Below are 111836 nucleotides of genomic sequence, written 5' to 3'. Positions count from 1 at the left end.
TGATGATGGGTTATAGCCAGATGAGCATTGCCGCCGAACCCGCCGCCAAGGCGCCCGCGTCTGCCCCGGCCGACGCGAACCCGCTGCTCGCCCCGTGGACCGGTCCCTATGAAGGGGTGCCGCCGTGGGACAAGCTGGACCCCGACCTGTTCCCCGACGCCTTTGAAAAGGGGATGGCCGAGGTGAAGGCCGATGTGCAGGCGGTGATCGACAATCCCGCCGCGCCGACTTTCGAGAACACGCATGTTCCGATGCAGCTTGCCGGCGAGACGATGGACCGCGTCTTCGCGATGTGGGGCGTGCAGACGTCGAACAAGTCGAACGACCGCGTCGAGGATATCGACGCCGAATGGAGCCCGAAGCTCACCAAATTCTATACCGAGCTGTTCCTCGATCCCAAACTCTTCGCACGCTACAAGGCGGTCTATGACACGCGGCTGACCAGCGGGCTCAACGCCCAGCAGATTCGCATTGTCGAGCGCAGCTATGACGAGATGGTCCGCGACGGCGCCAATCTGTCGCCCGCCGACAAGGCGAAGCTGGTCGATATGAATGCCAAGCTGGAAGGGCTGTTCTCGACCTTCTCGTCGAAGCTGCTCGGCGACGAAAAACTGTACACCTTCGTCACCGACAAGGCCGAACTCGACGGGCTGCCCGCTGGCTTCGTGGCTTCGCTGGCCGCCGCAGCCGAAGCGCAGGGCAAGCCCGGCCAATGGGCGATCAAGAACACCCGCTCGTCGGCGCAGCCGGTACTCCAGAATGCGACCAACCGCGCGCTTCGCGAGAAGGTGTGGCGCGCCTTCGTCAATCGCGGCGACAATGGTGATGCCAACGACACCAATGCGACGATCGCCGAAATTCTGAAGCTGCGTCAGGCACGCGCCGAACTGCTCGGCTTTCCGACCCACGCCGACTATCGCATGGCCGACACGATGGCCAAGACGCCCGCGAACGCGATGGCGCTGATGATGAAGGTGTGGCCCGCCGCGGTCGCGCGCGTGCATGAAGAGGTCGCCGACATGCAGGCGATCGCCGACGCCGAGGCAAAGGCGGGCAAGGGGCCGAAGATCACCATCGAACCGTGGGATTATCGTTTCTATGCGGAGAAGGTCCGCAAGGCGAAATACGACCTCGATGAAAGCGAGGTGAAACCGTACCTCCAGCTCGACAAGCTGCGCGACGCGATGTTCTGGTCGGCGGGGCGGCTCTATGATCTGGGCTTCCGCGAAAACACCGGCACGATCCCGGTCTTCGATCCCAAGGTGAAGACGTTCGAGGTCTATAACCTCAAGACCGGCAAGAATGTCGGAGTCCTCTACCTCGACAATTTTGCGCGCGACGGCAAGCGTTCGGGCGCTTGGATGACCACCTATCGCAGCGAACAGGGCCTCGGCGGCGAACGCAATGTCCTCGCGTCGAACAACAATAATTTCACCGAAGGCGCGAACGGCGAACCGACGCTGGTCAGCCTCGACGATGCGACGACGCTGTTCCACGAGTTCGGGCACGGCATCCATTATCTGTTGCAACACGTCTATTATCCGGCGCTTGCCGGGGTACCGCGCGACTTCGTCGAATATCCGAGCCAGGTGAACGAAAACTGGCTGATGACGCCCGAAGTGCTGTCGAAATTCGCCACGCATTACAAGACGGGCGAGCCGATGCCGCAGGCGCTGGTCGACAAGATCATCGCGTCGAGCAAGTTCAACCAGGGGTTCGAGACGGTCGAATATCTGGCGAGCGCGATCGTCGACATGAAGCTGCACGACCGCAAGGTGCCGGTGACCGATATCGACAAGTTCGAGCGCGACACGCTGGCGGAAATCGGCATGCCCAAGGAAATCGTCATGCGGCACCGTTTGCCGCAGTTCGGCCATCTGTTCAGTTCCGACGCGTATTCGGCGGGCTATTACAGCTATCTCTGGTCGGAAACGATGGACGCCGACACCTGGGCGGCCTTCATGGAAGCGGGCGGGCCGTGGGATCGCAGCGTCGCCGACAAGTTTCGGACGATCCTGTTGATGACGGGCAATGAAACCGACCGCGCCGAAGCCTATCGCGCTTTCCGCGGCCGCGACCCCGACGTGAAGGCGCTGCTCGAACGCCGCGGGTTCCCGACCGGCGAATAATCAAACGAAAACCGGGGAGCAAAGGGGGCCGCCGTGCCCCCTTTGTTTTGTCCGCTGTCCACGACAGAGACAATCGGAGCCTGCCACCAGCGCCGATAGACCCGCCCCATCCGATTCCTGTTGACGGCCGCCGAATCCGATATAAATATGATATCATCTTTATATCGGATGATTCGGAGGGTAAGATGGGAGACGGAACTGCGCCGGCACTGAACCGCAGCCGCGAAACGCGGGCTGCGACACAGAGCGGCTATCTGATGCTGCTGGTCTGGCTGGTGCTGTTCGGCATCGCGATCTGGGCGGCGGTAACCAACATCCAGGGCGAGACGGTCGGTTGGAACTGGAAATGGGGCGTTGCTGTCGCGAGCGGCATCGTCGGCACCCTGATCCTGTGCGGCTTTTACCTGATCAACCCCAATGAAGCGGCGGCGATCCAGCTGTTCGGCAGCTACAAGGGCACCGACCGCGAAAGCGGACTGCGCTGGGTGTTGCCGTGGCTGACCCGCAAGAAGATCGCGGTTCGCGCGAACAATGTGATTTCGGACAAGATCAAGGTCAACGACCTGCGAGGCAACCCGATCGAGATGGCGGCGCAGGTCGTCTGGCGCGTTACCGACACCGCGCAGGCGCTGTTCGACGTCGACGATTACAAGGAATTCGTCCTCGCGCAGATCGAGGCGGCGGTGCGCGCGATCGGATCGCGCTATCCCTATGACGATCACACGCATGACGAGATCACGCTGCGCGGCAACCATGACGAGGTGGGCGTCGAACTGCGGAAGGCGTTGATCGAGCGGCTCGACGTTGCGGGAATCACCGTCGACGAATGCGGACTGACGCACCTGGCCTACGCCCCCGAGATTGCCGGCGCGATGCTGCGCCGCCAGCAGGCCGAAGCGGTGGTTGCCGCCCGCGCCAAGCTGGTCGAAGGCGCGGTATCGATGGTCGAGATGGCGTTGCAGCAATTGTCCGAAAAGCAGGTCGTCGACCTCGACGACGAACGCCGCGCCGCGATGGTATCGAACCTGATGGTCGTCCTGTGCGGTGAGCGCGACACGCAGCCGGTCGTCAACGCCGGGTCGCTCTACTGAGCCCAATAACGATGTCGACAGCCGCCAGGAAAGCCTTTGCCCTCCGCGTCGATCCCGCCCTTTATGCGGCGATCGAGCGGTTGGCGGCGGCCGAATTGCGTAGCGCCAATGCCGAGATCGAAATGCTGCTGCGCGAAGCGCTCGCCCGCCGCGGCGTTGCCGTGAAGGCGAGCGAAAAGCCCCGCCGCGGTCGCCCGCCGGCGGCAGCCGATACGCGCGCGACGGAGTCCCCTGATGAAAAATAGGATCGCCGCTGCGGCGCTCTCCGCTGCCCTGCTGCTCACCGCCGCGCCTGCCGGGGCAAGCCCGGTCTCCAGCGAAATCAGCGCGCCGGGCCCCGACGGCCCGCTCGCCGGCACATTGCTGAGCGCCGAGAAGGCGAGCGCACCCGTTGTTTTGATCGTCCCCGGATCGGGGCCGACCGACCGCGACGGCAACAGCCCGCTCGGCATCACCTCGGCAAGCTACCGCCTGCTTGCTGAAGCGCTGGCGCAAAAAGGGATATCCGCGGCGCGCATCGACAAGCGCGGCCTGTTCGGCAGCAAGGGGGCGGTCGCCGATGCGAACAAGGTGACGATCGCCGCTTATGCGGCCGATGTCGGTGCCTGGGCGCGTAGCCTGACCGACCGAACCGGCCAGCGCTGTATCTGGGTGGCCGGACACAGCGAAGGCGGACTGGTCGCCATCGCGGCCGAAGCCGATCCGCATGTCTGCGGCCTGATCCTCATATCGGCGATGGGACGCCCCTTCGACGTGGTGCTGCGCGAACAGCTTGCCGCCAATCCGGCCAACGCGCCGATCCTGCCCGACGCCGACGGCGCGCTCGACCGGCTGGCGAAGGGCGAGCATGTCGATGTGAGCGCAATGCACCCGGCGCTCGCCCGCGGCCTCTTCAATCCGGCGGTGCAGGACTATCTCATCGACCTGATCGGGCACGATCCCGCCGCGATGCTGGCCGCCACCACCAAGCCGGTGCTGATCGTCGCGGGTACCGCCGACTTGCAAATCCCCATTGCCGATGCCGAAAAGCTGAAGGCCGCGCGCCCCGACGCGACGCTGTCGGTGATCAAGGGGATGACCCATGTGCTGAAGCAGGCGAGCGCCCGCGACCGTGCCGCCAATATGGCGACCTACACCGATCCCAGTCTGGCGATCGACCGTTCGCTCGTCGCCGACATCGTCCGTTTCGTGCGCGCGAACAGCCACTGAAGGAGGCCCGATCATGCTTCACCTCTTCCTCGACAAGAAGCCCTGGTTCCGCGCCAAGAACCGCGGCTATGGCACCGGCCTGCCGATCGCGTGGCAGGGGTGGGTGTTCATGGCGCTGCACATCGCGCTGATCGCCGGGCTGTCGATGGCGCTGCGCAACCAGCCGGTCGCGATGACCATCGTCGTTGTCCTCGCCGCGCTTGCGCCCATGCCGATCTATCAGGCGCGCACCGAGGGCGGCTGGAAATGGCGCTGGGGCAATCGCGCCGCGGAAAAGCGCACCGACAAGCGGCGGAAAAAATAGCCACCGCGCCCGCCCGGGCCGATTATCGACAGTCTCCGCCGGGCGGCGACGTCCAGCGCCTTGCCCCCATACCGCTTGATGGTTAAGGGCGGTCGTCATGACCGCCGATCCATCCTCCGTCCGCATCGCCCCTTCGATCCTCAGCGCCGACTTCGCGCAGCTGGGCGAAGAGGTGCGCCGCATCGAGGCGGCGGGCGCCGATTGGGTCCATATCGACGTGATGGACGGGCATTTCGTGCCCAATCTAACCATCGGCCCGATGGTGGTAAAGGCGCTGCGTCCCCATTCGACCTTGCCCTTCGACGTTCATCTGATGATCTCGCCGGTCGATAATTTCCTCGATGCCTTCGCCGCGGCGGGCGCTGACATCATCACCGTCCATCCCGAAGCCGGCCCGCACATCCATCGCAGCGTCCAGCACATCAAGTCGCTGGGCAAGCAGGCGGGCGTGTCGCTCAATCCCGCGACCCCGGCGAAGATGCTCGACTATCTGATCGACGACATCGACCTCGTCCTCGTGATGAGCGTCAATCCGGGTTTCGGCGGGCAGAGCTTCATTTCGAGCCAGCTTCGCAAGATCGAGGCGGTGCGCAAGATGATCGACAAATCGGGCCGCGACATCCGGCTGGAAGTCGATGGCGGCATCGACGCCGCGACCGCCCCGCTCGCCATCGCAGCCGGTGCCGACGTCCTGGTCGCCGGCACCGCAACCTTCAAGGGCGGCCCTGCGGCCTACGCCGACAATATCAAGCGCCTGCGCGGCTGATCGATGGAAGGGAGACCGTTGACCTCTGCTCCCGTCGATCCGATGCCCGAAACGGGCGACCCCGTCGCGCCGCTCGACGACAGCATCGAACCGGGCAAACGGTTGATCCGTCTGCCCGCCGACAAGGGCCTGTCGCTGGGCGACCGCATCGCCAATCATTTCACCCGCCTGACCTGGCGCACCCCGCTCCACGCGCTGCGGCTGAAGGGGCGTTTCCCGCTCAAGCTGCTAGGCGTACCGGCCGATCCGGTTCCCGGCGACACGCGCGCCGGCATGGCGATCCGCGCCGGCCATTTCCTCCACCGCGGACTCAAGCTGCCGGTAAAGGAGATCGATTTCGCGGCGCTGTCGGTGGCGCCGGCCTTCGCCGATTATCTGCACAGCTTCGCCTGGCTGCGCGATCTTGCCGCCACCGGGACGCGCGCCGACGGCGCGCCGATCGCCGAAGCGCTCGTCCGCCAATGGCTCGCCGCGCATGGCGAAACGGTGAGCGAACCCGCATGGCGCGCCGACAATGCCGGCTGGCGCATCCTGTTTTGGGCCGCACACGCGCCGCTGATCCTGTCGTCGAGCGATCTCGTCTATCGTTCCGCGGTGCTCAACCATCTCGCGCGCGCGGCGCGCCACCTCGATCGCGTCGCCGACAAGACCCGCCCCGGCACCGGCCAGCTCGTCGCGTGGATCGGCATCGTCGCTGCATCGCTGCTGATGCCGGGCGGCGAGCCGCGCCAGGTGTTCGGCGAAGCGGGGCTGCGCAAGGTTCTCGAGACCAGCTTTTATGCCGACGGCGGCAATATCGCGCGTTCGCCGCAGGCACAGCTCGACGCAATCATGGCGCTGTCGATGCTGGCGCGCGTTTACGACATGCGCCGGATGGAAGTGCCGCCCTTCCTGCAGGAAGTGCTCGCGCGCACCGTGCCCGCGCTGCTCGGGCTGGTCCACAGCGACGGCGGCATGGGCAATTGGCAGGGCAGCGGCGCGACGCCGGCGGCGGTGATCGAGGCGGTCGTTGCGGCAAGCGGCGTGCGCACCCGGCCGCTCAAACAGGCGCGCGACTGGGGCTATCAGCGCCTGGTGGCGAACAAGGTGGTCGTGCTGGCCGACGCCGCGCCGCCCCCGATCGCGCGGGTTACCGAAGCGGGCTGCGCCTCGACGCTGGCGTTCGAGCTTTCGGATGGCGACGAACGCATCGTCGTCAATTGCGGCGGTGCAGCGCTGACCGGCGCGACGATTCCCGCCGACCTGGCGCGCGGGCTGCGCACCACCGCCGCCCATTCGACGCTGACCATCGCCGACAGCAATTCGACCGCGATCCTGCCCAACGGGACGCTTGGCCGCGGCGTGACCGAGGTCGAGCTCGACCGGCGCGAAACGCCGCAGGGCAGCCGGGTCGAGATGGGGCACGACGGCTATGTCCGCCGCCACGGGCTGATCCACCGCCGCCTCCTGATCCTGTCGCCCAACGGGCGCGAGTTGCGCGGTGAGGACATGCTGCTCCCCGCCCCGCGCAGCCGGCGCAAGGGCGACAAGGCGTTCACGCTGCGTTTTCACCTCGGCCGCAATATCTCGGCCAGCCTGACCGCCGACAAGCTCGGCGCGCTGCTGCGCATCGCGGGCGGCCCGCTGTGGCAGTTCCGCACCTCCGAAGGCCAGCTCGCGATCGAGGAAAGCCTGTGGGTCGACGGCGACGGCCGGCCGCATCCGACGGAGCAACTCGTCGTAACGGGTGCCGCGCCCGCCGGCGGCGCCAGCATCGGCTGGATCTTCAAACATATCGGCTGACCGCCCGTGCCGCGCGCAACAGCGCGGCGAAAAAATCTTGGGCCGAATTTTAGACGGATTTTCCAGCGGCTTAGTATAGCCGCACCCCCGCTTGTTTCACTCGTGTGACATCGACGTAACACAGCCGTCATGGGCGATTGTCACAGGCCCCCTCGATCCGCCGGCACAGGGCGCCGGCGGCCATCTGGACAGGGGCTCTTTCCATGACACTGATTCGCAGTTGCCGTTCGCGCATCCTTCTTGGCACCGGCCTTGCCGCAGCCATGCTCGCTCCGGCGAGCGCCTTCGCTTCCGACATCGTCGGCATCGTCACCGACGCCACCGACACGCGCGCGCTGCAGAGCGCCGAGGTTCGCATCGTCGAACTGGGCCGCGTTGCCGAAGCCGGCCGCGACGGCAGCTTCCGTTTCGGCGACGTGCCTGCCGGTACCTACACGCTCGAGGCGCGCTACGTCGGCGCCGAGCCCGTGCGCAGCACGATCGACGTGCCCGCAACCGGCAGCGTCACGGTCAATTTCAGCCTCGGCGGTGCGAACGACATCCTCGTCGTCGGACAGGCCGCGAACCAGGCCAGCGCGCTGTCGCGCCAGAAAGCCGCCGACGGCGTCGAAAGCGTCCTGACGCGCGACGCGATCGGTCAGTTCCCCGACCAGAATGTCGCCGAATCGCTGCGCCGCCTACCGGGCGTCAACATTCTGAACGACCAGGGCGAAGGCCGCTTCGTCTCGGTGCGCGGGCTCGATCCCGAACTCAACGCCTCGTCGCTGAACGGCGTGCGCCTGCCGGCACCCGAAAGCGATGTCCGTTCGGTGGCGCTCGACGTCATTTCGTCGGACACGATCGAATCGATCGAGATCAAGAAGTCGCTGACCGCCGACATGGATGCCGACACGATCGGCGCCTCGATCGAGATTCACACGACCAGCGCGTTCGACCGCCAGCGCGACCTCTATTCGGCGCGTATCGAGGGCAGCTACAATGATTATTCGGGCAAGCTGACCCCGAAGGGCAGCCTCGATTTCGCGACGCGGGTCGGCGACAATTTCGGCATCGCGGGCAGCATCAGCTATTACAAGCGCAAGTTCGAAACCGACAATGTCGAAGCCGGCGACTTCTGGAAGGAAGCCAATGGCGTCGCCTTCACCCCCGAAATCGAATATCGCGACTATGATGTCGCCCGCGAGCGGATCAGCGGCGCACTGTCGTTCGACTGGCGCGCGTCGGACACCACCAAAGCCTATATCCGCGGCAATTTCAGCCAGTTCGACGATCATGAATATCGCCGCCGCACGACGATCATCTTCGACGAGGATCCCGCCTCGGGCGATGCGAACAGCGCCTTCTTCACCGACGCCGATGGCCGCATCGAAGTGCGCCGCGACCTCAAGGACCGTTTCGAACGTCAGCGCATCCGTACCGTCGTCGTCGGCAGCGACACCGATACCGGCGTTTGGAAATTCAACTGGTCGGCAAGCTGGGCCAAATCGAGCGAGCGCGAGGATTTCTCGATCGACCCGTTGCGCTTCCGCGCCCGCTTCAACGACGACGGCGTCGACGTAAACATGGATTACAGCGATCCGCGCGTGCCGCTCTACAGCGTCACCGCCGGCGCCGCGCTGTTCAACGACCCCACCGAATATGGCTTCAACCGCCTCGAACTCACCGACCTGTCGGACAGCCAGGACGAGGAATATGCGGTCAAGGCCGACCTCGCCCGCACCTTCGCCGGCGACAAGGGCGATTTCACGATCCAGGGCGGCATCAAATCGCGCTGGCGCGACAAGAGCTATAATTTCAACCTGATCTATTATGGCGACTATAACGGCGACTTCACCCTTGCCGACGTGCTGGGCCAGCAGACCTATCGCCTCACCGATATCGGTCCCGTGGCGAGCAAGACCGGACCGGCAGCCTTCTACAATGCCAATCTCGGCAATTTCGAGGTCGACCAGTATGAAACCGACCTCGGGTCGAACAGCAGCGACTATTCGGTCAGCGAGGATATTCTGGCGGGCTATCTGCTCGGCCGCTGGGACAGCGATACGCTGCGCGTAATCGGCGGCGTCCGCGTCGAACGCACCAAGAATGTGCTGAACGGCAACCTCGTCGCCGACGACGGGTCCGACGTGTTCGTTACGCCGGTGTCCTACCGCCGCAACTACACCGACTGGCTGCCCAGCATGACGATCCGCTTCCAGCCGCAGCAGGATCTCGTGCTGCGCCTCGCCGGATCGCGCAGCATCGTGCGCCCGAAGCTGTCGAAGCTCGCGCCGCGCTTCACGATCAACGAGGATGACGAGGCCGAATTCGGCAATCCCGACCTGCTGCCCTACAAGGCGTGGAATCTCGACGCGGGCGCCGAATATTATTTCGGCCGCAACGCCGCGCTGAGCATCGGGGGCTTTTACAAGTCGATCGACAATTTCATCGTCGACGGCTTCTTCGAGGACAGCGACGCGCCCTATAACGGCGTCTATCGCGGCACCGCCTTCAGCGAGGCGATCATCCCGGTGAACGGCGACAAGGCCGAAGTCGCCGGGCTCGAAGCAAGCTACAGCCAGGTGTTCGACATGCTGCCCGCGCCGTTCGACGGGCTGCTGGCACAGGCCAACTACACCTATACCTGGTCGAAGGCGAAGCTGTTCGACGGCCGCAGCATCGCGCTGCCGTCGAATTCGCGCAACACCTTCAACCTCGTGCTCGGCTATGAAAAGGGGCCGATCGACATCCGGCTGGCGGGCACCTACCGCGACAAATATCTCGACGAAGTCGGCGGCGATGCAGAAACCGACCGTTATGTCGACAACCACTTCCAGCTCGACCTGTCGGTCAAGTTCAAGCTGACCGACAATGTCCGCCTCTATGGCGAGTGGGTGAACATCAACAACGCCAAATATTTCGCCTATCAGAATTATGCGAACAGCCAGCGGCTGCTCCAATATGAAGAATATGGCTCGACGTTCAAATTCGGCGTCAAGGCCAATTTCTGAGGGGGGCGAGGCCATGACGACGGGAGCGCGGCGCCGCCGCAATCGCTGGATCCTGCCGATCGCGCTCGCCGCGATCGGCGCCGTCCCCGCCGTGGCGGGGGCGGCCGCCGGCGGCGGCACGCTGCCCCGCTCGCCCGGCCTGCCCTATGCGCCGCGCAACCTGCCCGACCGCATCGTCCTCACGCCCGGCTCCGATCCGGCGCGCGAGATGGCGGTCGCCTATCGCACCGACACCGCGCAGGCCGAGTCCCAGGCCCAGATCGCGGTGTCGGTCGATGGGCCGACGCTCGAAGAAATGGCCCGGCTCGTGACCGGCACCGCCGTGCGGGTCGACAGCAGCTACGGACCGGCGCTCTATCACCAGCTGCGCTTCACCGGGCTGACGCCCGACACCGTCTATGCCTACCGCGTGAAGGGCGCGGCGGGATGGAGCGAATGGTATCAGTTCCGTACCGCGGCGGCCGAAGCCAAACCCTTCCGCTTTCTGTATCTGGGCGATGTCCAGAACGGCATCCTGACCTATGCCAGCCGCGTCATCCGGCAGGCGTTCCACGCCAATGGCGACATTCGCCTCGTCCTCCATGCCGGCGATCTCGTCGGCCAGCGCGACGACCTCGACCATGACGACGAATGGGGCGAATGGAACCAGGCGGGCGGCTATAATTATGCGATCGTCCCGCAGCTGCCCGCGACGGGCAACCATGAATATGTCGACGCTCTCGCGCCCGACGGTGGCGAAAGCCGCCGGCTCGGTCCCTATTGGCCCGCGCAGTTCGCTCTGCCGTCGAACGGCACCGATCCGGTCAAGGCGACGACCTATTATGTCGATTATCAGGGCGTGCGCTTCATCGTCCTCGACGGCACCTCTGCCCTCGACCTCGGCACGATGGCGGCGCAGACACGCTGGCTCGATGCCGCGCTGGCATCGAGCAAGGCCAACTGGAACGTTGTGCTGTTCCACCAGCCGGTCTTCACCTGTGCGCGGCCCAACGACACCAAGGAAATCAAGGCGGCATGGAAGCCGGTGTTCGACGCGCGCAAGGTCGATCTCGTCCTGCAGGGACACGACCATTGCTACAGCCGCCTGACCTCCGAAGCCGGTCGCGAGGCCAGCGCCAGGGCGCGCGCCGACGGCAGCGTGCAGGGGCCGGTCTATCTTGTCTCGGTCACCGGATCGAAGATGTACGCGCTCAACGACCGCACCCCGTGGCAACCCGACAAGGTCGCCGAAGCGACCGAGCTCTATCAGATCGTCGACGTCGAACCGCGGCGGCTTGCCTTCCGGACCTTCACCGCGTCGGGCCGCCTCTATGATGGCTTCACGCTGGAACGCCGCGCCGACGGCGCCAATATCCTGCGCGAGATCGACGAACCGACGATCGCGGCGCGGCGGTGCAGCGGCACCGTCGGTCCCGACGGCGGCGCCTGCGTCGCGCGCGGCAAATGACCGGCCCGAATCGATCGGCATGACAGGGGAATTTCGATGATGTCTTTGCGCTCGCGGCAGCTCGCCGCTTCGATCGGCTTTGCCGCCTTGCTCGGCGGATGCGCCGCGCAGCAGGGTCCGGCGATCCACGGCCTGCCACCGGTCGCCGTCACCGCCGACGGCGAAACCGCCCCCGTCGGCACAGCGAAGGCCGACGCCGCCGACGATCCGGCGATCTGGGTCGATCCGGCCAACCCCGGCCGCGCGCTGATCGTCGCGACCGACAAGAAGGCGGGGCTGCACATTTATGATCTTGCCGGCCGCGACCTCGCCTTTCTGGAAGGCGGGCGCGTCAACAATGTCGATGTCGTCGGCAATATCGTCGTCGCGAGCGACCGTAACGACGGTGTGAACGCGCATCTCGCGGTCTTCGCACTCGACGGTGCCAAGCCCGCGCTGACCAGCCTCGGCCGCGCCTCGGCGGGCCCCGGCGAAGCCTATGGCCTCTGCCTCAAGCGCAGCGCGCCCGGCGAGCCGGTGACGGCAGCCCTCATTATCAAGGACGGCACGGTGCGCGTCGGCACGCTGGCGCTCGCCGAGGGGGCCGAACCCGCCTTTGCCGTGCAGTGGGAGCACAAGATTCCGACCCAGTCCGAAGGCTGCGTCTTCGACGGCGACACGCTGTATGTCGGTGAGGAGGATGCCGGCATCTGGCGGTTGACGCCGAACGCGAGCGGCGTCGATGCCAAGCTCGTCGCGCCCGTCGACAACCAGCGGCTGGTCGCCGACGTCGAAGGGCTTGCGACGATCGATCACAAGGGACAGCGCTATCTGATCGCATCGAGCCAGGGCGACAACGCCTATGCGGTCTTCCGCCTGCCCGGCATGGACTATGTCGGCCGCTTCGCCATTGCGGCGGGACGCTATGGCGCGACGAGCGAAACCGACGGCATCGAAGCGGTCGCGGGCAATTTCGGCGCGGCGTATCCGGGCGGCCTGTTCCTGGCGCAGGACGGCGACAATGCGCCCGCAGCGCAGAATTTCAAGCTGGTGCGCTGGGACCGGATTGCGGCGGGGCTGGGCCTGTAATCGAGAACGTCGCCCCTGCGAAGGCGGGGGCGACGACCCTTGCCCAAATGCCCGCACCCGCCTAGGGGGACCGCGTCTTTCCCGTCTTGCAAAGGCCGCCCTCCCATGACCGATCTCGTTCCCGTCCGCCGCGCGCTCCTTTCCGTCAGCGACAAGGCGGGCCTCGCCGATCTTGCCGCGGCGCTCGTCCGCCACGGCGTCGAGCTGGTTTCGACCGGCGGCACCGCCAAGGCGCTGCGCGATGCGGGGCATGACGTTCTCGACGTCTCCGACCTCACCGGCTTTCCCGAGATGATGGACGGCCGCGTCAAGACGCTGCACCCGACGGTCCACGGCGGCATCTTGGCGGTGCGCGACGATGCCGCGCATGTCGCGTCGATGGAGGCGCATGGCATCGGCGGCATCGACCTGGTCGTCGTCAACCTCTACCCCTTCCTTCAGACGGTGATGAGCGGCGCCGACCGCGATACGATCATCGAGAATATCGACATCGGCGGCCCCGCAATGGTGCGCTCGTCGGCGAAGAACCATGCCTTCGTCGGCATCGTCACCGAGCCTGAGGATTATGCCGCGGTGATCGCCGAGATGGACGCCAATGGCGGCGCGACCACGCTCGGCTTGCGCAAGCGGCTCGCCGCGACCGCCTTTGCGCATACCGCGACCTATGACAGCATGATCGCGCAATGGTTCGCCTCCGCCGATCAGGGCAAGCTCTTCCCCGACACGCTGCCGCTCACGACCAGGCTGTCGGGCGAACTGCGCTATGGCGAAAATCCGCACCAGAAGGCGGCGCTCTACCTCCCCGTCGGCCCGTCGGCGCGCGGCGTCGCGCAGGCCGAGCAGGTGCAGGGCAAGGAGCTTAGCTACAATAATCTCAACGACGCCGACGCGGCGCTCGAACTCGTCGCCGAATTCCGCGAGGCCGATCCGACCTGCGTCATCGTCAAGCACGCCAACCCGTGCGGGGTCGCCACCGCAGCGTCGCTGACCGAGGCCTATGACGCGGCGCTGAAATGCGACGATGTCTCGGCCTTCGGCGGCATCATCGCGGTCAACCGCCCGCTCGACGGCGCGACGGCCGAGGCGATCAGCAGCATCTTCACCGAAGTTGTCTGCGCGCCCGATGCCGACGCCGACGCGCGCGCGGTGTTCGCGAAGAAAAAGAACCTCCGCCTGCTGCTCACCGGCGACCTGCCCGATCCGGCGCGCGGCGGGCTGGTGATGAAGGCGATCGCGGGCGGCTGGCTCGCGCAGACGCGCGACAATGGCCGCATCACGCGCGATGACCTGAAAGTCGTCACCGACCGCGCGCCGACCGACGAGGAACTGGCCGACGCGCTCTTCGCCTGGACCGTCGCCAAGCATGTGAAGTCGAACGCCATCGTCTATGCCAAGGGTGGATCGACCGCCGGCATCGGCGCGGGACAGATGAACCGCCGCGACAGCGCGCGCATCGCCGCGATCAAGGCGCGCGAAGCGGCCGAGAGCCACGGCTGGGCGAGCCCGCGCACCGTCGGCAGCGCGGTCGCCAGCGACGCCTTCTTCCCCTTCGCCGACGGGCTGCTCGCCGCGGTCGAAGCAGGCGCCACCTGCGTCATCCAGCCGGGCGGCTCGATCCGCGACGACGAGGTGATCGCGGCGGCGAACGAAGCCGGCCTTGCGATGGTGTTCACCGGCATGCGGCATTTCCGGCACTAGGCTCTGATTTCCGTTCGTGTCGAGCGAAGTCGAGACACGCTTGGGACGCACAGGGTTTCGGCGTGTCTCGACTTCGCTCGACACGAACGGCATAGGGGTGGGAAAAGTCGCGAGGGCGGCATTCAACAAGGACCAGCATGAGCGCCATCCCCCGCAACAAGTCGATGATCCAGCGCCTTTATGGCTGGACGATGGAGAAATCGGCGCATCCGCACGCCGAATATTGGCTGGCGCTGGTGTCGTTCGTCGAGGCGAGCTTCTTTCCGATCCCGCCGCATCCGATGCTGGGGCTGATGTGCCTCGCCGAACCGAAAAAGGCCGTGCGCTATGCGCTGATCTGCACGCTCGCCTCGGTCGCGGGCGGGATGCTCGGCTATGGGATTGGCTTCTTCTTGTACGAAAGCGTCGGGCTGTGGCTGCTCGGCGTGCTCCATCTGACCGAGAGCTTTCCTGCCGCTGCCTGCTATCTGCGCGACTATGGCGCCGAGATCATCCTGGTGAAGGGGGCGACGCCGATTCCCTTCAAGCTGCTGACGATCACCGCCGGCTTCATCCACATGAACTTCGTCACCTTCCTGTGGGCAAGCCTCGCGAGCCGGGCCTTTTCCTTCATGCTGGTGGGCCTGTTGTTCCGCCTGTTCGGGGCGCCGATCAAGGCGTTCATCGACAAATATCTCGCCTGGGTCGCGGGCGGCTTCATCGTCCTGGTTGTCGGGGGCTTCATCGCCGCGAGCGCGCTGTCGGGCGGCGGCGGCAAGACCGCCGACAAATGCAGCCATGCGACCCTGGAAAGCATCGGACTGGACCGGAAATAGCCACCGAACCGCAATAAGGACGTGTTCCCCCGCGAAGGCGGGGGCCCATCTCCTGCCGGTTCGAATGGCATTGTCCGGCGATGGACCCCCGCCTTCGCGGGGGAACACCCGATTTTTCGTGGCGGATTACTCGTTCGCCGCCTGATGCAGCCAGTCTGCGTGGCGCGGCGCCTTTTTCGTCCGGCTCCATTCTTCGAGCATCAGCGGGGCGACGCGCGCGAGTTCGGCATATTGTTCGTCGGTGCCGATGTCGCACGCCAGTTCGACGCGGTGGCCGTTGGGGTCGAAGAAATAGATCGACTTGAAGATGCCATGATGCGTCGGGCCAAGCACATCGACCCCATTCGCCTCGAGATGTGCCTTGGCGCCGACCAGCTCGTCATAGCTGCCGACCTTGAAGGCGAGGTGCTGGACCCACTTGGGCGTATTTTCGTCGCGGCCCATGTCGGGCTGGTTCGGCAACTCGAAAAAGGCAAGGATATTGCCGTTCCCCGCGTCGAGGAAGACGTGCATATACGGATCATATTCGCCGGTCGACGGCACATGATCCTCGGCAAAGGCGGTCGTGTAGGTCATGCCGAGCATGGCCTCATACCATTCGACCGTCTCCTTCGCGTCCCGGCAGCGATAGGCGGCGTGATGTACGCCGCCCAATTTGATCGGGCTCGTCATTCGGCGGGCTCCTCGACAGTGAGCGCGCCGCGGCGGATCTGGTCGAGTTCCATCGACTTGAACAGCGCGGTGAAATTGCCCTCGCCAAAGCCCTCATCCTTCTTGCGCTGGATGAATTCGAAGAAAACGGGTCCGATAACGGTCTGCCCGAAAATCTGGAGCAGCAGGCGGGGATCGCCCTCGGTCGTCGATCCGTCGAGCAGGATACCGCGCGATTTCAGTTCATCGACCGGCTCGCCATGCCCCGGCAAGCGGTCGGCGAGCATCTCGTAATAGGTTGCAGGCGGCGACGGCGCGAAGGGATTGCCGAGCGCCTTGAGCTTGTCCCACGACGCGTAGAGATCGTCGCAGCTGAAGGCGATATGCTGGATACCCTCGCCATTATAGGCGCGCAGATATTCCTCGATCTGGCCGCCGCCGCCCGCGCCTTCTTCGTTCAGCGGAATGCGGATCTTGCCGTCGGGAGCGGTCATCGCCTTCGAGGTCAGGCCGGTATATTCGCCCTTGATGTCGAAATAGCGGATTTCGCGGAAGCCCGCGATGCGTTCGTAAAAAGCCGCCCAATGCGCCATGCGCCCGCCATAGACATTGTGCGTTAGGTGATCGATCACCTTCAGCCCCGCCCCTTCGGGATGGCGGTCGACGCCGTCTTCATAGACGAAGTCGATGTCATAGATGTTCAGCCCGTCGCCATAGCGGTCGATCAGATAGATGATCGAGCCACCGATGCCGCGAATCGCGGGCAGGCGCAATTCCATCGGGCCGGTCTTGACCTCCACCGGCTCGGCTCCGCGCGCAATCGCCTCGGCATAGGCTTTCGCCGCGTCGCGGCAACGCCATCCCATGCCGCACGCCGACGGGCCATGCTCGGCGGCGAAATAGGCGGCGGGCGATTTGGGTTCGTAATTGGCGATCAGGTTGATGTCGCCCTGCCGCCAAAGCGCCACATCCTTCGAGCGGTGCCGCGCGATACGCGTGAAACCCATGCGTTCGAACACCGGTTCGAGCATGCCCTTTTCGGGGGCCGAAAATTCGACGAATTCGAAGCCGTCGAGGCCCAGCGGATTGTCGAACAGGTCAGCCATGGTCAGTCCCTTAATATGGTTTCAATTGAAACTATTATGCGGGATCACGGGCCGCGAGTCAATGCCGGGGCGTTTCAGATAGACCGTCGCCCCCGCGCAGGCGGGGGCCGTTGGAGGTCTCCGCATCGACGAAGAGCAAGGCCGACAGCCCCCCCCCCGCTTGCGCGGGGACGGCGCTTCTTGTCTCAACGACTACGCCGCTTCCTCGATCGCCTCGAGCGCTTCCATCCACGCCGCCTCGACATTTTCCAGTTCGGCGGCAAGCTTGCCGCGGCGCCGCGCGAGGTCGCCCATCGTCAGCTTGGCAAGCGCCGGGTCGGCACTCGCGGGGTCGAACATCGCGCGGTCGATGGCGCTGACCTGCTGCGCAAGCTTGGCCGCGCGCGCCTCATGATCCTTGGCGGTCTTGCGCAATGCCGCCTGGGCCTCGCGCGCCTTCGCCGCCTCCTGCCGCGCCGCCTTTGCATCCTTTGGCTTCGCGGGCGCCGCCTTCGCATCGTCACCCGACGGCGACTTGCCGAGGATGAAGGCGACATAGTCGTCCATGCTGCCGTCGAAATCGCGCGCCGTTCCGTCGTCGACGAGGACCAGCCGGTCGGCCGAGAGTTCGAGCATATGGCGGTCGTGGCTGACGATCAGCACCGCGCCCTCGAAGCCGTTAAGCGCCTGCACCAGCGCCTCGCGCGCATCGACGTCGAGGTGGTTGGTCGGCTCGTCGAGGATCAAGAGGTGCGGCGCCTCGCGCGTGATCAGCGCGAGAGCGAGCCGCGCCCGTTCACCGCCCGACAGCTTGCCGACCTCGGTCGTCGCCCTGTTACCCGAAAAGCCGAAGCGCGCCAGTTGCGCGCGCACCGCGCCGGGGGTCTTGCCCGCCATCACGCGCGTCATATGGCCGAGCGGAGTATCGGCGCCGTCGAGTTCCTCGACCTGATATTGGGTGAAATAGCCGACGCGCATTTTGCCGGCGACCGCCATGCCGCCATCTTCAGGCTTCAACTGCGCCGCGAGCAGGCGCGCGAGCGTCGTCTTGCCGTTGCCGTTGCGGCCGAGCAGCGCAATGCGATCGTCGGGATCGATACGCAGGTTCAGGCGGCGCAACACCGGCGCGCCGGGCGTATAGCCGACGCTGGCAAGGTCGAGCGTGATCAGCGGCGGCTTGAGTTCGTCACCGGGGCTCGGGAAATCGAACACCAGGCTCGGATCGTCGGCGATCGCCGCAATCGGCTGCATCCGGGCGAGTTGCTTGGCGCGCGACTGTGCCTGCTTCGCGGTCGAGGCGCGCGCGCTGTTGCGGGCGATATAGTCCTGCAATTTGGCGCGCTGCGCGTCCTGCGCCGCCTTCGCCGCCGCAAGCTGCGCCGCGCGTTCGGCGCGCTGGCGCTCGAACGCGTCATAGCCGCCGGCGTAGAGCGTCACCTTCCCGCCTTCGAGATGCAGAATATGGTCGACCACATTGTTGAGCAGGTCGCGTTCATGGCTGATCACGACAAGCTGCCCCGGATAGGCGCGCAGGAAGCTTTCAAGCCACATCGTCGCTTCGAGGTCGAGGTGGTTCGACGGTTCGTCGAGCAGCAGCAGGTCGGGGTTCGAAAAGAGCAGCGCGGCGAGCGCAACGCGCATTTTCCACCCGCCCGAAAAGCTGTCGAGCGGGCGCCCCTGCATATCCTCGTCGAAGCCGAGCCCGATCAGGATGCGCGCGGCACGCGCCGGCGCGGTATAGGCGTCGATCGCGATCAGCCGCTCGTGAATGTCGGCGAGCCGGTCGGGGTCGGTTTCGATCTCTGATCGTTCGAGCAGGTCGGCGCGTTCGGTATCGGCGGCGAGAACTGTTTCGAACGGCGTCGCGCTGCCGCTCGGCGCTTCCTGCGCGATATAGCCGAGGCGCGTCTTGCGCGGCATTTCAATCCCGCCGTCGTCGGCCTCCAGCTCGCCGATCATCGCCTTCATCAGCGTCGACTTGCCCGCACCGTTGCGGCCGATCAGTCCGGTGCGGCTTTTCGGTGGCAGGCTAGCGCTCGCGCGGTCGAGGATGGTGCGGCCGCCCAGTCGCACGGTCAGATTGTTGATCGTCAGCATGGGCGCGCGCCTAGCACGGCTGTCCGCCGGTGCGAAGCCCGATCGGAGCTAGTGCGAAGCGCCCATCGAGATCGTCTTGGGCCGCGGGATCAGCCACACCGCCGCTGCCGCGATGACGAAGACCGTCCCGGCGGCGAGGAAGATATGCAGCACACCGAGCGTCGAGGCCTGAACATCGACGATCCGGTCAAGCGCGGCGCGCGCCTGTTCGGTCGTCAGCCCGGCATTCTGCATCTTGTCCATCGTCTCGGCCGCGCCGTTGAGCGCGGGCACCAGTTCGGCGCGCGATACGCGGCTTGCGTCGTCCCACGCCGTTGTCGCGATGGCGGTGCCGATCGCGCCGCTCAGGGTGCGCAGGAAGCTCATCAGGCCGGCCGCCGAGGTCTGATCCTTCGCCGGTACCGAACTCAGCGCCAGCGCGGTCAGCCCGACGAAGAAGAAGGGCATGCCCATCCCCTGCAGCAGATGCGGCAGCGCGAGGCTCCAATAATCGACGTCGGTATTCCAGCGCGCGCGCAGGATCGACATCAGCGCCATCCACAAGATGCCCGCGCAGACGGTGATCCGCACATCGATCTTGGTCAGCAGCCCCGCCGCCAATGGCGAGAAGAGCACAGCGAAACAGCCGATCCACGCGACGATGAAACCGGTTTCGGTCGCGGTGTAGCCCGCCACCTGCTGCAACCACAGCGGCGTCAGCACGACCTGCGAGAAAAAGGCCCCGAAGCCGAGCGAGATGGCGACGGTCGCGAAACTGAAGCCGCGAAAGCGGAAGACCCGGACATTGACCACCGGATTGGCGTCCGTCAGCTCCCAGATCAGAAAGGCAGCGAAGCTGATCGCGGCGACGATCGCCAGCATGACGATCCATGCCGATCCGAACCAGTCGTGCTCACGCCCGGTGTCGAGCATGACCTGAAAAGAGCCGACCGACAGGACGAGCAGGATGAGGCCGACGATGTCGATCCGCATCTTCGCCTTCTTCGTCTCGAACGCGCCAAGCATGCTGCCGACGCCGAAGGCACAGACAGCGACGACGGGCAGGTTGATGAAAAAAATCCAGGGCCAGCTCCAATTGTCGCTGATCAGCCCGCCCAGAATCGGCCCCAGAATCGGCGCCGTCGTCGTCGTCATCGACCAGATCGCGAGCCCGATACCGGCCTTTTCCTTCGGAAAGATGCGCAGCAGCAATATCTGCGACAGCGGCATCAGCGGCCCGCCCGCAAGCCCCTGCAGGACGCGGAACAGGATCAGCGCGTCGAGCGTGCGCGAAATGCCGCACAGGAAGGAGAAGATACCGAAGCCGACGATCGACACGATGAACCAGCGCACCGTGCCGAACCGCGCGGCGAGCCAGCCGGTGAGCGGGACGCTGATCGCGTCGGCGACGGCATAGCTTGTGATCACCCAGGTTCCCTGCGTCGGCGATACGGCAAGGCCGCCCGCGATATGGGGGACCGAGACATTGGCGATCGTCGAATCGAGCACGACGACGAAATTGGCGAGCGCGAGCGCGAAGGCCGCGGCGAGCAGCTTGACGCCGCTCAGCGGCTGCGGCCCGGCCGGTGTCGATACGGCGGATGCGGCGGCGCTGGCCATCGTTCAGCTCACTTTCCGCGCGTGTCGATCGTCGCTTCCATCGACAGGCCGACGCGAAGCGGATGCGCCTGCAATTCCTTGGGATCGAGCGCGATGCGCACCGGCAGGCGCTGCACCACCTTCACCCAATTGCCCGTCGCATTCTGGGCGGGGATCAGCGAAAAGGCGGCGCCCGTCCCACCCGCGATCCCGATCACCTTGCCGTGATAGACGACATCGCCGCCATAATAGTCGGAGGTGAGCTCGACCGGCTGGCCGATGCGGATCTTGCGGAACTGGCTTTCCTTGTAATTGGCGTCGACATAGGCGGTGGCGATCGGAACGATCACCATGATCGGTGCGCCGGCCGCGATCCGCTGGCCGACCTGGACCTGACGATTGGTGACGATACCGGCGACGGGGGCGCGGATGATCGTGCGCTCAAGATCGAGTTGCGCCTTCTCTAACCGCGCCTGCGCCGCGGCAACATCGGGGGCGGTCTCGATCGTCGTGCCGCGCACCACCGCTTCGGCGGCACCGAGATCGCCGCTCGCCGAACCGCGCGTCGCTTCGGCCGAAGCGATCGCCGCCGCGGCAAGATCGCGCGCCGCGCTGGCCGATGCAAAGGCGGTGCGCGCCGCGGTCAATTCTTCGCCCGACACAGCGCCCGTCCCGGCGAGGCCTTCACGGCGGGCCAGTTCGGCGCGCGCTTTCGCCACCGCCGCATCGGCGTCGCGAAGCCGCGCGCGGGCCTGCGCAATATCGGCGCCGCGCGCCGAAACGCGCGCCCGCGCCGCGTCGGCATTGGCGCTCGCTTGGCCATAGCGCTGGCGTGCCTGTCGCAGCGCAGCTTCGGCATCGGCAAGCGCGATGCGCTGATCGGCATCGTCGAGGATGACGAGAACATCGCCCTTTTTCACCGCCTGGGTGCCGCTGACGCGCACCTCTTTGACGGGGCCGGAGACGAGCGCGGTAACCGCGGCCGAATCGGCGCCGACATAGGCATTGTCGGTCGACACGCGCCCGGCCTGCGTCAGGAAATACCAGATGCCCCACAGCGCCGCGATCGTCACCACGACGAGCGCAAGGATGCGCAGCGCCTTGCGGCGCGTCGCCGGGCGCCCCTCGGCGGCGGCGGGGGTTTCGCTGTCGACCGCGGGAGTATCGGTCATTGCTTGTCTCCTGTTGGCGATGCGGCCGCAAATCCGCCGCCCAGGGCACGGATCAGGGCAATGTCGAGCGAAAGCCGGCGCGCTTCGAGGTCGGCGACCGCGCGCGCGAGCGCGACCTGGCTATCCTCAGCGGTGAGCTGCGCAAGCTGGTTGGAAAGGCCGGCACGGTAGCGCAGCCCGGCAAGGTTGGCGGCGTCGGCCGCGGCCTTCAGCGCGTCGCGCCGGTCGGCAAGCTGGCGCGCTATGGCGTCACGGCTGGCGACGATGTCGGCGACATCGCGCAGCGCGGCGACGAGCGCGCGGTCGTAATTGGCGACGGCGCCGTCATAATCGGCCCGCGCCCCGCGATACTGGCCCTGCAGCCGCCCGCCCTCGAAGATCGGCAGGCTGATCGCCGCGCCGCCATTGCCATATTCGGACCCGGTCTTGAACAAGTTCGACAGCCCGAGCGACTGGAGCCCGACGAGCGCCGACAGGTTGATGTTCGGATAAAAGGCGGCACGTGCAACGTCGATGCGCTTCGCCGCCGCTTCGGCCCGCAGCCGGGCCGCGACAATGTCGGGTCGCCGGCCGACCAGGTCGATCCCCGCCTGCGGCGGCAGCGCGAGCGACGGCGCCGCAAGCGCCGGACGCGCGATGGTCCGGCCGCGATCGGGACCGGCGCCGAGCAGGGCGGCAAGGCGGTTGCGGGTGAGCGCGATCGCCTCCTCGATCGCGGCGACATCGCCGCGCGCCGAGGCGGCACGGCTTTCGGCCTGCCGCTGCGTCGCCTGATTGTCGAGCCCGGCGGCGGTGCGCTTCGCCGACAGATCGGCGCTCGCGCCGCGGATACGGATCGCGTCCTGCGCAACGTCGAGATCGGCATAATAGCCCGCCAGATCGGCGTAAGCGGTGGCAATCCCGGTCGTCAGCATCAGCCGCGCCTGCGCAGCATCGACGCGCGCCGCTTCGGCTTCGGACGTGGCCGCCGCCAGCGCTGCGCGGTTCTTTCCCCACAAGTCGAGATCGAAGCCGAAGGTTGCGGCGATGCTGCCGGTATCCTGAATGCCGTCGGGAACGAAAGCCGGCGGGATTCCCATATTCTTGCTTTGCTGGACGCCGCCGGCGCTGCCCTGGATGCCGACACGCGGGAGCAGCGCGGCCCCCGCCTGCTGCGCCAGCGCCTCCGCGGCGCGCACGCGCGCTGCGGCCACCGCAATGTCGGGCGATCCCGCCAGCCCTTCGTCGATCAGCGCATCGAGTTGCGGGTCACCGAAGCCCCGCCACCACCCCTCGACCGGCCAGGCGCCCGCCTGATCGGCCAGAGTCGTCTGCGAATCGAGCGCCGCGGCGGCGACCGGCGCGGGCTTCTGCCCGAGATCGGGAACGCTGGCACAACCCGCCAACAGGCAGAAAACTGCGGTTGAGAGGAAAAATGATCGGGGCATGGCTTCCAACGATACTAGCTGGTATCATGCGCCATTGGACTTTGGTGGATGGCTTGTCAACGGAAATGATACCAGATAGTACGGTTGTGATGGATGATGCCGCGACCGCGCGCCGCAAGGCGTTCGTCGACGCCGCGCGCGAACTCTTCTTTGCCAATGGCTATGCCGGCACCACCATGTCTTCGATCGCCAGCAAGGTCGGCGGCTCGAAAACAACGCTCTGGACCTATTTTCCGTCGAAGGAGGATCTGTTCGAAGCGGTGGTGGACGATATTGTCGAACGCTATGGCGACGCGCTGGCCATCGACCTGCCGCTCGACGAGCCGGTGCCCGACGTGCTGCGCCGGTTCGGCAATGTGCTGATGACCAAATTGACCGCGACGCCCCTGCTGTCGCTGTTTCGCCTGGTCGTGGGCGAGGCCGAGCGTTTTCCGCACCTGTCGAAGACATTCTATGACCGCGGGCCGCGCCGTGGCAAGGCGCGCGCCGCCGAGTGGGTGGCGGCCAAGATGGCGCGGGGCGAGCTGCGCTCTGGCGATCCGATGCGCGCCGTCCAGCATTTTGCGGGCCTCTGCCAGTCGGGCCTCTATCAGTTTGCGATCCTCGGCATGACCGACCCCGACGATGTCGAGCGGCTGCAGGCCGACGTCGAGGCCGCGGTCGAAACCTTCTATCGCGGCTGGCGCCCCGACACGGCAGGCTAGCCGCGCCGCTGTCCCAAAAGGCGACAGTTTCGGGGCCCGTCGCTGCTGGCGCGGGCGGCGATCATGCTAACGAGGCGGCGTGGAACCGATTCGCGACGCCATTTATTACGAGCAACTCGCCCGGGTCGCGCGGCTGAAGGCCGACGCGAGCGACGACCCGTTTCTGGCGCGGCGGCTGCGCGAGGCGGCGATCCGCAATGAGCGGCTGGCGCGCCGGTTGCGCCGCGAGGAAGAGGGCGGAGCGCCCGAAGCGTCCGCCTGAACCGCCCGCGGCGGCGTTACAATTCGATCATGATCCGCACGCTGGCGGCATCGACACCCGCGGCGAGCGCGATGCGACGGCGCGCCGCTGCAATCTCGACTTTCAGCATGTCGCTTTCGGCATCCGCCTCGGCGCGCGCCGAGGCGCGCAGGCCGACCATCGCGGCGACGCCGCTCAGCTGCTGTTCGGGAACATCGAGTGCACGCGCCAGCGCGAGCAGGCTGGTGCGGCGCGGCGCGGTGGTACCATTTTCCCACGCCCAGATGCTCGGTTTGCTGAGACCCGCCGCCTGGGCGAGCCCCGCGAGGCTCAGCCCGCGCGCCTGCCGCAGCCGCCGCAGCCGCGCGCCAAGCGTCTCCTCCGCATCGGCATCGGTGTCGGCCTCGGCCCGGTCGGCGGGATCGAAATCGGAGGGGAGCGGGTTGCGCAGCCGCGCCGCGCTGAGCGCCGCGCGCGGCAACGGCTGGCGGAAGCGACAGCCATAAAGCCGCTCGCTCTGCCATACGACCGAGGCGACGACATCGCCCGCCTCGGGCAAGGCGATTGCGATATCCTGCCCCATCATCAGATCGGCGGCGGTTTCGATCAACACGCCGCTGACCGACAGATTGTGGACGATGACCTCGGTGCCTTGGCCGGGCGCCACCGCGCCCGCCACAGCAAGATTGAGCCGCAGGCGATCCGCCCGCTGCTGCCCTTCGCCCGCGGGGGGCTCAACCATCGTTCCGTGAATGACCATAGGCGGCTGCTTGTCGCAGCGCAGGGTAAGCGAGGGGTTAATGCGCACGCGCGCTTCGTCCGGTACGTGCGCCAACAGCGGCGAGCCGAGGACGCGAGCGAAGAGGCCGGCGGATGGTCCCGCGGGATTTCGGGGCGCGGATGCGCGCCGGGGCAGGCTGGACATGGCGACTTTCTGTTCTTGCACCCCGCAAACCGGGATGGCGACCGACAGAAACGCCCGAAAGCCGCGCTTTGTTGCCGCGACTCACCGCGCGTCCGCCCCGCCACGGCGCAGAAAAGCGCCGATCCGGCGCCAAATATCGGTCGCTTTTGCGTTAAGAAGTTAACCGCCACTGTTCCATATCAGGACGGCCGCAAAAGCGGCCCGCGAGGCCGATTTTCGGATTAACCGTCGAAACCCCCGTAACTCCGGTAATTTTCAATGCTTCTAATGGCATCGCCGGTGTCTAATCTTGCCAAACTGCCATTTTGGGGGTTCACATCTAACTGAACCGTCGTATTAAATTCGTCTTAACGGAAAGGGGGGGTGAGTCGGGTCGCGACTTCCCCGGGCATCCAGTTGCCCGAGACCGCCAATGAGCCGGTCGGAAACCGTTCTAGGTTTTTTTGAGGGGAGAGCCATGCGTCCGCTGCTTATCGCGCTTGCTGCGTTTGCATTCGCTTCGCCCGCCGTCGCGGGCGAAATCGAAAACGCCCGGTCGATCGACATCGCGGTCAGCGGGTCGATTCGCGAACATTGCGGCATGGGCAGCATCCCCGACATGAATTTCGGCAACCTCGAACGCCGCGGGCTGGGCATCCAGACGCGCGTCGCCTTCGATTGCAACGTCCCCTTCACGATGACGATCAAGGGCGCCAACGGCGCGCTGACGCACACCAGCATGCCGAACGGCCAGGGCCCCTATGGCGGCAAGCTGCCCTATAATCTGGCGGTGCAGATGCCGGTGCGTTTCCCGTCGTCGCAAACGATCAGCAAAAGCTTCAACAGCGCCCAGCTTCAGGCCGGCGGCGTGATTTCCAGCAACGGCGGCATCGCCACCGACGGCATGACGCTGGCGGTCGAACTGGGTCAGCCCACGGGCGAGGCCGGGATGCTGCTGGCAGGCGATTATTCGGAGACGATCACGATCACCGTGTCTCCGATCTGACGAGATTCCTTCGCGAGGGGCGACTTCGCGGACGGATCAGGCCCTGGGGGTGGCACCGACCCCCTGGGTTCTCCGACCAGCCGGTGCATATGAACAGCCGCCTCCCCGCGACGGGGGCGCGGTTCAAAAATGAGGGAAGAAGGTTATGAAGAAGATTCTTACCGGCGCCGTTGCCGCCATCGCTCTTGTCGGCATCGCTTCGCCGGCCGCTGCGCAGACCAACCAGCGTCACTATGCGGGTACGGCTCCGATTCCGTACACGATCACCAACCCGCAGCCGATTCCTTTCTTCGGCAATGTCGGGCTGGTTGCTGGTGAACTGGGCGTCGCTCTCCAGGTCGGCACGCGCTACACTGCGGTTGCCGATGCGCCGAGCGACAGCGAAACCGCGACCCCGACCGTGAACGTTGCGTTCAACCTGTCGGGCACGGTGAACAAGGACTGCTCGTTCTATGCTGGCAACAACTCGAATGCGACGAACATCGACTTCGGCGTGATCGGCGTCCGCACCGGCAACAACGAAAACGTCAACAACGCTTTCGAAATGGTCGGCCCGGCGTTCGCCAACATCGAAACGCTGACCGCTGGCTGCAACTTCAACAACGAAGTCAAGATCGCCAAGAACGATGCCGCTGGCCTCGTGAACCAGACCGCGAGCGGTTATGACACGAACCAGTTCCAGAACAACATTCCGTACACCGTTTCGGCGGCTTGGACGGGTGTTGCGTTCAACGCTGTCACCGCTGGCACTCCGCAGAGCCTGACCGTTGGTGCGAACTCGCTCGACGGCACGCTGCAGCAGGGTGCATGGCGCTCGGCGATGACGATCGACTTCAACGCTCCGGCTGTCACCAGCAAGGGCCTCGTCGCTGGCAACTACACCGGCACGACCACGCTGACGCTCAAGGCTCTCTAAGCCTCGGCGTAAAATCAGGGAAAGGGGGAAGAGCAATCTTTCCCCTTTCTTTATGAATGAATGCAATTATTCTGTGAAATTCAGGGGGGAAGGGGAATCATGGCTATCTTGTCCGTGCTGAAGCGCCAGTCGAAGGCGCTGCTGGCGGTGGTTGCCGCGCTGTTCATTCTTGTCCCCGCGGCTTATGCGATGCGCGTTTCGCCGATGGTCGTCGAAATGGAAACGCGCGGCACCAGCGCGGTCGCACGTATCGAGGTTCAGAATATCAACCCCGGCAAGCTCGCTTTCCAGACGCGCGTCTATCGCATGGAAATCGACAAGGACGGCAAGATCACCGAAACACCGGCCGACGACAAGTTCCTGATTTTTCCGCCGCAAGGCGCGCTGCCGCCCGGCGGACGCCAGGTGATCCGCCTGCAATGGGTGGGCGACCCCGAAATTCCGACGTCGCAGGCTTATTATGTCTCCGTCGAACAGCTTCCCGTGGCCTTCGAGCCCGGTACCGAGGATTCGGCGTCGGCACAGGTTCAGGTTCTCTATAATATGCGCGCGCTCGTTGTTGTCGCGCCGCCGGGCGCCAAGCCCGACGTCAAGCCGACCGATGTTCGTCAGGCCGAATATCAGCCGCCGGCGCTGCCGGGCGCGACCGAAAAGCCGCCGTTGCAGGACGGCGTTGCGGTCACACTGCGCAACGACGGTCGCCGCCACGCGATGATGGCTAATTTCGGCTGGCACCTCGAAGGCACCGACCGGGATGGCAAGTTCCTGCGCGTCGATGTGTCGCCCGAAGAATTGTCGCGCGTCGTCGGCACCGGCTATGTCCCGGCGCAGGGTGAGCGCACCTTCAACCTGCCGGTCCCGGGCTTCGGCCCCGGCCCGATCAAGCTGACCTTCGCAAAATGAGGATGCGGGCGGCCCTTTGCTCGGTCGCTTTGCCGGCCCTTTGGGCCAGCACCGCCGCCGCGCAGGTTTCGATTCCCCTGCCCCAGCGGGCGGGGACAGCCCAACCTACGCCTGCCCCGGCTCCCACACCGGCGCCCAGCACGCCGCCGACCAGCATCCCGCTGCCCGGCACACCAACGCCGACGCCTGCCCCCACGCCGACCGAGCCCGACCTCGGCCTGCCGCAGGTACCGATGGGGCCTTACGGACGGCCCGATATCAATCCCTACGACCGCGACATCGACATGACGGTGCCGCTGACCTTCCTCAGCCGCAGCCTCGGCGACATTCCGATGCGGCTGACCGCCGACGACCGTTTCCTGCTCGAGACGGCCACCTTCCTCAAGTTGCTGAAACCGATCCTCAACGATGAGGCGCATGCCAAGCTGGCGGCGCATCTGGACGGCAAAACGCAATTCGGCCCCGACGACCTTGCCGAGACCGGCGTTGGCTTGACTTACGATCCCAGTACGCTTGCGGTCGTCGTCGTCCAGGTGTCCGCCGATCAGCGCTCGACGGTCGATCTGTTCGCGCCGCCCAAAGACGATATGGATGACGTCACGCTGCAGCCCGAGAATTTTTCGGCCTATTTGAACCTCAGCGTGATCCAGACCTATATATGGGAAGGCAGCAACCACGCCGATCCGCCGACGATCAATTTCGACGGCGCGATCCGGGTGGGTCCGATCGTATTCGAAGGCGATGCGCAGTTCGGCCAGCAATTCACGCTGAGCGGTGACAGTTATAAGTTCCAGCGCAACTATGCGCGGTTGGTTTACGATCAGCCCGAAGATTATCGCCGCTGGTATCTCGGTGACCTTGACGTCGAGATCCGCGGCCAGCAAGCCTATGTCCAGATGGGCGGCATTGGTGTGCTGCGCCAGCAGCGGCGATTCAACACCTTTCGTGCAGCCATCCTGCAAGCCGATCGCCAACTGGTTCTGCAGCGAGAATCGACCGTGCGCTTCCTGCGCAACGGCTCGCTCTATCGCGAATTGCGCTTGCAGCCCGGCCGCTATGACTTCAGTTCGCTGCCGCTCGTCGCAGGCAGCAATGACATCCAGATTCAGGTCACCGACAACAGCGGCGCAGTGCAGAATCTGTCGTATCAGCAATATCTCGACCCGATCGACCTCGATCCGGGCGATTATGAATATGGTGCCTATATCGGGCCCACGAGCCAACGTTTCGGTTATGCGCCGGACTATAAGGGGCCGGTCGCCTTCACGGGCTTCTTCCGCAAGGCCTTTCTCAACGCACCGGCGATCGGCGTCGGACTGCAAGCCAGCAAGGACGTTCAAACGCTCTCCGGCCAAACGCAGTTTGTTCTGGGCAATGGCGGCAGGATATTGCTCGATGCGGCCGGCAGCCATTCCAAAGAGGCTGGCACGGGCTTTGCCGGCGGGGTCAGCTACGAGCATTATTTCGATCGCAATGGCCTGTCGGACAGCCTGACGATCCGCGCCGATTACACGTCGCCGCATTTTTCGACGCTGAGCAATATTCTGGGGATCAACACAACCTCCTTCACGGCGTCGGCCCAATATACGCATCAATTCAGTCAGAAATTCCTGACAACCTCGACCGCGTCATACATCAAGGGCCGCGGAAATCTTGGTGACAGCTACCGTGTCGGCACCACCGGCTATTACCGGTTTGACCGCGAATGGACGTTCCGCGCGGGCGTGGAATATTCAAAATTTCCTGCTGCATTTTCGGACTCTACGGGGTTTAGCGTCCTTGTCGGCCTGGTCTTCCAGCCCGACTATCGCCGCCGCGCCGAGGCGCGTTACGAAAGCCGCAACAATCTGGCCGAGCTATCCTATAATCAGAGCGGCCTTAACCAGCTCAACAGCGTCGGCTTCGGTGGCGTCCTGACACGGCAGGATCAAAGCGCGCAGGCGGTCGGCTACGTTAGCTACTCGGCAAATCGCTTCGACGCGACGCTCAGCCATGCGACCTTCGGCCCCAGCCTTTCAAGCATCGCGGACATCAACGCGACGACGCTGCGCGTGGGCACGACAATCGCCTATACCGGCGGCATGGTCGGGCTGGGTCGCCGCATCAACGACAGCTTCATGCTGCTCAAGGCGCACGAGAATCTCGGCAAGCGCGACGTGGTCGTGGGCCAGTCGCTCGCGCAGAACGACTATATCGCGCGCAGCGGCGCGCTCGGCGCGGCGGTGCATAATTTCCTCGGCTCCTACACCACCCAGTCGGTGCAATATGACGTGCAGGATCCGCCGCCGGGATATGACACCGGCCCCGGCGTGTTCCGCGTCCACCCGCCGTACAAGAGCGGCTATGCCGTGCGCGTCGGCACCGACGCCTTTGCGAGCGCGATCGGCACGCTGATGCTCACCCCCGAAAAGCCGGTGTCGCTGATCGGCGGGCGCGTCACGCTGCTCGACGTCAAGGAAGGCGACAATCCGCAGCCGACGCCCTTCTTCACCAATTCGGTGGGGCGCTTCGCGGTGTCGAACCTGCTGCCCGGCCGCCGCTATCTTGTCGAAACCTATGGCCCCAACGGCACGGTCGACAGGGCATTCGAATTTACCGTTCCGGCCGATACGACCGGTCTCGTCGATCTCGGCATCGTGAAGTCGGGCTCGTTCAAATAGGAGGCTTCCATGCTTCGCGCATCGCTTTTGCTCGCCGCCACGCTGATGGCCGCTCCCGCCTTTGCCCAGTCGGCCAATTCGGCACGCCCGACCGACTGCATGGTGCGGATGAACGCCGCGCCGACGAGCTGGATGATCTCCGGCTACGATCCCTATGGCGGCTCGCTGCCCGAAGGGACGTTCAGCGTCACCTATATCAATGACGGCGGGTCCGAATGCCGCTTTGCGCCGCTGTTCGACCTGACGCAGCCGCCGTTCGGTCTGTCGAAGGGGACGGGCAAGCGCATCGGCTATGCGCTCGTCAACCTCACCGATTCGCAGGATGTGACACCGCGCGCCGGCCGCTCGCTGCGCACGCCGTCGCAGCGCGAGCTGGTGCTGGCGCCCAATGAATCGAAGACGCTGCTCTACAAGCTCGTCGCCAATCCCGAAGACGTCCGCGATTCGGGCACCTTCACCCAGGACGTCAGCATCGAGGCGCAGGACCGCAGCTTCCGCTCGCTCGGCGGGACGCAGGTCGTTCTCGGCCTCGAGGTGCTGCCGTCGGCGCGCATGGGCCTGTCGGGCGCCTATTCGATGAGCGACGGGCACGCCGTCGTCGACCTGGGCGAACTGCGCACCGGCGTCGCGCCCGTGCCGCTGCAGCTGCGCGTCAGCAGCACCGGTCAATATGATCTGCAAGTGACCTCGGCCAATTCGGGCAAGCTGCGCCTCGGCGCCAGCGACTGGACGGTGCCTTATTCGATTGCCGTCGGCGGAACCGCGGTGAATCTGGCCGGCACCAGCCGCCTGTCTGGACCGACCGGCAATGGCTATCGCCGCGACTCGCTGCCGATCCAGTTCATCATCGGCGACGTCAGCGATCGCCGTGCCGGCACCTACAGCGACGTGATCTCGATCTCCGTCACCGCGCGCTAAGCGCTTAAATTTCCGACCTTCATGGGCAGAAAGCGCCGGGTTCCGGCGCTTTTTCGCGTGGGCACTTAACTGAATATTAGATGTGCGCGGCTAATCACCATCCAACACTTCGGCCAATTCGGGCGGAAAGGGTGGCGAATGAAACGGAAACTTTCGATTGCTCTCGCGGGCGCCGCGCTCGTGGCAGTACCGACGACGGCGCTGGCCGCCTCGTACGGCTTCAACCTGTTTGCGACGGTCGCGGTCAACTGCACCGTCAATCATCAGCTGACCGGCTTCGGCGCGATCGAGGGCGACGCGGTATCGCTCGGCTCGTTCCGCGAATATTGCAACGCGCCCACGGGCTATGAGCTGGTCGTCAGCTACGCGCCGGGCACGCTCGTCGGGACGCGCATCATCGCCGGCAGCGATGAAATTCTGCTCAACGGTTCGGGCCAGGCCGTGCTCAGCCGCGCAACCGGCCCCCGCATCCGCGAACGGCCGATCGCCGCGGTTCCGGGCGAGAACGGCTTCGATTCGGACCATCTGGACCTCCAGATCATCCCGAGCTGATTACCGGCGCGACGGGAAATTCGGAGGGGTCGGTGCAAACCGGCCCCTTTTTCTTTTTGTCGTCGGGCCACATCATATTCCCTTGCCCACCCAATGGGTGTGACGATCCGCGCCAGCGACGGATATTCGTCTGTCGTCCGGCATTGATGTGTCGCCCGGCGAAGGCCGGGGTCCAGAGCTTCCCAGCACCAGCGGCGGCGTTCGATACTCTTGGCGCCCGGCTATCGCCGGGGAACCCAAAGCGGTTGGCAGCAACGCCCGCTTTCTACCCCGAAACTGCCGCGGCCTCCGCTTTTTACAGCATATATTTCATCTTGATCGACTGGCGCATGTCGCCGGTGACGGCAAAGCTCGCCGATTTGAACTTCGGGGGCCCCATGCGGATCGCCGGGTCGCGCGAAAAGCCGAAGCCTTCCTTTGGCAGGAACAGCGCCATGTCCATCTTGTTGTTGCCATTCTCGTCATGGACCACTGCGATGGCATAGGTTCCGGCGGCGACTCCGCGGATTTTGAAATCGCCGGCGTCGGCCGCCTTTACCGCCATTTGCACCGACGCCTTGTCCTTGCTGCAATCGGGAAAGGCCTTTGGGTTGGCGGTCAGGCAGACAAGAATCTGTCCCTTGACGTTGCGCAGGCCGGTAATGCTGACTTCAACCGTCGGGCCGGGCATCGGGGCGTGAGGCGGCGGCGCGGTCGCCGCGACCGGCAGCGGCAGCAGTCCCGCCAAAGCTGCCCAGCCCGATATCGGTGCCGCACGCCTTGTCCCAGAAGCGGAAGTAAAGACCATAATTCCCCCGATAGGCGGCGTGATGCTGCTCATGGTGCGTCGCCGTTATCAGCCAGCGCCCTACCGGTCCATGAACGAGTGCGCGCGGGAACATCTCCCACCCCATATGATTGCCGACCCCCATCAGCGTCATGATCGCGAGCACGAGGCCGAGCACCGCGACATGGATGGGAACGATGAAGACCAGCGCCGGAATGACGATCGCGCCGGTGATCGCTTCCCACGGGTGAAAGCTCATCGCCGCCCATGCGGTCGGCGGCCGGCTCTGGTGATGCACGGCATGCGCGATACGGAACAGTCGCGGCTGGTGCATCCAGCGATGCGTCCAATAGAACCATGTGTCGTGAAGTAGCAGATAGACGAAGAGACTGACCGGCAGATACCAGAGCGGAAAGGCGTGGACGTCGGTGTAGATGCGCGTCCAGCCGTGCGCCTGCCAGCCCCAGGCGACGACGCCCGCCGGAATTCCGTAAATCGCCGCACTCGCCAAGCTCCAGCCGATTTCGCGCCGCATCTGCGCTTCGAGCCCGCGATAGAGGCCGGGATGCCTGAGCCGCGTTGCGAGCGCAAATCCTCCGCTGCTCAGCAGGTAACGTCCACCGACGATGAAGGTCATCGCCAGCGCCGACAGCGCGATGGCGAGCGCGGCGCTCATGCGGGCGCGCTCGCGGTGCCGTCGCCGAGCGGGCGCTGCATATAGACGGTGTCGAGCCAGCGCCCATGCTTCCACCCCATGCCGGCGAGGCGCCCGGCATGGACGAAACCCGCCGCCGCATGGAGCGCGACCGACGCAGGCTCGGCGCCGCCGATCACCGCAACCATCGTGCGGAAGCCCGATGCTTCAGCGGCGTCGAGCAGCGCGGCGAGCAAGGCCCGGCCGACCCCGCGTCCTTGCTGCGTCGGGGCCACATAAATGCTGTCCTCGCACGCCCAGGCATAGGCGGCGCGCGGGCGGAACTGGCTGGCATAGGCATAGCCCGCGATCCCGCCGCCGGCCGCCTCGGCGACCAGAAAGGGCCAGCCCTTTCCGCGATGCTCCGAAATCAGCGCCGCGGTGGCGAGCGTGCTGCGCGGTTCGGTGTCGTAGCTGGCGGTTCCGTGCGCGACATGGTGCGCATAGATTGCGGCAATGGCCCTGGCATCGTCGGGGGTCGCGGAGCGGATGACGGGATCGGGCGCTGCCATGCGAAAGCGATAGCCGCTCGCCGCCAGCCTCGCTAGGGCTGCTGGATGAACGGCGCCGATTCCGACTCTTGCGACATCGCCATCGTCGGCGGCGGGCTCGCCGGCGGGCTGGCAACGCTCGCGCTGGCGCGGCGGCGCCCCGATCTCGACGTGCGGCTGATCGAGCCGGGGCCGGTCGGCGGCAATCATCTCTGGTCCTTTTTCGACGGCGACGTCGCGGCGCGCGACCGCTGGCTGATCGAGCCGCTGATCGCGCATCGCTGGAGCGGCTATGACGTTGCCTTTCCCGCCTATCGCCGCGCGATTGCCATGCCTTACAACAGCATCGACAGCGAAACGCTGGCGGAGGCGGTCGCCGCGCGGTTGCCGCCCGAACGGCTGATCGCGAAGGCGGCGACGCGGCTCGCGCCGCAATCGGTGCTGCTGGAGGGCGGCGACCGGCTCGCCGCGCGCCACGTCATCGACGCGCGCGGGGTCGGCGACCTCGCGGGGGTCGATTGCGGCTGGCAGAAATTCGTCGGGCAGGCGCTGCGCGTCGCGGGCGGACACGGCCTCACCCAGCCCGTGGTGATGGATGCGACGGTCGATCAGATCGGCGGCTATCGCTTCGTCTATTGCCTGCCCTTCGATGCCGAGACCGTCTTTGTCGAGGACACTTATTATGGAGACGATGCCGACCTCGACGTCGGCGCGGTCCGCGGCCGGATCGCCGATTATGCGGCGGCGCGCGGGTGGACGGTCAGTGCAGTCGCGCGCGAGGAAACCGGATGGCTGCCCGTCGTCATGGCGGGCGATTTCGACGCGATCTGGCCGCGGGACGACGCCGTGGCGCGTATCGGCGTGCGCGCGGGGCGCTTTCACGCGACGACCGGCTATTCGCTGCCCGACGCGGTGCGCGCCGCGGCGGCGCTGCCCGCGCTCGTCGATCGCGCCGATCTCGGCCCCCGGCTGCGCACCGATGCGGCGACGGCTTGGCGGCGCCAGCGCTTTTACCGCATGCTCGGCGCGATGCTGTTCCGCGCGGCGGAACCGGCCGAGCGCTATCGCATCTTCCAGCGCTTCTATCGCCTGTCGCCCGCGCTGATCGCGCGTTTCTACGCCGGCGCGTCGAGCGGTGCCGACCGGCTGCGGCTCTTGTCGGGGCGCCCGCCGGTGCCTATCGGACGGGCGATCAGGGCAATCGGGAGTTTCGACTGGCTATGACGCGAAGGGCCATCGTTATCGGCGCCGGATTCGGCGGGCTTGCGCTCGCGATCCGGCTCCAGTCGGCGGGGATCGCGACCACGGTCGTCGAAGCGCGCGACAAGCCCGGCGGGCGCGCCTATCATTGGCGGCGCGAGGGCTTCACTTTCGACGCCGGGCCGACCGTGATCACCGACCCGCCGTGCCTCAATGAACTTTGGGCGCTCAGCGGTCAGGACATGGCGGCCGACGTCGACCTTGTGCCCGTCACCCCCTTTTACCGGCTGAACTGGCCCGACGGCACCAACTTCGACTATTCGAACGACGAGGCGGCGCTGCGCGCCGAAATCGCGAAGCTCGATCCCGCCGACATCGCGGGGTACGAACGCTTCCTCGATTATTCGCGCGGCGTTTACGAAGAAGGCTATGTGAAACTCGGCTCGGTCGCTTTCCTCGATTTCGCCGCGATGCTGCGCGCGGCGCCCGCGCTCGCGAAATATCAGGCATGGCGCAGCGTCTATTCGATCGTCTCCTCTTATGTGAAGGACGAACGGCTGCGGCAGGCGTTGTCGTTCCACACGCTGCTCGTCGGCGGCAATCCGATGACGACCAGCAGCATCTATGCGCTGATCCACACGATCGAAAAGGACGGCGGCGTGTGGTTCGCGCGCGGCGGCACCAACGCGCTGGTCGCGGCGATGGTGCGATTGTTCGAGCGGCTGGGCGGGGTGCTCCGGCTGGGCGATCCGGTGGCGCGGATCGAGACGCAGGGCGATCGCGCGACCGGGGTGGTGACCGCCAGCGGCTGGCAGGGCGCGGCCGACATGGTCGCGTGCAATGGCGACCTGATGCACAGCTACAGGGATCTTCTCGACCATTCGCGCGGGGCGAAGGTCGCCAAAAGCCTGGCGCGCAAGCGCTGGTCGCCATCGCTCTTCGTCGTCCATTTCGGGGCGAAGGGCGACTATCCGGGCGTCGCGCACCACAGCATCCTCTTCGGCCCGCGCTACAAGGGGCTGCTCGATGACATCTATGGCGGGAGGGTGCCCGACGATTTCTCGCTCTACCTCCATCATCCCAGCATCACCGATCCCGGCATGGCGCCCCCCGGCCATTCGACTTTCTACGCGCTTGCCCCCGTCGCGCATCTCGGCAAGGCGAAGGCCGACTGGGACGGCGATTTCGGCGCGCGTTTCGCCGACGCGATCCTGGACGAGGTCGAGCGCCGCGTCGCGCCGGGCCTCCGCGCCAATCTCGTCACGCGTTTTCACTATACGCCCGCCGATTTTGGCCGCGATCTGTCGGCGCATCTTGGCAGCGCCTTCAGCCTCGAACCCGTGCTATGGCAGAGCGCGTGGTTTCGCGCCCATAATCGCGACGATATGATTTCGAACCTTTACTTCGTCGGCGCCGGGACGCATCCGGGCGCCGGTATTCCGGGTGTCGTCGGCAGCGCGAAGGCGACCGCCCAATTGATGTTGGAAGAATGATGAAACGCATTGCCGTCTATTGCGGGTCCGCAACCCCCGAAGATCCGATCTATATGGAAACCGCGCGCCACGTCGGCCGGACGCTGGCGAGCCGCGGTATCGGGGTCGTCTATGGCGGCGGCCGGCTCGGGCTGATGGGGGCGGTCGCCGACAGCGCGCTGGAAGCGGGCGGCGAGGTGATTGGGGTGATCCCCGATGCGCTCGTCGGGACCGAGGTCGCGCATCGCGGCTGCACCGAACTGCACGTCGTTTCGGGAATGCACGAACGCAAGAAGATGTTCACCGACCTGTCGGACGGCTTTCTGACCATCCCCGGCGGCGTCGGGACGATGGACGAATTGTGGGAAGCGATCAGCTGGGCGCAACTCGGCTATCATGCCAAACCCGTCGGGCTGCTCAACGCCGCGGGCTTTTATAACGATCTGATCGCCTTCAATCGCCGGATGATCGACGTCGGCTTCATCCGCCCCGCGCACGCCGGGATCATGATCGTCGATGCGGGAATCGACGAACTGCTCGACAAGATGGCCGCTTACCAGCCGCACGAGCCGATCTTCGCGATGAAGGCCGACGATCTGTAATGACCGCGGCGGGGGGCTATGATGCGGCGGCCCTGCACCGCTTTGCGCACGACAGCATCGCGCGCGGGTCGAAAAGCTTTGCGCTCGCCAGCCGGCTGTTCGACCGGCGGACACGCGAACGGGTGCTGCTGCTCTATGCGTGGTGCCGCGCCGCCGACGATTTGACCGACGGGCAGGATCATGGCGGCACTATGCGCGCTGGGCACGACGCGGTGGCGGCGGTGGCGCGCATTCGCGACCTGACCGATCGCGCTTTTGTCAGCGATCCGACCGGCGACCCTGCCTTCGACGCGCTCGGCCTGCTGCTGATCGAGGTCGCGATCCCGCGCGCGGTGATCGACGATATCGTCGCGGGCTTCGAACTCGACGCCGCCGACTGGCGCCCGCGCAGCGAGGCCGATCTGTTGCGCTATTGCTATCATGTCGCGGGCGCGGTGGGCGTCGCGATGGCGCTCGTCATGGGGGTCGATCCGGCGGACGAAACGACGCTCGACCGCGCGTCCGACCTCGGCATAGCGTTCCAGCTCGCCAATATCGCGCGCGACATTGCCGAAGATGCGGCCGCCGACCGCTGCTATCTGCCGGTCGACTGGCTGGTCGAACTGGATATTCCGCCGGGCCAGCATATGCATCCCGCCTTTCGCCCGCGCCTTGCGGTGATGGCGAAATGGCTCGCCGAAATGGCCGGGGAATATGAAGCGTCGGCGCGCTGGGGCGCGCGCAAGCTGCCGCCGCGCAGCCGCTGGGCGGTGCTTGCGGCGGCGGGCATCTATGGTGACATCGCGCGCGCGGTGCGGCGGCGCGGCGATCATGCGTGGGACCATCGCACCGCGACGACGCGCGCCGCGAAATTCGGCTGGGTGGCGCGCGCCGGCTGGTCGGTGCTGCGCCGCCCGCCGCTGCGGCGGATCGCCCGCGACGGGCTGTGGACCCGCCCCCGGATCGCCGGCGCCGCGGAGGCGGCGCAATGAGCCAGCTCGAATGGCTGGCCGCCGCGCTGGTCCTGATCAACGTCGCGCTCGTCGCGATGCGCAAGGTGTGGAACTATCCCTTCGCGCTCGCTGCCGTGACCCTTTACGCCTTCGTCTTCTACGAAGCGAAGCTGTACAGCGACATGCTGCTCCAGGGATTTTTCTTCATCCTCAATCTTTACGGCTGGCTCAGCTGGGTCCGCGCCCGCGACGACAGCGGCGTGCCCGTGGGGTGGATGCCCCGCCGCGATCGCTGGCGGTGGGGCGCCGCCGTTGCGGCGGCCTGGGTCGTGTGGAGCTCGGCGATGCACCGCTACACCGACGCCGCGGCGCCGTGGATCGACGGCGGCATCGCGATGCTCAGCATCGCGGCGCAATGGCTGCTCGCGCGGCGCCGCGTCGAAAGCTGGTGGCTGTGGATTCTGGTCGATCTGATCGCGGTGCCGCTGTTCGCGTGGCGCGGTCTTTATGCGACCAGCGCGGTCTATATCGTCCTGCTGGGACTGTCGATCGACGGGTTGATCCAGTGGCGCCGCGCCGCCGCCGCGCCCGCGGCGATGCCGGCATGACGCGCCATATCTGCCTCCACGGTGCCGAATCGACCGGCAAGTCGAAGCTGGCGCCGCGCCTTGCCGCGCGTCTCGGCGGCGTGGTCATCCCCGAATATGGCCGCGCCTATTGCGAGGCGAACGGCACCGATCTCGACGCCGGCGACCTGCTCGCCATCTTCCACGGCCATATCGCCGCGACGAAGCTTGCCCTCGCGCAAGCCCCGGCGTGGGTGATCTCGGACACCGATCCGCTGATGACGCAGGCGTGGGCGATCATGCTGCTCGGTCGGCGTTTGCCCGAAATCGACACCTGGAGTGATGTCGCCGACTTCTACCTCGTCCCCGCGCTCGACCTGCCGTGGCGCGAGGACGGCACGCGGCTGTTCGGCAGCGACCTTGCGCGGCGGCAGTTCATGGACGTTGCGATCGCCGAACTCGACCGCCGCCGTCTGCCTTGGGCCTGGGTCGAAGGCGATGGCGACGCCCGCCTCGAAAGTGCGCTCGCCGCGATCGCGGCGGCGGGGCTCGATCGATAGCACGCGCGTGAAAAAGCCCGCCTTCGGTGCGAAGGCGGGCTTTTGCAGAAACGCCTTTGGCGCTTACTTCTTTTCGGGCGGCGCCACGGTGATGCGCACCCGTTCGCCCGAATTGCCGGGGAAGTTGGTGAACATCGCTTCGACCAGATTGGGAACGATCTGCGTCAGGTCGTTGTCGCGCGACTGCGCCTGCGCATGGCCTTCGAACAGCCGATAGCCGTCGGCGGCGCGGCTGATCTGCAGGTTGAGGTCGCTGGTGTAGACGGTGAAGCTTTCGACGTCATTATAGCCCCAGCTCGGGCCGAAGCCGCCCCACATGAAGGGGTCGCGCCAGCCGTAGATATAGCGGCGCCCGCCGGGACCGCGGACGATCACGGGCGGCGAATAGAAGCCGCGACCGTAATAGCCGCCGTACCAGGGATTGCCGAAGCCGGGTGAGGAGACGACGCGTTCGCGTCCCTTGTCGATGCCATAATCCATGTGCACGACCATGTCGGCCTTTTCGCCGGGGGCGACGGGACGATAGCCATAGCGCGTCAGCTCGCCGGCGACGAGCGTCGCATATTGGCCGAACTCGATCCCGCCCTGCTGCGCCGGGTCATTCGCCTCGATCGCGAAGCTCTGTCCCTGCGGCGCGGGAAGCTGGGTCTGAAAACGCGCGACATCGGCGCGGAAAGGCGTGGCAGCACAGCCCGCCATCACCAGCGCCGCGCCGGTCATGGCGGCGAGTCCGAGACGCCGAAACATTGTCTTGCTCATCATCATGCTCCGTGATTCGGTGCGCGCACAGAACGCACCGTTTATAGCATGACTACGCCGGCGCGGCTGAACCTTGGTTTAACCCGCTTCGTCGCAGCTCCGTTCCACGCAAGCAATGACTTAGCGGCATAGCCCCAAGACCCTATATGTGGTGTCGAGCGTCGGCTTTGCAAGCGCGCGCGCCTTGTCGGCGCCCTTGTCGAGGATCGCGTCGAGCGCCGCCTGGTCGTCCTTGAGCGCGACGAAGCGCGCGTTGATCGGCGCCAGCCGCTCGATCAGCAGCTCGCCGAGCGCCGGCTTGAACGCGCCGAAGCCCTGCCCGCCGAACTGTTGCAGCACCGTATCGGTGCTCGAGTCGGCAAGCGTGGCGTAGATCCCGACCAGATTGCGCGCCTCGGGCCGCCCCTCCAATCCCGCGGCCTCGGACGGCAGCGGTTCGGGATCGGTCTTCGCCTTCTTCACCTTCTGCATCATCGTGTCGGCATTGTCGGTCAGGTTGATGCGGCTCATGTCCGACGGATCGGATTTCGACATCTTGGCCGACCCGTCGCGCAGGCTCATGATCCGTGCGGCGTCGGGCGGGATGATCGGTTCGGGCAGGGTGAAGACGGGTTCTTCCGCGCTTGCGTAATCATTGTTGAACTTCTGCGCGATGTCGCGCGCCAGCTCCAGATGCTGCTTCTGGTCCTCGCCGACGGGGACGTGCGTTGCCTGATAGAGCAGCACGTCGGCCGCCTGCAGCACCGGATAGGTGTAGAGCGCCGCCGAGGCGCCCTCGCGATTCTTGCCCGACTTGTCCTTGAACTGCGTCATCCGGTTCAGCCAGCCGATCCGCGCGGTGCCGTTGAGCAGCCATTGCAGCTCGGCATGCGCCGGGACGCGCGCCTGGTTGAACAGGGTCGAACGGTCGGGGTCGATACCGCAGGCGACGAGCGCCGCGGTCATTGCGCGGGTGTTCGCGGTCAGGTCGGCCGGGACATGCGGCATCGAGATTGCGTGCAGGTCGGCCAGAAAGAACAGGCAGTCGCCGCCATCGCTCGCCACCTGATCCTGCATCCGCACCCAGTTGCGGATCGCGCCCAGATAATTGCCGAGGTGCAAATTTCCGGTGGGCTGGATGCCCGAAACGATCCGCATGTCTTACTCCTGTGTCGGCGCGGTCTTGCCGCGGCGCCGCGTCAGCATGGCGACCAGATCCTTGTCAAGCGCACCGACAAGGAAAGCCACGGCGAAAAAGGTCACGCCGCCCGCCAGCACGAGCACGGCGAGGGCGCCGACCCGTTCGGCGACATTGCCGCCGTAATAGGGGGCGACGACGGGCATCAACCAGACGAGCAGCGCCGACATCGCTGCGACCGCGACGATCTGCCGCGCGATCCGGATCGCCAGCCGGGCGGTAAAATGAAACCAGCCGCGGCGGTGGAGCACGGCATAGAGCAGCAGGCAGTTGAAGCTTGCCGACGCTGCGGTCGCCCCGGCGAGCCCGACGATGCCATAGCGTTCGACGACATAGAGGTTGATCGCGATATTGAGGGTGAGCGCGGCAAGCGCGGTCCACACCGGCGTCCGCGTGTCTTCGCGCGCGAAGAAGCCGGGGTTCAATATCTTGACGATCACGTAGGCCGGCAGCCCCGCGACCAGCGCCACGACGATATGGGCCATGATTGCGCCGTCGGCCGCGGTGAATTTGCCGCCGACGAAAAAGGCGGTGACGAAAGCGGGCGCGCAAATGGCAAGCGCGGCGGCGGCTGGCAGCGTAAGCAGCGTCGCCATTTCAAAGGCATTGCTCTGCAGCCGCTGCGCCTCGGCGGCGTCGCCGCTGTGGATATGGCGCGACAGCATCGGCAGGATCGCGGTGCCCAGCGCAATGCCGACGATGCCGAGCGGCAACTGGTTGAGCCGGTCGGCGAGCTTGAGCAATGTCAGCGACCCCTGCGGCAGCGAGGTGGCGAAGAAGGTGTCGACGAACTGGCTGATTTGATAGATGCCCGCGCCGAAGGTTGCCGGCAGGATCAGCATCCCCAGGCGCCGTACCTCGGGCGTCAGTCGCGGCAGGCGCAGGTGCAGGCGCAGCCCGGCACGGCGCACCGCCCACCACAGATAGGCAAGCTGCGCGATACCTGCGAGGCTGACCGATACCGCGAGTGCGATCGCGACGATCCGGTCGTCGTGACTGTCGCCGCGCAGCCACCAGCCGGTAACGATGCCGCCGATCAGCACGATGTTGAGGAGCACCGGCGCAAAGGCGCCCGGCGCAAAGCGCGACCGCGCGTTGAGCAGGCCCGACAGCATCGCGACGAGGCTGATCAGCGCCAGATAGGGAAAGGTGACGCGGCTCAGGAAGACCGCCAGCTCGAACTTGCCCGGAACGCTGCCGAAATCGCGCGCGAGGACCCACACGATCCCCGGCATTACGGCCATCATAACGCCCGAAAAGGCGAGCAGCGTCCACAGGAAGACCGACAGGACATCGTCGGCGAAGCGCGCCGCCGCTGCTTCGCCGTCGCCTTCACTGCCGTGCAGCGCGCGGCTGTACATCGGCACGAAGGCGACCGAGAAGGCGCCTTCGGCAAACAACCGCCGAAAGGTGTTGGGCAGGGTGAAGGCAAGCTGAAAGGCGTCGGCTGCCAGCCCGGCTCCGAGCACGCGCGCGAGCAGCATGTCGCGCGCGAAGCCGAAGATCCGGCTGAGCAGCGTCAGCCCGCCGATCGTCCCGACGCTCTTGACCAGGCTGCTCATCGGATCAGCCGGCCGCCGCGGTCGGGATCAGGCCTGGCCGACCGGCGCGGCGTCGCCCGCCTGTTCGGCCTGCGCCTGCACCTGCTGCATGAACAGGCCGTGGAAATCGATCGGGTCGAGCAGCAGCGGCTGGAAACCGCCGTCGCGCACGACGTCGGCAACGACGCGGCGTGCGAAGGGGAACAGGATGCGCGGCGCTTCGGCGAGGAAGAAGGGCTGCAGCTGGTCGTCGGGGACGTTGCGCACGCCGAACAGGCCCGCATATTTGAGCTCGATGACAAAGGCCGTGCCTTCGTCATGCTTGGCGGTGACGTCGATCTTCAGCGTGACTTCGAACAGATTGTCGCCGACGCCGTCGGCGGCGATGTTGAACTGGACATCCATCTGCGGCGCCGACTGCCACTGGAAAACCGCCGGAGCATTGGGGTTTTCGAACGACAGATCCTTCACATATTGCGAGATCAGGCCGATCGCGGGGCTGGTGTCTTCGCCATTCGCCTGCGGTGCGGGATTGATGTCGATGCTGGTCTCGTCGGCCATGTCAGATGCGCTTTCGTTGAAACGATGGATGAAATGTGGGTCACCGTCCGCAGGCCGTGCAAGGCCCGCGTCAAATGGTTGCGGCGGCGCTTAGCAGTGGCGGCGCGCCAGCACAATGGCTGCAAGGATCGCCGCGCGGCGAAGCGCGGCAGCGGGCAAAGGGACGAATCGTTGACCCGCCGCGATGGTGCGGTCATGGAGATTTGAAACATGTGCCGGCATCGCCTATGTAAAGGCGAAGTCTTTACCCTTTGTCCGTATCGGATTTGCTTGTGACCGCTTTCTCGATCATCCTGCTCGCCATGATTGCCGCCTTCCTCGGCATGCGGCTCTATTCGGTGCTCGGCAAACGGACGGGGCATGAACAGGAACCCGTCCTGCCACGCCGCGACGACCGCGCCGCGCCGGCGCCGGTGCGGCTCGACGAATCCGACGCCGTGGGCTCGTCGCGCGATCAGGCGCCGGTGAACAGCGGACTGGTCTATGAACCCTCTGCCGAAGCCGGTCTGCGCCAGTTGCTTGCGAGCGACCGTCACTTCGACGCGGGCCGCTTCATGGACGGCGCGCAGGCGGCCTATCGCATGATTCTGGAGGCCTTCTGGAAAGGCGACCGCGACACGCTGCGCGACCTGTGCGACGATGACAGCTACGAAGGCTTCATCGCGGCGATCGAGGATCGCGAAGCGCGCGGCGAAAAGCTGGAAAACCGCCTGATCGGCATCGATTCGGCGAAGATTACCGCGGTCGAACTCGGCCGCAACGAAGCGCGCATCACCGTGCGCTATCAGGCGGATATCAGCGCGGTGACGCGCGATGCCGACGGCAAGCTGATCGCCGGATCGATGAGCGATGCGGCGCAGACCGACGATCTGTGGACCTTCCGCCGCAAGGTCGGCAGCAGCGATCCCAACTGGCTGCTCGACGAAGCTGACGTCGCCTGAGCGGCAGCAGGATGTTCCGGGGGGACGCCGTGCCGGATCGCAGGCCGCGCCTTCGCTGCGTCGGCCTCGTGCTTCTCTTGACCGTTCCGCTGCTGTCGGGCTGTGCCTCGGTGATCCCGGCGGCCGCCGGACCACGCCCCGCCCCCGCGACCAACCCGGCACCGGCACCGACTCCGGCCCCCACGACCGGCGCCCCGCGCCCCTATCAGCCGCGCCCATCGGTGCCGCCGGGCGCCGCGGCCAAGCCGATTCCCGCAACCCCCAATCCGCCGCTCGCCGCGCCGCCGGTTCCCGCGACCGCGACCAGCGCGGTCGAAAGCGGTGTCGTCGCCGGTCCCGAATATAATGCGCTGGGCATCGCGCCCGAACAGGCGACCGTCGCGCTGATCGCCTTCCGGCTGAGCTGCCCCTCGGTGCAGCGCCGTACCGATGCGAGCGGGCTCACGCAGCCCGGCGAATGGGGCGAGGCGTGCAGCGCCGCGAGCGGCTGGGCCGACCGCGATGCCGGCAATTTCTTCAGCCGCTATTTCGGCACGGTGCAGGTCGGTGCAGGCACCGCCTTCGTCACCGGCTATTACGAACCCGAAATCGCCGCCTCGCGGACGCGGCGGCCGGGCTATGACGTGCCGATCTACCGGCGCCCTGCCGATCTGGTCGATGTCGATCTCGGCCTGTTTTCCAAGGATTTGCAGGGCAAGAAGATCCGCGGCCGCGTCGACGGCAGCAATTTCGTCCCCTATTATGATCGCCTTGCGATCGAACGCGGCGCGCTCGCCGGGCGCGGCCTCGAAATCGCCTGGGCGGCCGATGCGGCCGAATTCTTTTTCCTGCAGGTGCAGGGGTCGGGGCGGCTGCGCCTGCCTGACGGCGGCGTCATGCGGATCGGTTACGACAGCCAGAACGGCCGCGATTATGTCGGCATCGGCAAGCTGCTGCTCGACCGCGGCGCGCTCCAGCCGGGGCAGGCCTCGATGCAGGGCATCCTCGATTATCTGCGCGCCGACCCGGTTCGCGGCGCCGCGGTGATGAATGAAAATCCGAGCTGGGTCTTCTTCCGCGAACTCACCGGACCCGGGCCGCTCGGCGCGCTCGGCGTGCCGGTCACGGGCCGCGCGAGCGTCGCCGCCGATCCCAAATATGTGCCGCTCGGCGCCCCCGTCTTCCTCTCGCTCGACCGCGCCGAACCCAATGGGCTGTGGGTAGCGCAGGACACCGGCGGCGCGATCAAGGGCGCGAACCGGTTCGACAGCTTCTGGGGCGCCGGCGAAAAGGCGCGTGCGATCGCGGGCGGCATGGCGGCGCGCGGTTCGGCGCTGATCCTGCTGCCGCGCGCTGCGGTCGCGCGGCTCACCGCCGCCGCGCGCTGACCGGCGATGGCGCGGCGCCTCGCTCCCGAAGAAAACGCGCTGTGGAAACGGGTCGCGGCCACGGTGAAGCCGCTCCACCGCGCACCGTCGCCGCTCGAACCGGCGGCGCCGCCGACGGTACAGCCACCCAAGCCGGAGCCGCGCGGCCTCGCCGGTGCCGCCGCGGCGCGGGCCCGGCCCGCCGCGCTCCCCCCGCCGCGCCGTACCCATGGGCAGGCGACGCTCGACAGCCATTGGGACCGGCGGCTGCGCAAGGGGCACGTCCGCCCCGACCTCAGCATCGATCTCCACGGCCACAGCCTTGCCTCGGCGCAGGCGCTGCTCGACGATGCGATCGGGCGGGCGCTGCTGCGCGGCGCGCGCGTGCTGCTCGTCGTCGCGGGGCGCCTGCGGCCGGGCGCCGACCGCTTGCCGCAACCGCACGAGCCGCGCCCGCGCGGCGCAATCCGCGCATCGCTTGCCGACTGGCTTGCGGTGTCGCCCCATGCCGACCGCATCGTCGCGCTGCGTCCCGCGCACATCAGCCATGGCGGCGCGGGCGCGGTCTATGTCATCCTGCGGCGCAGCCGCGAGGATTAGGCGTCAGCGAAAGGCGCGGTCCAATATGCCGCGATAGATGGCCGTCAGCGTGTGCAGGTCTTCGACCGCGACCGCCTCGTCGAGCTTGTGCATCGTCGCATTGGTCAGCCCGAATTCGACCACCGGGCACAGTGCGTGGAGGAAGCGCGCGTCAGAGGTGCCGCCGGTCGTCGACATGTCGGCTTCGATGCCCGTCTCGGCCCGGATCGCTTCGGCGACGAGCGACGACAGCGCGCCCGGCGGGGTCAGAAAGGCCTCGCCCGAAATCTTGCCGATCACCTTGGCCGCGGGCTCGACATCCTGCGCGATGCGCTCGACCATCGCGACCAGATCGGCGCCCTTCTGCTGATCGTTGAAGCGGATCGACAGCCGCGCGCGCGCCGATGCCGGAATCACGTTGGTCGCGCCATTGCCGACCTCGAGGTCGGTGAACTCGATGTTCGACGGCTGGAACCAGGCGGTCCCCTCGTCGAGCGTCACCGTATCGATCGCCGCCAGGATGCGCACCAGCTTGGGGATCGGATTGTCGGCCAGGTGCGGATAGGCGACATGGCCCTGCGTCCCCGGGACGTCGATCCAGATATTGACCGATCCGCGCCGGCCAATCTTCACCATGTCGCCGAGCCGGTTCACCGACGTCGGTTCGCCGACGACGATCATGTCGGGCCTCACCCCGCGCGCATCCATATGCTCCATCAGCGCGCGGGTGCCGAAGATCGCCGGACCTTCCTCGTCGCCGGTGATGATCAGGCTGATCGTCCCCGCGTCGGCGGGGGTTGCCGCCGCCGCGGCGACGAAGGCGGCGATCGAACCCTTCATGTCGACCGCGCCGCGGCCGTAGAGCAGATCGCCGCGAATTTCGGGTGCGAAAGCATCGCCGGTCCAGCCGACGCCCGGGGGTACGACGTCGAGATGCCCGGCAAAGCCGAAATGCACCGGGCCGCTGCCCGCCCGTACCGCGAGCAGATTTTCGACCGGCCCGTCGGGTTCGATCCCGTCGATGAAGCGCTCGACCGTGAAACCGAGCGGGGCGAGCGCCGCCTCCAGCACGTCGAAAACGGCGCCGGTCGCGGGCGTGACGCTCGGCGCGGCGATCAGCGCCCGGGCAAGGTCGACGGGGTCGATGGTCATGGTCATGACGCTCCCTTACCCGTTCGCGCCGCACCAAGTCGAGGCTTTGCATCACGCCCCCTTTGTGCAAAACAAAGCGGGAACATGCCCGGAGTCCTTCATGCCCAAGCTCGATCTCGACACCATCCCCCAGACGAACGCCACCGGCTATCCCGCCCCCTATGACGCGCCGGTGCAGGGGCGCTGGTACCGCCGCCTCGCGCCCGCCACCGGCCTTGCCGATTTCGCCGCGAGCCATGTCGTGCTGAAACCCGGCGCCTGGTCGTCGCAGCGCCACTGGCACGACGGGGAGGACGAGATGCTGGTGATGATTTCGGGCGAAGCCACGCTCGTCGAGGATGCGGGGCGCTGGCCGATGCGCGCGGGCGACATTGCGGTATGGCCGAAGGGCAGCACCAACGGTCATCATCTGATCAATGAATCGGGCGCCGACTGCGTCTTCGTCGCCTTGGGCGGCGGCAAGCTGCACGATACCGGCGGCGGCTATTCGGACATCGACATGCTGTTCACGCCCGACGGCTATTTCCACAAGGACGGCACGCCCTATCCGACGAAACGCCTGCCGTGACCGACGCCGACTGGATCGGCTTTGGCTTGGCGGTGCTGCTGATCGAACTGACGCCGGGCCCGAACATGGCGTGGCTCGCCGCGCTCGCGATGGGCGAGGGGCGCCGCGCCGGGCTCGCCGCGACCGCCGGGGTGGCGATCGGCCTGTTCGTCAACGCGCTCGCCGCTGCGCTGGGGATCGCCTTCATCGTGTCGGCCAGTCCGCTGCTGTGGCAGGTCTTGCGCTGGGGCGGCGCTGCCTTTCTGCTTTGGCTTGCCTGGGAAAGCTGGCGCGACGCGGGCGAAAATTCACCGGCGCTGATCGCCGCGCCGGGCCGGTCGCGGCATCATTTCCTCTCCGGGCTGGTGGTCAATCTGCTCAATCCCAAGGCGATGCTCTTTTACGTCGTCGTCATCCCGCGCTTCAATGGCGGGCAGGTGCCGGGCTTCGGCCTCGCCTTCGCGCTCGCGCTCGTCAGCATCGCGATCGCGACCGCGGTGCATCTGACCATTGTCATGGCGGGGAGCCGGGTCGGCGGTTGGATTTCCGACCCGGCGCGCACCCGCACCGTGCGCCGTATCCTCGCGCTCGCGATCGTCGGGGTGGCGATATGGTTTGCGCTTACCGCAGGCCGCTGACCGCCCGAATTGCGCCGAAAGTGCGCCCTCGCCAACGGTTCGCCGCACAATCTGCTCATATGGACGGCGCGATCGATCAACGGCCTTGCCGGACGATTTCAGGTGCAGAAAAGGGCGGCGGGAACTCGCGGGGGCGGCTCGGAATGAAGGAGTAGCGTAATGCGTGCAGTTTCCATGAAATCGAAGCGATTGTTGTTGCTGGCGATGCTTGCCGGCTCGGTCAGCACCGCGGTGGCGGTGCAGGCTCAGGATGCGCCCGAAAGCGACGGATCCTTGCTCGTAACCGGTGCCGCGCCGCCCGATCTGGCGCAGATGACCGAAGGCCCGAAGGTCGAAGGCATCATCTCGGCGCGCAGCGGCGACCGGATGCAGGTGACGACCGCCGACGGCAGCAACACCGTGATCACCATCGCCGATGCCACGACGATCAAGTCGAGCGGCGGCTTTCTGGGCCTGAACCGCGACAAGCTTGGTGCCGAAGCGCTGCTCAACGGCCTTCCCGTGTCGGTCGAGACGCGCCAGTGGGACGGCGGGCTGGTCGCCAGCCAGATCGATCTCAAGAGCAAGGATCTGCGCACCGCCTCGATGATTCGCAACGGGACCGATCAGCGGTTCGCCGAACAGACCGCGGCCACCGAAGCGCTGCGTGGCCGGATGGGCGACATCGACCAGTATAATGTCAAAGCCACGACGACGGTGAATTTCGACACCGGCCAGTCGGTCCTGTCGCCGCAGGCGAAATCCGACCTGTGCGCCGTCGCGCAGCAGGCGGAAAGCATGGACAATGCCCTGCTGCTCGTCGTCGGCTACACCGATTCGACCGGCAGCGAGGAACTCAATCAGCAGCTCAGCGAAAAGCGTGCCGGGCGCGTGGTGAATTATCTGCAGCAGGCGTGCGGCTGGAAGCCCTATCGCATGCTCACGCCGACCGGAATGGCCGAAGCCGATCCGGCCGCCAGCAACGACACGGTCGAAGGCAAGGCGCAGAATCGCCGCGTGGCCGTGAATATCCTCGTCAGCAAGGGACTCGACGGCCTCTAAGCCACGCGCGTACGGGGCGGGTTCACGCCCGCCCCGCCTCATCGGCGGGCGCGAAGGGGTTGCCGCGGCGCAGCGTCGGCGCCACATCTCGCGCATGTCGCTTCCCGCTCCCTTCGCCGGCTGGTTCGCGCACCGCGGGTGGCGGCTGCGGCGGCACCAGGCCGACATGCTCGCGGCGGCGCAGCGCGGCGAAAGCGCGCTGCTCGTGGCGGCGACCGGCGCCGGCAAGACATTGGCCGGCTTTCTCCCCAGTCTGATCGACCTTGCGGCCAACTCGTCCGACCGGTTGCACACCCTCTATGTCTCGCCGCTCAAGGCGCTGGCCGCCGATGTCGAGCGCAACCTGCTCGGCCCGATCGCCGACATGGACCTCGACATCAGCGTCGAAAGCCGGAGCGGCGATACAAGTTCGGACAAAAAGGCGCGCCAGCGCAGTCGGCCGCCCAATATCCTGCTGACCACCCCCGAATCGCTGTCGCTGCTGCTGTCCTATCCCGACAGCTTCGCGATGTTCGCCGATCTGAAGACGGTGGTCATCGACGAAATCCACGCCTTCGCGACCGGCAAGCGCGGCGATCTGCTCAGCCTCGCGCTCGCGCGCCTCGAACGCATCGCGCCGGGGCTGCGGCGCGTCGGCCTGTCGGCGACGATTGCCGATGCGGACGCCTATCGCGCCTGGCTCGCGCCCGAGGGCGATGCGACGCGCGTGACGCTGGTCGAGGGCGAGCGCGGCGCCGATCCCGACATTGCGATCCTGCTGCCTGAGGGGGCGGTGCCGTGGGCGGGGCATTCGGGACGCTATGCGGTGCATCAGGTGATGGCCGAAATCGCGAAGAACCGCACGACGATCATCTTCTGCAACACGCGCGGGCTGGCCGAGCTGATTTTCCAGGAATTGTGGAAGGTCAACGACCTGTCGCTGCCGATCGCGATCCATCACGGCAGCCTCGACCGCGAGGCGCGCCAGCGCGCCGAAAACGCCATGGCCGAGGGGCGATTGCGGGCGCTCGTCGCGACTTCCAGCCTCGATCTCGGGCTCGACTGGGGTGATGTCGACTGCGTGATCCAGATGGGGGCGCCCAAGGGTTCGTCGCGGCTGCTCCAGCGTATCGGTCGCGCCAACCACCGGCTCGACGAACCGAGCCGGGCGCTGATCGTGCCGGGCAATCGCTTCGAATATCTCGAGGCGCGCGCCGCACTCGACGCGGTCGAGGCGGGCGAGCGCGATGCCGATCGCTTCCGTCCCGGCGCGCTCGACGTGCTGGCCCAGCATGTCATGGCGCTCGCGTGCGCCGCACCCTTCCGCGAGGAGGATCTGCTTGCCGAAATCCGCGGTGCGCAGCCGTATCGCTGGATCGACGCCGCGCTCTTTGCGCGCCTGCTCGGCTTCGTTCGCGACGGCGGATATGCGCTCAAAAGCTATGATCGCTTCCGCCGCCTGGCGCCCGACGGGCAGGGGGGCTGGCGCATCGCGCACCCCCGGCTCGCGGCGCAACATCGGCTCAACGCCGGGATCATCGTCGATGCCCCCACACTCGACGTGCGCTTCAAGAACGGGCGGCGCCTCGGCAGCGTCGAGGAATATTTCGCGAGCACGCTGACCGCGGGCGACACCTTTGCCTTCGCCGGCCTCAGCCTCGAGGTCGAGACGATCCGCGACACCGACCTCATCGTGCGCGCAACGACGCGTCCGGCCCGCATTCCCTCCTATGTCGGGGCGCGGATGGCGCTGTCGACGCGGCTCGCCGACCGGGTGCGCGCCTTCCTGGCCGATCCGGCGAGCTGGCGGCGCTTTCCAGAGGATGTGCGCTTCTGGCTCGAGATGCAGGCGCTGCGCTCGGTGCTGCCGCGCCCCGGCGAGCTGCTCGTCGAAACCTTCCCGCACGAGGGCGCGCATTATCTTGTCTGCTATCCGTTCGAGGGGTGGAACGCGCATCAGTCGCTGGGCATGCTGTTGTCGAAACGGATGGAGCGCGCGGGGCTACAGCCGCTCGGCTTCGTCGCTTCCGACTATGCGCTCGCGCTCTGGTCGCTGAAGCCGGTCGCGCATCCCGAGGCGCTGTTCGACGCGACCATATTGGAAGGCGAGTTCGTCGAATGGGTCGAAAATTCGCACCTCCTGAAGCGCGCCTTCCGCGAGGTTGCGGTGATCGGGGGGCTGATCGAACGCCAGCATCCGGGCAAGCGCAAGACGGGCAAGCAGGTGACTTTTTCGACCGATCTTATCTTCGACGTCCTGCGCAAATATGAACCCGATCATCTGCTGATCGAAGCCGCCTGGGCCGACGCGCGCGAGCGCCTCACCGACGTCGCGCGGCTCGGCGACCTGCTCGACCGCGCCGCGGGGACGATGGTGCACCAAAGGCTGGAGCGGATCAGCCCGCTCGCGATCCCGGTGCTGGTGCTGATCGGGCGCGAAAATGTCGCGGCCTCGGACCTCGACGACGCGCTGCTCGGCGAGCTCGCCGATACGCTCGCGGCAACCGCGATGGGGCGCGAATGACGGGGTTGGTCGCACGATTGCTGAAAATCGCGAAGAGGCGTATTATGAGCGTATAACAATAAAGAGAGGATGCCGCGATGAAGCATAATGTGCATCGCCCCGCGCTGATGGCGTTGTTGCTCGCCGCACCGCTGTTGATGGGATCGGCCCAGCCTGCCGGCGCGCCAGCGGCGCCCGAAGCTCCTGCTGTTCCACCGGCCGCCGCGGATCCAACTCCCGATATGGTCGTCGACCCCGCAACCGGCACGCTCATTCCCTTCATTCAGCCTTTCGATCTTGATGCGACGCGGCGCATGGCAGTCGAGGTCACGATCGGCGGGCAGGGGCCTTTTTCGTTCTTAGTCGATACCGGCGCCGAACGGACCGTGATCGCCCGCGAACTGGCCGCCCGACTCAAGCTGGCGCCGGGCGAACAGCTCCGGCTGGCGACCATCGGCGGCTCTGCGACCGTCCCCAGCTTTCGGGTCGCCGCCCTGCAAATGACCGACCTTGAGATGACCGGCTTGGTCGCGCCCGCCTTCTACGGTCGCCATATCGGCGCCGCCGGCCTGATCGGCGTCGACATGCTCGAAGACCGGCGCGTCCTGATCGACTTTCGCAAGCAGCACATGGAGATACTGGCAACGCGCAAGCGTGCTGCACCGATTATCCGCGACGACGACGCCATTGTCGTTACCGCGCGCAATGCCGCGGGCCGCCTTATCCTGTCCGACGCCCGGCTCGATGGAAAGCGCATTGACCTCATCGTCGATACGGGCGCGCAGACGAGCGTCGGAAATCCGGCGTTGCAGCGGCTGGTTGCGGCGAGGCGTGCCAACCGCGTGCCCTTTGTCGAGACTACGCTGAGCGCCGTGACTGGCGAGGCGGTCCCTGCGACGCGGACGGCGATCAAGCGCATTACGGTCAAGGGTCTGGACATCAACGACTTGCCCGTTAGCTTCGCTGACAGCCAAGCCTTTCGCGCGCTGGGTCTTGATGACCGGCCGGCGTTGCTGCTGGGGATGGACAGCATGTCACTGTTTGACCGGATCGAGATCGATTTCCCCAATCGCCGCGTCGTCTTCGATTTGCCGAGCGGGGCGAACCGCGAGACCGGCCAGCGTTTCGCGCTCAACAATGCGGCGCGCGGGAGCTAACAAAGCGATCGGTCCGCGGCGCTTGCCCGCGGCGGGATAGCGCGCCATAGCGGCGCGATGCCGCCCGCGCCCGCCTTCGACTTTGCCGGCCAGACCTTTCACCTGCTTGCCGAACGGGCGCTGTTCTGGCCGCGGCACGGGGCGCTGATCGTCGCCGACCTGCATCTGGAAAAGGCGAGCTGGTATGCGGCGCACGGCCAGCCGCTGCCGCCCTACGACAGTCAGGACACGCTCGACCGCCTGACCGATCTGGCGCGGCGGACGCGCGCGCGAGCCGTCTGGTGTCTCGGCGACAGTTTTCATGATCGAACCGCTGACGAGCGCATCGCGCCGGCGACGGCGGATCGGCTGCGCGCGCTGGCGGCGATGACCGAACTCGTCTGGGTCGCCGGCAATCACGACGGGCTGACGGGCGGGGCGTGGGGCGGGGCGATCGCCGACGCGCTTTGCGTCGATGGCATCGTTCTGCGCCACCAATGCTGTCCGGACGAGACGCGGCCCGAGATATCGGGGCATTTCCACCCCAAGCTGCGACTGCAGCTTCGCGGCCGCCCCGTCTCGCGCCCCTGCTTCGCGCATGACGCCAAGCGCTTGATCCTGCCCGCCTTTGGTAGCCTGACCGGCGGCCTCGACGTATTCGACCCGGCGATCGCTGCCAATTTCGCCGGTTGCTATCATGCGGCGCTGAATGCGCAGGGGCGGCTGCTCGCCTTTCCCTCGACCGCGGCGACCCGCGATGACGCTACGGCAAGCAAAAGGGCGGCGGCGCGATAGCGGCCCGCGGCGGCGTATCGCGCCTTGGCCGCGCTGTGGCCAAAAAGCATCACCCGCCCAAAAACGTCGAAAAAGCAGGGGTCTCGCTGGATCGGGCCGCCAATTGCGGTATGACATCAGGGCAACGAAAAAAGAAATTATCTGATAGGAGTGCCCAAAGTGACATCATCTTCCCTACTGAATGCCCGTCTGCTTCGCACGACCGCGCTCGGCGTGTCGATTGCCGTCGCGGCCATGTCGGCGCCCGCCTTCGCGCAGGACGCCACCACCGATAATGCCGAAGACACCGCCAATGCGATCGTCGTGACCGCGCAGGGCCGTTCGCAGCTGCTGTCGGACGTGCCGGTCGCAATTTCGGCGGTCAGCGCCGAAACGCTGCAGAACAGTGGCGCCAACGACATTCGCCAGCTCAACCAGGTGGCGCCGTCGCTGCTCGTCTCGTCGACGGGTTCGGAAGCCAATGGTTCGGCGCGTATCCGCGGTATCGGCACCGTCGGCGACAACCCCGGCCTCGAAAGCTCGGTTCCGGTCTTCATCGACGGCGTCTATCGTTCGCGTTCGGGCATCGGCCTCAACGAACTGGGTGAGATCGACCGTGTCGAAGTCCAGCGCGGCCCGCAGGGCACGCTCGGCGGACGCAACTCGTCGGCGGGCCTGATCAGCATCTATTCGAAAAAGCCCGACTTCAACTTCGGCGCCAGCGGCGAAATCACCTATGGCAACTACGACTATTGGCGCCTGAGCGGCAGCGTTACGGGCCCGATCACCGACAAGGTTGCGGCGCGCCTCGATGGCGTCTGGGTCAAGCGCGACGGCTTCCTGCGCGACACGACGAACAATACCGACGTCAACAACCGCGACCGCTATTTCCTGCGCGGCCAGCTGCTGTTCGAACCGACCGACGCGCTGTCGATCCGGTTGATCGCCGACTACACCTATCGCAACGAAAAATGCTGCGGCGCGATCTATGTCGACAACAGCGTCAACCCGTACATCGGCAATCTCAACAATCCGTCGACGCCGCTGTCGACCGGTACGGTTCCTCAGCCTGACGGAAACAACATTATCAACGTGCTGCGCGACCTTGGTCAACCGCTCAGCGCTTTCAGCCAAGGTTACAGCCGCAACCTGTCGGTCAGCCCCGGCCGCAGTTTCGCCGGCAAGACCAAGGATTACGGCTTTTCGGGCCAGATCGACTGGGACCTGGGCGGCGCGACGCTGACCTCGATCACCGGCTACCGCGAATATCGCTCGGGCCAAGCTGGCGACCTCGACTATGGCGCGGTCGACATTCTCTATCGCGCGCCGAGCGACAATGCCTACCGTCAGTTTCACACCTTCACGCAGGAACTGCGCCTGCAGGGTGAAGCGTTCGACGGCAAGCTCGACTGGCTCGTTGGCGGCTTCTATGCCAATGAAAAGCTGACGGTGCGCGACAATCTGCGGTTTGGCACGCAATATGGCCGCTTCGCCTCTTGCCGCCTTATCTCGGGCGGGGCGCTTGCGGGTCTCTATTCGCCGACGTCACCCGGCTGTGTTGCCGCACGACCGGCCGCCTTCGGCGCGGCTTCCCCGGCGATCTACGCTGCGCTCGATCAACTCGACAGCATCAGCGACAAGGGTAGTATTGACGACCGCTACCGGCAGGACGATACCAACTGGGCGCTTTTCACCCACAATATCTTCCACATCACCGACAAGCTCGATCTGACCTTGGGTGTGCGCTACACCCACGACAAGAAGAAGTTCGCGGCAACCTTCACCAACGACAATCAGGCCTGCGTCAACGTCCAGAATTTGGTCGGCGGTTTTCTTGGCGTCACTGCGTTGCAGCCGGTTTCGGCGGGGCTGATCGGGCTTGCCTGTCAAGGCAACTCGACGGCCGAATTGAACGGCGTTTCGATCAACGATCAGCGCAGCGAAGACAAGTGGACCGGCACCGCGATCCTGTCGTACAAGCCGGTCGACGATCTGTTGATCTACGCAAGCTATGCCCGCGGTTACAAAGCCGGCGGCTTCAACCTCGATCGGTCGGCGCTGAAAAATCCGATCCAGATCGTTGGCGGCGTTCCGACCTGGTCCTTTGCCCAGGCCGGCGGAGCGCAGTCGCTTGTGGGCAATCTGCAGTTCGACCCGGAAACGGTCGACAGCTACGAACTGGGCGCCAAATATTCGACCGGGCCGTTCAGCGCAGGGCTGACCTTCTTCCGTTCGGATTTCAGCAGCTTCCAGCTCAATACGTTTAACGGCAGCGTGTTCCTGGTGCAGAACGTGAACGGTTGCTCGGCTGATCTCAACGGAGCCGATCGCGATCAGAGCACGTTCACCTCCGGCGGCGTGCCAATTCCGGGGGCGCCTGCGAATACGAATGCCGCTGCCGCAACCACCGGCGCGTGCGCAACGGATAATGTTGGATGGGGCGTTCGTACGCAGGGCTTCGAACTCGAAACCTCGCTGGTTCCGGCGCGCAACTTCCGCATGACTGCTGGTCTGACTTATGCACGGACCAAATATCGCAACAATCTGGTCGGCAATGCATCGGGTGCGCCGCTCGATCCTGCGTTGCGCCTGCTCCCCGGAAACAATCTGTCGAATGCGCCCGAACTGGTCGCGACCGGCAGCGTGACCTGGACGCCCGAAATCGGCAGCAGCGGCCTGACCGGGCTCGTCTATATCGATGGTCGCATGACCAGCGACTATAATACCGGTTCGGACCTCTTCCCGCAGAAGGAACAGGACGGCTACGCGATCTTCAACGCGCGCGTTGGCGTTCGCGGTCCCGACGAAAAGTGGGGCATCGAATTCTGGGCGCAGAATCTGTTCAACAAGCAATATGCGCAGGTCGCGTTCAACTCGCCCTTCCAGGAAGGCGGCGTGAGCAGCGCATTCTCGGATCCGCAATATCCGGGCGGCCGTCAGCTGTTCTCGCAGTTCCTTGCCGAACCGCGCACCTATGGCGTGACGCTTCGCGGCAAGTTCTGATCGCGTAACATGCGGTCGGCTTGTCCGGCCGGATAAGGGACCGCCCGCTTGCCGAATGGCAGGCGGGCGGTTCTTTTTTGTGGAACCTTTGCGCCGACCCTGCATAGGCTGGGGGCATGTTCGCAATCGATTCCCTGCTCGTAAAAATCGCGCTGATCGGCGTGATCGGCATCGGCGCCCAATGGGTGGCGTGGCGAACCAACAAACCCGCGATCGCGCTGATGCTCGTCGCCGGCATATTGGCGGGCCCCGTACTCGGGCTGATCGATCCGGTGCGCGATTTCGGCGCGCTGCGCGAACCGATGATCAAGCTCGCCGTTGCGGTGATCCTGTTCGAGGGCGGCTTGAGCCTCAAGTTCCGCGAACTGCGCCAGGCGGGAACCGCGGTCTTCATGCTCGTCTTTATCGGCGTGCCGGTCGGCTGGGCGCTCGGCACCGCTGCGGCCTATTATGGCGCGGGCCTGCCGTTCGAGCTTGCGGCGCTGTTCGGCGGGGTGATGGTTGTGACGGGACCGACCGTGATTGCGCCGATGCTCCGCTCGCTCAACATCGCGCCGCGCGTCAAGAATATGCTCAAGTGGGAAGGGATTGTGAACGATCCGATCGGCGCGCTGCTCGCGGTCGGTATCTACAGCTACATCACCCACGGCGGTGCCGATGCGAATAGCGTGAGCATCATCACCGACGTCGTCGCGGCGAGCGTGCTGGCGATCCTGATCGGCGGCGCGGCGGGATTCCTGCTGACCTGGGCCTTTCCGCGCGGCTGGGTGCCCGAATATCTGAAGGCGCCGGTGCTGCTGACGACGGTAATCGCGGTCTTCGTGCTTTCGGACCTCATCATGCACGAAACCGGGCTGATCACCGTCACCGTGATGGGCGTCGTGATGGCGAACCGCGAAACCTATTCGACCCGCTCGCTGCAACGCTTCAAGGAGGATCTGACCGTCGTTCTGGTATCCGGCGTCTTCATCATCCTGTCGGCGACGCTCAACTGGGACGTGGTCAAGAATTTCCAGTTCCGCTTCCTGATCTTCCTCCTTCTGCTGCTTTTCGTCGTGCGCCCGCTGACGATCATGACCGCGCTGCTGTTCACGCGCATCCCTCTGAAGGAGCGGCTGTTCGTCGCCTGGATAGCGCCGCGCGGGATCGTCGCGGTTGCGGTAACGGGCCTCTTCGCGCTGCGCCTCACCGACTATGGCGTGCCGGGGGCGGAGGCGCTGGTGCCCTTGGGCTTCGGCGTCGTCATCGCAACGATCTTTGCGCATGGCTTTACCGCGGGAACCTTTGCGCGCTGGCTCGGGCTCGATCAGGGCAAGGGCGACGGCGTCCTGCTCGTCGGAGCGAACAGCTGGACGATCGCCTTCGCGCAATTCGTCAAGGAACAGGACCGCGGCGTGATGATCGCCGACGCCAGCAAGTTCGCGCTGCGCCGCGCGCGCCGCGCCGACATTCGCGTCTATCACGGCGACATATTGGACGAGGTGCACGAGGATGCGATCGACATGGGCCAATATCAGCAGCTCATCGCCGCCACTGATAATGACAGCTATAACGCGCTGGTCTGCGGCGAGCTGGCGCCCGAGATCGGCCATGACCGCGTCAGCCGCGTCGCGGGCGAGGCGACCGGCGCGAGCCAGCGGCTCGGGCGCGTGTTCACCATCGGCGGCACCACGATCGACACGCAGCTCGACCGCCTGCACGCCGGATGGACCTTCGGTCGCACACGGATCACCGAAAAATTCCCCTATGCCGACTTCGTTGCGCGGATGAAGGCGTCGGGGGGCGACAGCCTGATGGTGGTCAAGGCGTCGGGCGACCTCGCGATCTTCTCGACCCGCCACCGCCCGACGGTGGAGGCTGGCGATACGGTGTGGACCTTCGTTCCGCCCGACGATCCGAAGGCGCGCCGCGAGGCGAAGGAAGCGTCCGCCGCGGTCTGACGGTCCGGCGTCAGCGTGCGCGCGCGGCCTGATGCGCGATGTCGGTCATCAGCTTGCGGAACAGCACCGCGCCCGCGGTGCCCGATGCCTTCAGCGCGCGCTCGCATTCCAGCAGCCGCGTCATCAACCGCGCAACGCGCACCGAATCCCAGATGTGCAGCTGCGCCGTCACCGCATCACGCTCTTTCCAGAATACGCCGCTGCTTTTCGCCGCGACCACCGTCGCCGGGTGCGCGCCGGCATCGACCTCGGCGCGCAACTTGGCGAGCTGCATCGCGCGGATCGCCAGCGCGCGGATGATGCGGATCTCGGCAACGCCGACCGCCGCCGCCTGGGCCAGCATGTCGGGCAGATCGCGCAGCTTGCCGCCGAGCGCGACGTTGATGCACGCGCTGACATCCTCTTCATGCGTCGCGGCGCCCAGCGCGGCGATGTCGGCGGGCGTGACCTGCCGCTGCCGGTCGGGGCCGGCGTCGAGGTAGAGCGCGATCTTCTCGATCTCGCGGCGCATCAGCGCCTGATCGCCCGAGACGAGATCGACGAGCAATTGCGCCTCGGCATTGGCAACCCGCAATCCTTGCGCCGCCGCCACTTCCATCGCGATGCCGACAAGCGCGCGGCGGTCGGGCTGGTAACAGATGGCGGCGACCGCATTGTCGGCGCCCTCGACCAGCTTGACGAGCTTCGATCGCGCGGTGACCGACGCGCCGGTCGCGATCACCGGGTTGAGCACGCTGTCGGCGCCGAGCAGCGCCTCGACCGCGGCGAGGCAATCGTCGCCGCCGCCCGAAATCTCGAGCCGGATCACGCGCGCCGACGAAAAGAGCGACATCGACGCGGCTTCGGCGGCGAGCAGCGCGCCGTCCTGTGCCATCTGACCCGATGTCAGATCGACCCGTTCGGCCTCCTTGCCGGCCAGCGCGATCAGATGCGCGGCGACGCCTTCCATCGTGGCGTCGTCGGGGCCGGTCAGCAGGATGAAGCGCACCGCGGGATCGAGGCGGCTGAGGCGTTCGAGTTCGCCGGGCTTGACCGACTTCATGCCGGTCAGGGCGCCGGGGCGGCCGGCGCCGGTTGGCCGCCGCCGCGGTCGGCGAAGACCGCCAGCCGCGCAACGATCTGGTCGGCGATTCCCGACGCGAGCCGCTCGAGCGTCGTCGATTCGGCGGCGATCGTCGAATATTCGCTGCCGACGACGTCGATCCCGCCGTCCTGCGCCGCGGTCGCGTCGAGCAGCACTTCGCCGCTTGCCGCGTCGACGAGCTGATAGCGGGCGCGCAGCGTCCGCCGCTCGCGCGTCACGGCATCGTCGGAGCGGACGCCGAGGCCTGTGATCGAATCCTCGAGCCGCACGTCGAGGCGCAGCCGCTGGCCCGCACCATGTCCGCCCTGCGTCGCCTGCAACCGGTCGCGCAGCGCGTTGCGGACGAGCCAGCCATTATGCCCCTCGATCGGCGCGACATCGACGTCGGCCAACACCTGCGCCACCGCGCCCTTGCTGCCGTTCGCATAGAGCGGCCGGAGCCCGCAGCCGCCAAGAAGCAGCGAAGCGGCGACGAGCGAGGAGGTGAGCAGGCGTTTCATGTCAGGGAACGATATTCACCAGACGGTCGGGAACGACAATCACCTTTTTGGGCACGCCGCCGCCGAGCAGCTCGGCGATGCGCGGGCGGGCGAGCGCCGCGGCCTCGAGCGCGGCCTTGTCGGCGCCCTTCGCGGCGGTCATCGTGTCGCGCAGCTTGCCGGCGATCTGGATCGCGATCGTCACCTCGTCATCGACGAGAAGCGCCGGGTCGGCGGCGGGCCAGGCGGCGTCGGCGATCATCGTGGTCGTCCGCTGCGCCGCGGGCAGCGCCGCCCAGGCCTCTTCGGCCAGATGCGGCATCATCGGCGCGACGAGCAGGATCAGCGTCCGGCACGCTTCGGCGCGGGTAGCCGAGGGCTTCGCCTTTTCGATATCGTTGGCGAGCGCGTGGATCTTGGCCACCGCCTTGTTGAAGCCGAGCGATTCGATGTCGGCGGCAACGCCGGCGATCGCCTGGTGCAGCTTGCGCGCCAGCACCTTGTCCTCGCCGCCGTCGCCGACATTGTCGGTGTCGCCGAACAGGCGCCACAAGCGCTGGACGAAGCGCCACGCGCCCTCGATCCCGGCCTCGCTCCACGGCAGATCGCGCTCGGGCGGGCTGTCGGAGAGCATGAACCAGCGCGCGGCGTCGGCGCCATATTGGTCGAGGATGGCGTCGGGATCGACGACATTCTTCTTCGACTTCGACATCTTGATGACCCGGCCGACCTCGACCGGCGCGCCATCGGCCTCCAGCGTCGCGCCGTCGGCGGTGCGCACCACCTCGTCGGGGGTGAAGAAGAGGGGGGGCAGGCCCTCGCCCTGCGCACGGCTGTAGGTTTCGTGCGTCACCATCCCCTGCGTGAACAGGCTGGCGAAGGGCTCCTTGATGTCGATCATGCCAAGCTTGTTGAGCGCGCGCGTCCAGAAGCGCGCGTAGAGCAGGTGAAGGATCGCATGCTCGATGCCGCCAATATATTGGTCGACGGGCAGCCAGCGGCGGATGACATCGGGATCGAACGGCTTGTCCGCCGGTGCCGAGGCGAAGCGCAGGAAATACCACGACGAATCGACAAAGGTATCGAGCGTATCGGTCTCGCGCACCGCCGCGCCGCCGCACGTCGGGCAGGCGACATGCTTCCACGTCGGATGGCGGTCGAGCGGATTGCCGGGGACCGAGAAATCGGCATCGTCGGGCAGTACGACCGGCAACTGATCCTTCGGCACCGGCACGAGGCCGCAGGCCGGGCAATGGATGAAGGGGATCGGCGTCCCCCAGTAACGCTGGCGCGAGACGCCCCAGTCGCGCAGGCGCCAGACGGTCGTGCCCTTGCCCCAGCCTTCATGCTCGGCGCGCGCGATGATCGCGGCCTTCGCCTCGTCGATGCTCATCCCGTCTAGGAAGTGGCTGTTCACGAGGCGGCCGGGGCCGGTATAGGCTTCGTCGCCGCGGAAAGTCTGGCCGGTTTCGTCGCCGTCGGCAATCACGCGGTGGACGGGCAGATCATATTTGCGCGCGAAGTCGAGGTCGCGCTGGTCGTGCGCGGGACAACCGAAGATCGCGCCGGTGCCATAATCCATCAGCACATAATTCACGACCCAGATCGGCAGATGCCAGTCGGGGTCGAGCGGATGTTGCACCGACAGGCCAGTGTCGAAGCCCATCTTCTCCGCGGTTTCGAGCTGTTCGGCCGACGTTCCTTGACGGCGGCACTCCTCGATGAACGCGGCAAGGCGCGGCGCATCCTTGGCGAGCGACTCGGCCAGCGGATGGTCGGGCGAAATCGCCGCAAAGCTGGCCCCGTACAGCGTGTCGGGGCGCGTCGTGAAGACGTCGAAGCCCGGCGCGCCGCCCGCCAGCTTGAAGCTGAATTCCAGGCCCTGCGACTTGCCGATCCAGTTTTCCTGCATCAGCCGCACCTTGTCGGGCCAATGCTCGAGGCTCTTGAGGCCGTCGAGCAGTTCGTCGGCGAAATCGGTGATCTTGAGGAACCACTGCGAGAGTTTCTTCTTCTCGACCAGCGCGCCCGAACGCCAGCCGCGCCCGTCGATGACCTGCTCGTTGGCGAGCACGGTCATGTCGACGGGATCCCAGTTGACGTAGCTTTCCTTGCGCGTGACGAGTCCGTGCGCGAACAGGTCGAGGAACAGCGCCTGTTCCTGCCCGTAATAATCGGGTTCGCACGTCGCGAGTTCGCGGCTCCAGTCGATCGCGAGGCCGAGGCGCTTCAATTGCGCGCGCATCGCCGCGATATTGTCGCGCGTCCAGCCGCCGGGGTGGACGCCCTTTTCCATCGCGGCATTTTCGGCCGGCATGCCAAAGGCGTCCCAGCCCATCGGATGCAGCACGTCATGCCCGGTCATCCGCTTGAAGCGCGCGAGCACGTCGCCCATCGCATAGTTGCGGACATGCCCCATGTGGATGCGTCCCGACGGATAGGGGAACATCTCGAGGATATAGGCCTTTGGCTTATTCGAACTGTCGGTCGTCGCAAAGCTGTTCGCGGCGTCCCATGCCGCCTGCCAGCGGGCGTCGGCGGCGAGGGCGCCAAAGCGCGTTTCGCGGGTCATTTGTTCGGTTACCCCGTTTGTCAAAATACCATCGATCAAAATAGCGTGCCCCACCCTTCGACTGCCCGCAGGACGGGCGCTCAGGATAAACTTCAGCCAAAGGGCTGGAGGCGGGGGCCCATCACCTGCCGTTCAAATCCGGAACAACCGGAGATGGATCCCCGCCTTCGCGGGGAAACACCGAATTCCGAAACTCAGCCCTCGATCGCGCTGCGGCGCAGATCGCGGGCGCGGGTGAGGATGATTTCTTCCAGCTTCTGCACCGTCGCGGCCTGAACCGGCGCGTCGACCCAGGTGCCGTTCTGGGCGACCTGACGCAGCGCGGCGACGCGCAGCGCATCGGCGCGCAGGTCACGATCGAGGATCGACACGGTCACCTTCATGCGCTCGTTCGGATTGCCGGGGTTCGCATACCAGTCGGTGATGATGACCCCGCCCGAGCTGTCGGCCTGCAGCAGCGGCATGAACGACAGGGCGTCGAGCGACGCGCGCCACAGATAGGAATTGACGCCGATCGTTGTCACCTGGCTCGCCGCCAGGTCGGCGCGCGGCCGGTCCTTCCCGCCGCAGGCCGACAGGCCGAGCGCCGCGACCCCGATCAGGGCGAGCGCGGCCGGACGACGACCGAGCGAGGCAAGAAGGGTAAGCTTGGACATGCCGTAACACCTTATTCTGGGCGCGCGGGCAGCAAATTGCGGGCGCGCATGCGGAAATTTGCAAGCGTCTCTATCGCCCTTGCCGCCGTCCGGCAAGCGCGCCATTTCCGGTGTTTCGACCGTTCATCCCCGGCTCATCTCCGCCCGCCACTGTGCTGTTCGCGCAACATGTTCGGCGAAAAGCCGGCGACGCGCGATCAATCGGTCGGGAATCACTGGAATTGTCGCCCCCGTCGTCCTATCTCAGGATTCGATTGGGGTTGGAGTCGCAGAGCAATGGCGCGGAATTCGCGACATTTTTGGAAAGCAGGACTGTTCGCGGTAGCAGCGGTTACCGTTGCGCTTCCGCCTGCGCTCGCGTCGATGACACGCGCCGATCGGATTCGCGACACCCAGCTTTCGAATTCGGTGCTTGGCCAATTCACCCCGGCGTCGGGCGACCCGCGCCTGATCGCCCGCTATATCAAAATCTCGGAAGAGGCGCGCCGCGGCTTCAGCTTCACGCCCGCGCTGCCCGATGACGGACACAAAAATCGCGCGATCACCGTCGTGATTCGCGCCCGCGACGATTCGTCGAGCGCGCGCACCGCCGCGCTTGCCGCCGGCCGCACCAAATCACCGATCTCGATCGCCCCTGTGACCTATAATCTCGGCGCGTCGGTCGGGTTCGAAAAATTCGTGACCCCGGCCCTGCCTAGCGGCACCGACCTGCGCAACCTGCCGGTCGCGCGCGCGCCCGAACAGGCCGACAACAAGAAATCGCGCTTCGCGACCAAGATGGTCAGCCGTCCCACCGATCCGGCCGGCGCAACCGACCGCATCACCGCGCCGGGCGAAGAGCAGACCGTCGATGTCGTCAGCAGCTATCGCCTGACCAAGAATCTCGATGTGACCGCGGGCGTCCGTTACAAGGCCGACGACCGCTTCCAGCCGCTGACCGACGCGCGCCGCGACAGTCAGGCGGTCTATGTCGGAACCGCTTTCCGCTTCTAAAAGCTGTACCGATCGTCGGGCCAGGCCGCCCATAGACGATCATGCCCCCAGCGTCGGCCACTAACGCACCCGACCGCGCCGCGCTTTGCGCGTCGCTCCCTTTTGCTCCCATGCGTCGATGGCGGCCCAGCCGGGCCGGATGCCGCTTGCGGCGCTGGCGCGGATCAGCGCGCGGGCGCGCGCCGGGGTCATCCCGCCCAGCGCAACCGCTTGTCCGCCGGCCGCACGCGCGAGCCGCAGCCACTGGGCGCGGCCGAGCGGTGCTGCGCCGGGATGCGACCGCGTCGGGTGAAGCGGCGAGACGAGCGCCGCGTCGGCGCCCGCCCGCCGGGCGCGGTGCGCCTCGCGATGGTCATGGACCGGCATGGTGACGATCAGGCCGATCGCGCGCGCCTGCGCCGCCCGGCGCGCAGCATGCTGCCGCAGATGGACGCCATCGGCCCCCCAGCGCCGCGCCTCGGCGGGCAATCCCGCGATCAGCAGCATCAGCCCGCGCGCTTTTGCGACGCGCGCGAGGCGGCGCGCAAGGCGCCAGCGCGCGCCCTGCGGCAGCGCGTCGTGCCGCAGGACGATGCCGCTTCCCGGCGGCAACAGCGCGGCGAGCCCCACCGTCCCGGCCGCGCTGCGTGCGTCGCTCATCAGCCAGCATGCGGGCAGGGGGTGGCGTCGGACCATCGCCCTTCCTATAGGCGCGTCGCGGGCGCACGCAACGCGCCCTTCGAGGATGACGATATGAGCGATGCGGCAAGCCGGCTGGCCGAGGTGGGGACGAACATTGCAGAGGCGGCGCGCCGCGCCGGACGCAAGGCGGGCGACGTGTGCCTGATCGCGGTGTCGAAAACGCATGATGCCGATGCGATCCGCCCGCTGATCGCCGCCGGCCAGCGCCATTTCGGCGAGAACCGCGTGCAGGAGGCGGCGGCCAAGTGGCCCGCCCTGCGCGGTGAAGCCCCCGATCTGACGCTGCACCTGATCGGTCAGCTCCAGTCGAATAAGGCCGAAGAGGCGGTCGCGCTGTTCGACGCCATTCACTCGGTCGATCGCAGCTCGCTCGTTCAGGCGCTCGCCAAGGCGTGCGACAAGCTCGGCAAGCGGCCGCAGCTTTTCGTTCAGGTCAATATCGGCGACGAGGAGCAGAAGGGCGGCTGCGCCGTCGCCGATCTCGCGGCGCTGCTCGCCGAGGCGAAGGCGGCCGGGCTGGCGATCGACGGCCTGATGGCGATCCCGCCCGCCGACGTGGAACCGGCGCCCTATTTCGCGCTCCTCGACGAGCTGGCCGAGCGCAACGGCCTGCCGCTACGCTCGATGGGAATGAGCGGCGATTATGAAAAAGCGGTCATGCTCGGCGCGACCCACGTCCGCGTCGGCACCGCCCTCTTCGGCGCGCGCGACTAGGCCCCAAACCCGCAGAAGCCTACGGATCGCCTTACAAGCGGCGGCCCATCGCTGCTAATAGCCCGCGCCAATGTTCGCCGAGGCGGCGCTGGAACAGCATCAGGTCGAAGCCGTGGCGCGCGGCATGGCTTTGCGGGATTTGATCCCAGCCGCGATGCTCGACGGTGACGCGCGTTTCGGCGCCGACGGCGTCGAAGCGCACCTCGACTTCGGTGGTCTGGTCGGCGGCAAAGCTGGGAACGCGCCAGTCGAAGGCAAGCCGCTTGCCGGGCTCCCACGCGTGGACGCGGCCGATCTCCCATTCGCGGCCGTCGGCGAAGCGCGTCACCAGCCGTCCGCCCGGCCCCGCGGGGTCGAAGCGCGGCACGCCGTCGTCGCCGCGCGCCAGCTCGAAAAGCGGATGGCTTTGCCACCAGCTGCCGATGTCGCGGGTGAACACCTCGAAGGCGCGCGCCGGGGTGGCCGCGACGCGCAGGGCGACGATCACCGCGGCGCCGCTCATGGCGCGCGGCTCATGGCGCGCCGCGCTCGACATGCGCCTTGAAGGCGGCGAGCTGCTCGCTCCACAGGCTTTCGGTTTCGGCGAGCCAGCCCTTGAGCGCGTCGGTTGCGCCGTCCTTCAGGCGATAGATGCGGACGCGGGCGTCGAAGGGCAGATAATGATCCTCGACCAGCCCACCATCTTTCAGCGCCTTGAGGTGCCGGCTCATCGCGGGCGGCGCGAGGCCCAGCGTGCCCGCCAGCTCGCCGGCGCTATAGGGGCGCCGCCCGAGCAGTTCGACCGCGCGCCGCCGCCGCGGGTCGGCAAGCGCCGCAAACACGGCATCGACCGCAGCCGCGCTCAATCGTCGAGCCGCGTCTGGGTGGTGAAGCCGCCCTCGGCGTCCCATTCGGCGGCGGTCTTGGCCGCGACCGTGACGCCGAAGGTCCAGATATGCCCCTCGGGATCCTTGGCGCGATAGGTGCGGTCGCCATAAAATTGCGTCTCGGGTTCGGCGATGATCGCGGCGCCCGCCGCGCGCGCCGCCGCGCAATGCGCGTCGATATCCTCGCCGGGGGCGAGCTGGACATGGACGCTCTGGGTGTTCTTGCCGCCGATCGACTGCGGGCTCTTGTGATCGTCCGACCATTCGTTGCCGATCATCACCACCGAGGCGCCATAGCCCATTTCGCTGTGCGCGAGATTGCCGTCGACGTCGAGCAGCACGAACAGCGGTTCGAACCCGAAGGCCCCTTCCAGCCAGCGGAACGCCGCCTTGCTGTCGCGATAGCTGATCGCGCTCGACAGCCCTTTGGGGCGGTGCGTTTCGGCCATGTCTCTCTCCTTCGACTCATTATTTTCAGAATGAAGAATATTTATCAAAAAACGAAACTAAATGCAATTGCGTGTGAAGTTGCTAGAAAATGGCATGCCCGATCTCGCCCGCTGCGTCGCCGAAGCCTATCAGACCGCGCTACCGCACCGCGGCCAGGGCAAGGTCGCCGATTATATTCCCGCCCTCGCCGGGGTCGATCCCGATCGCTTCGGCTTCGCCCTCGCGCTCCCAGACGGAACAGTCCACACCGCGGGCGACGCCGACGAGGCTTTTTCGATCCAGTCGGTGTCGAAGGTGTTCACGCTCGCCCTCGCGCTGCGCCGGGTCGGCAGCTCGCTATGGGACAGCGTCGGCCGCGAACCGTCGGGCAGTGCATTCAACTCGATCGTCCAGCTCGAAAGCGAGCAGGGGGTGCCGCGCAATCCGTTCATCAACGCCGGGGCGATCGCGACCACCGACCGGCTGATCGACGGTCGCTCGGCCGACGAGGCGGTCGACGAGATCGTCGCCTTCATGCGAGCGCGAGCGGGCGACGCTAGCGTGGCGATCGACACCGGGGTTGCGGGGTCGGAAAATGATACCGGCGCGCGCAACCGCAGCCTGTCCTATTTCATGGACGCCTTCGGGACGCTGCGCCACCCGGTGGAGACGGTGCTGTCGGTCTATTTCCGCCAATGCGCGCTGTCGATGAGCTGTCGCCAGCTGGCGCAGGCCGGCCTGTTCCTGGCCTTCGAGGGCCGCGACCCGCGCACCGGCGAACAGCTTCTCGACCCGCACCGCGCGCGGCGCATCAACGCGATCATGATGCTGTGCGGCCACTACGACAATTCGGGCGAATTCGCCTTTCGCGTCGGCCTGCCCGGCAAAAGCGGAGTGGGCGGCGGCATCTTGTGCATCGCACCGGGGCAGGGGTCGATCGCGGTCTGTTCGCCGGGCCTCAACGAAGCCGGAACATCGCTCGTCGGCGCGCTCGCGCTCGAACATTTCGCCTATGCGGCGGGTTGGTCGGTGTTCGATTAATCCTGGTCGGCGACGAGCGTCAGGCTGACCTTGGCGGTGCCGCTGCGGTGCATGCCGATTTCCTTTGCCGCGGCCTGCGAAATATCGATGACGCGGCGGCCGCCGAAGGGGCCGCGGTCGTTGACGCGGACGATCACGCTCTGGCCGTTGGACAGGTTGGTAACGCGGACCTTACTGCCGAAGGCGAGCGTGGGGTGCGCGGCGGTCATCTGATCGGGGTCGAAGCGCTCGCCGCTCGCGGTGCGATTGCCCGCGAGTTCGCGGCCGCAATAGCTTGCCGTGCCGTTGCCGATTTCGGTCTCGCCGCCGCCGATCTGATCCTGCGCCACCGCCGGCATCGCCAGTATCAACGCCAAACTCATCGCCATCACGCGCCGCATGCGCAGCCTCCCCCGTTTCAGGTGGAGCGCTCAAAGCAGCGGCGCGAGCGGCTTGCAAGCCGCCCGCGCCGTGCCGGTTTGATTCTGCGCCTAGTGGTTTGGTGACTCAGACGTCCAGATTGGCAACCGACAGCGCGTTGGTCTGGATGAAATCGCGCCGCGGCTCGACCTCGTCACCCATCAGCCGCTCAAAGATTTCATGCGCGACATCGGCCTGTTCGGCCTCGACGCGCAGCAGCGAGCGGTTGGCGGGATCGAGCGTGGTTTCCCACAATTGCTCGGCATTCATCTCGCCCAGTCCCTTGTACCGGCTGATCGACAGGCCGCGGCGGCTGTGCGTGAAGATGGCATCGAGCAATTCGGACGGGCGCGTCATCGGCGCGGCCTTTGCGGCGCTCGCGGCGGTCGGTGCCTCGCCATCCTCGCCCTCGGCATCGCTGTCGGCCTCGACGACCGTAGCAGCGCTGGCTTTCACCAGCCGTCCGGGGCCACCATAGGTTTCGGCCTGTTCGGCGGCGAGTTTGTGAAGGCGGCGCGCCTCCTGGCTCGCGAGGAAACCGGCATCGATCGCGTGATGGTCGCTCACTCCGCGCCAGCGGCGTTCGAGCGTATAGCCGCCGCCTTCGACCGCCTCGACGGTCCACACCGCTTCGGCGCCGCCGGTCAGCGCGCGCTCGGCGGCATTGAGCCAGTTCGCGGCAGTTGCCGCAGCGCTGTGGCGTCCGGCCGTATCGAGCGCCGGATCGAGGGCGCCGACCAGCGCCAGTGCCTCGACCAGCCCATGATCGAGCGTGCGGGGGACGTAACGCATCAGCGCGCGGAGTCGTCGGCCATGCTCGATCAGGCCGCGCAGATCGTTGCCCGATCGTGCGCCGCCCGGCGTTTCGAGCATCAGCGCGTCGATCCCGGCATCGACGAGGTAATTTTCGAGCGCGGTGTCATCCTTCAGATACACCTCGCTGCGCCCCTTTGCGACTTTGTAGAGCGGCGGCTGGGCGATGTAGAGATGGCCATTCTCGATGATCTCGGGCATCTGGCGGTAGAAGAAGGTGAGCAGCAGCGTGCGGATATGCGCGCCGTCGACGTCGGCGTCGGTCATGATCACGATCTTGTGATAGCGCAGCTTTTCGATGTTGAATTCGTCGCGGATCCCGGTGCCGAGCGCCTGAATCAGCGTGCCGACTTCCTTCGACGAAATGATGCGGTCGAAGCGCGCCCGCTCGACGTTCAAAATCTTGCCCTTCAGCGGCAGGATCGCCTGCACATGCCGGTCCCGGCCCTGCTTTGCGCTGCCGCCTGCCGAATCCCCTTCGACCAGGAAGAGTTCGCATTTGCTGGGGTCGCGTTCCTGGCAATCGGCAAGCTTGCCGGGCAGGCTCGCGATATCCATCGCGCCCTTGCGACGGGTCAATTCGCGCGCCTTCTTCGCGGCCTCGCGCGCCGCGGCGGCGTCGATCACCTTCTGGATCACCGCCTTGGCATAGGCGGGATTTTCCTCGAGCCATTCGGTCATCCGGTCGGCCATCAGGCTTTCGAGCGGCTGGCGCACTTCCGACGAGACAAGCTTGTCCTTGGTCTGCGAGGAGAATTTCGGATCGGGCAGCTTGACCGAGACGATCGCGGTCAAGCCTTCGCGCATATCCTCGCCGGTCAGGCTGACCTTCTCCTTCTTCAGCAGGCCCGATTTTTCACCATAGCCGTTGAGCGTGCGCGTCAGCGCCGCGCGGAAAGCGGCGAGGTGGGTGCCGCCGTCGCGCTGCGGGATATTGTTCGTGAAGCAGAGGACATTTTCATAATAACTGTCGTTCCACTCGAGCGCGACGTCGATGCCGATGCCGTCGCGCTCGCTGCTGATCGCGATCGGATCGGGCAGCAGCGGATTCTTGTTGCGGTCGAGATATTTGACGAAGGCCGCAATCCCGCCCTCGTAGAACAGGTCGTGGACGACATGTTCGGCGTGGCGCGCATCGACCAGCTTGATCCTTACGCCGGAATTGAGAAAGGCGAGCTCGCGATAGCGATGTTCCAGCTTTTCGAAATCGAACTCGGTGACATTCTTGAAGGTATCGGTCGACGCCATGAAGGTGACGCGGGTGCCCTTCTTGCCCGCAGGCGCCGGCCCGTTGACCTTTAGCGGCGCAACCGAATCGCCATGTTCGAAGCGCATCCAATGCTCTTCGCCATCGCGCCAGATCGTGAGTTCGAGCCATTCGCTGAGCGCATTGACGACCGATACGCCGACGCCGTGCAGGCCGCCCGACACCTTATAGGCATTGTCGTCGCTCGTGTTCTCGAACTTACCGCCCGCGTGAAGCTGGGTCATGATGACCTCGGCCGCCGAAATGCCTTCTTCGGCATGGATGCCGGTCGGGATGCCGCGCCCATTGTCCTCGACGCTGACCGATCCGTCGCTGTTGAGCGTGATGAGTACCAGATCGCAATGGCCGGCGAGTGCCTCGTCGATCGCATTGTCGCTGACTTCGAACACCATGTGATGCAGACCCGACCCGTCGTCGGTGTCGCCAATATACATGCCAGGCCGCTTGCGCACGGCGTCGAGGCCTTTCAGCACCTTGATCGAATCGGCGCCGTAGCTGTTCTGATTGGGCTGTTTGGGGGCGCCTTCGCTCGCGCTGCTCACGGGGGTATCTGTCATGCCGATTATATAGGGTCGGCGGCCGCAAAACCCAAGCAAAAATGCGCCGCTCGGCGCGCTGCCGACGGGCGTTGCGCGCGGCGGCGGCGGCGGCTAGTTTCGTGGGATGAAAAGCCCTGCCACCCCCCGTTCGATCCTTTCCGCCGTTGCGCTTGCCGCGCTCGCGCTCGCCGGCTGCTCGCAGCCTGCGCCGCCCGCCGACAACGCCCCCGTTGTCGCCGGCCCGCCGCTTGCGACGCGCGCGGTGATGACCGGCACCGAAGGCCCGACGCTTCCCGCCTGCTCCAGCATCAGCCGCGTCAAGGACGGCGGCACCGATGTCTATTGGGCGCCGGGCGAAACGCGCGCCGTGAAGGCCAAACTGCCCGGCGCGATGAAGGTGTCGGTGTGCGAGGCAACCGATGACGACGCCTGGTTCGGTATCGTCTTCGCGGCCCCCGGCACCGACGAGGATATGTGCGGCGTCGGCCGCTCGGTCAGCAGCGCGCGCGAATATCAGGGACCGTGCCGCTGGGGCTGGATCCGCGGCGGAACGGTACGGCTCGGCGCCTAGCTCGGCTGCCTAACGGCAATCCTCGATCACGCGGCCGATTTCGGACTGGACGGGTAGGGTCAGCGCCCGGCCGTTCGCGGCTTCGAGCGCAAAGCGGCCGCGACTGAAGGCGATGCGGTCGAGCCGGATGTCGCGGCTCGGTACTATCGCCGTACCGCCGTCGAAGCGCACCTGGTCGGTGGCTGCGCTGGTGCGCAGTGCGACGGTGCCGTCGAGCGCGGCGGTCAGCCGGATAGCGCCGCCGCTGCACGCCATGGTCAGCAACGGCGCCGCGCCAGCGGACGGCGCGAAGATCGCGCTGCGGCTGCCGGCATCATAGCGCCAGGCGCCGCGATCGAGCGCGCGGTCGTCCCACCCTTGCGTCGGCGCGGGGGCTGGCGGCGGCGGTCTCACAGCGGGCGGTTGCTGCGCGGGGGCGGGCGGCGGGGCTTCGGCCTTCGGAATCGCGGCGCAGCCGGCGAGCAGCAGCGCCGTCGCCGCCATGGCCGTGAACCCCGCCGTCTTGCCGCCCCAAACCATCCTCAAAACCCCTGCCAATCGATCACCTCATCCAGTTCGGCGCGCGGAACCGGCCATTGATTCACCGGCGCCGCCGCATCGGCATGGCCGATCGCCAGCCCGGTGAACAAGATCTGGTCGTCGCCCAGTTCCAGCTCGTGCCGGATCGTCGCGCCATACATCGCCCAGCACTCCTGCGGACAGCTTGCAAGGCCATGTTCGACGAGCAACAGCATCACCGACTGGAGCCACATGCCCATGTCGGCCCATTGCGGCGGTCCCATGATGCGCGAACAATGGAGGAAAAGCATCACCGGTGCGCCGAAACCCCGGTAATTCTCCATGAACCGAGCGAGCCGGCCCGGCTTGTCCTCGCGCGGGATACCGAGCGAGGCGTAGAGCGCCTCGCCGACGCCGAAGCGCCGGCTTTCCCACGGGTCGGTCAATCCGCGCGGGTAGATGTCATATTCGGGTTGCTGACCGTCGCGCCCCATCGCGATCCGCGCCGCCACCGCCGCCTTCACACGCTCCCAGCGCGCGCCGGTAACGACCGTCACCTGCCACGGCTGCAAATTGCCGCCCGATGGCGCGCGCTGCGCATCGGCAAAAATCTGCGCCAGTACCGTCCGGTCGACCGCGCGATTCGAAAAGGCGCGCACCGAACGGCGGCGGTGCAATGCGTCGGCAACGGACAGGGCTTCATTCGCTGGCATATTTATCCTCTCGGCGTTTTCCGAACAGCAACCCGCGCTCGAGCCGGGCCTTGAGCTGCCGATAATAGCTCGTCAGGAAGACGTCATCCTCTTCGGCGACGGGGCGCCCGATTTTGCCGCGGATCGTGTCGGCGACGTCGCGCATCGCGCGCGGATCGCCGCCGCGCAGCACGCGTTCCAGTTCCTGCAATTCATAGATGCCATAGACGGCGAGTTCGGCGTCGGTGAAGCGGATCGCATCGACCCCGGCCCCGTCGGCGGTGATGTCGCGGTCGAGCTTCGCGCGCTGGGCCATCACGACCCAGGTGCCGGCGATAAGGTCGCCCATCCGCATCCGGTCGCGGTTGAAGAGCAGGAACAGGCTGAGCGTCAGCGACCAGGCGACCCCCGCGAGCGCGGTCCAGCCCGACACCATATCCTCGGCCGCGCCGACGCCCATCATGGTGAGGGGAAGGAACAGCTCGAGCTCGCGGATCAGGTTGCGCGCGACCACCGCATCGGCGGTTAGCCGGCCGCCGTCACGCGCGACGACGCGGATGCCCATCAGCCGCTTGCCGGGTGTCGCCGCGCGCGTGCCAAGTTCGAAGCCGATGAACCAGAAAGTGCGCAGGATAAAGGCGCCGAGCAGCCAGACCGTCACCGCGATCGACGAGTTGGAAGCGAGCCCGGCCCAAAGGATCAGCAGGGTGAACAGGACGAGCGTCAGGACGATAAGGATCAGGTCGATCAGCAGCGCGCCGAGCCGGAGCGCCGCGCTTGCGATGCGCAATTGCAGATCGACGCCCTCCGGCGTCACGAATTCGCGCAGCTTCTTTTCCTGCGCCGCGCGCATCCGCAGATTGCCCGCCGCGCTCAAGCGACATTCTCGCGGCGCGGGATGTAGAAATAGGCAAGCCAGAAGGTGAGCATCAGCGACCCGATCGCATAGCGCGTCACGGTATCGGTGATGAGCTGGCGCCCGAACCCTTCGAGCAGGCCGGCGGCGAGCAGCATCAGAATGACGCCGACCATCACCTTGCCCGCGGTGCGGCCTGCCTCGGCGGCGGCCTGGAGGCGCGAGCGAGCGCCGGGAAAGACAACCGCGCTGCCGATCCGCAGCCCCGCCGCTCCCGACAAGGCGGCGGCGAACAATTCGGTCGTGCCGTGGATGAATAGCCAGCCGCCGAAATCGACGCCCAACCCTTTGGACGAAAAGACCGCGAGCATCGCGCCCAGCCCGATCCCCTGATAATATTCCAGCATCATCGTCGGAACGCCGAAGGCAAAGCCGAGCGCGAAGGACATGATCGAAACGCGGCTGTTGTGGGTAAACAGGAAGGTCGCAAAGACGTGCAGAGCGCCCTGATCCTCGCCGCCCGCCTTGCCGTGCCCCAGCGTCGAGCGCAGAAACTCCGCAGTCGCGCGCGGGTCGCGCCCGCCCGCCATCTCTTCGGGGACGAAATTATAATACCATTCGGGATTATGCGCGACGAGCGACCAGCTTGTCAGCGCGCCGAGCGTGATGATCAGCGCGATGATCAGCGTTTCCTTCCACACCGCGCGCACTGCCGCCGGCCAGTCGTAAAGGAAGAAGCGGCGCAGGCGGCTGAGCCGCGTTTCGCGGACCCCGTAAATCAGGAAATAGCCGCGCATCGCCAACCCTTCGAGGTGGTCGAGCAGCGCCTTGTCGAGGATCGTCGCGCGCGCGATCGATAACGACGATAGCGTCGCGCGATAGAGGATCGGGAGCTGGAGCAGCTCGTCGCTCGACAGCGCCTTGGCACCGCGCGTCTCGAGACGGCCCAGCAGCGTGTCGAAGGCGATCCAGTCGGCTTCGCGCTCGGCGCGAAAACGGCTGGTCGAAAAGCCGGAGGCGTCGGTCGGGCGCGCGGTTTCCATCACAGGCTCCCCTGCCGCTTGATGCCCAGATAGGCTTCGACGACATGCGCGCCCATCGCATCCGCGGGGACTTCGACAACGTCGGCGCCCAGGCGCTGGAGCCGTGCGATGACCAACTGGCGATCGCGCAGCATCGCCGCGGCGACATTGGCGCGCGTCACGTCCGATCCGCTTTCGGGGCGGCGGCGTTCTTCCGCCTCCAGCTCCTCGTCCTTGATGACGACGAACAGCAGCCGGTGTTTCTTGACCAGCCGGCCCGCAGCGCGGATCATCAGGTCGGCGCTCGTCGCATCGGTGAATTCGGTGAACAGGATGATCAGCGACCGGCGGTTGAGCTCGGCGCCGAGCGTCGACAGCGCGAGCGTAAAATTGCTCTCGACCGGCGCATAGTCGATGCGGCTCGCCGCGCGTTGCAGCGCGGGAAAATCCTGCGTGTGCATATAGGCGGGGGTCATGCCGATCGGCTTGGCGGCAAAGGAAAAGAGGCTGATCCGGTCACCGAGCTTCAGCCCTGCATAGGCGAGCAGCAGCGCCGCCGATACCGCACGGTCGACGCGCGGCATCGCGCCGACGGGCTCGGCCATCGTGCGACCGGCGTCGATTGCCAGCACGACGCGGTTGTCACGCTCGACCCGATATTCCTTGGCAAGCAGCTTGACGTGCCGCGCCGATGCATTCCAGTCGATCGCGCGCCGATCCATGCCCGGCTGATACTCTGCCAGCGCCTCATATTCATGGCCTTCGCCGCGCAGCTTCTGCTGGCGGAGCCCGAACCAGCTGTTGCGCTGGAACAGGCGGCGGCCTTCGTCGGTAACGAGGCGCATATTGGGCACGACGCTGATCGCGCGGTCGATCGCGAAGCGGCGCTGTTTCCAGACCAGGCCGAGCGGTCCCGCCCAGCGCACCCAGAGCGCATCCACGGCTGCCTGCCCGCGTCGCGACGCGGTCAGCGGAAGCCGATGGGCGAGCGCGGCATCTTCGCCGTCGCCCACCGTTTCGAAAGCCGCCGCGATGCGGCCGCCCGGCGCCAGCCGCTCGTCGAGCGACAGTGCGAACTCGGCGCGGCGCGGAAGGGCCGGCGCGCGCGCCGCAAGCATCATTTCGAACGGTTCGCCGACCCCGATCTGCAGCGGGAACTGGGCGTCGAGCGCGAGCTTGCGCGGCGCCGCGCCGGTCAGCGTATCGAGGAGCAGCCCCACGGCGACGAGCGCAATCCAGCCGAGCGCGACGAGCCACAGGTCGGGGCGCAGCAGGCCGAGCGCCAGCGCCACGGGGGCGCCGAGCAGCAGCAGATAGATCGCGCGCCGCGTCGGGTAGATCACCGCGGCACGTCCACCCGGTCGAGCAGCGCGGCGACAACCTGTTCGACGCTGCGTCCCTCGATCTCCGCGGCGGCCGACAGGATCACGCGGTGACGCAATACGCCGCCGGCGAGCCGCTGGACGTCGTCGGGGATCACATAGTCGCGGCCGTCGAGCGCGGCGGCGGCGCAGGCGGCGCGGGCGAGCAGGCTCGCCGCGCGCGGACTCGCGCCGCATTCGAGGTCGGCGCTTTCGCGGGTCGCGCGCACCAGTCGGACGATATAGTCGACGATCTCGTCGGCCAGGCGCACGGTCGCGATCGTGTCGATCGCGGTGCCGATCGTCGCGGCGTCGGCAACCTGCCCAACGCCGAAATCGGCGACCGCAGGGCTTTTGAAGCGCCCGCCATGTTCGGCCACGATGCGCCGCTCCTCGTCGGCGTCGGGATAATTGACGACCAGCTTGAACAGGAAGCGGTCGAGCTGCGCCTCGGGTAGCGGATAGACGCCCTGCTGCTCGATCGGATTTTGCGTCGCCAGTACGGTGAAGCGCGGGCTCATCGGGTGCGGCTCGCCGTTGATCGTCACGCGCCGTTCCTGCATCGCCTCGAGCAGCGCCGCCTGCGTCTTGGGCGGGGTGCGGTTGATTTCGTCGGCAAGCAGCAACTCGGTGAAGATCGGCCCCTTGGTCAGGGTGAAGCTCGACGTCTGGAAGTTGAAAAGGTTCGATCCCAATATGTCGCCGGGCATCAGGTCGGGGGTGAACTGGATGCGCCCGAAATCGAGCCCGACGGCGCGGGCGAAAGCCTGCGCGAGCAGCGTCTTGGCGGTTCCCGGCGGGCCTTCGAGCAGCACATGGCCCCCTGCGAGCAGCGCGATCGTGACCATGCGGGTCAGATCCTGCTGCCCGAACACGACCTTGGCGACTTCGCCCTCGATCGCCGCGCCGAGCGCCTGAACGCCCTCGATAGTGTCAGCCGTCACGCAATAATTCCTTCCTGATGTCGTGCAGCGCCTGCGCGTCTGCCAGAAATTCATGGGTGTTGCGCGCCAGCGGGAGGCGGCGCGCGAGAGTGGCGAAGGAGCCGCTATCCGCCTTCAGATGGCGGTCGATCCATGCGTCGGTTTCCTCGGCGTTCAGACCGCCGGGGGCATGCAACCGGCGTGCGATCGCGCCGCGCTGGCTGCGTACATAGGCATCGGCCCCGTCGAGTTCACGGCGCGCCTGCCGGATCAGATCGGCGCTGTTGGCGATCAACGCCTGTTTGGAAATCGGAATTGCGCGCGCCGGACGCAGCGCGGGGCCGAAGCGCGCGCATGCCTGCCACAGCGCGAGCAGGCCCGCGGCGATCAGGCACAGGGTGATCCCGATGAACGGCGGGACAAAGGCGAAGCGCAGCAGCGATCGACCGCCGCCGAAGCCGTTGAGCGTCAGGTCGAAGGCGATCCCTGCCGCTTCCGCATCCTCGCCAACGGCATCGATCAGCATGGCCGCGGCATGCGCCTTGTCGCGCGACGCAAAGGCCAGATTGTTGAGCAGGTCGGGCTCGGCCAGAACATAGAATTCGCGATTGCTCGTCCGCGCCAGCACCGCGCCGCCGTTCGCGCCGGGGATCAGCGTCTCGAGACCGGCGCCGCTAACCGTCTGGGCATTGTCCGGCAGCGGCACGGCAAAGCGGCGGCGCGCGACATCGGCGGTGACGGCCTGCGCCTTCGCCTGCGGCATCGCGATCTCGACCGTCCCGAAATAGCTTTGCGGCAGCAGGCGGGTGGGGGCGGGCAGCGGCACGCCGAAACCGGCCCAGCCCGGCTTGTGACCCTCGCCGGTGCCCGGCATCGTCCGCCACTTGGGCAGGACGAGCAGAACCGGGCCATTGCCCTGTTTCGCCAGTATATCGGCGACATCTTCGGCATCGGTATCGGCTGCGGGCGTCAGGACGAGCAGCGGCTTGTCGTCGTCATAGGTCGCCGTATCGACGCTGCGGCGCAGCTCGACATCGGCGCGGGCGCGTTCGGCGAGGTCGACGATGCCCGCGAAGCCCGGCGCCGCCTTCGACAGCGCGTGCCCGCCGCCGTCATTGCCGCTCGACAGCTGCGGACCGAGCGCAACCAGCGCCCACAGCGCGATGAAGGCGACGACCCCCACCGCGACCACCGCCGCGATCAGCCGCGGATCGAAGGGATTGTCGCGGTCGCTGCGCCCCGTCATGCGCGCGCCCAGTTCTTCGGCACCGTCAGCTCCGAATAGGCGCCGCGGCACGCGTCCCATGCCGCGGCGTCGATCGACCGGCCGCCGAACAGGCTGATTTCGACCGAGCGAGCGATGCGGCTGAAAGCGCTGCGCGCGACGCCCGGCAGATCCCGCGCTTCCGCCAGTTCGCGCGACGTCATCGCGGGCCGTACCAGCCCTGGCCGCCGCGCGCTGATGTCTTCGACGCTGCGATAGAGCAGCATGTGGACCGCCTCGGCAAAGCGCCCTTCGGCGGCCAGCGCGTCGGCTTCGGCCAGCAGTGCGCGCGCCGCGCCCGCTTCGGCCGCGCCCGCCTCCTCCGCCTCGGCGCCCGCTCCCGTCTTGCGGAGGAAGGGCAGTTCGTTGACCCAGCGCGCAAAGGCAGGGACGGTGAAATAGAGGATCAGCAACACCAGCAGAATAGCGCCGCCCCACAGCATCGGCTTCAGCGCCGGCGCGCTCCATTCGAAGAAGCGGCCGATCGTCTCGAACAGCGATTTCAGCCAGTCGGGAACCTCGGGCGGCGGCGGCGGCGCGGGAAAGGCCGTCTGGATATCGCCGCGGGCAACCGTCTGGCCATAGGCCGGATCGACGAGTTCGGGATCAAGCAGCCAGCCCTGATCGGGTGCAGCGGCGGCGGCCGACGCCTGGGCGATCCAGATCGACATCATATTGAAATTATGGCCTCGCCCCGCTGCACCATCGCCCCGCGGTGGTAGCGCGAGGCGCAGCACCGACGCAAGAGGATGCTTGCACGCCCGCAGCCCCCGTTCTAGCTGCGCGAGACGGCGGCGAAATGGTTGCACCGGCAACCGGAAGACCGGCAGGAGGACAGCGTGGACGCGGCACAGGCGGTACATGAAAAATTTCTCGGCGCGCTGGCGAGCGGGACACTCGCGCGCCGCGCCGATGCGCCCGATCCCGCGCGTGCCGGGCTGACTCGGTCGGATGCCACCGACATTTTCCTGTCGCAGCTCACCAGTCGCCAGATGGACCGGCTGTCGCGGACGCTGCAGGCGCGCGGCGAGGGCTTTTATACCATCGGATCGTCTGGGCACGAGGGCAATGCCGCGGTCGCGGCGGCGTTGCGCGTCACCGACATGGCGTTCCTCCACTATCGCTCGAACGCCTTTCAGCTTCACCGCGCGCGCCAGCTCCCCGGGCAGACCCCCGACTGGGACATGCTGCTGAGCTTCGCCGCTTCGGCCGAGGATCCGATTTCCGGCGGGCGGCACAAGGTCATCGGGTCGAAGCCGCTCGCGATCCCGCCGCAGACATCGACGATCGCGTCGCATCTGCCCAAGGCCGTGGGTGCCGCCTTTTCGATCGGTATCGCGCGGCGACTGGGCATGTGCGGCCTCCCGCTGCCCGAAGACGCGGTGGTTCTGGCGAGTTTCGGCGATGCGTCGGCCAATCATTCGACCGCGCAGGGCGCGTTCAACACCGCGGGCTGGTCGGCTTTTCAGGGTACGCCGTTGCCGATGATCTTCCTGTGCGAAGACAATGGGATCGGCATTTCGACGCGCACGCCCACTGGGTGGATCGAGGCGCAGTTCCGCCACCGCGCCGGGCTGCATTATGTCCAATGCGACGGCACCGACCTTGTCGCGGCCTATGCGGGTGCGAAAGAGGCTGCCGACTTCGCGCGCCGCACGCGCAAGCCGGTCTTCCTCCACATGGGGACGGTGCGGCTCTACGGACATGCCGGGTCGGACGTGCAGGGTGCCTATCTGCCCAAGGCGCTGATCGAAGCCGACGAGGCGCGCGATCCGCTGCTCGCCGGTGCGGCGCTGATGGTCGAACAGGGATGGATGTCGGGCGCCGAGGTCGCCGATGCCTATGAAGAGATCGGCGCAACGCTGGCGCGGCAGGCCGAAGCCGCGATCCGCCGCCCCAAGCTGACCACCGCCGCGGCGGTGATGGAGAGCCTGGTTCCGCCGAAGATCGACCGCCCGCCCGCCAATCGCCCCTCTGTCGACGAGCGCGCGGCGCTGTTCGCCGGCGACGCGAACCAGATGGACAAGCCGATGCATATGGCGCGGCTGCTCTCCTGGGCGCTCGCCGACCTGATGCTCGCCTATCCCGAAATCGTCGTCGCGGGTGAGGATGTCGGGCCGAAGGGCGGCGTTTACAATGTCACCGCCAAGCTGCATCAGCGCTTCGGTTCGGCGCGCGTAATCAACACGTTGCTCGACGAACAGGCGATCCTCGGCCTTGCGATCGGCATGGCGCACAATGGCTTCGTGCCGATGCCCGAAATCCAGTTCCTCGCCTATGTCCACAATGCCGAGGATCAGATCCGCGGCGAGGCGGCGACCTTGAGCTTCTTTTCGAACGGCCAATATACCAACCCGATGGTGATCCGGATCGCCGGGCTCGGCTATCAGAAAGGGTTCGGCGGTCATTTCCACAATGACAACAGCCTGGCGGTGTTCCGGGACATTCCGGGCGTGATCCTGGCGGTCCCATCGAACGGACGCGACGCCGTGCAGATGCTGCGCGAATGCGTGCGGCTGGCGCGCGAGGAGCAGCGCGTCGTCGTCTTCGTCGAACCGATCGCGCTCTATATGACGCGCGACTTGCACGAAGAGGGCGATGGCCTGTGGACGAGCGCCTATGAAGCGCCCGGCGAAGGGACGTCGATCCGGCTCGGCGATGTCGGCGTGCATGGCGACGGAACCGATCTGGCGATCGTGACCTATGGTAACGGCACTTATCTCTCGCGGCAGGCCGAAAAGCTGCTCGCCGCCGACGGCGTCAAGGCGCGCGTAATCGACCTGCGCTGGCTCGGTCCCGTCGATGCCGACAAGCTCGTTGCCGCGGTCGGCGAGGCGAAACGCGTCCTGATCGTCGACGAATGCCGCATCACCGGTTCACAAAGCGAGGCGCTGATGGCGCTGTTTACCGAACGCACGCCGGAGAAGAAGCTGGCGCGCATCGCCGCCGAGGACAGCTTCATCCCGCTGGGCAAGGCGGCGACGGTGACGCTGCCAAGCCGCGATTCGATCTACGCCGCCGCGAAGGAGCTGCTGGCATGACGGCGGCGAAGAAGACCGCGCTTGTCGTCGCCCCCGGCCGCGGCACCTATGGCAAGGGCGAGCTTGGCAGCATCGCGCGGCTGCACGGCGCGCGCTTCGGCGATATCATCGCCGGGTTCGACGCCCAGCGCCGCGAGCGGGACCAGCCGACGGTCAGCGAACTCGATGGCGCCGATCGCTTCAGCGTCGCGACGCACATGCGCGGCGATGTCGCGGCCCCGCTGATCTACACCGCGACCCTGCTCGACTGGCTCAGCATCGACCGCGCCCGTTATGACATCGTCGCGGTCGCGGGCAATTCGATGGGCTGGTACAGCGCGCTCGCGCTTGCAGGCGCAGTGTCGGTCGAGGATGGTTTTCGCATCGCCAATGCGATGGGTCTCAACAGCCAGACGCACGGGCCGGGCGGGCAGATATTGGTGCAAATCGTCGATGAAGACTGGCGCCCCGTACCGGGGCTGCGCGCCAGCCTGCTGGCGCTCGTCGCCGACATCGCCGCGCGCCCGGGTCATGCGCTCGCGCTTTCGATCGACCTCGCCGGCATGCTCGTCCTCGCAGGCAATGAAGAGGGGCTGACCGCCTTGCTTGCCGAGGCGCCGCCGACGCCGGGCCGCGATCCGTTGCGGCTGGCGGGACATGGCCCCTTTCATACGCCGCTGATGGTCGGCAGTTCGGACAAGGCGAAGGTCGAATTGCCCCCGGCGCTGTTCGGCATGCCCGATCTGCCGATGGTCGACGGCCGCGGTCATATCTGGCGGCGCTTTTCCAGCAATCCCTGGGGCATCTGGGACTATACCTTCGGGCATCAGATCCTTGCGCCCTATGATTTTGCGCTGTCGGTGCAGGTTGCGGTCAAGGAATATGCGCCCGACGTGATCATCCTGCCCGGCCCCGGCGATACGCTGGGCGGCGCGATCGCGCAGGCGTTGATCGGCATCGAATGGCAGGGAATCGCGGGCAAGGCCGACTTCATGGCGCGTCAGGCGGCGGACCCGATCCTGCTGTCGATGGGCCGCCCGGAACAGCGCGCGCTCGTCACGGGCTAGCCCGTCTGTCTGTCGAGGTCCGGCGAAGGGGCAGGTGCCAATGGGGCCGACGGAAGTGGAACATCCTCCGCCGGCCCGGCTGGGATGCGCGGCCAGGTGGGGATGGCACGCGCGGTCGAACGGATCGCCCTTGGGGACCAACACAGGGGCGACGGACCGTTCGATTCTCTTATAGGGGCCAATCTATCGCGCTGGCCGGTGACGGGCGGACTTCAAGCTCCGAAATGGACGGGATTGGCGCTTGGTCCCCGTGCGAATTCGACGGTGAAGCGTAGCCGCAGCAGCTCGGCGACGCTCGCCGCGCCCGACCGACGCATGATATTGGCGCGGTGTACCTCGACGGTGCGCGGACTGACGTCGAGCCGCCGCGCAATAGCCTTGTTGCCGAGCCCGGCCGCGATGGCATCCAATATGTCGCGTTCGCGCGGGGTCAGCGCGGCGAGGCGCGCCTCGGCGGCGCGCCGGTCGGCGTAGAGTGCGCGCTGCCTTTCCCAAGCCGTCCACGCATCGCCGATCACCGACCGGACGAGCCGCGGATCGAGCGGGGCGGGCAGCAGATCGTTCGCGCCGCCGCGCAGGATGGAGCGGCTTTCGCTGACGCTTAGCCGACTTGCGGCGACGAAGCAGGCCATGTCGGGCGACTGTGCGATCGCCGCGAGCATCGCGCCGCCATCGACCGCGCCGGGCTGGTCCCAGTGGAAAAGCAGGACGGCGCAATCGTCGGCCGCCCCCGCGTCGAGCCAGTCGGCGCCGCTCGCAAAGCTGCGGACGATATGACGGCCATCGGCAAGCGCGCGGAAGCAGGCGGCGCGCTCGGTGGCGTCGGGAAGCACCAGATGGATATGCGCACCGGACATTTGCATGACGCCATGGTGCCAGCGGTGCCCGCCGCCGCCGAGCAGGGTCGCCTCGGCTTCGGCGTCAATTCGAAGTCTTCGCGGTCGTGGCGATCAGGCCGCCGGCGCGACGACCGGCAGACGAAGCGTGACGACGGTGCCGTGGGGCTCGGCCGGGGTAATCGTCATCCGGCCGCCGTGCATATGCGCAATCGTCTCGACCAGCGACAATCCCAGCCCCGCACCCGATCCGCTACGCGCGGGATCGAGCCGGACGAAGCGCCGCGACGCTTCGGCGATGCGGTCGGCGGGGATGCCGGGACCGTCGTCGATTACCGCGAGGTTGATCGCATCGCCGGCTTCCCGGACTGCGGTCAGCCGGATCTGAGTGCCGCCGGCCGCATATTTCAGGGCATTGTCGATCAGGTTCGACAGCGCGCGGACCAGCATTTCACGGTGCGCGACCACGTCGAGATCGACGGGTGCCGTCACCGCGATCGCAAAACCCTCGTCCTCGGCGAGCGGGCCATAGACTTCGGCCATGTCTTCGAGCAGCGGCGCGAGTGCGAACCGCGTGAACTGGTCGCGGCCGATGCCCGCCTCGGCGCGGCTGATCTCCAGCGCGGTGTCGAGCAGGCGATGCAGGCTATCGGCCTCATCGATCGCACCGGCAAGCGCCGCCGTCGTTTCGGGGTCGCGCGCGCGGACCAGCGCCTGTTCCAGCTTCGCCTTCATCCGCGCGACCGGCGAACGCAGATCATGCGCCATCGAATCGGTGAGCATCCGCAATTCGCCGACCAGCGTTTCGATCCGGTCGAGCATTGCGTTGATCGATACGCCCAGCCGGTCGAAGGCGTCGCCGGTGCGGTCGCGCTCCACCCGCGCGTCGAGCCGGCCGCCGACGATTGCGGAGGCGGCGCGCGAAAATACGTCGATGCGCCGTCCGAGCAGCCAGGCGACGAAGGCGGCGACGATCCCGGCGATCGTGATGCCGACCGCGAGCGCGAACAGAAAGGCGGCCTGACTGGCGCGCGCGAGCTGAACCTGCGCCTCGAGCACTTCGCCCGTCAGCAGGGCATAGCCGCCGGGAAGCGGCGTGGTAATCAACCCGATCGGTTCGGCCTCGGCCGCATCCTGCCGGAACAGGCGGATTTCGCGCCACGCTTCATGGTCGGACACCGTCGCCGGCCATTGGCTGAGATTGCCGACGACGCGCGTGCCGTCGGGTGCCTTCAACAGCACGACGAAATTGCGGTCGTCGCGCCGGGTGAGCCGGTCGCGGATCGCCTGAACCAGCGCTTCGGGCCCTTGCTGGCGTTGGGTTTCGGCAAAATCGTCGCGTGCGACTTCGGCCGCGATTCGCGCGTCGTCTATGATCGTCGCCTGGGTGAAGCGGTGGATGATCGTCAGGCCGAGCGCCAGCGCCGCGACCTGCGCGATCACCAGCGCCAGCGTCAGGCGGACGATCGTCGATTGAAAGAAGCGCGCGCGCATGCGCCGGTCAGCTCGCGGCGCCGAGCATATAGCCCGCGCCGCGGATCGTATGGACCAGCGGCGTCGCGAACCCGTCGTCGATCTTGCGGCGCAGGCGGCTGACATGGACATCGACGACATTGGTGCCGGGGTCGAAATGATATTCCCAAACCCCCTCCAGCATCATCGTGCGCGTCACCACCTGCTCCTTGTGGCGGAGCAGATATTCGAGCAGGCGAAACTCGCGCGGCTGCAGTTCGATCCGCTTGCCGGCGCGCGTCACGCGGCGATTGAGCAGGTTCATTTCCAGATCCTCGCAGTGCAGCGCCGTTTCGACCTGAGGGCCGTTGCCGGGCTTGGCAAGGAGCAGCTTGAGCCGGGCCAGCAGCTCGGAGAAGGCGAAGGGCTTGACCAGATAATCATTGGCGCCCGACGTCAGCCCTTCGACCCGCGCATCGACCGCGCCCAGCGACGACAGGATGATGACGGGCGTCGCGATCTGCGCGGCGCGCATCGCCGCGAGCAGCGCCATGCCGTCCATGCCGGGCAGCATGCGGTCGAGGATGATCGCGTCGTAACTGCCATCGGTTGCATGAAACAGGCCGTCGCGGCCGTCGGCGGCATGATCAACGACGAAGCCTTCGCCGGTCAGGCTCTTGCTGATGAAGTCGGCGGTCGTCCGGTCATCTTCGACGAGCAATATTTTCTGCGACATGCACTGTCCCCGGCTGTGGCCCGCGCGTCGCGGGAAGATGCTTATAGCTTGTCCGGATGCCACGGCGAATTCGCAGCGTCACCCCCTTGCGCGCGTCGCGGCGTAGCCGCGCGGCGGCATCGGCCGCCGACGCAATGGAGCGGCCATCGATCCGGTCGATCCGGTCGCCCGCCGCAATGTCGGCTTTTGCCGCCGGGCCGCCGTCCTCGACGCTGGTGACGACGAGCGCGATCGGCTGGTGGCGCCGGACAGGCTCCGCTTCGAAGGTCAATCCCCCCACCTGCCCCCCGCCACGCGAATGCGGCGAGGCATAGAGCCGCGCCGACAGAAAAATGATCCCCGCCAGCAGCAGGATCAACGAGGCCGTCGGCGGCATGGATCGGATGCGCGGCGGGTCCATTGGACCGGCGTAGCAGGCCGCGTCCCACCGCCCGATGGCGTGCAGATGAAACTGCGGTAATTTTGCCGGCGATCAAGCCGTGGCGGCGACGGGCACGCGCGTATCCTTGCGGACCGGTGCGCGCGAGACGATCTGGTGCACCGCCGCCATTGCCTGCGCAAAGGCCATGCCGCGGGGTCCGGCGATGTAGCGTGGCTGCCAATCGGTCGCGAATTTCGCCTTGTAGCTGCGCAAGCCTTCGAAACCATAGAGCATCTCGCCATGGCGAAAGACGAAGGCGGCGCCCTTCGCCCATGCGGGCGCGAGCTTGCGCCCCTCGATGCCCGACAAGGGCGCGATGCCGAGCGTGAACCAGCGATAGCCCGATTGCTGCGCATACTGCATCAGGCGAATGAACAGGAAGTCCATGACGCCATAGGGGATGTCCTTCACATGGCGCATCAGGTCGACCGACATTTCGGCGCCATTGGAGGTCGCCAAAATATTGGCGAAAGCGACGATCCGCCCCCCTATCCGGACCACCGCGCAGGGAAAGCGCGCCATATAGGCGGGATCGAAGCTGCCGAGGCTGAACGCCTTTTCGCGCTGCTTTTTCGCGTGTAGCCAATCGTCCGACACGGCCTTGAGTTCGGCCAGATGCGCGGGAACCTCGGCGGCGGCGATTACGGCGAATTCGGCGCCGTCCTGCACCGCGCGGCGCTCGGCGTGGCGCAGCGTCTTTGCCCGCGGCCCGGCAAGGGTGAAGCGGGCAAGCTCGACGCGCGCCTCTTCGCCATATTTGACGATCGACAGCCCAAGGTCGATCGCTTGCGGCAGGCACGCCGCGCTGATCTGATAGAGCAGGATGCGTCCCTGCGCCGCGTCGGCCATCTCGCGCAGCTTCCACAAGAGATCGGCCCAGCGATCCTCGTTGCCGACCGGATCGCCCATCACGATCCAGTTGCCGCCCTGCACCCGGTACATCAGGAAGGCGTCGCCCTCGTCGGCGAGCAGGAAGCGCTTGTCGCCGGTGTAGGCCAGAAAGGCATCGGTGCTGTCGCTGAGCGCCAGCGCCGGTTCGAGCGCATCGAACCCCACCGGCGCATCGCGCGCCGTGCGGGCCGTCGGCGCAAAGAGCCGCCACAGCGCGAGGCCGGTAATCAGCACCGCGATCCCGAAGCTCGCGCGCAAGAAGCGGGGGGCGTCGCCGCGCAAGCTGAACTGCCACCACAGGCTGCTGGTATAATCGACATGCTTATAGGCAAAGAGGCCGACGAAAGCCGACCCCAGAATGGCGATCAGCGCCGCGACGATCCAGCCAGTCGACAGCGGTGCGTCAATCAGCGCGGTCTTGCGATAAAAGGCCGGGCGGCTCCACTGCAGCGCGGCGCAGATGGCGAGGAGGATCGCTGCCTCCTCATAGTCGAACCCTTTGGTCAGCGAAAAGATGGCGGCCGCTAGCAACAGCGCACGCGTCGCGACGAAGGCACCGTTGAGGCGGCGCAGCAGGCCGGGCGCTAGAAAGAGCAGCAGCGTGCCCGACAGGCTGGCGGCGATATGCGATGCTTCGACGAAGGGCAGCGGCAGGATATGCCGCAAATCGTGCATCCGTCCTGCTTCGGCGGGGGTCGACCCCGACAGGAGCAGGATCAGGCCGCCGGCGAAGACGAGTGCGGCGAACAGCGGCGGTGCCAGTTCGCGGAGCAGCGATTCGCCCGCCGCGGCGAACTGGCGCGCCGGGGCGTGCCACGCCTTGCTTTCGTGCCAGGCAAGCAGCAGCGCCGCGAGCAGCAGCGGCAGCAGATAATAGATGACGCGATAGGCGAGCAGCGCGGCGAGGAGCTGCGCCTTGTCGCCGGGAACCATCGCGATCACCACCGCCTCGAACACGCCCAGCCCGCCGGGCACATGGCTGACCAGCGCCGCGATGATCGCGAAGGCATAGCCAAGGAAAAAGGCGGGGTAGGCGGCGGGGTCGGGCGCCGGCAGCAGCACGAACAGCGCCGCGCTGGCCGCAGCCAGATCGAGCGCGGCGACGAGCGTCATCGACGCACTTGTCTTCAGGTCCGGGATCGGGGTGCGCCACCCGCCGATGTCGAGCGCGGTCAGCCCGAAATGGCGGAGCAGCAGCGGGATGAGGCACAGGGTCGCGACGACCATCCCGCCGAGATGCAACCAGTGCAGCGACAGGCCGATGTCGAAAATCGGCAGCAACTGCGTACTCGCCATCGCCGCCAGACCCGCGAGCAGAACGACGCCGTTCCAGAAGCTCAGGCTGGCGAGCGCGATCACGCTGCCGACCTCTCCGCCGCTGAGCCCCGCGGCGCGATAGACGCGGTAGCGCGCCGAGCCGCCGGTCAGGAGGGCCAGGCCCAGATTGTGGCTGAGCGTGTAGCTTGTGAAGGAGGCGAGTGCCGCGGTGCGCCAGGGCAATTTGCGGCCGATGACGCGCAATGCGCCGGTGTCGTAAAGGGTGAGCAGCAGATAGCTGGCCGCGGTCAGCAGCAGCGCGAATCCGATCTGTGCGTTGGAAACCGCGCGAAAAGCCTCTCGAATCGCGTGCGGGCGCACCGAATGCAGCAAATGATAGAGCGCGGTGAAGCCGAGCGCCGCGACGACCAGCGCGGCCGCGATCGACAACGTCCGGCGATGCCGCGAGGCCCAGGATCGCACGCCCCCGAAAACCGTCATCGACGCGTCCACTCCTGATGTTTGCAGATCAGCCCGCCCAGGATACAACCCGAAATTCGCAAGCTGTTCGGGTTCCTTACCTCGATCGTCGAATAAAAGCGACGACCCTGGTCGGGCACATAGACCTGCCCGGTCCAGCGCCCCGCACCCGTCGCGCGATAGTCGCTGAGCAATTCGGTGCCGATCAAGGCATTGACCCCGGCGTCGCGCGCATCGGAGAGGGCGGTGGGGCTGGCCCAGACGATATTGCCGCACAGCATCGCGCCGCAATTGCGTGTGCGCACCAGGATGGTGCCTTTCGGATTCTGCCAGACGCCGATCGGGCTGGCGGCGGGCGTCGGGGCCGGAATGCCGGTCGCGGCGCCGAGCAGCAGGGCGATTGCCAGAGCCTTCATATCAGTTTCTCCGTTGGGGCGGTGCGTGCATCCGGTCGGTCGCATGCGCAATGGCAGGGAAAATCGCGGCCTCGAGCGCCGCGTCGTCGGATTGCAGCTTGTGCCCGCCCGGCAAGGCGATCTTGCGCACGCCGGGCAAGGTCAGTTCGGGGCACAGGCTGTCACTTTCCTTGATGCCCCAGATGCAGGTGAGCGGCGCCCAGTCGAGCTGCGCTGCGGTCGGCAGGGCGAGCTGGTCGGGGATTTCGAGACCGGCGAGTTCGATCGGCGAGGCGCGGAAGATGATATCGTGGCCGGGGACGATCAGGATGACGGCGCTGATCGGCGTCCGGTCGGCCGCGGGCATCGCGGCGAGACCGGCGTGCAGCATGTCGGCGCCAAAGGATTGCCCGATCAGGACGACGCGGCGCGTGCGGCCGAGCCGCATCGCCCGCGCCATCGCATTCTCGATCAGCGTTGCCGCCTCCTGAGGCGTCCGGCGCGGCGAGAAATAGGCGAGCGAATTGACCGTCACTACCGCATAGCCGCGGCGATTGATCCGCCGCGACACCGGCGGGGTCATGCCGACCTTGTTCCCCATGTCGCCCGACAGCATCACGATCGCAGGCCGGTCGGGTCCGGCGGCGTCCGACGCGAGATCGCGGTAGAGGGGTCCGTGATAATAGCCCGCCCAGACATAGAAATCGCCGAGCGCGAGCAGCGCCAGCAGCAGGCCGGCAAGGGCCAGCCGGACGCCGCGCCCCACGCCGCCGCGGCGGGCGACGGGCGAAGCGGGTTCGGCGATCGATGCCAGGTCGGCGTGCGCAGTCACGGGGATACTCCCATTGAGCAGGATCGCGTTATGGAACCGGTCGGCCGTTCGGATGCTGGCGCGCAAATTACCATATTGTCATGTCGCGGCCATCACCCCGTCGGTCGCGGCCGCCTAATAGGGGTTTGTCCAAGGCGGGATCGCCCCCTGTCCACCCAGACCCCGCCCTGGACGTCCTGTTTCCCCGCCGGCCCCGTCGCGTTGACCGGGACCGTGCGGCGGGACCATTCGGAGTGATAGAGATGGCACGTTTTGGTTCCCTGATCGGCGTCGGCCTGGCCGCGACGATGATGATCGCCGCTCCGAGCTTTGCGGCAACAACGACGGCGAAGCCCGCGACGACCGCGCTCAAGCCCGCCGCAAAGCCCATCAAGCAGGCTGCCGCCAAGCCGAAGGCCGCATCGCAGCGCGTCGCCGCGGCCCGCCCCACCGGCCATATGGTCAAGGCGAAGCAGGCGAACGGCAAGACCGTGACCTATAATTGCAGCCTTCCCGGCAACAAGAACAAGCAGGCTTGCAAGGGCTGACCCCGGCACCCGAAGCCCCGAACAACCTGCTGCTGGCCAGCTCTCGCGCCCCGAGAGCTGGCCTTTCTTGTTTTGGCGAAGCGTCGCGCGCGATCAGCGCGCCACGGCCGCCGTATCGGCAGGGGCAATGGTGCCGCGAAAGCGGTCGAAACGCGCCGCGATGGTACGGGCGTAAGGCTGCGACCCCTCATCCAGCACCAGTTCGTCGCCATCCCAGCGGATCAGTCCGCGCTGCGCGACATCGGTGAGCGCCGGGCGCGCGGCATCGGCCCATGCCGCGGGCAGCGCGGCGCGCCCCTGACACAGGATAGCCTTGATGATCGCGCCGCGCAGGCGGTCGTCTTCGCCCACCGCAACGCCGCGCACGGCGGCAAGCCGCCCTTCGCCGATCAGGTCGCGATAGGGGCCGGCGCGCTTTTCATTCTGGACGATCAACCCCGGAAAGCGGCTGATCGCGCTCGCCCCGAAGCCGAGGAGGACAGGGGCGTCGTCTTCGGTGAAGCCCTGGAAATTGCGGTTGACGCGCCCCGCCTTGGCCGCCGCGGCAAGCGGATCGCCCGGCAGCACGAAATGATCGAAGCCGACGGGAATATAGCCCGCCGCGGTCAGCCGTTCGAAACCGTGCGCGGCCTGTTCGAAGCGCAACCGGTCGTCGGGCAGGTCGGTCGCGTCGATGCGCCGTTGCCGCGGCAACATCGCGGGCAGATGGGCATAGCCGAACAGCGCGATCCGGCTGGGAGCGAGGCGGATCGTTTCGTCGAGCGTCGCGTCGAGATCGGCGATGCTCTGCCCCGGCAGCCCGTACATCAGGTCGAAATTGATCGCGTCGATCCCGCGCAGGCGCAGCGCCGCGACCGTCGCCTCGATATCGCGGAGCGGTTGGACGCGGCCGATCGCCTGCTGGATGTGCGGGGCAAAGGTCTGAACGCCCAGGCTGACGCGCGTGACGTTCGACGCGGCGAGGACAAGCGCCCATTCGGTCGTGAAACCGCGCGGGTCGATCTCGATCGATATTTCGGGCCGACTGACGTCGAAGACGGTCAGCAGGCGGTCGAGGATGCGGACGAATTCAACGGGCGCGACCGCATTGGGGCTGCCGCCGCCAAAAGCGATATGCTGGACGCGCGCGCGGCCGCCGATCCGTTTCGCCACCATCGCGATTTCGGCGCGTAGCGCGACGAGATAGTCGGCGAGCCGCTGCTTGCGGCCCGCGGCCCCGGTATTGCAGCCGCAATACCAGCAAATCTGTTCGCAAAAGGGGATATGGGCATAGAGCGAAAGCGGCGTGGCCGGCTCGATCGCATCGAGCGCCCGCGCATAATCGGATTCGCCCACCGCGTCGCCGAATTCCACCGCGGTGGGATAGCTGGTGTAGCGCGGCACGGGCTTTGCGAGCAGCTCGGGATAATAGGTCCACATGGCCATGGTCCTACGGGCGGGCGGTCTTTGCCGCATTGACCAAGGTCAAAGCGGCGGCGGCCATGTCAGCAACAACCCTTTTTGTCGTCGGTCGGCTTGCTGCGCCGCTCGGTCACGGCATGGCAGGGCTTCGAACAGGGGTGGTCGCCGGGCTTGTCCGGGGCGCCGGGAATGACGAGCAGATGCGTCCCGCCGCCGCATGCGGGAAGCAGCAAGATCTGCGCATCGCTGGCAAGCGGCGCGAAGGCGAGTCCGGTGGCGGCGGCGAGCGAGGCGAGCGGGCGCAGGATCATGGCGCGGCGTCTTCTTCATCCTCGACGAAGATGCGCAATGCGGCGCCGTCGAGATCGTCGAACTGGCCGTGGCGCAGCGACCAGAAGAAGGCCGCAAGACCGAGCAGTCCCAGCCCGAGCGCGATCGGGATCAGGAAGAGCAGGCCGTTCACCGGATCGCCGCCTTCAGGCGCAGCGCGTTGCCAACCACGATCAGCGACGAACCCGACATCGCGATGGCCGCGATCAACGGGGTTACGTGGCCGAAGATGGCGAGCGGCACCGCGACGATATTATAGCCGATGGCGAGCGCGAAATTCTGCTTCACGATCCGCTGCGTCCGGCGCGCCATGCGCACCGTCTGCACCACCGGCATCAGCCGGTCGCCGAGGAAGATGCAGTCGGCAGCATTCTTGCCCGCGTCGCTTGCCGATCCCGGCGCCATAGAGGCATGACCGGCGGCCAGCGCCGGGCCGTCGTTGAGGCCGTCGCCGATCATCAGCACCCGGTGTCCGGCGCCCGCATGGCGGGCGATCGCGGCGAGCTTGTCCTGCGGCGTCATGCCGGTCTGGGCGGTGATGCCGAGTTCGCGGGCGACGGGTGCCACCGCCTCGGCCCGGTCGCCCGACAGGATCGTCGCATCGATTCCCTCGGCCGCCAGCGCGTCGATTGCGGCGCGTGCGTCGGGGCGAAGCTGATCGGCGAAGCGGATCGTCGCCAGCGGATCGCCGTCGATGGCGAGTTCGGTGGCCAGCGCGGTGCCCGCCGCGGGGCTTTGCGGGCGCCCGAGCGTGACCTTGTGCCCATGCCAGTCCGCCTCGATACCGAAGCCCGGCGTTTCGCGTATATTCTGGACCGTTTCAGGCACCACGCCCAGCGCCGACAGGCCGCGCGTCAGCGCTTCGCTGAGCGGGTGGCGGCTGGCCTGCGCCAGCGCGAGGAGCAGCGGGCGATGGGCGGGATCGATGCTGTCCAGATCGGTGGCGACCGGCCGGCCGAGCGTCAGCGTCCCCGTCTTGTCGATCAGCGCCCGGTCGACCTCGGCCATGCGTTCGAGCGCCGAGCCGTCCTTGATCAGCACCCCGACGCGCATCAGCGCCCCCGCTGCAACGATCTGCGCCGCCGGAACCGCAAGGCCGAGTGCGCAGGGGCAGGTGATGATGAGCACCGCGACCGCGATCAGGAGGCTATGATGCCAGCCTGCGCCCGCGATCATCCAGCCCGTGAATGCGAGCAGCGCGAGCGTGTGGACCGCGGGCGCATAGAAGTGTGCGGCGCGATCGGCGATGCGGACATAGCGCGACTTGCCCTGCGCTGCTTCGCCCATCAGCCGCGCGATATCCGCGATGGCGGTGTCGGCGCCCGCGGCGGTGATCCGGACGCGGATCGGCGCGCCGAGATTGAGCGTACCGGCGTGGACATGGTCGTCGACATGCACCGCCTGCGGCGCGCTTTCGCCGGTGAGCAGCGACAGGTCGATCTGGCTCGATCCCGCAACGATCACCCCGTCGGCGGCAAGCCGTTCGCCGGCGGCGACCAGCATCACCATGCCAGGCTGAAGCGCGGTCGCATCGACCCAGTGGCCGCTTCCTTCGCCGCGCAGCACCGTCGCGCCGGTGCCCATGTTGCGGAGCAGAGCGGTAACACCGCCACGGGCGCGGTCGCGCATTACGCTGTCGAGCCAGCGTCCGCAGAGCAGGAAGAAGAGGAGCATGACGACGCCGTCGAAATAGGCGTGCTGGCCGTGCGTCGCGGTTTCGTAGACGCTGAGCGCGCTGGTGATGACGACGCCGATGCTGATCGGCACGTCCATATTGGTCCCGCCGTGGCGCAGCGCGCGCCATGCCGAGCGGAAGAAGGGGCGCCCCGAATAGGCGACGGTCGGCAGCGCGATCGCCGCCGACAGCCAGTGGAACAGGTCGCGCGTCGCGCCCTCGGCGCCCGACCAGACCGATACCGACAGCAGCATGACGTTCATCATCGCGAAGCCCGCGACGGCCACCGCACGCAGCAGTTCGCGGCTGCTCGCGGCTTCGGGATCGCCTTCGCCGGGGGCATCGCCGATCGGATGCGCCTCGAACCCCAACAGCGCGAAGGCGCCGACCAGATCGGGCGTCTCGGCGTCGGGGGTGCAGGCGATATGGACGCGCTTTTCGGTGAAGTTCACGCGCGCCGAAGCGATGCGCCGGTCGCGGACCAGCCCTTGTTCAAGCTTCGAGATGCAGCCCGCGCAGCGGATATCGGGAACCGCGAAGTCGCGCTCGACCAGTGGCGAGGCGGTGGCAACGCTCATTGCAGATCGATCTGGTAGCGGGCCTCGTCGGCGCCGTGCCGGACCGAAAGGTCGAGCCGCCAGCGGCCTGCCGGCACCGTTTCGCGCGAGATCAGGCGGCCGTCCGCTGCCGGCGCGAAATGCACCGCGCGCGCCGGCAACTGGCCGAGCGGGTGGCTGAGCGTCGCGGTCGTCGCCAGCCCGTCGAGCGGCTTGCCCTGACTGCGGACGGCGAGTTCGATGTGGCGGTCGGCATCGAGCGTGGCGCTCTTGTCCCAGCCCAGCCGGTCCTGCGCGGCGGCGCGGGCGAGCCATTCATTGTAGTGCTGGCTCGCGACATAGCTGTTTTCGACCACCGTGCCGCCGAAGGTCGAGAGGGCAAAGCGCGCCATGACGATGTTCACGGTGATGACGACCGCGAAGAAGGCGACGAGGATCGTCGTCATGTGCCAACCGGTAAAGCGGCGCGCCTTGCTCATTGTCCGGGCTCCTGATTGTCGGCCGGCGGCCGGTCGAACTGGATGGTTTCGCTGTCGCCGCGCGGATCGCCGTCGAGGCCGCGCGTCGCGATGGTGAAATCCTGCCGCGCCGCGCCCGCGGCGGGGGCGGCGACGAACAGCTTGACGCGGGTGACGCTGTCGGGTGCGAGGGTCAGCGTAATCCGCTGGGCCGCCTTGTCGCGCGAGCCCTCCTCGGTCCACAGCGCGGCATCCTTGAGCCCGCTGACCGTCACTTCGACCGCGCGCGGGCGCGTTTCCATGTTGCGCAGCTTGAGCGTGTAATTGTTGCGGATATGGCCGTCCGAAAGCTGGACGTAGAGCGGGCTGCGCTCGTGCTGGACGGCGAGGTCGAGCCGCGTGCGCTGGCCCAGCGTGAACAGCATGGCGGCGCCGATCGCGCACCAGATCGAAAAATAGATGATCGTACGCGGGCGAAACAGCGTCTTGCGCACGGGGCGCGCCGTGCCGCCGGCCTTTTCCGCGGCGACATCCTCGAGCGTGCAATAGTCGATCAGGCCGCGCGGGCGGCCGACCTGCGCCATCACCCCGTCGCAGGCGTCGATGCACAGCGCGCAGGTGATGCAGCCGATCTGCGGCCCTTCGCGAATGTCGATGCCGGTGGGGCAGACCGCGACGCATTGGTTGCAATCGATGCAGTCGCCGAAGGCGCCGGGGTGCGCCATCGCCTTCTTGGTGCTGCCGCGCGGTTCGCCGCGCCACTCGCGATAGGTCACGAGCAGCGACTTTTCGTCCATCATCGCGGTCTGGATACGCGGCCAGGGGCACATGTAGATGCACACCTGTTCGCGCATGAAGCCGCCGAGGACGAAGGTCGTCGCGGTCAGCACCGCAACGGTGCCATAGGCGACTGGCGCTGCCTGGCCGGTCCAGAAGTCATGCGTCAGCGTCGGCGCATCGGCGAAATACATGATCCACGCGCCCCCGGTCCAGAAGGCGATGGTCAGGTAGATCGCATATTTGAGTGCGCGCTTGCCGACCTTCTCGGCGGTCCACTGCCCCTGCGCGAGACGGATCTGCGCGTTGCGATCGCCATCGACCAGCCGGTCGACATGCTGGAACAGGTCGGTCCACACGGTCTGCGGACAGGCATAGCCGCACCAGGCGCGGCCGACCGCGCTCGTCACCAGAAACAGGCCGATGCCCGCCATGATGAGCAGCCCGGCGACATAATAGAATTCGTGCGGCCAGATTTCGATCTGGAACATGTAGAAGCGCCGGTGGGCAAGATCGACGAGCACCGCCTGGTCGGGTGCATAGGGGCCGCGGTCCCAGCGGATCCATGGCGTCCCGTAATAGATCGCCAGCGTCACCGCCATGATCGCCCATTTCAGCCGGCGGAAGGGGCCGTCCACCCGCTTGGGATAGACGGCCTTCCGGGCGGCGTAGAGCGACGTCTTGCCGCCGGTCAGATCGTCAGGGCTGGCCATCGGCTCCCTGTCCTTCCGGGGCGGCTGCGGCGACCGCCGCGGGTGCCGGCGCCTTTTCGCCGCCGCCCAGCGAATAGACATAGGCGGCGAGCATCTTGATCGTCACCGGATCGAGCCGTTCGCCCCAGTGCGGCATCACGCCGTTGCGCGGCTGGTTGATCGTCGCGGTCAGGCTGGCGCGATCGCCGCCATAGAGCCAGATGGCGTCGGTCAGCTTGGGCGCGCCGACGCTGCGGCCGCCTTCGCCGCCCGCGCCGTGACAGACCGCGCAATTGGCCGAGAAGAGCGCCGCGCCGCGCGCCGATGAGGCGCTGGGTTTTTCCTGGCGGCTGATGACGCGCACATGGCTGACCAGATCGTCGATCTGTTTGGCGTCGAGGATGCCGTCGCGGCCGAAGGCCGGCATCTGGCTGGTCCGCGTCGTTTTCACGTCGGGATTCCGGATGCCGTTGGTGATCGTATAGTGGATCGCGGCGAGATCGCCGCCCCACAGCCAGTCGTCGTCGGTCAGATTGGGATAGAGCTTCTTCACCCCGGCACCGCCGGCACCGTGGCACTGGACGCAATGGACGCGGAACGCTGCGCCCCCGCCCTGGATCGCGGCCTGCATCAGTTGCGGCCGGGCGGGCAGTTCGGCGATCGGGGTGGCGGCGATCGCGTTGACGATCGGCGCCCGCCGCTGCGCCTCGGCGGCGAGTTCCTTTTCGAGCTGGCCGCGGCTGCTCCAGCCGAGTGTGCCCTCGGTCGCGCTGCGGATCATCGGCCAGGCGGGATAGAGGATCACATAGACGATCCCCCAGATGATCGTCGCATAGAGTGACCACAGCCACCACCGCGGCATCGGCGTATCGAGTTCCTCGATGCCATCCCATTCGTGACCGGAGGTGGCTGTGCCCGTCACTTCGTCGATGCGCTTATCTTCGGCCATTGTCGTCTTCCTTGAAGATCATGTTCGCTGCTTCGTCATGGTGGCGGGCGGCTCCCTTGCGGAACGGCCAGGCGATGAAGAGGAGGAACATCGCCACCATGACGATCAAGCCCCAGCTATCGGCGAAATGCCGTATCTCGTCATAGGTCATCGCGCTTTCTCCTGCGCGATGTCGGCGGCGTGCGCCTGTTCCTGCGGCGCCGCCTTGTCGACGTCGACGAGCGTTCCGAGCATCTGGAGGTAGGCGATCAGCGCGTCCATTTCGGTAAGACGCGCGGGATCGCCGTCGAAATCGCGGACCTGTGCCTTGGGATAGCGTTTCTGGAGATCGGCGGCCGACGCGGGATCGACCTGTGCCTTCAAATCCTCGTTGGCCTTGGCGATATCCTCCTTGGTATAGGGAACGCCGACGCGATAGAGCGCGGTCAGGTCGTTGCGCAGATCGTCGGTCCGAAGGTCGTTTTCGGCAAGGAAGGCATAGGGCGGCATGATCGATTCGGGCACGACGCTGCGCGGATCGATCAAGTGCGCGCGATGCCATTCGTCCGAATAGCGGCCGCCGACGCGCGCCAGGTCGGGGCCGGTGCGTTTCGACCCCCATTGGAAGGGATGGTCGTACATGCTTTCCGCCGCCAGGCTGTAGTGGCCATAGCGTTCGACCTCGTCGCGGAAGGGTCGGATCATCTGGCTGTGACAAAGGTAGCAGCCCTCGCGGATATAGATGTTGCGGCCGGCGAGTTCGAGCGGAGTATAGGGCCGCATGCCGTCGACCTTTTCGACGGTATTGTCGATCCAGAACAGCGGCGCGATCTCGACGATGCCGCCGATCGCCACGGCGACGAGCGAAAAAAAGCCAAGCAGGGTGATATTGCGTTCGAGCTTCTTGTGGCTGAAGCGCTTTTCGGTGGATTGGGTGGCCATGGCCTGGAGGCTCCTTATTCGGCGGGAACGGGCGCCAGCGGGCGGTCCGCGGCGGCGTTATAGGGGGTCTCGGTCATCGGCTTCTCTTCGCGGACCTTGCCAGCAATCGTCGCCCAGACGTTGACGATCAGCAGGACAAAGCCGGCGAGATACATCGCCCCGCCGGCAGCGCGGATCAGATACATCGGGTGCATCGCCGCGACGGTTTCGGCAAAGCTGTAGACGAGGTAGCCGTCGGCGCCATATTCGCGCCACATCAGACCCTGCATGATCCCGGCGACCCACATCGAGGCGGCGTAGAAGACGATCCCCAGTGTCGCGAGCCAGAAGTGCCAGTTGACCATGCGCAGCGAATAGAGGCGCGGCCGTCCCCACAGGCGCGGCACCAGATAATAGACTGCGGCAAAGGTGATCATGCCGTTCCAGCCCAGCGCGCCGGCATGGACGTGCGCGATCGTCCATTCTGTATAATGGCTGAGCGAGTTGACCGCCTTGATCGAGAGCATCGGCCCCTCGAAGGTCGCCATGCCATAGAAGGCGAGGGCGATCACCATCATGCGGATGATCGGATCGGTGCGGATCTTGTCCCATGCGCCGTTCAGCGTCATCAGCCCGTTGATCATGCCGCCCCAACTCGGCATCCACAGCACAACCGAAAAGACCATGCCCAGCGTCTGCGCCCAATCGGGCAGCGCGGTATAGTGCAGATGGTGCGGACCCGCCCAGATATAGAGGAAGATCAGCGACCAGAAGTGGATGATCGACAGGCGATAGCTGTAGATCGGCCGTTCGGCCTGCTTGGGGACGAAATAATACATCATCGCAAGGAAGGGTACGGTCAGGAAGAAGGCGACCGCATTGTGCCCGTACCACCATTGCGTCAGCGCATCCTGCACCCCCGCGAAAGCCGAATAGCTTTTTGACCCGAAGATCGTTGCCGGCACCGACAGATTGTTGACGATGTGGAGCATCGCGATGGTGATGATGAAGCTGAGGTAAAACCAGTTGGCGACATAGATATGCGGCTCGCGGCGTTTGACGATCGTGCCGACGAACACGACAAAATAGACGACCCATACGATGGTCAGCCACAGATCGACATACCATTCGGGTTCGGCATATTCGCGCGCTTCGGTGACGCCCATCAGATAGCCGGTGGCTGCGAGCACCAGAAAAAGCTGATAGCCCCAGAAGACGAAGCGGGCGGCGCCCGGAAAGGCGAGCCGCGCGCGGCAGGTGCGCTGGACGACATAGAAGCTGGTCGCGATCAGCGCATTGCCGCCGAAAGCAAAAACCACGCCCGAGGTGTGCAGCGGGCGCAGCCGTCCGAAGGTCGTATATTCAAACCCCAGGTTAAGCGCGGGATAGGCAAGCTGGAGCGCGATATAAAGGCCCGCGATAAGACCCGCGGCGCCCCAGAAGATCGTCGCGATCACCCCCCAGCGGATCGGGTCGTCGTCATAGACGCCTTCGTCCGCGGGCATTTTCAATATGCCGCGCGCGATGCCGTCGAAATCGGCGCGCGAGACGGTGGCCCACAGGACGGCGAGGCAGGCGACCGCGACGATCCCCATATGCACCGCAAAGGGCGCATCGACCGCGAGCGCCGCCATCACGAGCGCGAGAAGGGCGAGGCCCAGCCAGCCGCCCGCTTTCAATACCACACCGTCCATAATGCTTGTCCCTGCTTGGCGCGGTCCCTTCGACCGCACGGCTGGGAACCGCTCATGGACGGGGACGGTGGCCAAAACATTGACCAGGATCAAGCAATTTTTTGCGTTCCATCAATGCGCGGTGCGGCGGGCAAGCGCAGGGAGGCGCTCGTCAACGCAAGGAGTCACGACATGAAGACGCATTATCTCTCCCTCGCCGCTCTGGCCGCCGCGATGGTGGTTCCGGGCCAGGCCCAGGCCAAGGCCGGGGACGTTCAGGTGAAGCTGCTCGCGACCCTCGTCGCGCCCGACGGCAAGATCACCGACGTTAAATATGACGGCCTCAGCCTGCCCGCCGGGACGCAGAGCAAGGCGAACGACAATGTCACGCCGACGATCGCGGTCGAATATTTCGTCACCGACAATGTCTCGCTCGAAACCATTGCCGGCGTGACCCAGCACGACGTCGATGGCGCCGGGGCGCTGGCGGGTGCCGAGCTGGTGTCCGACGTCAAGATCATCCCGGCGACGCTGACGCTGAAATATCATTTCGGCCGCGACGGCGGGATTCAGCCCTATGTCGGCGCCGGCCCGAGCTATTTCTTCTTCATCGACGAAAAGCCGGGCGTGACGACGCGCGGGCTGGGCGCGACGCGGCAGAAAATCAACGACAAGTTCGGCGCCGCGGTGCAGGCCGGGATCGATATTCCGGTGAATGACAAGGGGCTGGCGGTCTCGTTCGATGCGAAGCGCTATTTCCTGCGTCCAACCGCGACCTGGTATGCAGGTACGACCGAAGTGCTGCAAACCAAGCACAAGCTCGACCCGTGGGTGATCAGCGCCGGGGTGGCGTTCCGCTTCTGAAGCGGCGCGCGGCGCTGATCGGCGACATGCCTGCCGGGGGGGCGGGGTGTGTCGCCGACGCCGCCGGCTATCCCGCCATCGCTTCCATGGCGTTGCGATCGGTAATCACGATCTCGCGGCGCGAGGGGAGATCGAGCAGGCCGTCGGAGCGCATCCGGGTGAGCTGACGGCTCGTCGTTTCGATCGTCAGCCCCAATATGTCGGCGATTTGCTGGCGTCCGAAGGGTAACTCGAAACCGTTACGCGTGCCGCCGACCTGGCATCCCTGCCCCGAAAGTCGTTCGGACATTTCGAGGAGGAAGGAGGCGACCTTTTCCGACGCCGATTTGCGACCGAGCAGCATCATCCAGTGCCGCGCCCGGTCGAGTTCGTCGAGCGTGCGGCGCAAGAGCTTCTGTTGCAGGTCGGGATGGTTGCCTGCAAATTCGTCGAAGGCGTTGCGGTTGAAAATGCAGACTTCGGCATCGGTCATCGCGGTGACGCTGTACGGGCTTTCCTTGCCGAACGGGCGGCCGATGAAATCCGACGGAAAAACGATGCCGACGATCTGCTCGCGCCCGTCGGCGGTCGCGACGACCAGTTTGAGCACGCCTTCGAGGACATTGGCGACCACCGGTGCGTCGTCGCCTTCCCAGAGCAGCGTCTGGCCCGCCTTGACGCGCTGCTTGCGCCCCATCTTGCCGAGCAGCAACAGCTCCTCGGGATTGAGGCTCGCACAGATCGCGCGGTTCCGCACGACGCAGGATGCACAGTCGGTCACGCCGTTCGCCTAGCCGAATGCGCGGCATTTGGAAATAGCGAGAGCTTCCGGTCTGGCTGGATGAAGCGGCGCTGCGGAATACCGGAAATTCGCGCCTCGGGCGTGCCGGTGACGCAGGATGATACGCCTATCGCGCCCCTCGTAACTTGATTTCGAATCATGATCCTCTATGCCCTTTTGTGTGCAGGGTGACCCAGACAATTACATCAGTCTCCTTTCGGCCGCGCAAATCGAAACGCTGCGGCTGGTTTTTGAGCACAAAAATTCCAAAGAGATTGCTCGCATTATGGATGTATCCCCGCACACGGTTGATGAGCGTGTGCGGCGCGCTTTGAAAAAACTCAATGCATCCAACAGGATAGAGGCTGCGACGATTTTGGCACGTAACGGTGTATTCGACCAAGTTACTCCCTATCAGCCATTGAGATATCAATTGATCAGCCTAGGCGACGAGGCGCCCGCCGATGAAGCCGGTGTGGGGCGCAGTTCGATCCGGCGGCTTTTCGATATCGGTTCGCCATTTCCTACCGCGTCCCAGCCGGCCAACCGGCACGGGTTGATGGAAAGGATTATCTGGCCAATCCTGATCGCATTTGCGACCATTTTGGCTTTTTCCGCCCTCTATTCGATCCTTGTCGGTCTTGGTCGTGTGTTGACCTGAATGCTGCGGGGGGGATTCCGTCGGCATTCGTATACAAGGACCAGGATTATGCTGAATGAACGCATGTCTGCCGCCAAGAAGATCGCCTCGGACCTCCATCAGGCCGAAGATGCGATCGACGATACGATGATCAGCATCGCGCGTCTCGCCGCGACGCTGCCCACCGCACGGCGCGATACCAATATGTCGGCGATCGTCGGTCAGGAAGCGATGGCCAAGGTTGCGCAGGCGCTTGCCGCGGCCGGCGAAGTCCGTCAGCTGCTGACCGACGCGCATCTCGCGCTCAGCGTTACGCAAAAGCAGGTCGGTCTCGGCACGCGCATGTTCGGTGCAGGGGTCAAGCCGCCGGCGGCAACGCTGGTCGAGGACGGCAGCAACGATCACGGCGATGCCGCGGTGGCGCATCTGCCGCTCGCCAAAGCGTCGTAAGTTCAAGAGCGGGGGTGGACGAACCACATGTGGACCGTAGCGGGCTATTATGCGGTTCTGCTGACCACGGTGGCCGTCGCGATGTGGCGCGGCGGTCCCCTCGAGCGCTGGGCCGCCTATACGGCCCTGCTCGCGTCGGTGTGCACCACCCTCCTCGCACCCAATCCGGATTGGTCGCATATTGAATATAATATCTTTGCGATAGACCTGGTCGCGCTCGCGAGCTTTTGGTTCATCGCATTGAAAACACAGCGTTTCTGGCCCTATTGGATCACCGGATGGCAGTTGATCGCCATTTTCGGCCATGTCCAGAAGCTGATGTTTTCGGAGATATTGGCGCGTCCGTACGCGCTGCTTTCAATGTATATCTCTTACCCGATCTTGTTCGTCATTCTGTACGCATCGGGTTCGACCAGACGGAGGGGTGGTGTCGGTGTGTAGCGCCTGAAGGCGCACCAGGGGTCCCATCACATGCAGCAATTTTCCAACCAAGAAATTGCCGATCTGAAGTCGCGTATCGACGAAATTCACGAGCTGCTCGCCGCGCGCGGCGGCGACGAGCCGGCGGTGCCGGTCCGCGTCGAGCTTGAACCGAGCGGCGACGTCGCCGCGCCGCGGCTGGTCGACCAATTGTCGTTCAGCATCCAGGCCCGCCGTATGCGGCGCCATCATTTCGGCAGCGCGCAAATGTCGGGTCCGACGTGGGACATGATGCTCGATCTGATGCTCGCCAATGCCAATGGCCGTATCCTGAGCGCGAGCGATCTTGCCACCGGCGCCGGCGTGCCGCTGTCGTCGGGGCTGCGGATGATCGCCTCGCTCGAGGCGATGGGGCTCGTCAAACGGTCGATCGACGAACGCGACCGCCGCCGGACCATCGTCCGCCTGACCGACGCGGGGACCGAGCGGATGGCGAGCTATTTCGAAAAGGTCGGCCTGGCGCTGCGGAGCAGCCGCGCGGGTTGACCGGCGCGGCCGGATGCGGCTTCTGCTGGTCGCAGCCGCATCCGGCCGTTCGCGTCATTCGGTCATTTCCCGCATCATGCGGTCGATCTTGGCCATGGCATCGCGCTTGATCTGGCAGACTCGCGCCGCGCTGACGTCGAGCGTCAGCCCGATCTCCTGCAGATTGAGCTCTTCGAAGAAATAGAGCTGCAGGATCATCTGTTCGCGGTCCGACAGGCGCCCGATGCAGGCGCGCAGCGCATCCAGCATCCCTTCCTGTTCGAGCAGCTCGCCGGCGCCGAGCCGGTCGTCGGCGAACAGGAAATCGCCTTCGTTCATCATTTCGTCGAGCGAGGTCGAGCGGCCGTGCGTCGCGCTGCGTTCGAACTCGAAATATTCCTCGGCGCTCATCCCCATCGCTTCGGCCATTTCGGCGGCGCCCGGAGCGCGCATCAGCTGTTGCTCGAGCGCGGCGCGCGTCGCCGCGAGCCGCTTGGCGGCCGCCATCGCGGCGCGGCCGACGTCGGCCTCGCGCCGCTGCTGATCGATCATCGCGCCGCGGATACGCGTCGTCGCATAGGTGGCGAAGGCGAAACCACGCTCTTCATAGGTACGGCTCGCCTCAATGAGCGCGATCAGCCCGACCTGGATCAGATCCTCAAGATCGCTCGTCCGCGACACGCGCGAATGGACCTGCCAGGCGATCTTGCGCACGAGCGGCGCATGTTCGGCGATCAGCGCCTCGACATTCTCGCCATAGCCGTGCGGCCGCAGGGCGTGTGCGGTGTTTCCCGCAAATTGCTCGGCGGGCTCAATTTTCATGGGGCTCGTCCTTCTGATAGGCTTCTTCGCCGCTGGTCAGCCGCGGTTGATCGGCGCCGATCGTCGCGACGATTTCGGTCGCCTTGGTCGCCGGAATTTCGAGGTAGGAGATCACCGCAACATCGGGGAATGTCGCGCGCACCAGCCGCGACAGCGCCGGGCGACAGATGGGGGAGGCGACGAGCGCGAAACTGCGCGTCTGGAGCAGCAGCGGCTCGACCGCTTGGCCGATCTGTTCGACGATCTTCATCGCCATGCCATGTTCGAACGGCCATTCGGCGCCTGGATTTGCGCGCACCGCCTGATTGAGCAGCACCTCGATATCGGGGGTGAAGGTCACGACGGGCAGCGGCATGCGGCTCGGCACGATTGTCTGGACGATCAGCGCGCCGATGCGCTGGCGCACCGCTTCGATCAGGTCGCCGTCACCGAGCTGCTGACCGACGAGCGCCACCATCGCTTCGGCGATCTTGCGGAAATCGCGCAGCGGCACGCGCTCGATGAGCAGCGCCTTGCACAGCGCGGCAACGCGCGGCAGCGCATAGCCCTGCGGGCTGAGATTCGCCGCAAGCTGCGGATAATGGGTCTTGAGATTGTCGATCAGCGACTGGGCATCGTCGATGCCGAACAGTTCGGCGGCCGAAGCGATGATGCTGTTGTTGAGGTGCGTCGCGACGACGGTGGCGGGATCGACGACGGTATAGCCCGCCGCGATCGCGTCATTCTGCGCGCTCTTGGGAATCCACAGCGCGTCGAGGCCGAAGGTCGGATCCTTGCAGGGGCGACCCGTCACCTTGGTCACCAGTTCGCCCGAATCGAGCGCGAGCATTTCGTTGGGGAAGACCTCGTCCTCGCCGACGATCACCCCGGCGATCGAGATGCGATAGACGTTGCCGGGCAGCGACAGGTCGTCGGCGACCTTCACCGGCGGCACGACGAAGCCGAGTTCCTTCGACAACTGGCGCCGGATACCGGTGATCCGCGTCATCAGCGGCGCGCCCTTGCGTTCGTCGACCAGGCTGACGAGCGCATAGCCGATTTCGAGCTGGCACGGGCCGATGTCGCTGACATCCGCCCACTCGATATGATGCGGGTCGGGCGCCGGGGCCGCGGGTTCGGGCTGGGCAGCGACCTCGGCCGCCGCGCGCCGGAGTTGCCAGCCGATGGTGAAGGCCAGCGCCGCAGCAGGCAGGATCAGCATCTGCGGCATTGCGGGGACAAGGCCGAGGATGAACAGGATACCGCCGACCGCCATCCATACATGAGGGGAGGCGAACTGGCTGCCGATCTGGCCCGACAGGTTGTGGGGCGACGACACGCGCGTGACGATGGCGGCGGCCGCGATCGAGAGCAGCAACGCCGGAATCTGGGCGACGAGCGCGTCGCCGATCGCCAGCGTGACATAGGTGCTGCCCGCCTGCGAGAAGGACAGGCCGTGGCTGAACATGCCCAGGATCAGGCCGCCGACGATATTGACGAACAGGATGAGCAGGCCGGCGACCGCGTCGCCCTTCACGAATTTCGACGCACCGTCCATCGAGCCGTAGAAATCGGCCTCGGTCGCGACTTCCTGACGCCGCGCCTTGGCTTCGTCGGGGGTCAGCAGGCCGGCGTTGAGGTCGGCGTCGATCGCCATCTGCTTGCCGGGCAGGGCGTCGAGGGTGAAGCGCGCCGACACTTCGGACACGCGTCCCGCGCCCTTGGTGATGACGACAAGGTTGATGATCATCAGCACGCCGAAGACGAACAGGCCGACGACATAATCGCCCCCGATCAGCACCTGGCCGAACGCTTCGATCACATGGCCCGCCGCCGACGTGCCTTCGTGGCCGTGGACGAGGACAACGCGCGTCGAGGCGACGTTGAGGGCGAGACGGAACAGCGTCGCGAGCAGCAAGACGGTCGGGAAAGCCGAGAAGTCGAGTGGCTTCGACGCCGACAGCGCGACCATCAGGATCGCGAGGCTGATCATGATATTGCCGATGAAGCTGATGTCGAGGATGATCGGAGTGACGGGGATCACCATCAACGCGACGAGAATCAGCATCGCCGCGGGCAGTGCCGCGGCAGTCGCGAAGCGCGCCGCATTGCGGACGTCGAGCCCGGTCATGCGGTGCCTCCCGACAGCGAAGCGAGCCGCTGATAGGCACTGGCGGCAAAATCCATCGACAATTTCCTGGGCATGGGTTGAATATCCATCATCGGTAGCGGCGGCCGTCCGGCGGCTTCGCCCGAAAAACTGGTTGCGGCGCTGCGCCATGTCGAAACGGGCGCCGCAGCGGCGGGCAACGGCGCGCCGCCGTCGGCGTCGAGTTTGGCGCGGAACAGATCGCGGATCTCGCCGACGCTGCGCATGCTGCCGTCGGGGGTGTAAAAGATCGGACGGTTCGCCGCCGCGGCTTCGGGCAGCAGCGTGGCGCCCGGCTGGTCGGGGTTCGCGTCGAGCGCGGTCAGAAAGCGCGCGGCCCCGGCGCTGCCGAGGAAATGCGCGAGGTAGAGATCGACCGGTTCGGCGGTGCGGCCCATCCGGCTTTCGAGGAATTCGCGATTATCGGCGGTCAGCGCCGCCGCCATGTTCGATGCGGCAAAGGGATCGTCGCGCAGCGCCATGATCTGGTCGCGCAGTGCCGGATCGCTGACCGACAGGCGGCCCGCGCCATCGCGGCGGATCGCGTCGGCGGCCCAGGCGAGCCCGTGATTGGCGCCATGGCGTTCGAGCGTTGCGAGCCAGGTCTGATTGGTGAACTGATAGAGGCCGCGCGCCGACGATGTTGCGGCCTTGGCGCCGGGATTGAAGCGGCTTTCGACGCGGGCGACATCGACCAGATAGTCGAAATCGACCCCCGTGCGCGCCGACGCCGTCTGCACCGCATCCATGACGGGTGCGGCAATCCGGTTCGCTGCCTGGGGGTTGTTGATTGCGTTCATTGCCTCTGTTCCGCTGTTTCAGCAGAAGAGAAGCAATCATCGTGCCATTTCCGGGAAAATCCCCGAAAATCTTGCTTATCAATAGGTTAAAGCGGGGCCTCGCGGCTGCGTGCCGCGGATTGCATGGTTCATGTCAATCCTCTGACGCGTCCAGTTCTTCAGGACATTGATGCGGATCGCGGCCGCTTCGAGCTGGCCCAGCGTCTTGCCGATCAGCGCCCGGGCCTGCATTTCGCTGCCCGCCGGAACGCCGGCGCCGCGAAACAGGATGACCGCCGTCGCCAGATCCTCGGTCGCCGACACGATCGCCCCGGCATCATGGCCGTCGAGCGCGCCGACGAGCAGATCGAGCTTGGCCTGCACCTCATGCATCTGTTCGATCATCACGAATTGCCGCCCGTGCTGTGGAAAAGTGCCATCGATTTGGCGATCGCCACGGGATCGACGCTATATTCGCCGCTGGCAATCGCGGCGCGCAGCGATGCGATACGGGCATAATCCACCGGCGGCTCCTGCGCGGCCATTTCGTTGGCAAGGCTGATCAGCCGCGCGACGGGCATCGCCGTCGGAGCGGGCTGGGCCGTCGCGCGCTGGTTCGCCGAAGCGGTCGAACCGCTTGCCGTCCTGCGCACGGGTGTCGCTCGCGTGACACCGCCGACCTGCAGGACGAGTTTGTCGTCACCTGCCATCTTTAGCCTCCATACATGCACCGTCGGAAAATCGACGGCACTGCTTCAAAGCCTTTAACGGCGGCTCACGCGGCGCTTTAAGGGGCGGGTTGCCAAAAAATTAAAAAAAGAGGCCCGGCGGCGTCGAAAAATCGACAGCCACCGGGCCAGTGGGGCTTAACTGTTTGAAAATCAGTCCTGAAGGCTCGCGCGGCCCGGTCCGGTGACGGTGGCGCTGATCATGTTCTTCGCATCGTTGCCGCGCAGCGCAATTGTTTCGCCGACGCGGCCGTCTTCGGTCGCGATGGCGTTGTAGCTTACCGAAAAGCTGTCGGTGTCGATCGAGACGCGGACATTGTCGCCGCGGCGGATGACCGGCGCGGCAGCCGGGGCGGAGCGGGCGAAGACCGCGGGGGTCGCCGCGCCCGCCTGCGCCGCCATCGGCACGCGCAAGCGCCAGCCGAGCGATTCGCAGCGCACCGCGAGCGTCTGGCTGTCGATCGCGGTGATCGACGCCTGTTCGGGACAGCGCGCCAGCTTGATGCGCCGGTCGATCGGCGTCGCGGTACGCCCCATCGCATTGGCGACCATCGCGGTCAGCGTGTCGATGGTCTGCCAATCCTCAGTCGCCTGCTGCGCAGTTGCGGCGGGCGCCATCGCGATGCCGGCGGCGAGGGCGGCGATCATCCTGCGATACATGACCCAATCTCCTTTTCTGGTCCTTTGTCGCCGGTCACGGTGCAGGATGCGTGCCAATCGCGGGCAACTGCCGAATTTGCGGCCTGCGCGCCCGTCGCCGTCAATCTTTTGACGAGCGCTTCGCGGGCCGGGTCGGCTCCCGTCGCGGCATGGCCTTAGGACACTGAAAAACAAGCGATAATGCAATTTGGCACGGCGATTGCATCATGCCTTGGTGATTCATCGCGCCCCTGCGCCGGACCGCCGGCAGCGAGGCGGGGCGACGGATCGAAAGCCGCCACTTGCTGGCGGCAAGCGAAGGCCCGCTACCGAAAGGTGGCTTGCGAAGGAAAGTGATGATGGCATCCGAGAAGCTCTTTGGCCTGCATGCGACAGCGCTCCAGCTGCGCAGCCAGCGCATGATGATGCTCGCGTCGAACATCGCCAACGCCGCGACCCCCAATTACAAGGCGCGCGACCTTGATTTTACCAAGGCGCTCGACCTGGCCCAGCAGGGCGCATCGACCGACGGCGCGATCGAAGGCGCCATCGCTTACCGCGTGCCCGTGCAGGCTTCGCTCGACGGCAACACCGTCGAAATGGCGACCGAACAGACCGCCTTTGCCGAAAACGCGCTCGCCTACCGTTCGAGCCTGTCCTTTCTGCAGGGCCGGATCGGCACGCTGACGCGCGCGCTGAAGGGCGAATGACGATGAGCGCGCTTTCGATCTTCGACATCAGCGGCCGCGCCATGTCGGCGCAGCTCGTCCGCCTGAACACAACGGCATCGAACCTCGCCAACGCCGGCACCGTCGCGGGCAGCGAAAAGGAAGCCTTCCGTTCGCTGAAGCCCGTGTTCCGCACCGTCATGGACGGCGCGGGGCGCGCGACCGTCGCGGTCGATCAGGTGACGGTCAGCAAGATGGCCCCGTCGAAACGGCACGACCCGTCGAACCCGCTCGCCGACAAGGACGGCAACGTCTGGGAAGCCGCGGTCGATAGCGCCGCCGAACTGGTCGAGATGGTCGAGACCGCCCGCCAGTATCAGAACAACGTCCAGGTCCTCGAAACCGCAAAGGGCCTGATCAACGAAACGCTGCGGTTGGGACAATAAGCCATGACGACCACCTCTGCCGTTAACGGAAGCAATATCACGGTCGTGCCGAAGAACAGCGGCACCCAGCTCGGCCAGCAGGATTTCCTGCGGCTGATGACCGCCCAGCTGTCGCAGCAGGATCCGTTCAACCCCGTCGATAACCAGCAGATGGTTGCGCAGATGGCGCAATTCTCCAGCCTGGCCGGCGTCACCGAAACCAACACGACGCTGAAGACGATATCGGACCAGCTCACGGCGCAGACCGCGCTGCTTCAGGACATCAAGACCGCCCAGGACGCCGCCGCGGCGGCGGCCGCAGCCACCCAATCGACCACGCAGGAAGGATAAGTCCATGTCATTCTATACTTCGCTTTCGGGCCTCAAGGGTGCCCAGACCGACATGTCGGTCATCTCGAACAATATCGCCAACGCCAGCTCGACGGGCTTCAAGCGCAGCCGCGCCCAGTTCGGCGATCTGTTCGCTTCGTCGCCGACCCAGTCGACGCGCATGGTCGCGGGTCAGGGCCAGCGCCTTAACGGCATCATCCAGCAGTTCACGCAGGGTACGCTCGAGGCGAGCGAAAAGACGCTCGACCTCGCGATCGCGGGCGAAGGCATGTTCGTCGTCAAGGGCGAGCCGCCGCGCGAGCAGGTGACCTACACCCGCAACGGCGCCTTCACCCCGACCGATGACGGCCATATCGTCGACACCACCGGCCAGAAGCTGCAGCTGCTCCCGGTCGATGCGTCGGGCAATGTCACCGACCGCACGCTTGCCGGCATGACCGACTTCGTGCTCCCCGCGGGCGCGCCGTCGGATCCGACCTCCGCGCTGGTCAATGTGTCGGTCGGCCTCGACGGCCTTGTCACCGCGACCTTCGCCAATGGCGAGGGCCAGGTGCTCGGCAAGGTCGCGATGGCGAGCTTCCCCTCGATGGAAGGGCTGCGCCCCGTCGGCGACGCGCATTACCAGTCGACGGGCGAAAGCGGCCAGCCGACGATCGACGCCGCGACCAACGGTCCGATGGGCACGATCCGTTCGGGCGCGCTCGAACGCTCGAACGTCGACATCACTGAAGAGCTGGTGCTGTTGATCGCCGCCCAGCGCAACTTCCAGGCGAACGCGAAGGCGATCGAGGGCGCGTCGACGCTGACGCAGACCCTGATCAACATGCGTTCGTAATCGTCGATTAGCCGTCTGCCGGGAGCCAGAAGATGGACCGTCTCATCTACACCAGCCTCACCGCGATGCGGGGCAGCCAGGCCCGGCAGACGGCGATCGCCAACAATCTTGCCAATGCCCAGACGCCCGGCTTTCGCGGCGACATGGCGGAGGCGCAGTCGCTCTGGCTGCAGGGCAGCGGCGTCAATGCCCGTGCCATGTCGTCGGAGGAAGTGATCGGCGCCGACATGCGCGCCGGTGCGGTGTTCGCCACCGGCCGCGACCTTGACGTCGCGATGACCGGCGACGCGCTGCTCGTTGTGCAGGCCGAAAATGGTGAAGAAGCCTATACGCGCCGTGGCGATCTGCAGGTTTCGGCGAGCGGGTTGCTCACCACCGGCGACGGTCATCCCGTCCAGGGGGCGCAGGGCCCGGTTACCATTCCGCCCGCCGACAAGGTCAGCATCGACAGCGAAGGGCGCATCTGGGTCGTGCCCACCGGCGGCGATCCGCAGAACCCGCAGGAAATCGACCGGCTGCGCCTGACGACCCCCACGGGATCGGACATCGTCAAGGGGCTCGACAATCTTTTCCGCGTCAAGGGCGGCGGCATCCTGCCCGACGATCCCGAAGCGCGCGTCGTCACGCGGTCGCTCGAGGGATCGAACGTCGCCGCCACCAGCGCTCTCGTCGAGATGATCGAGGCGAGCCGCAGCTGGGATTCGCAACTCAAGCTCATCAGCGACGCGCGCGACATGGACAGC

The 111836-nt window shown here is 66.4% G+C and carries 111 protein-coding genes (2 of these 111 running past the window's edge); 54 read left to right on the top strand and 57 right to left on the bottom strand.

The genetic code is table 11. The annotated features are described in order from the left end of the window. The 12 genes from ATE59_RS10150 to ATE59_RS10095 all read left to right on the top strand — a co-directional run. A protein-coding gene (locus tag ATE59_RS10150) for a M3 family metallopeptidase (RefSeq protein WP_058812319.1) crosses the window boundary here: on the top strand, positions 1-2129 show its 3' portion. 61 nt of this gene lie to the left of the window's left edge; only the last 2129 of its 2190 coding nucleotides appear in the window; the start codon falls outside the window, past its left edge; the stop codon is at positions 2127-2129. Between the two features lie 185 nt (positions 2130-2314). Then, entirely contained in the window at positions 2315-3220 is a 906-nt protein-coding gene (locus ATE59_RS10145) for an SPFH domain-containing protein (RefSeq protein ID WP_058812318.1), read from the top strand. A gap of 11 nt (positions 3221-3231) precedes the next feature. After that, positions 3232-3465 carry a hypothetical protein gene (locus ATE59_RS10140; protein ID WP_058812317.1) on the top strand — a complete coding sequence of 78 codons (234 nt, stop codon included), beginning with the start codon at positions 3232-3234 and terminating at the stop codon, positions 3463-3465. Next, on the top strand, positions 3455-4429 hold the full coding sequence (locus tag ATE59_RS10135; RefSeq protein ID WP_058812316.1) for an alpha/beta hydrolase: 975 nt from the start codon (positions 3455-3457) through the stop codon (positions 4427-4429). The genes ATE59_RS10140 and ATE59_RS10135 overlap by 11 nt, the downstream gene beginning before the upstream one ends. 13 nt (positions 4430-4442) lie before the next feature. Further along, positions 4443-4733, top strand: coding sequence for a hypothetical protein (locus tag ATE59_RS10130; RefSeq protein ID WP_058812315.1), 291 nt, complete (start codon positions 4443-4445; stop codon positions 4731-4733). Between the two features lie 97 nt (positions 4734-4830). Then, entirely contained in the window at positions 4831-5499 is a 669-nt protein-coding gene (gene rpe, locus ATE59_RS10125; RefSeq protein ID WP_058812314.1) for a ribulose-phosphate 3-epimerase, read from the top strand. Between the two features lie 42 nt (positions 5500-5541). After that, positions 5542-7281, top strand: a complete 1740-nt coding sequence (locus ATE59_RS10120; RefSeq protein ID WP_231292874.1) for a heparinase II/III family protein — start codon at positions 5542-5544, stop codon at positions 7279-7281. 203 nt (positions 7282-7484) lie between these two features. Continuing rightward, positions 7485-10271, top strand: coding sequence for a TonB-dependent receptor (locus tag ATE59_RS10115; RefSeq protein WP_058812313.1), 2787 nt, complete (start codon positions 7485-7487; stop codon positions 10269-10271). Positions 10272-10284: 13 nt separating this feature from the next. After that, entirely contained in the window at positions 10285-11718 is a 1434-nt protein-coding gene (locus ATE59_RS10110; protein ID WP_156416758.1) for a purple acid phosphatase family protein, read from the top strand. Positions 11719-11754: 36 nt separating this feature from the next. Continuing rightward, entirely contained in the window at positions 11755-12786 is a 1032-nt protein-coding gene (locus ATE59_RS10105) for a phytase (protein ID WP_058812312.1), read from the top strand. A 105-nt stretch (positions 12787-12891) separates the two neighbouring features. Next, on the top strand, positions 12892-14484 hold the full coding sequence (gene purH, locus ATE59_RS10100) for a bifunctional phosphoribosylaminoimidazolecarboxamide formyltransferase/IMP cyclohydrolase (RefSeq protein ID WP_058812311.1): 1593 nt from the start codon (positions 12892-12894) through the stop codon (positions 14482-14484). Positions 14485-14648: 164 nt separating this feature from the next. Next, positions 14649-15299 carry a YqaA family protein gene (locus ATE59_RS10095; protein WP_058812386.1) on the top strand — a complete coding sequence of 217 codons (651 nt, stop codon included), beginning with the start codon at positions 14649-14651 and terminating at the stop codon, positions 15297-15299. A 126-nt stretch (positions 15300-15425) separates the two neighbouring features. On the opposite strand, the gene ATE59_RS10090 is transcribed toward ATE59_RS10095, so the two are convergent. From ATE59_RS10090 to ATE59_RS10065, 6 genes are all read right to left on the bottom strand, one after another. After that, complete coding sequence (locus ATE59_RS10090) at positions 15426-15971, bottom strand: VOC family protein (RefSeq protein ID WP_058812310.1); 546 nt, start codon at positions 15969-15971, stop codon at positions 15426-15428. Then, entirely contained in the window at positions 15968-17056 is a 1089-nt protein-coding gene (hppD, locus tag ATE59_RS10085; RefSeq protein ID WP_058812309.1) for a 4-hydroxyphenylpyruvate dioxygenase, read from the bottom strand. Before hppD ends, ATE59_RS10090 begins: the two co-directional genes overlap by 4 nt. Before the next feature lie 192 nt (positions 17057-17248). Continuing rightward, positions 17249-19132, bottom strand: coding sequence for an ABC-F family ATP-binding cassette domain-containing protein (locus ATE59_RS10080; protein WP_058812308.1), 1884 nt, complete (start codon positions 19130-19132; stop codon positions 17249-17251). Positions 19133-19180: 48 nt separating this feature from the next. After that, positions 19181-20731, bottom strand: a complete 1551-nt coding sequence (locus ATE59_RS10075) for a DHA2 family efflux MFS transporter permease subunit (protein WP_058812307.1) — start codon at positions 20729-20731, stop codon at positions 19181-19183. An 8-nt stretch (positions 20732-20739) separates the two neighbouring features. Then, on the bottom strand, positions 20740-21882 hold the full coding sequence (locus ATE59_RS10070) for an HlyD family secretion protein (RefSeq protein WP_058812306.1): 1143 nt from the start codon (positions 21880-21882) through the stop codon (positions 20740-20742). Continuing rightward, positions 21879-23309, bottom strand: coding sequence for an efflux transporter outer membrane subunit (locus ATE59_RS10065; RefSeq protein ID WP_058812305.1), 1431 nt, complete (start codon positions 23307-23309; stop codon positions 21879-21881). Before ATE59_RS10065 ends, ATE59_RS10070 begins: the two co-directional genes overlap by 4 nt. 89 nt (positions 23310-23398) lie before the next feature. Here ATE59_RS10065 and ATE59_RS10060 point away from each other — a divergent pair, with 89 nt between their 5' ends. Together ATE59_RS10060 and ATE59_RS10055 are read left to right on the top strand one after the other, a co-directional pair. Next, complete coding sequence (locus ATE59_RS10060) at positions 23399-24013, top strand: TetR/AcrR family transcriptional regulator (RefSeq protein ID WP_058812304.1); 615 nt, start codon at positions 23399-23401, stop codon at positions 24011-24013. A gap of 79 nt (positions 24014-24092) precedes the next feature. Next, the gene (locus tag ATE59_RS10055; protein ID WP_003041716.1) at positions 24093-24275 is read left to right on the top strand and encodes a hypothetical protein; all 183 of its coding nucleotides are present in this window, start codon (positions 24093-24095) and stop codon (positions 24273-24275) included. Between the two features lie 16 nt (positions 24276-24291). Here the strand turns inward: ATE59_RS10055 and ATE59_RS10050 are convergent, their stop codons facing one another. Then, positions 24292-24996, bottom strand: coding sequence for a helix-turn-helix domain-containing protein (locus ATE59_RS10050; RefSeq protein WP_197409157.1), 705 nt, complete (start codon positions 24994-24996; stop codon positions 24292-24294). 640 nt (positions 24997-25636) lie between these two features. On the opposite strand from ATE59_RS10050, the gene ATE59_RS10045 reads away from it, so the two are divergent. From ATE59_RS10045 to ATE59_RS10020, 6 genes are all read left to right on the top strand, one after another. After that, complete coding sequence (locus tag ATE59_RS10045) at positions 25637-26164, top strand: hypothetical protein (RefSeq protein WP_058812302.1); 528 nt, start codon at positions 25637-25639, stop codon at positions 26162-26164. 145 nt (positions 26165-26309) lie between these two features. Further along, positions 26310-27080 carry a hypothetical protein gene (locus tag ATE59_RS10040; protein ID WP_058812301.1) on the top strand — a complete coding sequence of 257 codons (771 nt, stop codon included), beginning with the start codon at positions 26310-26312 and terminating at the stop codon, positions 27078-27080. A 99-nt stretch (positions 27081-27179) separates the two neighbouring features. Further along, a complete protein-coding gene (locus tag ATE59_RS10035) occupies positions 27180-27983 on the top strand; it encodes a fimbrial biogenesis chaperone (RefSeq protein WP_058812300.1) in 804 nt (267 codons plus the stop codon). A 29-nt stretch (positions 27984-28012) separates the two neighbouring features. After that, entirely contained in the window at positions 28013-30643 is a 2631-nt protein-coding gene (locus tag ATE59_RS10030; protein ID WP_231737249.1) for a fimbria/pilus outer membrane usher protein, read from the top strand. Between the two features lie 9 nt (positions 30644-30652). After that, positions 30653-31561 (top strand): hypothetical protein, encoded by a 909-nt coding sequence (locus ATE59_RS18220; RefSeq protein WP_058812298.1) that lies wholly within the window; start codon positions 30653-30655, stop codon positions 31559-31561. Positions 31562-31699: 138 nt separating this feature from the next. After that, positions 31700-32113: a hypothetical protein gene (locus ATE59_RS10020; RefSeq protein ID WP_003041703.1), complete on the top strand. Its 414-nt coding sequence runs from the start codon at positions 31700-31702 to the stop codon at positions 32111-32113. A 295-nt stretch (positions 32114-32408) separates the two neighbouring features. On the opposite strand, the gene ATE59_RS10015 is transcribed toward ATE59_RS10020, so the two are convergent. Genes ATE59_RS10015 through ATE59_RS10005 form a run of 3 tightly spaced genes read right to left on the bottom strand, consistent with a single transcriptional unit; the run spans position 32409 to position 34085 of the window. Next, positions 32409-32783, bottom strand: coding sequence for a DUF2141 domain-containing protein (locus ATE59_RS10015; protein WP_058812385.1), 375 nt, complete (start codon positions 32781-32783; stop codon positions 32409-32411). Beyond that, positions 32764-33555 carry a sterol desaturase family protein gene (locus tag ATE59_RS10010; RefSeq protein WP_058812297.1) on the bottom strand — a complete coding sequence of 264 codons (792 nt, stop codon included), beginning with the start codon at positions 33553-33555 and terminating at the stop codon, positions 32764-32766. Before ATE59_RS10010 ends, ATE59_RS10015 begins: the two co-directional genes overlap by 20 nt. Then, a complete protein-coding gene (locus ATE59_RS10005) occupies positions 33552-34085 on the bottom strand; it encodes a GNAT family N-acetyltransferase (RefSeq protein WP_058812296.1) in 534 nt (177 codons plus the stop codon). Before ATE59_RS10005 ends, ATE59_RS10010 begins: the two co-directional genes overlap by 4 nt. A 45-nt stretch (positions 34086-34130) precedes the next feature. On the opposite strand from ATE59_RS10005, the gene crtY reads away from it, so the two are divergent. From crtY to ATE59_RS09975, 6 genes are read left to right on the top strand one after another with little or no spacing between them, the layout of a single operon-like run. Continuing rightward, entirely contained in the window at positions 34131-35288 is a 1158-nt protein-coding gene (crtY, locus tag ATE59_RS10000) for a lycopene beta-cyclase CrtY (RefSeq protein WP_058812295.1), read from the top strand. Continuing rightward, positions 35285-36757, top strand: a complete 1473-nt coding sequence (locus tag ATE59_RS09995; protein ID WP_058812294.1) for a phytoene desaturase — start codon at positions 35285-35287, stop codon at positions 36755-36757. Before crtY ends, ATE59_RS09995 begins: the two co-directional genes overlap by 4 nt. After that, on the top strand, positions 36757-37338 hold the full coding sequence (locus tag ATE59_RS09990) for a TIGR00730 family Rossman fold protein (RefSeq protein WP_003041684.1): 582 nt from the start codon (positions 36757-36759) through the stop codon (positions 37336-37338). The genes ATE59_RS09995 and ATE59_RS09990 overlap by 1 nt, the downstream gene beginning before the upstream one ends. Beyond that, a complete protein-coding gene (locus tag ATE59_RS09985; protein ID WP_058812293.1) occupies positions 37338-38309 on the top strand; it encodes a phytoene/squalene synthase family protein in 972 nt (323 codons plus the stop codon). The genes ATE59_RS09990 and ATE59_RS09985 overlap by 1 nt, the downstream gene beginning before the upstream one ends. Continuing rightward, positions 38306-38878 carry a nicotinamide riboside transporter PnuC gene (gene pnuC / locus ATE59_RS09980; protein ID WP_058812292.1) on the top strand — a complete coding sequence of 191 codons (573 nt, stop codon included), beginning with the start codon at positions 38306-38308 and terminating at the stop codon, positions 38876-38878. The genes ATE59_RS09985 and pnuC overlap by 4 nt, the downstream gene beginning before the upstream one ends. Further along, complete coding sequence (locus tag ATE59_RS09975) at positions 38875-39396, top strand: AAA family ATPase (RefSeq protein ID WP_058812384.1); 522 nt, start codon at positions 38875-38877, stop codon at positions 39394-39396. The genes pnuC and ATE59_RS09975 overlap by 4 nt, the downstream gene beginning before the upstream one ends. Before the next feature lie 63 nt (positions 39397-39459). On the opposite strand, the gene ATE59_RS09970 is transcribed toward ATE59_RS09975, so the two are convergent. From ATE59_RS09970 to secB, 4 genes are all read right to left on the bottom strand, one after another. Beyond that, positions 39460-40143 carry a DUF4136 domain-containing protein gene (locus tag ATE59_RS09970; RefSeq protein WP_231737246.1) on the bottom strand — a complete coding sequence of 228 codons (684 nt, stop codon included), beginning with the start codon at positions 40141-40143 and terminating at the stop codon, positions 39460-39462. A gap of 132 nt (positions 40144-40275) precedes the next feature. After that, the gene (trpS, locus tag ATE59_RS09965; protein WP_058812291.1) at positions 40276-41292 is read right to left on the bottom strand and encodes a tryptophan--tRNA ligase; all 1017 of its coding nucleotides are present in this window, start codon (positions 41290-41292) and stop codon (positions 40276-40278) included. Positions 41293-41295: 3 nt separating this feature from the next. After that, on the bottom strand, positions 41296-42894 hold the full coding sequence (murJ, locus tag ATE59_RS09960; RefSeq protein WP_058812290.1) for a murein biosynthesis integral membrane protein MurJ: 1599 nt from the start codon (positions 42892-42894) through the stop codon (positions 41296-41298). 27 nt (positions 42895-42921) lie between these two features. Further along, the gene (gene secB, locus ATE59_RS09955) at positions 42922-43434 is read right to left on the bottom strand and encodes a protein-export chaperone SecB (protein ID WP_003041665.1); all 513 of its coding nucleotides are present in this window, start codon (positions 43432-43434) and stop codon (positions 42922-42924) included. Between the two features lie 272 nt (positions 43435-43706). Between secB and ATE59_RS09945 the strand changes: the two genes are divergently transcribed. From ATE59_RS09945 to ATE59_RS09935, 3 genes are all read left to right on the top strand, one after another. Next, positions 43707-44375 (top strand): Tim44/TimA family putative adaptor protein, encoded by a 669-nt coding sequence (locus ATE59_RS09945; RefSeq protein ID WP_231737244.1) that lies wholly within the window; start codon positions 43707-43709, stop codon positions 44373-44375. Positions 44376-44452: 77 nt separating this feature from the next. Next, on the top strand, positions 44453-45742 hold the full coding sequence (gene mltA, locus ATE59_RS09940) for a murein transglycosylase A (protein WP_231737241.1): 1290 nt from the start codon (positions 44453-44455) through the stop codon (positions 45740-45742). Between the two features lie 6 nt (positions 45743-45748). Continuing rightward, positions 45749-46321 carry a Smr/MutS family protein gene (locus ATE59_RS09935; protein ID WP_058812287.1) on the top strand — a complete coding sequence of 191 codons (573 nt, stop codon included), beginning with the start codon at positions 45749-45751 and terminating at the stop codon, positions 46319-46321. Positions 46322-46324: 3 nt separating this feature from the next. Here the strand turns inward: ATE59_RS09935 and dapE are convergent, their stop codons facing one another. Next, the gene (dapE, locus tag ATE59_RS09930; protein WP_058812286.1) at positions 46325-47458 is read right to left on the bottom strand and encodes a succinyl-diaminopimelate desuccinylase; all 1134 of its coding nucleotides are present in this window, start codon (positions 47456-47458) and stop codon (positions 46325-46327) included. A gap of 94 nt (positions 47459-47552) precedes the next feature. Between dapE and ATE59_RS09925 the strand changes: the two genes are divergently transcribed. The 8 genes from ATE59_RS09925 (at position 47553) to ATE59_RS09890 (ending at position 59013) form a co-directional block, all read left to right on the top strand. Further along, positions 47553-48020, top strand: a complete 468-nt coding sequence (locus tag ATE59_RS09925; protein WP_003041650.1) for a cupin domain-containing protein — start codon at positions 47553-47555, stop codon at positions 48018-48020. Then, positions 48017-48637 (top strand): LysE family translocator, encoded by a 621-nt coding sequence (locus ATE59_RS09920; RefSeq protein ID WP_058812285.1) that lies wholly within the window; start codon positions 48017-48019, stop codon positions 48635-48637. Before ATE59_RS09925 ends, ATE59_RS09920 begins: the two co-directional genes overlap by 4 nt. A gap of 159 nt (positions 48638-48796) precedes the next feature. Then, the gene (locus ATE59_RS09915) at positions 48797-49678 is read left to right on the top strand and encodes an OmpA family protein (RefSeq protein WP_058812284.1); all 882 of its coding nucleotides are present in this window, start codon (positions 48797-48799) and stop codon (positions 49676-49678) included. Between the two features lie 94 nt (positions 49679-49772). Continuing rightward, positions 49773-52181 (top strand): ligase-associated DNA damage response DEXH box helicase, encoded by a 2409-nt coding sequence (locus ATE59_RS09910; protein WP_058812283.1) that lies wholly within the window; start codon positions 49773-49775, stop codon positions 52179-52181. Between the two features lie 77 nt (positions 52182-52258). Further along, entirely contained in the window at positions 52259-53317 is a 1059-nt protein-coding gene (locus ATE59_RS09905) for an aspartyl protease family protein (protein WP_058812282.1), read from the top strand. A 57-nt stretch (positions 53318-53374) separates the two neighbouring features. Beyond that, positions 53375-54091, top strand: coding sequence for a ligase-associated DNA damage response endonuclease PdeM (pdeM, locus tag ATE59_RS09900; protein ID WP_058812281.1), 717 nt, complete (start codon positions 53375-53377; stop codon positions 54089-54091). Between the two features lie 159 nt (positions 54092-54250). Further along, complete coding sequence (locus ATE59_RS09895) at positions 54251-57073, top strand: TonB-dependent receptor (RefSeq protein ID WP_231737238.1); 2823 nt, start codon at positions 54251-54253, stop codon at positions 57071-57073. A 116-nt stretch (positions 57074-57189) separates the two neighbouring features. Further along, the gene (locus tag ATE59_RS09890) at positions 57190-59013 is read left to right on the top strand and encodes a cation:proton antiporter (RefSeq protein ID WP_058812280.1); all 1824 of its coding nucleotides are present in this window, start codon (positions 57190-57192) and stop codon (positions 59011-59013) included. Positions 59014-59023: 10 nt separating this feature from the next. Here the strand turns inward: ATE59_RS09890 and holA are convergent, their stop codons facing one another. The 4 genes from holA to ATE59_RS09870 all read right to left on the bottom strand — a co-directional run bounded on the left by holA (position 59024) and on the right by ATE59_RS09870 (position 63804). Continuing rightward, entirely contained in the window at positions 59024-60055 is a 1032-nt protein-coding gene (gene holA, locus ATE59_RS09885; RefSeq protein ID WP_058812279.1) for a DNA polymerase III subunit delta, read from the bottom strand. Between the two features lie 5 nt (positions 60056-60060). Continuing rightward, positions 60061-60597 carry an LPS assembly lipoprotein LptE gene (lptE, locus tag ATE59_RS09880; RefSeq protein WP_058812278.1) on the bottom strand — a complete coding sequence of 179 codons (537 nt, stop codon included), beginning with the start codon at positions 60595-60597 and terminating at the stop codon, positions 60061-60063. 1 nt (position 60598) lies between these two features. Beyond that, positions 60599-63148, bottom strand: coding sequence for a leucine--tRNA ligase (leuS, locus tag ATE59_RS09875; protein WP_058812277.1), 2550 nt, complete (start codon positions 63146-63148; stop codon positions 60599-60601). Between the two features lie 194 nt (positions 63149-63342). After that, complete coding sequence (locus tag ATE59_RS09870) at positions 63343-63804, bottom strand: DUF3576 domain-containing protein (RefSeq protein WP_058812276.1); 462 nt, start codon at positions 63802-63804, stop codon at positions 63343-63345. 363 nt (positions 63805-64167) lie between these two features. On the opposite strand from ATE59_RS09870, the gene ATE59_RS09865 reads away from it, so the two are divergent. Next, on the top strand, positions 64168-64797 hold the full coding sequence (locus ATE59_RS09865; RefSeq protein WP_231292868.1) for a hypothetical protein: 630 nt from the start codon (positions 64168-64170) through the stop codon (positions 64795-64797). Between the two features lie 60 nt (positions 64798-64857). Here ATE59_RS09865 and ATE59_RS09860 read toward each other — a convergent pair whose 3' ends face one another. Continuing rightward, positions 64858-65436 carry a thiamine phosphate synthase gene (locus tag ATE59_RS09860; protein ID WP_231737236.1) on the bottom strand — a complete coding sequence of 193 codons (579 nt, stop codon included), beginning with the start codon at positions 65434-65436 and terminating at the stop codon, positions 64858-64860. A 93-nt stretch (positions 65437-65529) separates the two neighbouring features. Here ATE59_RS09860 and ATE59_RS09855 point away from each other — a divergent pair, with 93 nt between their 5' ends. After that, positions 65530-66192 (top strand): YggS family pyridoxal phosphate-dependent enzyme, encoded by a 663-nt coding sequence (locus ATE59_RS09855; RefSeq protein WP_058812380.1) that lies wholly within the window; start codon positions 65530-65532, stop codon positions 66190-66192. Positions 66193-66223: 31 nt separating this feature from the next. On the opposite strand, the gene ATE59_RS09850 is transcribed toward ATE59_RS09855, so the two are convergent. The 3 genes from ATE59_RS09850 to ATE59_RS09840 are packed head-to-tail and all read right to left on the bottom strand — an operon-like array spanning position 66224 to position 67507. Further along, positions 66224-66694, bottom strand: a complete 471-nt coding sequence (locus tag ATE59_RS09850) for an SRPBCC domain-containing protein (protein ID WP_231737234.1) — start codon at positions 66692-66694, stop codon at positions 66224-66226. A 10-nt stretch (positions 66695-66704) separates the two neighbouring features. Beyond that, positions 66705-67037 (bottom strand): ArsR/SmtB family transcription factor, encoded by a 333-nt coding sequence (locus tag ATE59_RS09845; protein ID WP_120694152.1) that lies wholly within the window; start codon positions 67035-67037, stop codon positions 66705-66707. Then, positions 67034-67507, bottom strand: coding sequence for a VOC family protein (locus ATE59_RS09840; protein ID WP_058812272.1), 474 nt, complete (start codon positions 67505-67507; stop codon positions 67034-67036). The genes ATE59_RS09845 and ATE59_RS09840 overlap by 4 nt, the downstream gene beginning before the upstream one ends. Positions 67508-67601: 94 nt before the next feature. Between ATE59_RS09840 and ATE59_RS09835 the strand changes: the two genes are divergently transcribed. Further along, on the top strand, positions 67602-68528 hold the full coding sequence (locus tag ATE59_RS09835; protein WP_058812271.1) for a glutaminase: 927 nt from the start codon (positions 67602-67604) through the stop codon (positions 68526-68528). Here the strand turns inward: ATE59_RS09835 and ATE59_RS09830 are convergent. Next, a complete protein-coding gene (locus ATE59_RS09830) occupies positions 68525-68908 on the bottom strand; it encodes a septal ring lytic transglycosylase RlpA family protein (protein ID WP_058812270.1) in 384 nt (127 codons plus the stop codon). The two genes, ATE59_RS09835 and ATE59_RS09830, sit on opposite strands and share 4 nt — an antisense overlap. 106 nt (positions 68909-69014) lie before the next feature. Continuing rightward, positions 69015-71564 (bottom strand): DNA topoisomerase (ATP-hydrolyzing) subunit B, encoded by a 2550-nt coding sequence (gyrB, locus tag ATE59_RS09825; protein ID WP_058812269.1) that lies wholly within the window; start codon positions 71562-71564, stop codon positions 69015-69017. A gap of 106 nt (positions 71565-71670) precedes the next feature. On the opposite strand from gyrB, the gene ATE59_RS09820 reads away from it, so the two are divergent. Next, positions 71671-72117 (top strand): hypothetical protein, encoded by a 447-nt coding sequence (locus tag ATE59_RS09820; protein ID WP_058812268.1) that lies wholly within the window; start codon positions 71671-71673, stop codon positions 72115-72117. Positions 72118-72126: 9 nt separating this feature from the next. Here ATE59_RS09820 and ATE59_RS09815 read toward each other — a convergent pair whose 3' ends face one another. From ATE59_RS09815 to ATE59_RS09780, 8 genes are read right to left on the bottom strand one after another with little or no spacing between them, the layout of a single operon-like run. Continuing rightward, positions 72127-72636, bottom strand: coding sequence for a hypothetical protein (locus ATE59_RS09815; protein ID WP_058812267.1), 510 nt, complete (start codon positions 72634-72636; stop codon positions 72127-72129). Between the two features lie 2 nt (positions 72637-72638). After that, the gene (locus ATE59_RS09810; RefSeq protein ID WP_082657378.1) at positions 72639-73328 is read right to left on the bottom strand and encodes a nitroreductase; all 690 of its coding nucleotides are present in this window, start codon (positions 73326-73328) and stop codon (positions 72639-72641) included. Continuing rightward, a complete protein-coding gene (locus ATE59_RS09805; RefSeq protein WP_082657377.1) occupies positions 73315-74184 on the bottom strand; it encodes an RDD family protein in 870 nt (289 codons plus the stop codon). Before ATE59_RS09805 ends, ATE59_RS09810 begins: the two co-directional genes overlap by 14 nt. Further along, complete coding sequence (locus ATE59_RS09800; protein ID WP_058812266.1) at positions 74181-75206, bottom strand: stage II sporulation protein M; 1026 nt, start codon at positions 75204-75206, stop codon at positions 74181-74183. Before ATE59_RS09800 ends, ATE59_RS09805 begins: the two co-directional genes overlap by 4 nt. Then, on the bottom strand, positions 75206-76528 hold the full coding sequence (locus ATE59_RS09795; RefSeq protein WP_058812265.1) for a DUF58 domain-containing protein: 1323 nt from the start codon (positions 76526-76528) through the stop codon (positions 75206-75208). The genes ATE59_RS09800 and ATE59_RS09795 overlap by 1 nt, the downstream gene beginning before the upstream one ends. Continuing rightward, entirely contained in the window at positions 76525-77490 is a 966-nt protein-coding gene (locus ATE59_RS09790) for an AAA family ATPase (protein WP_058812264.1), read from the bottom strand. The genes ATE59_RS09795 and ATE59_RS09790 overlap by 4 nt, the downstream gene beginning before the upstream one ends. Further along, the gene (locus tag ATE59_RS09785; protein WP_058812263.1) at positions 77480-78715 is read right to left on the bottom strand and encodes a DUF4350 domain-containing protein; all 1236 of its coding nucleotides are present in this window, start codon (positions 78713-78715) and stop codon (positions 77480-77482) included. Before ATE59_RS09785 ends, ATE59_RS09790 begins: the two co-directional genes overlap by 11 nt. Then, positions 78712-79407: a DUF4129 domain-containing protein gene (locus ATE59_RS09780; RefSeq protein ID WP_058812262.1), complete on the bottom strand. Its 696-nt coding sequence runs from the start codon at positions 79405-79407 to the stop codon at positions 78712-78714. The genes ATE59_RS09785 and ATE59_RS09780 overlap by 4 nt, the downstream gene beginning before the upstream one ends. A 165-nt stretch (positions 79408-79572) precedes the next feature. Here ATE59_RS09780 and ATE59_RS09775 point away from each other — a divergent pair, with 165 nt between their 5' ends. Both ATE59_RS09775 and ATE59_RS09770 read left to right on the top strand, forming a co-directional pair. Next, a complete protein-coding gene (locus ATE59_RS09775; protein ID WP_058812261.1) occupies positions 79573-81774 on the top strand; it encodes a thiamine pyrophosphate-dependent enzyme in 2202 nt (733 codons plus the stop codon). Further along, positions 81771-82820 carry an ACP S-malonyltransferase gene (locus ATE59_RS09770; protein WP_058812260.1) on the top strand — a complete coding sequence of 350 codons (1050 nt, stop codon included), beginning with the start codon at positions 81771-81773 and terminating at the stop codon, positions 82818-82820. Before ATE59_RS09775 ends, ATE59_RS09770 begins: the two co-directional genes overlap by 4 nt. Before the next feature lie 212 nt (positions 82821-83032). Here ATE59_RS09770 and ATE59_RS09765 read toward each other — a convergent pair whose 3' ends face one another. The 7 genes from ATE59_RS09765 to ATE59_RS09735 all read right to left on the bottom strand — a co-directional run bounded on the left by ATE59_RS09765 (position 83033) and on the right by ATE59_RS09735 (position 90120). Then, positions 83033-83677: a response regulator transcription factor gene (locus tag ATE59_RS09765; RefSeq protein WP_058812377.1), complete on the bottom strand. Its 645-nt coding sequence runs from the start codon at positions 83675-83677 to the stop codon at positions 83033-83035. A 93-nt stretch (positions 83678-83770) separates the two neighbouring features. Beyond that, entirely contained in the window at positions 83771-85150 is a 1380-nt protein-coding gene (locus ATE59_RS09760) for a sensor histidine kinase (RefSeq protein WP_058812259.1), read from the bottom strand. Positions 85151-85157: 7 nt separating this feature from the next. Beyond that, positions 85158-85844: a winged helix-turn-helix domain-containing protein gene (locus ATE59_RS09755; RefSeq protein WP_058812258.1), complete on the bottom strand. Its 687-nt coding sequence runs from the start codon at positions 85842-85844 to the stop codon at positions 85158-85160. Continuing rightward, the gene (locus ATE59_RS09750; protein WP_197409156.1) at positions 85813-86220 is read right to left on the bottom strand and encodes a PDZ domain-containing protein; all 408 of its coding nucleotides are present in this window, start codon (positions 86218-86220) and stop codon (positions 85813-85815) included. The genes ATE59_RS09755 and ATE59_RS09750 overlap by 32 nt, the downstream gene beginning before the upstream one ends. 96 nt (positions 86221-86316) lie before the next feature. Beyond that, positions 86317-88914, bottom strand: a complete 2598-nt coding sequence (gene mprF, locus ATE59_RS09745) for a bifunctional lysylphosphatidylglycerol flippase/synthetase MprF (RefSeq protein WP_058812376.1) — start codon at positions 88912-88914, stop codon at positions 86317-86319. Continuing rightward, positions 88911-89309 (bottom strand): DUF2147 domain-containing protein, encoded by a 399-nt coding sequence (locus tag ATE59_RS09740; RefSeq protein ID WP_058812256.1) that lies wholly within the window; start codon positions 89307-89309, stop codon positions 88911-88913. The genes mprF and ATE59_RS09740 overlap by 4 nt, the downstream gene beginning before the upstream one ends. Before the next feature lies 1 nt (position 89310). Continuing rightward, positions 89311-90120: an AcvB/VirJ family lysyl-phosphatidylglycerol hydrolase gene (locus ATE59_RS09735; RefSeq protein WP_156416756.1), complete on the bottom strand. Its 810-nt coding sequence runs from the start codon at positions 90118-90120 to the stop codon at positions 89311-89313. Positions 90121-90362: 242 nt separating this feature from the next. Here ATE59_RS09735 and ATE59_RS09730 point away from each other — a divergent pair, with 242 nt between their 5' ends. Further along, positions 90363-90647, top strand: a complete 285-nt coding sequence (locus ATE59_RS09730; RefSeq protein ID WP_058812254.1) for a hypothetical protein — start codon at positions 90363-90365, stop codon at positions 90645-90647. A 93-nt stretch (positions 90648-90740) separates the two neighbouring features. On the opposite strand, the gene hemN is transcribed toward ATE59_RS09730, so the two are convergent. The 10 genes from hemN to ccoN all read right to left on the bottom strand — a co-directional run bounded on the left by hemN (position 90741) and on the right by ccoN (position 100080). Beyond that, positions 90741-92066: an oxygen-independent coproporphyrinogen III oxidase gene (hemN, locus tag ATE59_RS09725; protein WP_197409162.1), complete on the bottom strand. Its 1326-nt coding sequence runs from the start codon at positions 92064-92066 to the stop codon at positions 90741-90743. Positions 92067-92131: 65 nt separating this feature from the next. Next, positions 92132-92359, bottom strand: a complete 228-nt coding sequence (locus tag ATE59_RS09720) for a hypothetical protein (RefSeq protein ID WP_003041565.1) — start codon at positions 92357-92359, stop codon at positions 92132-92134. Continuing rightward, the gene (ccoS, locus tag ATE59_RS09715) at positions 92356-92511 is read right to left on the bottom strand and encodes a cbb3-type cytochrome oxidase assembly protein CcoS (protein ID WP_058812252.1); all 156 of its coding nucleotides are present in this window, start codon (positions 92509-92511) and stop codon (positions 92356-92358) included. Before ccoS ends, ATE59_RS09720 begins: the two co-directional genes overlap by 4 nt. Then, on the bottom strand, positions 92508-94631 hold the full coding sequence (locus ATE59_RS09710) for a heavy metal translocating P-type ATPase (protein ID WP_058812251.1): 2124 nt from the start codon (positions 94629-94631) through the stop codon (positions 92508-92510). Before ATE59_RS09710 ends, ccoS begins: the two co-directional genes overlap by 4 nt. Continuing rightward, positions 94628-95089 (bottom strand): FixH family protein, encoded by a 462-nt coding sequence (locus tag ATE59_RS09705; RefSeq protein WP_003041556.1) that lies wholly within the window; start codon positions 95087-95089, stop codon positions 94628-94630. The genes ATE59_RS09710 and ATE59_RS09705 overlap by 4 nt, the downstream gene beginning before the upstream one ends. Beyond that, entirely contained in the window at positions 95086-96558 is a 1473-nt protein-coding gene (ccoG, locus tag ATE59_RS09700) for a cytochrome c oxidase accessory protein CcoG (protein WP_058812250.1), read from the bottom strand. The genes ATE59_RS09705 and ccoG overlap by 4 nt, the downstream gene beginning before the upstream one ends. Beyond that, entirely contained in the window at positions 96545-97486 is a 942-nt protein-coding gene (gene ccoP / locus ATE59_RS09695) for a cytochrome-c oxidase, cbb3-type subunit III (RefSeq protein ID WP_058812249.1), read from the bottom strand. The genes ccoG and ccoP overlap by 14 nt, the downstream gene beginning before the upstream one ends. Continuing rightward, complete coding sequence (locus ATE59_RS09690; RefSeq protein ID WP_003041548.1) at positions 97473-97637, bottom strand: cbb3-type cytochrome c oxidase subunit 3; 165 nt, start codon at positions 97635-97637, stop codon at positions 97473-97475. Before ATE59_RS09690 ends, ccoP begins: the two co-directional genes overlap by 14 nt. After that, positions 97634-98407: a cytochrome-c oxidase, cbb3-type subunit II gene (ccoO, locus tag ATE59_RS09685; protein WP_003041545.1), complete on the bottom strand. Its 774-nt coding sequence runs from the start codon at positions 98405-98407 to the stop codon at positions 97634-97636. Before ccoO ends, ATE59_RS09690 begins: the two co-directional genes overlap by 4 nt. Before the next feature lie 14 nt (positions 98408-98421). Then, positions 98422-100080, bottom strand: a complete 1659-nt coding sequence (gene ccoN / locus ATE59_RS09680; RefSeq protein WP_003041542.1) for a cytochrome-c oxidase, cbb3-type subunit I — start codon at positions 100078-100080, stop codon at positions 98422-98424. Between the two features lie 171 nt (positions 100081-100251). Between ccoN and ATE59_RS09675 the strand changes: the two genes are divergently transcribed. After that, positions 100252-100923, top strand: coding sequence for an OmpW/AlkL family protein (locus ATE59_RS09675; protein WP_003041537.1), 672 nt, complete (start codon positions 100252-100254; stop codon positions 100921-100923). 67 nt (positions 100924-100990) lie between these two features. On the opposite strand, the gene ATE59_RS09670 is transcribed toward ATE59_RS09675, so the two are convergent. Further along, positions 100991-101683: a Crp/Fnr family transcriptional regulator gene (locus ATE59_RS09670; protein WP_058812248.1), complete on the bottom strand. Its 693-nt coding sequence runs from the start codon at positions 101681-101683 to the stop codon at positions 100991-100993. Positions 101684-101864: 181 nt separating this feature from the next. Here ATE59_RS09670 and ATE59_RS09665 point away from each other — a divergent pair, with 181 nt between their 5' ends. The 4 genes from ATE59_RS09665 to ATE59_RS09650 are packed head-to-tail and all read left to right on the top strand — an operon-like array spanning position 101865 to position 103739. Further along, complete coding sequence (locus ATE59_RS09665) at positions 101865-102344, top strand: response regulator transcription factor (protein WP_231292865.1); 480 nt, start codon at positions 101865-101867, stop codon at positions 102342-102344. Positions 102345-102392: 48 nt separating this feature from the next. Next, entirely contained in the window at positions 102393-102773 is a 381-nt protein-coding gene (locus tag ATE59_RS09660) for a hypothetical protein (RefSeq protein WP_003041528.1), read from the top strand. Positions 102774-102800: 27 nt separating this feature from the next. Continuing rightward, positions 102801-103214 carry a hypothetical protein gene (locus tag ATE59_RS09655; RefSeq protein WP_003041525.1) on the top strand — a complete coding sequence of 138 codons (414 nt, stop codon included), beginning with the start codon at positions 102801-102803 and terminating at the stop codon, positions 103212-103214. A gap of 30 nt (positions 103215-103244) precedes the next feature. Further along, positions 103245-103739 (top strand): MarR family winged helix-turn-helix transcriptional regulator, encoded by a 495-nt coding sequence (locus tag ATE59_RS09650; protein ID WP_058812247.1) that lies wholly within the window; start codon positions 103245-103247, stop codon positions 103737-103739. Between the two features lie 54 nt (positions 103740-103793). On the opposite strand, the gene ATE59_RS09645 is transcribed toward ATE59_RS09650, so the two are convergent. The 6 genes from ATE59_RS09645 to ATE59_RS09620 all read right to left on the bottom strand — a co-directional run bounded on the left by ATE59_RS09645 (position 103794) and on the right by ATE59_RS09620 (position 108835). Then, the gene (locus tag ATE59_RS09645; protein WP_058812246.1) at positions 103794-104540 is read right to left on the bottom strand and encodes a sigma-70 family RNA polymerase sigma factor; all 747 of its coding nucleotides are present in this window, start codon (positions 104538-104540) and stop codon (positions 103794-103796) included. Continuing rightward, positions 104530-106650, bottom strand: coding sequence for a flagellar biosynthesis protein FlhA (gene flhA / locus ATE59_RS09640; protein WP_058812245.1), 2121 nt, complete (start codon positions 106648-106650; stop codon positions 104530-104532). The genes ATE59_RS09645 and flhA overlap by 11 nt, the downstream gene beginning before the upstream one ends. Then, positions 106647-107468, bottom strand: coding sequence for a transglycosylase SLT domain-containing protein (locus tag ATE59_RS09635; protein ID WP_058812244.1), 822 nt, complete (start codon positions 107466-107468; stop codon positions 106647-106649). The genes flhA and ATE59_RS09635 overlap by 4 nt, the downstream gene beginning before the upstream one ends. A gap of 78 nt (positions 107469-107546) precedes the next feature. Then, entirely contained in the window at positions 107547-107852 is a 306-nt protein-coding gene (locus ATE59_RS09630) for a hypothetical protein (protein ID WP_058812243.1), read from the bottom strand. Next, positions 107852-108157, bottom strand: a complete 306-nt coding sequence (gene flgM, locus ATE59_RS09625) for a flagellar biosynthesis anti-sigma factor FlgM (protein ID WP_003041503.1) — start codon at positions 108155-108157, stop codon at positions 107852-107854. The genes ATE59_RS09630 and flgM overlap by 1 nt, the downstream gene beginning before the upstream one ends. Positions 108158-108328: 171 nt before the next feature. Next, complete coding sequence (locus ATE59_RS09620) at positions 108329-108835, bottom strand: flagella basal body P-ring formation protein FlgA (RefSeq protein ID WP_058812242.1); 507 nt, start codon at positions 108833-108835, stop codon at positions 108329-108331. Between the two features lie 335 nt (positions 108836-109170). Here ATE59_RS09620 and flgB point away from each other — a divergent pair, with 335 nt between their 5' ends. The 5 genes in view from flgB to flgF are tightly spaced (at most 32 nt apart) and all read left to right on the top strand, a layout consistent with a single transcriptional unit that may run on beyond the window. Continuing rightward, on the top strand, positions 109171-109524 hold the full coding sequence (gene flgB, locus ATE59_RS09615) for a flagellar basal body rod protein FlgB (RefSeq protein WP_062766137.1): 354 nt from the start codon (positions 109171-109173) through the stop codon (positions 109522-109524). Continuing rightward, positions 109521-109928 (top strand): flagellar basal body rod protein FlgC, encoded by a 408-nt coding sequence (gene flgC / locus ATE59_RS09610; RefSeq protein WP_003041494.1) that lies wholly within the window; start codon positions 109521-109523, stop codon positions 109926-109928. Before flgB ends, flgC begins: the two co-directional genes overlap by 4 nt. A gap of 3 nt (positions 109929-109931) precedes the next feature. Then, positions 109932-110258: a flagellar hook assembly protein FlgD gene (locus ATE59_RS09605; RefSeq protein WP_003041492.1), complete on the top strand. Its 327-nt coding sequence runs from the start codon at positions 109932-109934 to the stop codon at positions 110256-110258. 4 nt (positions 110259-110262) lie between these two features. Further along, on the top strand, positions 110263-111093 hold the full coding sequence (locus ATE59_RS09600; RefSeq protein ID WP_003041489.1) for a flagellar hook-basal body complex protein: 831 nt from the start codon (positions 110263-110265) through the stop codon (positions 111091-111093). A 32-nt stretch (positions 111094-111125) separates the two neighbouring features. After that, positions 111126-111836: the 5' portion of a flagellar basal-body rod protein FlgF gene (gene flgF, locus ATE59_RS09595; protein WP_058812241.1), read on the top strand. It continues 33 nt past the right edge of the window; 711 of the gene's 744 nt are visible here — the first part of the coding sequence; it begins with the start codon at positions 111126-111128; its stop codon lies off the right edge, out of view.

The organism is Sphingopyxis sp. A083 (assembly GCF_001468495.1).
GTDB lineage: Bacteria > Pseudomonadota > Alphaproteobacteria > Sphingomonadales > Sphingomonadaceae > Sphingopyxis > Sphingopyxis terrae.
The sequence above is the reverse complement of the archived record's forward strand: the minus strand, read 5'-3'. Positions and strand labels throughout refer to the sequence as shown.

Coding starts and splice junctions, on each gene's coding strand:
- ATE59_RS09760 (WP_058812259.1), bottom strand. CDS start 85,150: ATGCGCGCGCGCTTCTTTCAATCGACGATCGTCCGCCTGACGCTGGCG.
- ATE59_RS10140 (WP_058812317.1), top strand. CDS start 3,232: ATGTCGACAGCCGCCAGGAAAGCCTTTGCCCTCCGCGTCGATCCCGCC.
- ATE59_RS09750 (WP_197409156.1), bottom strand. CDS start 86,220: ATGCCGCCGACGGCCTCGTTGATCCTGCTGCTGGCGGGGATCATTTTT.
- ATE59_RS09710 (WP_058812251.1), bottom strand. CDS start 94,631: ATGAGCGTTGCCACCGCCTCGCCACTGGTCGAGCGCGACTTCGCGGTT.
- ATE59_RS09910 (WP_058812283.1), top strand. CDS start 49,773: ATGTCGCTTCCCGCTCCCTTCGCCGGCTGGTTCGCGCACCGCGGGTGG.
- ATE59_RS09970 (WP_231737246.1), bottom strand. CDS start 40,143: ATGTTTCGGCGTCTCGGACTCGCCGCCATGACCGGCGCGGCGCTGGTG.
- ATE59_RS09850 (WP_231737234.1), bottom strand. CDS start 66,694: ATGAGCGGCGCCGCGGTGATCGTCGCCCTGCGCGTCGCGGCCACCCCG.
- ATE59_RS09605 (WP_003041492.1), top strand. CDS start 109,932: ATGACGACCACCTCTGCCGTTAACGGAAGCAATATCACGGTCGTGCCG.
- ATE59_RS09755 (WP_058812258.1), bottom strand. CDS start 85,844: ATGTCGCAGAAAATATTGCTCGTCGAAGATGACCGGACGACCGCCGAC.
- ccoO (WP_003041545.1), bottom strand. CDS start 98,407: ATGGCCACCCAATCCACCGAAAAGCGCTTCAGCCACAAGAAGCTCGAA.
- ATE59_RS09635 (WP_058812244.1), bottom strand. CDS start 107,468: ATGAACGCAATCAACAACCCCCAGGCAGCGAACCGGATTGCCGCACCC.
- ATE59_RS09645 (WP_058812246.1), bottom strand. CDS start 104,540: ATGAAAATTGAGCCCGCCGAGCAATTTGCGGGAAACACCGCACACGCC.
- ATE59_RS10135 (WP_058812316.1), top strand. CDS start 3,455: ATGAAAAATAGGATCGCCGCTGCGGCGCTCTCCGCTGCCCTGCTGCTC.
- ATE59_RS09985 (WP_058812293.1), top strand. CDS start 37,338: ATGACCGCGGCGGGGGGCTATGATGCGGCGGCCCTGCACCGCTTTGCG.
- ATE59_RS09915 (WP_058812284.1), top strand. CDS start 48,797: ATGCGTGCAGTTTCCATGAAATCGAAGCGATTGTTGTTGCTGGCGATG.
- ATE59_RS10060 (WP_058812304.1), top strand. CDS start 23,399: ATGGATGATGCCGCGACCGCGCGCCGCAAGGCGTTCGTCGACGCCGCG.
- ATE59_RS10110 (WP_156416758.1), top strand. CDS start 10,285: ATGACGACGGGAGCGCGGCGCCGCCGCAATCGCTGGATCCTGCCGATC.
- ATE59_RS09740 (WP_058812256.1), bottom strand. CDS start 89,309: ATGAAGGCTCTGGCAATCGCCCTGCTGCTCGGCGCCGCGACCGGCATT.
- purH (WP_058812311.1), top strand. CDS start 12,892: ATGACCGATCTCGTTCCCGTCCGCCGCGCGCTCCTTTCCGTCAGCGAC.
- ATE59_RS09905 (WP_058812282.1), top strand. CDS start 52,259: ATGAAGCATAATGTGCATCGCCCCGCGCTGATGGCGTTGTTGCTCGCC.
- ATE59_RS09840 (WP_058812272.1), bottom strand. CDS start 67,507: ATGGCCGAAACGCACCGCCCCAAAGGGCTGTCGAGCGCGATCAGCTAT.
- ccoG (WP_058812250.1), bottom strand. CDS start 96,558: ATGGCCAGCCCTGACGATCTGACCGGCGGCAAGACGTCGCTCTACGCC.
- ATE59_RS09770 (WP_058812260.1), top strand. CDS start 81,771: ATGACGGCGGCGAAGAAGACCGCGCTTGTCGTCGCCCCCGGCCGCGGC.
- ATE59_RS09660 (WP_003041528.1), top strand. CDS start 102,393: ATGCTGAATGAACGCATGTCTGCCGCCAAGAAGATCGCCTCGGACCTC.
- flhA (WP_058812245.1), bottom strand. CDS start 106,650: ATGACCGGGCTCGACGTCCGCAATGCGGCGCGCTTCGCGACTGCCGCG.
- ATE59_RS09865 (WP_231292868.1), top strand. CDS start 64,168: ATGACACGCGCCGATCGGATTCGCGACACCCAGCTTTCGAATTCGGTG.
- rpe (WP_058812314.1), top strand. CDS start 4,831: ATGACCGCCGATCCATCCTCCGTCCGCATCGCCCCTTCGATCCTCAGC.
- lptE (WP_058812278.1), bottom strand. CDS start 60,597: ATGAAACGCCTGCTCACCTCCTCGCTCGTCGCCGCTTCGCTGCTTCTT.
- leuS (WP_058812277.1), bottom strand. CDS start 63,148: ATGACCCGCGAAACGCGCTTTGGCGCCCTCGCCGCCGACGCCCGCTGG.
- mprF (WP_058812376.1), bottom strand. CDS start 88,914: ATGACGGTTTTCGGGGGCGTGCGATCCTGGGCCTCGCGGCATCGCCGG.
- ATE59_RS09630 (WP_058812243.1), bottom strand. CDS start 107,852: ATGATCGAACAGATGCATGAGGTGCAGGCCAAGCTCGATCTGCTCGTC.
- ATE59_RS18220 (WP_058812298.1), top strand. CDS start 30,653: ATGCTTCGCGCATCGCTTTTGCTCGCCGCCACGCTGATGGCCGCTCCC.
- ATE59_RS09780 (WP_058812262.1), bottom strand. CDS start 79,407: ATGATGTCGATCTGGATCGCCCAGGCGTCGGCCGCCGCCGCTGCACCC.
- ATE59_RS09810 (WP_082657378.1), bottom strand. CDS start 73,328: ATGCCAGCGAATGAAGCCCTGTCCGTTGCCGACGCATTGCACCGCCGC.
- ATE59_RS09650 (WP_058812247.1), top strand. CDS start 103,245: ATGCAGCAATTTTCCAACCAAGAAATTGCCGATCTGAAGTCGCGTATC.
- ATE59_RS09975 (WP_058812384.1), top strand. CDS start 38,875: ATGACGCGCCATATCTGCCTCCACGGTGCCGAATCGACCGGCAAGTCG.
- ATE59_RS09830 (WP_058812270.1), bottom strand. CDS start 68,908: ATGCGGCGCGTGATGGCGATGAGTTTGGCGTTGATACTGGCGATGCCG.
- ccoN (WP_003041542.1), bottom strand. CDS start 100,080: ATGGACGGTGTGGTATTGAAAGCGGGCGGCTGGCTGGGCCTCGCCCTT.
- ATE59_RS10015 (WP_058812385.1), bottom strand. CDS start 32,783: ATGCCCGGCCCGACGGTTGAAGTCAGCATTACCGGCCTGCGCAACGTC.
- trpS (WP_058812291.1), bottom strand. CDS start 41,292: ATGCGGATCGTTTCGGGCATCCAGCCCACCGGAAATTTGCACCTCGGC.
- ATE59_RS09935 (WP_058812287.1), top strand. CDS start 45,749: ATGGCGCGGCGCCTCGCTCCCGAAGAAAACGCGCTGTGGAAACGGGTC.
- hemN (WP_197409162.1), bottom strand. CDS start 92,066: ATGTGGACCTATTATCCCGAGCTGCTCGCAAAGCCCGTGCCGCGCTAC.
- ATE59_RS09925 (WP_003041650.1), top strand. CDS start 47,553: ATGCCCAAGCTCGATCTCGACACCATCCCCCAGACGAACGCCACCGGC.
- ATE59_RS10075 (WP_058812307.1), bottom strand. CDS start 20,731: ATGGCCAGCGCCGCCGCATCCGCCGTATCGACACCGGCCGGGCCGCAG.
- ATE59_RS09720 (WP_003041565.1), bottom strand. CDS start 92,359: ATGATCCTGCGCCCGCTCGCCTCGCTCGCCGCCGCCACCGGACTCGCC.
- ATE59_RS10115 (WP_058812313.1), top strand. CDS start 7,485: ATGACACTGATTCGCAGTTGCCGTTCGCGCATCCTTCTTGGCACCGGC.
- ATE59_RS10035 (WP_058812300.1), top strand. CDS start 27,180: ATGGCTATCTTGTCCGTGCTGAAGCGCCAGTCGAAGGCGCTGCTGGCG.
- ATE59_RS10065 (WP_058812305.1), bottom strand. CDS start 23,309: ATGCCCCGATCATTTTTCCTCTCAACCGCAGTTTTCTGCCTGTTGGCG.
- dapE (WP_058812286.1), bottom strand. CDS start 47,458: ATGACCATGACCATCGACCCCGTCGACCTTGCCCGGGCGCTGATCGCC.
- ATE59_RS09600 (WP_003041489.1), top strand. CDS start 110,263: ATGTCATTCTATACTTCGCTTTCGGGCCTCAAGGGTGCCCAGACCGAC.
- ATE59_RS10105 (WP_058812312.1), top strand. CDS start 11,755: ATGATGTCTTTGCGCTCGCGGCAGCTCGCCGCTTCGATCGGCTTTGCC.
- murJ (WP_058812290.1), bottom strand. CDS start 42,894: ATGAGCAGCCTGGTCAAGAGCGTCGGGACGATCGGCGGGCTGACGCTG.
- ATE59_RS10020 (WP_003041703.1), top strand. CDS start 31,700: ATGAAACGGAAACTTTCGATTGCTCTCGCGGGCGCCGCGCTCGTGGCA.
- pnuC (WP_058812292.1), top strand. CDS start 38,306: ATGAGCCAGCTCGAATGGCTGGCCGCCGCGCTGGTCCTGATCAACGTC.
- ATE59_RS10070 (WP_058812306.1), bottom strand. CDS start 21,882: ATGACCGATACTCCCGCGGTCGACAGCGAAACCCCCGCCGCCGCCGAG.
- ATE59_RS10130 (WP_058812315.1), top strand. CDS start 4,443: ATGCTTCACCTCTTCCTCGACAAGAAGCCCTGGTTCCGCGCCAAGAAC.
- ATE59_RS09995 (WP_058812294.1), top strand. CDS start 35,285: ATGACGCGAAGGGCCATCGTTATCGGCGCCGGATTCGGCGGGCTTGCG.
- gyrB (WP_058812269.1), bottom strand. CDS start 71,564: ATGACAGATACCCCCGTGAGCAGCGCGAGCGAAGGCGCCCCCAAACAG.
- ATE59_RS09655 (WP_003041525.1), top strand. CDS start 102,801: ATGTGGACCGTAGCGGGCTATTATGCGGTTCTGCTGACCACGGTGGCC.
- ATE59_RS09890 (WP_058812280.1), top strand. CDS start 57,190: ATGTTCGCAATCGATTCCCTGCTCGTAAAAATCGCGCTGATCGGCGTG.
- ATE59_RS10145 (WP_058812318.1), top strand. CDS start 2,315: ATGGGAGACGGAACTGCGCCGGCACTGAACCGCAGCCGCGAAACGCGG.
- crtY (WP_058812295.1), top strand. CDS start 34,131: ATGAACGGCGCCGATTCCGACTCTTGCGACATCGCCATCGTCGGCGGC.
- ATE59_RS10005 (WP_058812296.1), bottom strand. CDS start 34,085: ATGGCAGCGCCCGATCCCGTCATCCGCTCCGCGACCCCCGACGATGCC.
- ATE59_RS09820 (WP_058812268.1), top strand. CDS start 71,671: ATGAAAAGCCCTGCCACCCCCCGTTCGATCCTTTCCGCCGTTGCGCTT.
- ATE59_RS09730 (WP_058812254.1), top strand. CDS start 90,363: ATGGCACGTTTTGGTTCCCTGATCGGCGTCGGCCTGGCCGCGACGATG.
- ccoP (WP_058812249.1), bottom strand. CDS start 97,486: ATGGCCGAAGATAAGCGCATCGACGAAGTGACGGGCACAGCCACCTCC.
- ATE59_RS10090 (WP_058812310.1), bottom strand. CDS start 15,971: ATGACGAGCCCGATCAAATTGGGCGGCGTACATCACGCCGCCTATCGC.
- ATE59_RS09675 (WP_003041537.1), top strand. CDS start 100,252: ATGAAGACGCATTATCTCTCCCTCGCCGCTCTGGCCGCCGCGATGGTG.
- ATE59_RS09620 (WP_058812242.1), bottom strand. CDS start 108,835: ATGTATCGCAGGATGATCGCCGCCCTCGCCGCCGGCATCGCGATGGCG.
- ATE59_RS10050 (WP_197409157.1), bottom strand. CDS start 24,996: ATGGTTGAGCCCCCCGCGGGCGAAGGGCAGCAGCGGGCGGATCGCCTG.
- ATE59_RS10040 (WP_058812301.1), top strand. CDS start 26,310: ATGAAGAAGATTCTTACCGGCGCCGTTGCCGCCATCGCTCTTGTCGGC.
- flgC (WP_003041494.1), top strand. CDS start 109,521: ATGACGATGAGCGCGCTTTCGATCTTCGACATCAGCGGCCGCGCCATG.
- ATE59_RS10120 (WP_231292874.1), top strand. CDS start 5,542: ATGCCCGAAACGGGCGACCCCGTCGCGCCGCTCGACGACAGCATCGAA.
- ATE59_RS10045 (WP_058812302.1), top strand. CDS start 25,637: ATGCGTCCGCTGCTTATCGCGCTTGCTGCGTTTGCATTCGCTTCGCCC.
- ATE59_RS10095 (WP_058812386.1), top strand. CDS start 14,649: ATGATCCAGCGCCTTTATGGCTGGACGATGGAGAAATCGGCGCATCCG.
- ATE59_RS10010 (WP_058812297.1), bottom strand. CDS start 33,555: ATGAGCGCCGCGCTCGCCATCGCGCTGTCGGCGCTGGCGATGACCTTC.
- flgM (WP_003041503.1), bottom strand. CDS start 108,157: ATGGCAGGTGACGACAAACTCGTCCTGCAGGTCGGCGGTGTCACGCGA.
- ATE59_RS09785 (WP_058812263.1), bottom strand. CDS start 78,715: ATGACGGGGCGCAGCGACCGCGACAATCCCTTCGATCCGCGGCTGATC.
- ATE59_RS09870 (WP_058812276.1), bottom strand. CDS start 63,804: ATGTCCAAGCTTACCCTTCTTGCCTCGCTCGGTCGTCGTCCGGCCGCG.
- pdeM (WP_058812281.1), top strand. CDS start 53,375: ATGCCGCCCGCGCCCGCCTTCGACTTTGCCGGCCAGACCTTTCACCTG.
- ATE59_RS09860 (WP_231737236.1), bottom strand. CDS start 65,436: ATGAGCGACGCACGCAGCGCGGCCGGGACGGTGGGGCTCGCCGCGCTG.
- hppD (WP_058812309.1), bottom strand. CDS start 17,056: ATGGCTGACCTGTTCGACAATCCGCTGGGCCTCGACGGCTTCGAATTC.
- holA (WP_058812279.1), bottom strand. CDS start 60,055: ATGAAGTCGGTCAAGCCCGGCGAACTCGAACGCCTCAGCCGCCTCGAT.
- ATE59_RS09855 (WP_058812380.1), top strand. CDS start 65,530: ATGAGCGATGCGGCAAGCCGGCTGGCCGAGGTGGGGACGAACATTGCA.
- ATE59_RS09765 (WP_058812377.1), bottom strand. CDS start 83,677: ATGTCCGGTGCGCATATCCATCTGGTGCTTCCCGACGCCACCGAGCGC.
- secB (WP_003041665.1), bottom strand. CDS start 43,434: ATGGCCGACGAGACCAGCATCGACATCAATCCCGCACCGCAGGCGAAT.
- ATE59_RS09705 (WP_003041556.1), bottom strand. CDS start 95,089: ATGAGCAAGGCGCGCCGCTTTACCGGTTGGCACATGACGACGATCCTC.
- ATE59_RS10080 (WP_058812308.1), bottom strand. CDS start 19,132: ATGCTGACGATCAACAATCTGACCGTGCGACTGGGCGGCCGCACCATC.
- ATE59_RS09815 (WP_058812267.1), bottom strand. CDS start 72,636: ATGGTTTGGGGCGGCAAGACGGCGGGGTTCACGGCCATGGCGGCGACG.
- ATE59_RS09800 (WP_058812266.1), bottom strand. CDS start 75,206: ATGGAAACCGCGCGCCCGACCGACGCCTCCGGCTTTTCGACCAGCCGT.
- ATE59_RS09690 (WP_003041548.1), bottom strand. CDS start 97,637: ATGACCTATGACGAGATACGGCATTTCGCCGATAGCTGGGGCTTGATC.
- ATE59_RS09835 (WP_058812271.1), top strand. CDS start 67,602: ATGCCCGATCTCGCCCGCTGCGTCGCCGAAGCCTATCAGACCGCGCTA.
- flgB (WP_062766137.1), top strand. CDS start 109,171: ATGATGGCATCCGAGAAGCTCTTTGGCCTGCATGCGACAGCGCTCCAG.
- ATE59_RS09990 (WP_003041684.1), top strand. CDS start 36,757: ATGAAACGCATTGCCGTCTATTGCGGGTCCGCAACCCCCGAAGATCCG.